We start from the raw sequence: 93333 nt of genomic DNA, 5'->3' as shown, positions 1-93333 counted from the left end.
GCGGCGCCGCCGCTCCTGGCCCAAAAGCTCCCCACTCTTATCGTTGCTGTTAGTCATAAACATAACCGTTTGCCTATCCCTTATCGTAAGGGGGAAACGGTGTCCTGTCTTTCATGGGGCTCGTTCAAGCATCACGTGGTCCCATCTATCTACTGATGGGCGCAACCACACTAAACCTCTCGCTTGCGACAGCCAACCCCAAAAAAAGTCGGACGCGTCCTCAATTTTTTGAACGCTTTCACGCGTTTAACGTACGCGTTTAAAGACACTCGTTGTTACGTCCTAACGGCTACAACGCCTTGCGCCGTTGCCTACGCGTACGCCAGAATCCGCTGGCTTGTGCGGCTGTGGGGCGGGCTATATCGTTTGCTGGTCACTGCAAAACAGTGATCGGGTTTGGTAGCCCGCCTTTAAGTAGTCGCATGGCGACACCTTATGCAGTCCCTTTTTTGGGGCTCAGCTTTATATGGTGGTCATGCGTGGGGCTCCATTGTGAGCGCCGGGTTTCCTACTTAGACCGGTCTACCAACCCGCGTATGGCCGCCACCCTTCGTTTGGTAGCGAGGGTGATGGCTCTTATTTATTCTAAGTAGGAGTTTCATCTATGTTCAAAGTAACGCCGAATCCCCCGAATACCAGTCCGTTACCCTACGACGTCTTTCGTGATCTTGACCCCAAGAAAATGAAAGAGGCGGCCGACCGCGCACTCAGCTTCTACCTCGACCCCGGGGCGTCGAAAACGCAGATACCGCCCCGTAAGCCCAGCGCCATTTTCACCATCGACGCAGCGGTGGATGACGAAACGTTGCTCGTCGAGGCCTGCGAATCGTTGGCAGCAGCCAGCGCCATAGTCAACGATCTCACCGACTTGACGGACGGCCCACGACGCCAAACGATGCTGGTGCTGCAACGGGTCATCATGTTGGGGGAGTTAGCGGTCAATCGCGTACTGGATAACCACAAGCCTGGGTAGTCGCCAGGCGGGTAGCGAGGGCGCTTGCGCCCTCGCTGTTTAGCAGCATTCACGCGGCTCGTGGTCACGCTGGAAGGTCCTCTCAGACCCCACCTCGCACCGGATAGCTCTTGATCACATCCAGAAACTCAATGCGACGTTCGCTGACCAGCAACTGCGGGAGCAGCTGTTCATACGCTTGTCGGTACGGCTTGCTCAGGTGACGCGTAATGAAGTCGTCCTTGCTGCAGTTCCAGGTTTCGTAAAGCACCAAGGTGTTCGGGTCGTCCTGGTGTTGGTGAACCCAGGTGTTGACGAAGTCCGGCTCGGCCGACATCTGGTGCACCACGTCCAGCAGCCGTTCTTTCATTTCGGCGAAACGTTCCGGTTTGGCCGGCAGGTAAACGATAAACGTGACTTGATCACTCATTTCATCACCTTCGCACGCTGGGATTGGGTTACTGCGCCTGGTTCTGCGGGAACAGGTTGCGACGGGTTTCTTCGTCGAACTCGGCCTTCAGCACCAGTTTCTCTTTCAGACCGTGGGCCCGCTGGGCGGCCGGACGGGCGCTGATTTCATCGAATAGGCGCTTGACGTTCGGGTACGCGGCCAGACCGTTCTCGCCGAGGATGTACGGCGCGTAATTGGCCCAACCCCAGAGTGCCATGTCGGCGATGCTGTAAGTGTCGCCGGCCAGGTACTGATGGTCGCTCAGGCGCTGATCGAGCACGCGGTAGTGGCGTTCGACTTCCTTGAGGTAGCGGTTTTTCGCATACGCCAGGTCTTCTGGTGCGTGGTGCAGGAAATGCACCGCCTGGCCGGAAAATGGCGACAGGCCGGTGGCGATGAACATCAGCCAGGACAGTAACTCGGCTTGCCCGGCCACGGAGGTCGGCAGGAAGCGCTGATGTTTTTGCGCCAGGTGCAGCAGGATCGCCTGGGAGTCGAAGACAGTCGCGTCGCCATCGACCAGGGCTGGCACCTTGGCGTTCGGGTTGATCGCCAAAAAGGCCGGCAGGTGTTGCTCGCCTTTGAAGGTATCGACGCCGATCAATTCGTAGGGCGTTTGCAGTTCTTCAAGCAGCAGGGCGACTTTCATCGGGTTTGGAGAAGGGTGGAAAAAGAACTTCATGGTGTAGGCCTCAGTCAGTGGTTGGTTTTGAACTGAGGCTGATGTTGAAGTAAACCCTTTCGATTGACGTGCGAGCTTTTTGCTTTACTCGTTCGAAACTATCGAACGTGTTGTCGGCACTTTGGCGGTTGATTGCGACGTGGCGATGACGGCACCGGCGATAATCAGCAGCGCCGGGACGATCAGAATCGGGCTGGCATGGCTGCGTCCCACGGTGATCAGCAACAACGTGGAAATCAACGGCGCCAGGTAGGAAAGCGCTCCCAGCGTCGCCAGACTGCCGTGTTTGGTGGCGTGGTCCCAGGCAAAAAACGCCAGTCCTACCGGTCCAAGCCCGAGGACGACAATCGCGGTCCATTGGCTGCCGTCGGGCTGTACCGTGGTTTCGAAGGCCAGGTGACAGACCAGTCCGGCCACGGCGACCAGCCCGCAAATTCCACCAATGATGCTGCTCGGTACTTCGCTGAACCGGCGGTTGATCACCGAGTAAACCGACCAGATCAGCGCGCAGCCAAACGCCGCGAGATAACCGGCGATGGGCATCGCGGCGCCAGCATTCGGAGCGCGCTGCTGCATGATGAAAGCCGTGCCGGCCAGGCCCAGCAGGGCGCCGAGTAATTGCCGCTTGTGCAGCTTTTCTCCGGCCGAGAACGCCGACAGCAATACCAGCAACAGCGGCCAAAGGTAGTTGATCAAACTGGCTTCAGCCGCCGGGGCGGCTTTGAGTGCGAAAAAGTACAGCGCGTGATAAACGAAAATTCCGACGAACCCGGTCGCCCATACAGCCCAGGGCTGGCGCCAACTGGTGAACCCGGCGATCCCGCGTCGGCCCAGAATCACCAGGCTCGCCGCGAACGCCGCGCCAAAACCCAGCGTCAGCAGTTCAAACGGTGGAATGCCTTCGGTGAGGGTGGTCAGCAATGCCAGGGAGGACCAGAGCACAATCGCAATCACGCCGACGGCCGTAGCGCTGTGGCTGTTTCGAAGCGGAGTCATGTCTGTTCCTTCAGCGCGATGAGCGGGCGACCATCCTGGACCGATGACATCAACCAGCTTAGCGTTTGATCGCCGTACGTCCAGCGTCCGGTACCGGGCTCGCCGGCTTGGCCAGCAAGCGTTTGGTCACCCCGAGCATACCCACTGACACCGCGACGCCCAGGGCGAACGCGCTAAGACCCATGCCTGGCAAGGCCAGCGCCAACACCAGGCAAAACGCGGCGAACGAATACATCCCGGTCGCCGTCGCCCGCAACAACGCAGCGGTAAACGCCGGCCCGCGGGTTTGCTGGGAGAACACCGCCATCACGCTGCCCAGCACCGGGAACACCGCGAGCAGGCCGCTCCAGCGTTCGCCGACGGTGCTGGCCAACAACGTGACAGCGAGGGTGAGCAGGGCGCCGGCAATCATGCGCAGCAGCAATTTGTCGGACTTCGGTGCCGGGCCCGAAACGATCGGCTGTACCGAGGGAAACAGATACGGCGCCGCCAGCAGGGCGGTCGCGGCGGCGATCACCGAGAACATCAGGGACGGCGCAATCAACGACAGCACAACGGCCGCCGTGGCCCAGACCAACAGCGAACTCACCAGCGCCCACGGCCACTTCGCGCGTTGTGCAACCTGAGCGTAGGTCACGCAAAAGGCAATCATGGCGAACATCGCCGATAGCGCTGCCGTCGCCGATTGAGCGGCGAACACCTGGCCTTGTTCGATGGCGAGAAAGAACAGAATCGGCCCGACCACCACCGGCAACCCCGACAGCCAACCGGCGACACTCGGTCCCCAGCGTTTACCGGCCAGGGAAATCAGCAAGAGAAACCCGGGGATGACCAGCAGTTTGAGTAGCAGCACGCACGCACCTCCGACCTGAGTGAGGCGACAACGTTAGCATTGCGGACGTAGGATTGCTCTAGGAATGAGGAGATTTTGTATACAAAGCTTACGGCTAAAATAATTGTACAAAATGATGCTTTGCGTATAAGTTTTTAGCAGATACCCATGGTGAAAAGAACGCGATGAACAGACCCCGATTACGCCTGTATTACGGTGTGTTGTTGCTGGGATTGTCAGGCACCCAGGCCTTGGCCAATTGGCAGGACGCATTGCCCGGTGCGCAGATCATCGGCACCGGCGAGTTTCGGGTGTTCGGGTTCGATGTCTACAACGCGCGGCTCTGGAGTGCGGCCCGGCCCTTGGCGCCGGACCAGCCGTTTGCCCTGGAACTGATCTATCAGCGCAGCATTTCCCGCGATGATCTGGTGCAGGCCAGTGTCGATGAAATCAAGCGGTTGTCCGGCGCCTCGGTCAGTACCGAGCAACTCGAGCGCTGGAAGGTGCAGATGCAACAGTCGTTCGTCGATGTAAAAGCCGGCACCCGCATTACCGGCGTTTATTTGCCGGGGCAGGGGGCACGGTTCTTTGTCGGCCAGCAGCCGCAACACGAAGTGAAAGACCCGCAATTCGCCCGGGCCTTTTTCGATATCTGGCTCGACCCACGTACACGTAATCCCGAGTTGCGCCAGCAGTTGCTGGGCAGCGCCAAGCCTTGAGGTGCATGACATGCTGAAGAATCTACTGTTGGTGTTGTGCGTCTGCCTGGCCGGTTGCAGCGTCGATGTGCAGCGCTACAGCGAGCAAAACCCCAAGCTCGATCTACCCGGGTTCTTCGTCGGGCGAGTGGATGGCTGGGGAATGTTCCAGAAGCGCTCGGGCGAGGTGATCAAGCGCTTTCATGTGCTGATCAACAGCCGAATGGACGGCCAGAACCTGATCATGCATGAAGCCTTTACCTACAGCGATGGCACCCGGCAGACCCGCGTCTGGACGTTGTACCCGGACGGCCCTGGCCGTTGGCGCGGTATGGCCGGCGATGTGGTCGGCGAGTCCCGCGGTGAGGTCGCCGGCAACGCGCTGCACTGGCGCTATGAACTAAGCCTGCCGGTGGACGACAAGGTCTACCAAGTGCATTTCGACGACTGGATGTACTTGCTGGACGAAAACACCATGGCCAATCGCTCAGCCATGACCAAGTTCGGTGTTGAGTTGGGCTAGGTGACATTGTTCTTCCGCCGCCACGGCGCCTGATACCCGGACATCTGCCTCTTGGGCGCGCGGGCTGAAACGTCTAAGCTGCGCTTTTCCACCTGTCGACGGATGTTTGCGTGAAATTCAGTTTGCCCAAAACCGCCACGGCGCCGTTCTGTCCGCCGGAAGTGGCCGGCAGTGTTGCCGTCGATCCCCGCGCCTCGTTCTTCAACCGGATGCTGCGCTTTGCCGGTCCTGGCTTGCTGGTGTCCATCGGCTATATGGACCCGGGCAACTGGGCGACCGCCATCGAGGCCGGCTCGCGGTTTGGTTACAGCCTGTTGTTCGTCGTGCTGCTGGCGAGTCTGGCGGGGATGGTGATGCAGTGTTTGTGTTCGCGCCTGGGCATTGCCACCGGGCGTGATCTGGCGCAGCTGTCCCGGGAGCGCTACAGCACGCGGACCGCACGGACCCAGTGGGTGTTGGCGGAAATCTCGATTATCGCCACTGACCTGGCCGAAGTGCTCGGCTGCGCCCTGGCGTTTCATTTGCTGCTGGGCTGTTCGCTGACCTTCGGTATCGCACTCACGGCGTTCGACACGTTGCTGGTGCTGGCCCTGCAAAACCGTGGCTTCCGCCGACTCGAAGCGATCATGCTGGTGCTGGTAGGCACCATCGGCGTGTGTTTCTTCGTTGAATTGCTGTTGATCAAACCCTACTGGCCGGACGTCGCCCGCGGTTTCACGCCGTCACTGTCCGCCATCGGCGATGCCGCGCCGCTGTACCTGGCCATCGGTATTCTCGGGGCCACGGTGATGCCGCATAACTTGTACCTGCACACCTCCATCGTGCAGACCCGGATGATCGGCAAGGACCTGGCCAGCAAGCAGGACGCGGTGAAACTGGCGCGCATCGACACGATTGGCTCCCTGGCTTTGGCGTTGCTGGTCAACGCGGCCATCCTGATCCTCGCCGCGGCGGCGTTCCACAAGACCGGGCATACCGACGTGGTGGACATCCAGGACGCTTATCACCTGCTCGACCCTTTGGTGGGCGGGGCGCTGGCCAGTGTGTTGTTCGGCGTCGCGTTGCTGGCTTCGGGTCAGAGCTCGACCTTCACCGGGACCATCGCTGGGCAAGTGATCATGGAGGGCTTCCTGAACCTGCGGATTCCCTGCTGGCAACGACGATTGCTCACGCGCGGGCTGGCGCTGATCCCAGCGTTCATTGGCGTCTGGATGATGGGCGACAATGCGATCGGTAAGCTGCTGGTGTTGAGTCAGGTGGTGTTGAGTCTGCAATTGCCGTTTGCGTTGTATCCGCTGATTCGCATGACCAACGATCACAGGCTCATGGGGCCGTTGGTGAATCGGTGGCCGACGCGGGTGCTGGCGTGGGGGTTGTTTGTGGTGATCAGCGGGGCGAATAGCTGGTTGATTCTGCAGTTCGTAGCCTGAGCCGGAAGCTGTGTTGCCTGGCCGGGCCTCTTCGCGAGCAAGCCCGTTCCCACATTTAATCTCGGTCATTCACAGAATTTGTGTGCGCAGAAAATCCAATGTGGGAGCGGGCTTGCTCGCGAAGAATGATTACTCGCTCTCCCTCTGAAACGCCTCGACCACAAAATCGATGAACACCCGGGTCTTGGCCGGCATCAACGTCCGGCTCGGGTAATACAGCGAAATCGGCCCCGCGTCGGCGTGCCAGTCGGGCAGCAGGCGCACCAATTCGCCACGCTGGATATTCGCCAGCACATCCGGCAACACCAGCAGGGTCACGCCCAGGCCGAGTATCGCCGCTTCGCGCATGGCGGCCGGATCATTGAGCACAATGTTTTCGTTCAGATTGGCCGGTGCTTCGTTGCCCGCGCCATCGTGCATCAGCCATTGGCGAATCCGCCCGGTGCGGGTGCCGCGCATCACAATGCCGGTGTGTCCGGACAGGTCTGCCGGACTGTCAGGCAGGCTGCGTCCTGCGAGGTAGGCGGGAGAGGCGACCGCCACGACATGCGCCGCCGCCAACGTCCGCGACACCACCCCGGGCGTCAACTTGAAGCCGCCGCCAATGGCCGCGTCATATCCCTCCGCAATCAAATCCACGGGGCGGGTTTCGAAGTGCCATTCCGGGCGGATCAGCGGATAGCGCGCCAGGAACGCCGGCAGTAGCGGCAAAACATGATCGAGGCCAAACGTCGGCGCCAGACTGACCTTGAGCACGCCCGCCGGCTCGCCTTGGTCGCTGCTTACCGTGCTGATCGCTGTTTGTAACGCTTCCAGATTGCCGCCGATGCTCGTGAGAAAGCGTTCCCCGGCTTCGGTCAGGGACAGCTTGCGGGTCGAGCGCTGGAACAGCCGCACGCCGATGTTGCGTTCGAGCATCGCCACGTTGCGGCTGACAGCCGCAGGGGTCAGCGCGAGCACCCGTGCGGCGGCGGAAAAACTGCCGGTTTCGGCACTGCGGACAAAAGATTCGAGGTTGGCGAGGGTTTCCATGGCAGGCACCTGCTAGTCATGCTTGAAGATCATTCAAGGCATTACCCGCTAATCAAGCGCTAATGGCAAGCGCAGTATTCGCTCCAACGACAACCCTCGGAGTAAACAACCATGAGCACCATCGAAATCATCGGCGCCGGCGCAATCGGCGCAGCCTTTGCCAGAGCACTGTCGCGCCAAGGCATTGAAGTGGTGATCGCCAACAGCCGTGGGCCGCAAAGCCTGGCCTCGCTGGTGGCAGAACTCGGCCAAGGCCGCACCTGGGGGAATTGAGCGTCGGGGCGCGGCTGGTGCAGTTTCCAGGCGGTCCGCTGCCGGTGCTGAATCTGGTGAAATTTGCCTGACGACCAGACAAAAAGAACCCGGTGCGACGTGAGTCGCACCGGGTGTTTTGCCAGACAGCGAACGGATATTCGTGGGTCCCCGCGCCGTCTGTTGAACGCTTTATGCCCGTTCGATCGCCAGTGCCACGCCCTGACCACCACCGATGCACAGGGTGGCGAGGCCTTTCTTGGCGTCACGCTTGATCATTTCGTGAAGCAAGGTCACCAGCACCCGGCAACCCGATGCACCGATCGGGTGACCCAGCGCGATAGCGCCGCCGTTGACGTTGACCTTGTTCAAGTCCCATTCCAGGTCCTTGGCCACCGCCAGGGATTGTGCGGCGAAGGCTTCGTTGGCTTCGATCAGGTCCAGTTGGTCGATGGACCAGCCGGCCTTGTCCAGGCAGCGACGAGTCGCGCTGACCGGGCCGATACCCATGATCGCCGGGTCGACGCCCGCATTGGCGTAAGCCGCGATTTTCGCCAGCACGGGCAGGCCGAGGGCCTTGGCTTTTTCGGCGCTCATCAGGATCACGGCGGCGGCACCGTCGTTCAGGGACGAGGCGTTACCGGCGGTCACCGAACCGTCCTTCTTGAAGGCCGGTTTCAGTTTGCCCAGCGCTTCAGCGGTGGTGCCGGCACGCGGCTGTTCATCGGTGGCGAAGGACAGCGGATCGCCCTTGCGCTGAGGAATCAGGATCGGCGTGATCTCATCGGCAAAACGCCCGGCTTCGATGGCGGCCGTGGCTTTCTGCTGCGAGGCCGCGGCGAAGGCATCTTGCTGTTCGCGGGTCAGGCTGTACTTGTCAGCCAGGTTCTCGGCGGTGATGCCCATGTGGTAATCGTTGAACGCATCCCACAGGCCGTCGCTGATCATGGTGTCGACGATTTGCGCGTGACCCATGCGCAGACCGGTGCGGGCACCGGGCATGACGTAGTTGGACAGGCTCATGTTTTCCTGGCCGCCGGCAATGATCACGTCGGCATCGCCGCAGCGAATCGCCTGAGTGGCCAGATGCAGCGCTTTAAGGCCCGAGCCGCAGACTTTGTTCAGGGTCATGGCGGGCACGGTGAAGGGCAGGCCGGCCTTGATCGCGGACTGGCGCGCAGGGTTTTGCCCGGCGCCGGCGGTCAACACTTGGCCCATGATCACTTCATCGACTTCAGCAACGTCCAGGCCGGTTTGCGCCAGCAGCTGACGGATCACCGCAGCGCCGAGGTCAACGGCGGAAACATTCGCCAGGGCACCCTGGAAACTGCCGATGGCGGTACGGGTGGCGGCGACAATGACGACTTCTTGCATGGAATGATTCCTCACTGGGCAGCGAACTGCATTTGCGGAACGTGATCCGGCACGATCAGTTTACCGGCGGTCTTGGCGACAATCTCCTCGACGCTGACACCCGGTGCGCGTTCCTTGAGAATGAACGCGCCGTCCTTGATTTCCAGGTAGGCGAGGTCGGTCAGCACACGCTTGATGCAACCGGCGCCGGTCAGCGGCAGGCTGCATTTGGACAACAGCTTGGATTCACCGTCCTTGGACGCGTGGGTCATGATGACAATGATGTTGTCTGCACCGGCCACTAGGTCCATGGCGCCGCCCATGCCCTTGACCAGTTTGCCGGGAATCATCCACGAGGCGATGTTGCCTTGCACGTCTACTTCAAAGGCGCCCAGCACGGTCAGGTCGACATGACCACCGCGGATCATCGCGAAGGACTCGGCCGAGGAAAAGATCGACGCGCCGATACGTGCGGTCACGGTTTGTTTGCCGGCGTTGATCATGTCGGCATCGATGGTTTCTTCAGTAGGAAAGGGACCCATGCCCAGCAGGCCGTTTTCCGACTGCAGCATGACTTCCATGCCTTCAGGAATGTAGTTGGCGACCAGGGTCGGAATGCCGATGCCCAGGTTCACGTAGAAGCCGTCCTGCATTTCGCGGGCGACGCGTTGAGCCATTTGTTCGCGGGAAAGTGCCATTGTTGTTATTCCTTCATTCGGTCCGGGGGCAGGGGTTCACTTACGCACGGTGCGCTGTTCGATGCGCTTCTCGAACGTGCCGCAAATGACCCGGTCGACGTAGATGCCAGGGGTGTGGATCTGCGCCGGGTCCAGCTCGCCGGGTTCGACGATTTCTTCGACTTCGACCACGGTGATCTTGCCCGCGGTGGCGGCCAGCGGGTTGAAGTTCTGGGCGGTGTGGCGATAGATGACGTTGCCGAAATGGTCGGCTTTCCAGCCTTTGACGATGGCGAAGTCACCGGTGATGGATTCTTCCATCAGGTACTTGCGACCGTGGAATTCGCGGACTTCCTTGCCGTCGGCAACCGGAGTGCCGACGCCGGTGGCGGTGAAGAACGCCGGGATGCCGGCGCCGCCTGCGCGCATTTTTTCGGCGAGGGTGCCTTGAGGGGTCAGGACCACTTCGATTTCGCCTTTCAGCAGTTGGTCTTCGAACAGTTTGTTCTCGCCGACGTAGGAGGCCACCACTTTGCTGATCTGCCGGTCTTCCAGCAGCACGCCGAGGCCGAAACCGTCGACGCCGCAGTTGTTGGAAACCACGGTGAGGTCACGCGTGCCTTTGCGCTTGATCTCGGCAATGAGGTTTTCCGGGATCCCGCACAGGCCGAAGCCGCCGGCAATCACGGTCATGCCGTCTTCAAGACCTGCCAGAGCTTCCTCGTAGGAACTCACGCGCTTGTCGAAACCTGCCATATGCACCTCTTTTATTCTTTGTGGGCGGCTGGCCAGCCGTATGGGATAGGAGTGTCTCGCTGAAGGATTCATTTGTTAAGTTGATTTTTAAGGTTGATTGATAGATAAAACTCACCAATCAATCGCCCGTACTACGTTGGAGCCAGTGGTCATGACAGTCAAGCAGATCCGCGCATTCCTGGCCGTGGCCCAGAGTTTGAGTTTTGCCGTGGCCTGCGAGCGGTTGCACCTGTCGCAATCGGCCTTGAGCCTGACCATCAAGGCGCTGGAGGAGGGGCTGGGCGGGCGCCTGTTCACCCGCAACACGCGCAATGTCGCACTGACGGCGGAGGGCGAATCGCTGGTGCCACTGGCACGTCGCCTGATTGCTGACTGGGACAATGCCGAGGATGAGCTGCGGCAACGCTTCACCCTCCAGCGCGGTCGCGTGACGCTGGCGGCGATGCCCTCATTTGCCGGCAACCTGCTGCCGCCGATCCTGAAAACCTTCCGCGCGCGTTATCCCAAGGTCAACGTCACGGTGAATGACGTGATCAACGAGCAGGTGCTGGAGATGGTGCGTGACCGGCAGGTTGAGCTTGGGGTGGCGTTTGAGCCGACTCAGAGCTCGTCGCTGGCATTCACGCCGTTGTACATGGATCGGTTTGTTGCCGTGGTGCCGAAGGATTCTCCTTTTGCCGAACGGGAAGACATCGATTGGCAGACCTTGCTCAAGGAACCGTTCATCACCTTGCAGCGTCCGTCGACGGTGCGGGTGATGCTCGAAGAACACTTGCAGGCTCGCGGGATGAAATTGCCGGTGGAGTTTGAAAGCCATCAGTTGGCGACGGTTGGGCGGATGGTGGCCAGCGGGTTGGGGGTGAGCGCGGTGCCGGCGTTGTGTGTCGGGCAGATGCTGGAACTCGGCGCGCGGTGCATTACCTTGCGCGATCCGGTGGTGGAGCGGGCGATCGGGGTGCTTACCAAGCCTGGGGTTGAACTGTCGGCGGCGGCTCAGGCGTTGTTCGATATCCTGAAAGCCGAAAACCTGGGCCAACGATTGTCCGACGGATAATACAACACCCTGTGGGAGCGGGCTTGCTCGCGAAGAGGCCTGCACATTCAACATTAATGTTGCCTGACAAACCGCTTTCGCGAGCAAGCCCGCTCCCACAGGGTTTGAGTTTCGTCAGTTTCTACGTCGTCAGGTGCTGGGCCAGTAAGGGTAAAAGCCGCTCACACGAGGCCTCTATTTTAAAATCAAGAAGGTCATCCGCCCGAGTCTTCCCCAGATTAATCGCAATCAACGGCTTCCCCTGATCCGCCATCACCCGGCACAACCGAAACGCCGAATACGCCATCAACGAAGACCCGACCACCAGCAATCCCGCAGCCTTTTCAACCGCAGCCATCGCTTTGGCCGCTGTCACCTGCGCCACATTCTCGCCAAAAAATACCACGTCCGGCTTCATCCGTTCACCCGCGCAGTGTGGGCAATGCGGCACCTGAAACCGCGCCTCAAACGCCGCATCCAGCAGCGTGTCGCCATCCGGGGCTTGCACCGCATCCACGCCCGCCAGATACGGATTCTGCGCTTCCATCAGTTGCTGGATCGAATCCCGTTCGCTGCGCTTCCCGCAGTCCAGGCACAGCACCCGGTGCAGGCTGCCGTGGAGTTCGATGACGTCATGGCTGCCGGCCTGGTCGTGCAGGGTGTCGACGTTTTGAGTGATCAGCCCGCTGATCTGCTGCGAACTTTGCAAACTGGCCAAGGCCTCATGGGCCACGTTCGGCTGAGCCTGGCGCACCCGCGGCCAACCGAGCATCGCCCGCGCCCAATAGCGTCGCCGGGATTCGGGGGCCGAGAGAAACTCCTGATACATCATCGGTTGCCGGCCACGCCGCACGCCCTGGTTGTCGCGGTAGTCCGGAATGCCCGACGGAGTGCTGATGCCCGCGCCGGTCAGGACCACAAACGGCTGCTCGGCCATTAACTGCTGAAGGTGGTCGAGTTGTTCGCGGATGAGGCTGTCGAGCATGTTCAACACTCCGGAGGGCCTTGAGTGCTTGCAGGGTAGCATTTGCCGGTCACCCGGACAGGTTGCCCGTCCGGGTGGTGATCCGACGTTTATTTACGCGCCTCCAGAATCAGGTTGAAGGGCGTTTCCGTGGCCCGCCGGAACGTCTTGAACCCCGCCTCGGTGAAGACCTTGCGCAGCCGCGCCTCGCCAGCCTGGGCGCCGAGCCCGAGGCCGACCTCCTGGGACAGCGAGTTCGGGGTGCAGATGAAGGTCGAGGCGGCGTAGAACAAGCGGCCAACCGGGTTGACGTTGTCGTCGAGCGAGTCGTTGGCGAACGGTTCTACCAGCAGCACCGTGCCGTCCGGTTTCAGCGCGTCATAAGCGTGCCGCGCCGCGCCCACCGGGTCGCCCATGTCGTGCAGGCAGTCGAAGTAGCAGACCAGGTCATAGTCGTCGCCGGGGAAGCTTTTTGCCGTGCCCTGGAAGAACCGCGCACGTCCAGACACGCCACCTTCTTCAGCACGCTGGGTGGCGACGGTGACGGAGGGCGCGTGGTAGTCGAAACCGACGAACTGCGAATCCGGAAACGACTGGGCCATGATCACGGTGGATGCGCCGTGGCCGCAGCCGATATCCGCCACCTTGGCGCCAGCCTCCAGTTTGGGCACCACGCCTTCGAGCGCCGGTAGCCATTCGGCGACCAGGTGCGCTTTATAACCTGGCCGGAAGAACCGCTCCGTGCCGCTGAACATGCACGGATGGTGATCGCCCCAGGCGAGGGCACCGTCGCCGCGCATGGCGTTGACCAGTTTGTCCTTGTCATGGAAAAACGATGCGACCACCCCGATACCACCCGCCACATAGACCGGTGAGTCTTCGATCGCCAACGCCAGGGCCTGCTCTTCGGGCAGGCGGAACTGGCCGTCGCGGTGTTCCATGTAACCGGAAGCGGCGTGGGCGCTGAGCCATTCGCGCAGCAGGCGGGGGTTGCAGCCGGTTTTGTCAGCGAGGGCTTCAGGGGTGACTGGCTGACTGTCGGCCATGGCCCGGTACAGTCCGAGCTCTTCGCCGAGGATGACGTTGGCGAGCATCGCCGCGCCGCCCATGTCGTTCACCAGTTTGCCCATGAAATCATTGAGTCTGGCCTCGTCCATCACGTGTGCTCCTTCAGTAGGATCACAGTCCAGAGGCCTTGTTTTTCGAGGCGATCACCTCTGGGCGGTGGTCGTGGGAATGAACAGAACGATAAGCACGCCCTGCGTGCATTAAGTCTAGTCCGGGGTCCGTGCACCGCTGTCTTGAGCGACGAAAGCCCATTTCCCTGACTCACACCGGATCCCTTGTGGGAGCGGGCTTGCTCGCGAAAGCGGTGTATCAGGCAACATTATTGTCGACTGGAGGTGCGGGAACGATCAAGTCAGGACTGGGGAACCAAACTCTGCCGGCAATCCAGCACTAACCGCGCCCCTCCAAGTTCACTGGTGTCCACCTCAAGCGCAAACCCATGCAAGCTCACAATCGCCGCAACGATCGACAGCCCTAGCCCGAACCCGCTTTTCTGGTTGCCGCCGTCGGTACGATAGAAACGCTGGAACACTGCCTCTCGTTCGGCCATCGGAATGCCAGGACCCGAATCGAGCACTTCGATCCGCGTACGCCCACCCTCATTGACCCCCCGCAAAATCACCTCGCCGCCGGGCGGCGTAAATTTGATCGAGTTGCTCAGCAGGTTCGCCACCGCTTCGAATAGCAACGCGCGGTCGCCATTCAGTGGAGGCAAGACGTCAGGTAATTGCAGCTTGAAAACCAGTTCGCCTTCTTCTGCCAACGGCAGATAAAAGTCGTGCAGCTCTTGCAACAACAGCACCGGATCCAGCTGCACAAAATCCGAACGGCGTTGACGATCTTCCAGCTCGGAAATCCGCAACAACCCTCGAAAGCGCGCCATCAAGGTGTCCGCTTCACCGAGCACTGAGTCCAGTTGCACCGCCAGCGTCGAACCCTCATCAGCCTGTTGCTGAATCCGGTACAGCTGCGCCCGCAGGCGGGTCAGCGGCGTGCGCAGGTCGTGGGCAATGTTGTCGCAGACGCCCTTGACCTCGTTCATCAAACGTTCGATACGTTCGAGCATGGCGTTGACGATGGCGGCGAGCATGTCCAGCTCATCGCGGCGATTGGACAATGGCAGACGGCGGGTCAAGTCGCCGGCGACGATGGCCTCGGCGCTGGCCTGGATCGCACGAATCCGCCGCAACGGACGCCGCCGCAACAGGTGCCAACCGGCGATACCGGGCAAGATGGTCAGCGTCACACCCCAGAACAATGCGTGAAGAATGATCCGGGTCACGGCAAACAACGAACCGTTATCCCGCACCAGCACGAGCCAGCGACCGTCCTTCGTCTGGGTCGCTACCGCGTCGCAGCTGTCGGCGGGCAGGCTTGGGTCGTCAGAATCTGCGCAGTCGTCGAGCATGTGAATCTTGCCGTCCAGCGGCAGGCCTTCGGGAATGTGTCGCAGGGCGCCATTGAGGTAGCGATGCTGACCATCGAACAGGCCATAAGCGTCGATGCCGCGAATGTCGAAGGTCATGCTGACGGCGAGGGCGTCCGCCAATTGTTCGCCCTTAAAATGCGAAAACAAATGCTGACGTTGCATCAGCGAGTGTTTGGCCAGGTTGTCCAGGTAGGCGGAAACCTCGTAGTACATGACCCCCATGAGAATCCCGCTCCAGAGCACGAACAGCGAACTGTAGAGCGCCAGCAAACGGCTGCTGGATGAACGCCAGCCGTTAGAGGGGTTCAGCAATGACATAACCCGAGCCTCGCACGGTCCGAATCAGTGGGACATTGCCTGGCGGGTCGATCTTCTTGCGCAGCCGGCCGATGTGCACGTCGATCAGGTTGGTGCCGGGGTCGAAGTGGTAACCCCAGACCTCTTCGAAAATCATCATCCGCGACAGAATCTGCCCGGTGTTGCGCATCAGGAATTCCAGCAATTTGTACTCGGTGGGCAACAGCGTCAGCAGCTGACCGTCGCGGCTGGCTTCATGGCTGATCAGGTTCAGCTCCAGATCCGCCACCCGCAACGTGGTGGCCTGGGCGGTCACGGTGTTCTGGCGGCGCAGCAGGACTTCGACCCGGGCGGCCATTTCATCGGTGGCGAACGGTTTTGTCAGGTAATCGTCACCGCCCGCGCGCAAGCCGCGCACACGCTCATCGACGTCGGAGAGGGCGCTGATCATCAGGATTGGCGTGGCCACACCCATGGTCCGCAGCGTGGTGACAATCGCCAGACCATCGAGCTCGGGCAGCATGCGGTCGAGGGTGATCAGGTCGTAGTTGCCGCTGACCGCACGCGCAAGACCTTCGCGGCCGTTGTCGACCCAATCCACGTCGAGGCCGTGGCTGCTCAATTCGGCGACGATTTCCCGGGCAGTCACGGCGTCGTCTTCGATGGTCAAGATGCGGGTCATAGGGCGGGCCTGATTAGGAGTACTCAACATTGAGCGGCATTTTGCCAAGAAATGGGTACAGGCTTTCTAAATAAAACTTCATGCAGGTACCTTTTTAGTCAATGCATAAAACCCGCTCCTACATACCGCTTCCTTGCAAATTGCATGGCCATTGGAAGTTCAAATTTTATAAGTGATTGAAAAAAAGCGATTTATTTAAAGTTGGCGAATGGCACGGTGACTGCACTTCTCCCGTTGAAGAGTTGTAACACCATCTTTCCTGCCTGGAGCGATATAACAATGAATAGATCCCCTGATGGTTTCTATCCTGTCGCAGAAGAAACGACCACGCTCTCTGGCGTGTCCTGGGGAGCGATCTTCGCAGGGGCCGCTGCGGCGGCGGCGTTGTCGCTGATCCTCGTGTTGCTCGGCTTTGGCCTGGGTTTTTCGGCAGTGTCGCCTTGGGCCAATGAAGGCGTCAGCGCCAAGGGCCTGGGCATTTCTACGATTGTCTGGCTGGCCGTTACCCAAATCGTGGCTTCCGGGCTTGGCGGTTATATTGCCGGTCGTCTGCGGGTGAAGTGGGCGAACATGCACGGTGATGAGGTTTACTTCCGTGACACCGCCCATGGCTTCCTGGCCTGGTGCGTGGCGACCCTGGTGACGGCGACGCTGGTGGTCGGCTCGGTCAGCAGCATTGTCAGCGGTGGCGTGCAGGCCGGGGCGAGTGTGGTCGGTGGCGCTGCGAGTGCCGCGACTCAGGCGGCGGGTACCGCTGCCAGCAACACTGGCAGTGACCAGTACGGTTACTTCGTCGACAGCCTGTTCCGCGATGATCGTCCGGCTGCGGTCAGTGATGACGCCGTTCATGCCACGGTGACGCGCATCTTCGTGCGCAGCCTGAGCAATGGCGGTCAACTGGCTGCCGAAGACCGCACCTACCTGGCGCAACTGGTCGCCCAACGGACCAACCTCACTCAAGCGGACGCGGAACGTCGCGTTGATGAAGTGTATGCCCGCACGCAAAAAGCCGTGGCCGACGCCAAACTCGCCGCCCGACAAGCCGCCGACACCGCCGCCAAAGTCGCTGCCTGGACTTCGCTGTGGATGTTCATTGCGCTGCTGATCGGTGCGTTTTTCGCCAGCCTCGCGGCAACCTTTGGCGGCCGTCGTCGGGATGCCGTGGTGTATCTGGAATCCGACGCTTACGTGACCACCACTTCACAGCCTGTTCGCTAACCCAGGAGAACTACCATGCGCTCACTACTGCTGTTCTTTCTCGGCGTACCGATCCCGATCATCATCCTGATCGCCCTGTTCATGCACTGATCCTCTGAGGCTCATGCCTCTGCCGCTTCTGCCTCGGGTAGAAGCGGCATTTTGCGTTTTGAGGGGCGGAGCAAAGTCAAAAGCTCATTCGATCGGCGTACTGGCGAAATCCTCAAGCCCCTCGGCATACGCCGTAAACGCACTGATCTGTGGAAACCGATTCACATCCACCTGATCCGGCACCACCAGGTTGGTGAAACTCCACGCCACCGCCAACGTAATCCCGTCTTGAGCAATCGAACCGTCAGTCTTCAACGGCTGCATCTCCAGCTCCCGCTCCAGCGCCGAATAGGCGGCAGCCAACTGTCCTTCGACCCGCTCCACCCACGGTTCAAACTGAATGTCCGCCGGCCGCAGGTTGCGTTCGTAGTAAAGCTGCACCGACTTTTCGCACGCCGCCAACGCCAGACCGATCAGGCGCAGCGAGCGCAAGCGTTGAGCGAGATCGCTGGGCATCAGGCTGTTGCCAGGCAGGGCCAAGGCTTCCAGGTAATCGATGATCAGCGTCGAGTCGATCAACACCTCGCCGTCGTCGAGCACCAGAGTGGGCGCTTTGACCACCGGGTTGATCTGCTGGAATTGCTCGAAATGCCGAAACACCGAAACCGACTGGTGTTCCAGTGGGATGCCAAGGCGTTTGGCAGAGATGGCGACGCGCCGCACATAGGGTGAATCCAGCATGCCGATCAGCTTCATTGAACCGCTCCTTCAGATGTCCATTTCGGGATGGACTACCTTAGCTGAGGTTCAGCGAGCTGCAAACGGCGTGCTGCTAATCCTCGAATCCGACCTGTTCGTGAATCTCATCGACCTTCAATTCCAGCCGATAGGCCACAGCGATAAACAGCGCCTGGCACAGGCACAGTGTCGCACTCAATGACCGGAAGGCAAACGAACTGCCTTCGTTGACCAGCAGCACGGAGTTGGCGCGCTTGGCCAGGGGCGAGAGGTTGCTGTCGGTGATGATCAGGGTTTTGGCCTGATGGTGTTGGGCGATGCGCAGGCAGTGCTGGGTTTCCTTGCCGTAGGGCGTGAAACTGATGGCGATCACCAGGTCATTGGCGCGCACGCTGCGCATCTGCTCGCGGTAGCTGCCGCCGAGCCCCGAGACCAGATGGATACGCTTGTTGGTGTGCTGCAGGTTGTAAACCAGGTAGTCGGCCACCGCGAACGAACGGCGCACTCCGACCACGTAGATGTTGTCGGCATTCACCACCAGATCCACGGCCTTGTCGAAGGCCTGGTCATCCAGTTCCAGCCCCAGGCGTTCGATGCCCGACAGGGTCGCATTGATGCACTCGCGCGCCAGGTCGCCGCCGCTGGCCTTCTGCGACTTGTTGGCAATCATGCTGCGAATGCGCTGCTGGTAGTTCTGCACCGGCGTGGTCTTGTGGGTATAGGCCTCGCGGAACAGCGCCTGCATTTCGCTGAAGCCGCTGAATCCGAAGCGCTGGGAAAACCGCACGATCGCCGACGGGTGCACTTCACACTCACGGGCGATGTCGCTGATGCGGTCGACCATGATCCGGTCGCTCTGCTGGCTCATGTAACTGGCGATGCGTTTGAGCTGGCGCGGCAGGCTTTCGTATTCGTTGGTGATCAGCTGCAGCAGACGCTCGGCATTGATCGGGGGGCTGGCGAGATCGCTGTCGGGCGTGCTCTCGGTCGTCGCCGGCTGATCGGTGCGGGTCATAAGGAATCCTTCTGGCTTGTTCTTACAGGGACGACAGAGAGCGTCATCCCCTGACAATAGGTTGGCTGTGCGCAGTCTACAGGGTAGGCCGGAATAAAATCTTGAGCTTGCGGTCAGTACGAGGTTTGCTGAAACGATGCACTGCCACTGGAATGCTTGTACTCAAGCTTATTGGAAAAAATATTCCACATAAAAAATATTTAGAATAATTATTGATTGTTCGGTCCCGGACGTTTTAGTCTGCATCCACCAAGCGTGTTCGGCGCGACCTTCGCCCCGAACGCAGGCTGATAAAAATAACAGGAGCCAACATGGGCCAGACTCGTTTTGCCAGTGGGCGTCAATTGGATCTGATTTGCCTGGGGCGCCTTGGCGTCGACCTCTATGCGCAGCAAGTCGGGGCGCGGTTGGAAGATGTTTCAAGCTTCGCCAAATACCTCGGCGGGTCGTCCGCCAACATCGCTTTCGGCACGGCTCGGTTGGGTCTGAAATCGGCGATGCTGAGCCGGGTAGGGGACGACCATATGGGCCGCTTCCTCGTTGAATCCCTGGCCCGCGAAGGTTGCGACGTCAGCGGCATCAAGGTCGATCCGGAACGCCTGACCGCCATGGTCCTGCTGGGCCTCAAGGATCGCGAAACTTTTCCTTTGGTCTTCTACCGCGAAAACTGCGCCGACATGGCGCTGCGGGCCGAAGACATCAGCGAAGCCTTCATTGCCTCCAGCAAAGCCTTGCTGATCACCGGCACCCATTTCTCCACCGACGGCGTCTACAAGGCGAGCATCCAGGCGCTGGATTACGCCGAGAAGCACAACGTCAAACGGGTGCTGGACATCGACTATCGCCCCGTACTCTGGGGCCTGGCCGGCAAGGCCGACGGCGAAACCCGTTTCGTCGCCGACCAGAACGTCAGCCAGCATGTGCAGAAACTCCTCCCGCGTTTCGAGCTGATCGTCGGCACTGAAGAAGAGTTTTTGATTGCCGGCGGGTCCGAGGATTTGCTCACCGCACTGCGCAATGTTCGCCGCCTGAGCGCGGCGACCCTGGTGGTCAAGCTCGGCCCGCAGGGTTGCACGGTGATTCACGGGGTGATCCCGGTATGTCTTGAAGACGGCGCCATTTACCCCGGCGTTCGGGTGGAAGTCTTGAACGTGCTGGGGGCCGGCGATGCGTTCATGTCCGGCTTCCTCGCCGGTTGGCTGGAGGAAGCGAGCGACGAGCGCTGCTGTCAGTTGGCCAATGCCTGCGGCGGTCTGGTGGTGTCGCGCCATGCCTGTGCGCCGGCCATGCCGACCCGCGCCGAACTCGACTATCTGTTTAACAGCCCGGTGCCGATTACCCGGCCGGATCAGGACGCGGTGTTGCAGCGTCTGCATCAGGTCAGCGTGCCGCGCAAACAGTGGAAGCAGCTGTTCATTTTTGCTTTCGACCATCGCGGGCAACTGGTGGAGCTGGCGCACAAGGGCGGCCGCGACCTGAACGCCATCGGCGAACTCAAGCAACTGTTTATCAAAGCCGTGGAGCGGGTCGAAGCCGATTTGCGCGAGCAGGGCATCGAGGCCGATGTCGGGCTGCTGGCCGATCAACGCTTCGGCCAGGACTCGCTGAACGCCGCCACCGGTCGCGGCTGGTGGGTGGCGCGTCCGGTGGAAGTGCAAGGTTCGCGGCCATTGGCCTTCGAACATGGTCGCTCCATCGGTAGCAACCTGATCGCCTGGCCGCAGGAACAAATCATCAAGTGCCTGGTGCAATTCCATCCCGACGACGAACCGCTGCTGCGACTGGAACAGGAAGCGCAGATCAAGGGTTTGTATCAGGCCTCCCAGGTCAGTGGTCATGAGCTGCTGCTGGAAATCATCCCGCCCAAGGATCACCCGTCGACGCATCCGGACGTGCTGTATCGCGCGCTGAAACGCCTCTACAACCTGGGCATTTACCCGGCGTGGTGGAAGATCGAAGCGCAGAGCGCCGAGGAGTGGAAACAACTCGACGAGCTGATTCAGGCGCGTGATCCGTACTGCCGAGGCGTGGTGTTGCTGGGGCTGAATGCACCGGCGGCGGCACTGGCCGAAGGGTTTCAACAGGCCAGCCAGAGCCAGACTTGCCGTGGTTTCGCCGTGGGCCGCACGATTTTCCAGGAGCCGAGCCGCGCGTGGATGGCCGGTGAAATCGACGATGAAGCGCTGATCCGTCAGGTGCAGGGCACGTTTGTCGAACTGATCGATGCCTGGCGCACGGCCCGGGCCTGATGGACTGACGCAAATCAAATGTGGGAGCGGGCTTGCTCGCGAAGGCGGTGTATCAGGTGACATTAATGTTGAATGTGCCGCCGTCTTCGCGAGCAAGCCCGCTCCCACAGGGGGTCAGCGTAGGTCTTACTGATTTGTGTAAAACAATAAAAGGTGCAGCCATGCCCGCTATTCGAATTGGCATCAACCCGATCTCCTGGAGCAACGACGACCTGCCGTCCCTCGGTGGCGAGACGCCGCTGAGCACCGCCCTGAGTGAAGGCAAGGAAATCGGCTACGAAGGTTTCGAACTCAACGGCAAATTCCCCAAGGACGCCAAGGGTGTCGGCGATGTACTGCGCCCCTACGACCTGGCGCTGGTGTCCGGCTGGTATTCCAGCCGTCTGGCCCGTCGCTCGGTGGCCGAAGAAATCGACGCCATCGGCAGCCATGTCGAGCTGTTGGCGAAGAACGGCGCGAAGGTGCTGGTGTACGGTGAAGTCGCCGACTCCATTCAAGGCCAGCGCATTCCACTGGTTGAACGCCCACGTTTCCACACCGAACAGGCCTGGCAGGAATACGCCGACAAGCTCACCGAACTGGCGCGCTTCACCTTGTCCCAAGGCGTGCGCCTGGCCTACCACCACCACATGGGCGCCTACGTCGAATCCCCGGCCGACATCGACAAGTTGATGGCGTTGACCGGCAGTGAAGTCGGCCTGCTGTTCGACTCGGGCCATTGCTATATGGGCGGTGGCGAACCGTTGCAGGTGCTGCGCAAACACATCGAACGCATCTGCCACGTGCATTTCAAGGACGTGCGCAAACCGGTGGTGCAACTGGCGCGCAACAACCTGTGGAGCTTTCCGGACTGCATCATCAACGGCACGTTCACTGTGCCCGGCGATGGCGACATCGACTTCGGCGCCTTGCTCGACGTGCTGCTGTCGGCCGGTTACCACGGCTGGTTGGTGGTCGAAGCCGAGCAGGACCCGGCGGTGGCGCCAAGTTATGTCTACGCCAAAAAAGGCCACGACACCTTGCGTGCGCTGCTCGACGAGAGGATTGCGCTATGAGCCTGCTGGTCAAAAGCAACGCCCGTGGCCGGACCATGGTCGAGTTGGGCAAAGGTGAGCTGGAATACGTCGGCTTCGCCGCTTACCGCCTGAGTCTGGGCGAAACCTTGCCGGTGTCGGCCAGTGATAAAGAACTGTGCCTGGTGCTGCTCAGCGGTCGAGTCAGCATCAAGGGCGAAGCGCCGGGGCAGGGCGCGTTCGACTGGGACAACATCGGCGATCGTCAGTCGGTGTTCGAAGACAAATCCCCGTTCGCCGCGTACTTGCCACCCGGCAGTCAGGCGCAAGTGGTCGCGCTCAGCGATGTGCAAATTGCTGTGTGCGCCGCGCCCGGTTCAACGAGCAATGGCCTCGGCCCACGGCTGATCAAACCCGACAGCATGAAGCGCAGCGTGCGCGGCAAAGGCGCCAACACCCGTTACGTCTGCGACATTCTGCCTGACACCGAGCCAGCCTATTCGCTGCTGGTGGTGGAAGTGCGCACGCCTTCCGGCCACTCGTCGAGCTACCCGCCGCACAAGCACGACACCGACGATTTGCCGCACCAGAGTTTTCTTGAAGAAACCTATTACCACCAGATCAACCCGCCCCAGGGCTTCGTGTTCCAGCGGGTGTACACCGATGACCGCAGCATCGATCAGGCCATGGCCGTGGAAAACAGCGACCTCGTGGTCGTGCCCAAGGGCTATCACCCGGTCAGCGTGCCGTACGGCTACGAGTCGTATTACCTGAACGTGATGGCCGGCCCGAAACGTGTCTGGCAGTTCCATAACGATCCGCAGCACAGTTGGCTGCTTGATCTCTGAATTCCTACCTTTACACGGAGAACACGATCAATGAGCAACGCCCCGGTCATCGGCCACTACATCCACGGTCAAGTGCAAGACAGCGGCAGCGAGCGGTTCAGCAATGTCTTCAATCCCGCCACTGGCAGCGTTCAGGCGCGCGTCGGGCTGGCCAGCCAGAAGACCGTCGACGAAGCCGTCGCCTCGGCCCTGAAAGCCTTTCCGCAATGGTCCGAGCAATCGTCCCTGCGCCGTTCGCGGGTGATGTTCAAGTTCAAGGAATTGCTCGACCACCATCACGATGAGCTGGCAGAAATCATCAGCCGCGAACACGGCAAGGTGTTTTCGGACGCGAAAGGCGAAGTCACCCGGGGCATCGAAATCGTCGAGTACGCCTGCGGTGCGCCGAACCTGCTGAAAACCGAGTTCAGCGACAACATCGGCGGCGGTATCGATAACTGGAACCTGCGTCAGCCGCTGGGCGTCTGTGCCGGCGTGACGCCGTTCAACTTCCCGGTGATGGTGCCGCTGTGGATGATCCCGCTGGCGCTGATCACCGGTAACTGCTTCATCCTCAAGCCGTCCGAGCGCGACCCGTCCGCCAGTGTGCTGATGGCCCGTCTGTTGAGCGAAGCCGGTTTGCCGGATGGTGTGTTCAACGTGGTTCAGGGCGACAAGACCGCGGTCGACGCGTTGCTGCAACACCCGGACATCGAGGCGATTTCCTTTGTCGGCTCGACGCCGATTGCCGAGTACATCCACCAGCAAGCCACCTCCCGCGGCAAGCGCGTGCAGGCACTGGGCGGGGCGAAGAATCACATGATCGTCATGCCCGATGCGGATCTGGATCAAGCGGCGGATGCCTTGATCGGCGCGGCTTACGGCTCGGCCGGCGAGCGCTGCATGGCGATTTCGATTGCCGTGGCGGTGGGCGATGTCGGCGACCAGTTGATTGCCAAACTGCTGCCGCGTATCGATCAACTGAAAGTCGGCAACGGCCTGAACGGCGACAGCGACATGGGGCCGCTGGTGACCGCCGAGCACAAGGCCAAAGTCGAAGGTTTCATCGACGAAGGCGTGGCCCAGGGCGCGCAGCTGATCGTTGATGGCCGCCACTTCAAGGTGCCGGACGCCGAGAACGGCTTCTTCGTCGGCGCGACGCTGTTCGACAACGTCACGACCGATATGAGCATCTACCAGCAGGAAATTTTCGGCCCGGTGCTGGGCATCGTGCGGGTGCCGGACTTCGCCAGCGCCGTCGCGTTGATCAACGCCCACGAGTTCGGCAACGGCGTGTCCTGTTTCACCCGCGACGGCGGCATCGCCCGAGCCTTCGCCCGCACGATCAAGGTCGGCATGGTTGGCATCAACGTGCCGATTCCGGTGCCGATGGCCTGGCACTCTTTCGGCGGCTGGAAACGCTCGCTGTTCGGCGATCACCACGCTTACGGCGAAGAAGGCATCCGCTTCTACAGCCGTTACAAAAGCGTGATGCAGCGCTGGCCCGACAGCATTGCCAAGGGCCCTGAATTCAGCATGCCGACGGCCAACTGATTCACCTGTGCGGAGAACAACAATAATGAGCAAACCCCTGCGTTTCGCCCTGAACCGTATGGTCGCCCCACGTTTGTCCCTGCCCGCGTTCATCGAGCTGGCGGTGACCCTCAAGGCCGACGCCATCGAAATTCGCAACGACCTTAAAGGCGTCGAGATCGAAGACGGCACCGCCCCCGAGCGCGTCCGTGAGTTGTGTGCCGCCAAGGGCATTACCGTGCTGTCGATCAACGCGCTGTATCCGTTTGATGTATGGAATGACGAGCGTCGTGTGCAGGCCCTGAAGCTCGCCGCTTATGCGCGTGATTGCGGCGCTCAAGGGTTGGTCATGTGTCCGCTCAATGACCGTGCCGACCCGCGTAATGAGGCCGCACGTGCTTCAGGTCTGCGCACGGCGTTGAGTGAGCTGGCGCCGATCCTGCGGGACTGCGGCATTCTCGGTTTCATCGAACCGCTGGGTTTCGAAGAATGCTCGCTTCGCCGCAAGCGCACGGCAGTGGACGCGATCAAGGCCATCGGCGGGCTGGATGTGTTCCGTGTGGTTCACGACACCTTTCACCATCACCTGGCCGGCGAGCATGAATTTTTCCCCGAGCTGACCGGGCTGGTGCACATCTCCGGTGTCGAAGATGCCGAGGCCCCGTTGGCGACCATTCGCGACGGCCACCGGGTGTTGGTGGGCGAGGGCGACATCCTTGGCAGCGCGGCGCAAATCGACACCTTGCTCAGCAGCGGTTACAGCGGCTACCTGTCGTTCGAACCGTTTGCCGACAGCGTCCATGGCCTGGCGGATATCCAGCAGGCGATCGGCGCGAGCATGGATCACCTGAAGAACTCTTTGGCCTGAAAGGTGCGGTTATGACCACAACAAGACTGACCATGGCCCAGGCCCTGGTGAAATTCCTCGATAACCAGTACATCGAGGTCGATGGGGTTCAAAGCAAATTCGTCGCCGGGGTCTTTACCATATTCGGTCACGGTAATGTGCTGGGCCTGGGGCAGGCCCTGGAGCAGGACAGTGGCGACCTGATCGTCCATCAAGGTCGCAACGAGCAAGGCATGGCCCACGCGGCCATCGGTTTTGCCAAGCAACACCTGCGGCGCAAGATCTACGCCTGCTCTTCATCGGTAGGGCCGGGCGCGGCGAACATGCTGACCGCCGCCGCGACGGCGACTGCCAACCGCATTCCCTTGCTGCTGTTGCCTGGCGATGTCTATGCCTGCCGCCAGCCGGACCCGGTGCTGCAACAGATCGAGCAGTTCCACGACCTGAGCATCAGCACCAACGACGCGTTCAAGGCCGTGAGCAAATACTGGGACCGCATCAACCGTCCCGAGCAGTTGATGACGGCGGCGATCCACGCCATGCGTGTGCTCACCGACCCCGCCGAAACCGGTGCGGTGACCCTGGCCTTGCCACAAGATGTGCAAGCCGAGGCCTACGACTACCCCGATTACTTCCTGCAAAAACGCGTGCACCGCATCGAGCGTCGTCCGGCGACTGAAGCGATGCTGGGTGATGCGCTGGCGCTGTTCAAAGGCAAGCGCAAGCCGCTGATCATTTGCGGTGGCGGGGTCAGATACTCTGGCGCCAATGCCGCCTTGCAGGCGTTTGCCGAGCGCTTCGATATTCCCTTCGCCGAAACCCAGGCCGGCAAGAGTGCGGTGGTGTCCAGTCACCCGCTGAACGTTGGCGGGATTGGTGAAACCGGCTGTCTGGCGGCGAATCTGTTAGCCAGGGATGCGGATCTGATCATCGGAGTCGGCACCCGCTACAGCGATTTCACCACCGCGTCGAAATCCCTGTTCCAGCACCCGGACGTGCAATTTCTCAACCTCAACATCAGCCCCTGCGATGCCCTGAAACTCGACGGTGTGCAACTGCTGGCGGACGCCAAAGTCGGCTTGCAAGCCCTGGCTGAAGCCTTGGGCGATTACCGTTCTGCGTGGGGTGATCAACCGGGGCAAGCCAAGGCGCAACTGGACGAGGAAGTCGACCGTATCTATCAGGTCGAATACCAGAGCAAAGACTTCATCCCGGAAATCAACGACCACATGGACCCGGCGGTGCTGCGCGAATTCATCGAGCTGACCGGTTCCTGCCTGACCCAGAGCCGTGTGCTCGGTGTGCTCAATGAAACCCTCGCCGATGACGCCGTGATCGTCGCCGCCGCCGGCAGTCTGCCCGGTGACTTGCAGCGCAGCTGGCGCAGCAAGGGGGTGAACACCTATCACGTCGAGTACGGCTATTCCTGCATGGGTTATGAAGTGAACGCCGCGCTGGGCGTGAAACTCGCCGAGCCGGATCGCGAGGTCTACGCGCTGGTCGGCGACGGCTCCTACATGATGCTGCATTCCGAACTGGCGACCTCGATTCAGGAGCGACGCAAGATCAACGTGGTGTTGCTCGACAACATGACCTTCGGTTGCATCAACAACCTGCAGATGGAACACGGCATGGACAGCTTCGGCACTGAGTTCCGTTTCCGCAACCCGGAAACCGGCAAGCTCGACGGCGGTTTCGTGCCGGTGGATTTCGCCATGAGCGCAGCGGCCTATGGCTGCAAGACCTACAAGGTGAACACTGTTGAAGAGCTGCAAGCTGCATTGGCCGATGCGCGATTGCAGACCGTGTCGACGCTGATCGACATCAAGGTTCTGCCAAAAACCATGATTCACGGCTACCTGTCGTGGTGGCGGGTCGGTGTGGCGCAAGTCTCCACCAGTGCCCGCACCGATGCGGTGGCCAAGACCCTGAATGAACGACTGGCCAAGGCCCGTCAGTACTGATTGCCCCTGAAACGAACAACTACTACTCCAGGAGTCTTTATATGTCTTTAAAGCTAGGCGTCATCGGCACCGGGGCCATCGGCCAGGATCACATTCGTCGTTGCAGCCAGACCTTGCTCAATAGCCAGGTCGTTGCAGTGACCGACATCAACTTGCAGCAAGCCGCGAAGGTCGTTTCCGACCTGAAGCTGACCGCCGAGATCTATCCCGACGGCCACGCGCTGATCAAGGCGCCCGAAGTCGAAGCGATCCTCGTCACCTCCTGGGGCCCGAGTCACGAAGAGTTCGTGCTGGCGGCGATTGCCGCGGGTAAACCGGTGTTCTGCGAGAAGCCGCTGGCGGTCACCGCTGAAGGCTGCCGCAAGATCGTCGAGGCCGAAGTGGCCCACGGCAAGCGCTTGGTCCAGGTCGGTTTCATGCGTCCTTACGATGAAGGTTATCGCGCACTCAAAGCGGTGATCGACAGCGGTCAGATTGGTGAGCCATTGATGTTGCACTGCGCGCACCGCAACCCGACCGTGGGTGAGAACTACAAGACCGACATGGCAATCACCGACACGCTGATCCATGAGCTGGATGTGTTGCGCTGGTTGCTCGACGACGATTACGTGTCGGTGCAAGTGGTATTCCCGCGCAAGAGCAGCAAGGCACTCGCACATTTGAGAGACCCGCAGATCGTGCTGCTGGAAACCGCCAAGGGCACGCGCATCGACGTGGAAGTGTTCGTTAACTGCCAATACGGCTACGACATCCAGTGCGAAGTGGTGGGGGAGACCGGCATCGCCAAACTGCCGGAGCCGTCGCAGGTTCAGTTGCGCAGCGGGGCGAAGTTGTCCAACGCGATTTTGATGGATTGGAAGGATCGGTTTATTGCCGCGTATGACGTTGAGTTGCAGGCGTTCATCGATGGTGTGCGGGCCGGGCAGGTCGGTGGGCCATCGGCGTGGGACGGGTTTGCCGCCGCAGTCGCTGCGGATGCCTGCATCGAGGCGCAGAACAGCGGAGCCATCGTCAAAGTTGCTCTCCCTGACCGCCCACACTTCTACGGCTAACCCCGACTCCTTGTGGGAGCGAGCTTGCTCGCGATGACGGCGGTACTTTCAAAATAGATGTGACTGTCAGACCGCTATCGCGAGCAAGCTCGCTCACAGGGTCTGCGTTCCATAAGGAGAATATTTCATGCGTATCGGACTTGTCGGTTACGGCCATGGCGGCCGGTTTTTCCATGCTCCGCTGATCAGCAGTTTGCCGACGGCGACGTTCGTTGGTGTGGTCACCCGTTCACCGGAACGCCGACAATTGCTGGCGGCCGAGCACCCAGGGGTGCCAGCGTTCGACAGCATCGGCCAACTGGTGGAGGCCGGGATCGATGTGCTGGTGGTGTCCACACCGCTCAAGGGCCGACCAGCGCTGGTGCTCGATGGCATCGAACACGGTGTGGCGGTGGTCAGCGACAAACCGTTCGCCGCTGACGCGCAGCAAGCCCAAACCCTGATCACCATGGCCGAGCGCCAGGGCGTGCAGCTCAGCGTCTACCAGAACCGTCGCTGGGACTCGGACTTCCTGACCGTGCGCAAACTCATCGAATCCGGTGCGCTGGGTCAGATCACTCGTTTCGAATCGCGGATCGAGCGTTACTCACCGCAGGTGGTGAATAACGGCAGTGGCGGTGGCTTCCTGCGCGATCTCGGTAGCCATCTGGTGGATCAGGCGTTGTTGTTGTTCGGCCCGGTGACACGGGTCTACGCCGAACTGGACTACCAGGAAAAAGGCCAGGTCTTCGATAACGGCTTCTTTGTGGCCCTGACCCATGCCAGTGGCGTCACCTCCCACCTGGGCGGCAGTTGCCTGCAAAACACCCCCGGCCCGCGCTTTCGGGTGACCGGCACCCAAGGCTGTTACAGCGTCGACGGTCTGGACGGGCAAGAAGCATCGGCACTCGCCGGGCTCTCGCCGAAATCCGAAGGGGAGCGCTGGGGTGTTGAAGAACATCGTCGCTGGGGTTGGTTCGAACAGGGTGAAGTGCGCGAGCGGGTTCCCTCCGAACGCGGTTGCTGGAATCAGTTCTATTTACAGCTACAAGCCGCATTGCAGAGCGGTGGCCCGCTGCCTGTGGACGCCCGTGATGCACTGGCAACCACCCGCGTGCTAGACGCTGCGCGACTGAGCGCCGAGCGGCATCAAGTGGTGGAATTGAGCCCGTTCAAGAGCCATGGAATAAAATCAGAATAAAATTCTAAAATGAGTTGATATAGAAAATATTTTCTAATAAAGTCATTTTCAGCGACCTGCCTCGCAACCTGTTTCAACCCTTTTCCCGCTTGCCTGCTTACTGAAATCGTCACGCCTCATCCATAAAACCAACAAGAATGTGGAGAAAGACTTTTCATGAAGACCAAGACCCGCTTCGCCTCACTTGCCTTGTCCCTGATGTTCGCCAGTAGCGCGGCGCTCGCCGATATGAAGATCGGCGTCAGCATGTCCCAATTCGATGACACCTGGCTGACCTACCTGCGCGAATCCATGGACAAGAAAGCCAAGTCCTATCCCGAGGGCGTACAGCTGCAATTCGAAGACGCCCGCAGCGACGTGGTCAAGCAGTTGAGTCAGGTCGAAAACTTCATCAGCCAGAAGGTCGATGCCATCGTGGTCAACCCGGTGGATACCGCCGCCACCCGTAAAATCACCGAAGCCGCCGTCAAGGCCGGCATCCCGCTGGTCTACGTCAACCGCCGCCCCGATGACCTGAAGCTGCCCAAAGGCGTAGTGACTGTCGCCTCCAACGATCTGGAGGCCGGTGAAATGCAGATGCAGTACCTGGCCGACAAAATGGGCGGCAAGGGCGACATCGTGATTCTGCTGGGCGACCTCGCGAACAACTCCACCACCAACCGCACCAAGGGCGTCAAAGACGTGCTGGCCAAATACCCGAACATCAAGATCGAGCAGGAGCAGACCGGGACCTGGTTGCGGGATAAAGGCATGACCCTGGTCAACGACTGGCTGACCCAGGGCCGCAAGTTTGACGCGGTCATAGCCAACAACGACGAAATGGCGATTGGTGCTGCGATGGCCCTGCAACAGGCCGGCATTGAGAAGGGCAGTGTGCTGATCGCCGGTGTCGACGGTACGCCGGACGGCTTGAACGCAATCAAGAAAGGCAACATGGCGGTCTCGGTATTCCAGGACGCCAAGGGTCAGGCCGACGGTTCGATCGACACCGCCGTGAAAATGGCCAAGAACGAACCGGTTGAACAGGCCGTGTGGGTGCCATACCGCTTGATCACCCCGCAAAACGTCGACACGTTCAAATAGCCCGTCGGTTCAATAACAACAATAAATACGCAAGGTGCGACCGCGACCTTGCTGATGGAGTACCTGATCATGTTCGCTTCAGCGACTGCTTCGAGCACCCCGTTGGTGGGTATCCAGCCAGCTGCGACACCTGTCGATGAGCCGTACCTGCTGGAGATCATCAACGTCAGCAAGGGATTTCCCGGTGTGGTGGCCTTGTCCGATGTGCAGCTTCGGGTACGCCCCGGTTCCGTGCTGGCCCTGATGGGCGAAAACGGCGCGGGCAAATCCACCCTGATGAAAATCATTGCCGGCATCTATCAGCCGGACGCCGGTGAATTGCGCCTGCGGGGCAAACCGGTGGTCTTCGAAACGCCATTGGCCGCGCTCCAGGCCGGGATCGCGATGATTCACCAGGAACTCAACCTGATGCCGCACATGAGCATCGCCGAGAACATCTGGATCGGCCGTGAGCAGCTCAACGGTTTCCACATGATCGACCACCGTGAAATGCATCGCTGCACGGCGAAACTGCTGGAACGCCTGCGGATCAACCTCGATCCGCAAGAGCAGGTCGGCAACCTGAGCATCGCCGAACGGCAGATGGTCGAGATCGCCAAAGCCGTGTCCTACGATTCCGACATCCTGATCATGGACGAACCGACCTCGGCCATTACCGACAAGGAAGTCGCGCATCTGTTCTCGATCATTGCCGACCTCAAGAGTCAGGGCAAAGGCATCATCTACATCACCCATAAAATGAACGAAGTGTTCAGCATCGCCGATGAAGTGGCGGTGTTCCGTGACGGCGCCTACATCGGTTTGCAGCGGGCCGACAGCATGGACGGCGACAGCCTGATTTCGATGATGGTCGGCCGCGAACTGAGCCAGTTGTTCCCGGTGCGTGAAAAGCCGATCGGCGATCTGCTGCTGTCGGTGCGCGACCTTAAACTGGACGGCATTTTCAAGGATGTTTCCTTCGACCTGCACGCCGGCGAGATCCTCGGCATTGCCGGGTTGATGGGCTCGGGGCGGACCAACGTCGCCGAAGCGATTTTCGGCATCACCCCGAGCGACGGTGGCGAGATTCGTCTCGACGGCGAAGTGCTGCGCATCAGCGATCCGCACATGGCGATCGAGAAGGGCTTCGCGTTACTGACCGAAGATCGCAAGCTCAGCGGCCTGTTCCCGTGCCTGTCGGTGCTGGAGAACATGGAGATGGCAGTGTTGCCGCATTACGCCGGCCACGGTTTCATCCAGCAAAAAGCCTTGCGCGCCCTGTGCGAAGACATGTGCAAGAAGCTGCGGGTCAAAACCCCGTCGTTGGAGCAGTGCATCGACACCTTGTCCGGTGGTAATCAGCAGAAGGCATTGTTGGCTCGCTGGCTGATGACCAATCCACGGATCCTGATTCTCGACGAGCCGACCCGCGGTATCGACGTCGGCGCCAAGGCCGAGATCTACCGGCTCATCTCCTGCCTCGCCAGCGAAGGCATGGCAGTGATCATGATTTCCTCGGAGCTGCCGGAAGTGCTCGGCATGAGCGACCGGGTGATGGTCATGCACGAGGGCGACCTGATGGGCACCCTCGACCGCAGCGAAGCGACCCAGGAACGAGTGATGCAATTGGCCTCGGGCATGTCCGCGGTTCACTAATGGATGCCGGCGTTGGTTGTGGCCAGCGTCGGCGACGCGATAGAAGGGTGAGTGTTTATGAACGCGATACTGGAAAACAAGCCAGCAACGGCACCGGTCAAGAGTCGCCGGCGCTTTCCGACCGAGTTGAGTATTTTCCTGGTGCTGATTGGCATCGGCCTGGTCTTTGAAGTGTTTGGCTGGATCGTGCGCGACCAGAGCTTCCTGATGAACTCCCAGCGTCTGGTGCTGATGATCCTACAGGTGTCGATCATCGGTCTGCTGGCGATCGGCGTGACCCAGGTCATCATCACCACCGGCATCGACCTGTCCTCCGGCTCGGTGCTGGCGCTGTCGGCGATGATCGCTGCCAGTCTGGCCCAGACCTCGGACTTCGCTCGGGCGGTGTTCCCCTCGCTGACTGACTTGCCAGTGTGGATCCCGGTAATTGCCGGGCTCGGGGTCGGTCTGCTGGCGGGGGCGATCAACGGCAGCATCATTGCCATCACCGGTATCCCGCCGTTCATTGCCACCCTCGGCATGATGGTCTCGGCCCGTGGCCTTGCGCGTTACTACACCGAAGGCCAACCGGTGAGCATGCTCTCGGATTCCTACACGGCGATCGGACACGGCGCGATGCCGGTGATCATTTTCCTGGTGGTCGCGGTGATCTTTCACATCGCCCTGCGTTACACCAAGTACGGCAAGTACACCTACGCCATCGGCGGCAACATGCAGGCGGCGCGTACCTCGGGGATCAACGTCAAGCGGCATCTGGTGATCGTCTACAGCATCGCCGGGTTGCTGGCAGGCCTGGCGGGTGTGGTGGCGTCGGCACGGGCCGCGACCGGGCAAGCCGGGATGGGCATGTCTTATGAGCTGGACGCGATTGCCGCAGCAGTGATCGGCGGCACCAGCCTGGCCGGCGGAGTAGGGCGCATCACCGGCACGGTCATCGGCGCACTGATCCTCGGGGTCATGGCCAGCGGTTTCACCTTCGTCGGCGTCGATGCTTACATTCAGGACATCATCAAAGGCCTGATCATCGTGGTGGCAGTGGTCATCGATCAGTACCGCAACAAGCGCAAACTCAAGCGCTGAGCCTCAGATAAAGCAGCCAATGCGCCACGCCTGACCCGCGTGGCGCAGCCGTTTGTCTTCTATATACAGCCGCTCGATTGAATTTCTTGCTATAAACGCACTCCGATAACCACCGCAAAGACTGCCATAGAGCACTTTCAGGGCTTTGTCGGACAAATTCGCTGTCTTTTCAGTTGCTGAGGCCTCAAGTCGGCCTTAGACTGCCGCCCCTCGTAAATTGAGTGCCGGGTGGCGCTTGGAATTAAACGGCGCCTTTCCGATGGCCAACCCAGGTCCGCCGGAACGCTCCCTAATTCGCCTTAATGCACGTTTTTTTATAGAGATATCAATGACAAAGGACAAGTTGCTGGCCATGCCGGCGGATGACTACATGAATGCCGAGCAACATGCTTTTTTCTCTGAGCTGTTGCAGAACATGAAAGTCGAAACCCATGAGCGCATCGAACAGAATCGCATCGCCATCGAAAGCCTGGATACCCCGGCCGATCCGGCCGACGCTGCTTCTGTTGAAGAAGAGCGCACCTGGCTGGTGAACGCGATCGATCGCGACCAGCGCATGCTGCCTCAGTTGGAACAGGCTCTGGAACGCATCAAGGAAGACAGCTTTGGCTGGTGCGACGACAGCGGCGAGGCCATTGGCCTGAAGCGCCTGCTGATCAGCCCGACCACCAAGTACTGCATCGAAGCTCAAGAGCGTCACGAACAGATCGACAAGCACCAGCGTCAGGCCTGATTTCGTAACGCCCCGCATCGCGGGCAAGCCTCACTCCTGTCAGGAGCAAGGCTTGCCCGCGATGCTTTTTTTCGTCTGCGAAAAACCCACGCATTTCTATTGATCTGCTGCAACGCCCACTACTAATGGACCATAGATAATGGCCTTGTAGTGGCGTTTAATGCCGATACAACAATTAAAATTATTCGTGGGGTGACGAAGATGACGCGTGACGGATCTGTGGTTGCGGCAGTGCCTGCACCCGTACTTTTGCCGAAAAACCTTTGGCTGACGCCGACCCTGCAAAGCATCGCCCTGATGCTGTTGTTGTGCGGCATGACGCTGGGCGGCTGGTCGCTTTACCTGGGCCTGCCATTGGCGGTGCTGGTGATATGGCTACCTCGCTTGCGCTCGCGCGCCATCCCTGAGGCAACCCCCGTCGACAGCGCCAGCGCGATTGCCGAGTTGACTCGCGATCTTTCCTACACCACCAGTCATAACGCGTTGTCTGCCGCCGGTGTGGCCTTTTCGGTCAAGCAACTGGCCGACAAACTGCAATCGCAGCTCGGTGCCGCGGCGCAGATTGTCAGCAACGCCGAAGTGATGATCGCTACCGAACAAGCCACCTCGACACTCAGTCGGGAAGCCCTCAGTGCGGCCAGCGAGGCTCATCGGAGCAGCGCGGCAGGGCGTACGGAGCTGATCGAGTCCATCGCCCGTATGCATCAACTCAGTCAGCGCGCCAGTAACAGCCGTGAACTGATCGAAGCCCTGAGCCTGCGCAGTGACGATATCCAACGGGTCACCCTGGTGATCCAGTCCATCGCCAGCCAGACCAATCTGCTGGCTTTGAACGCGGCTATCGAGGCGGCGCGGGCCGGCGAGCATGGTCGCGGATTTGCGGTGGTGGCCGATGAGGTTCGCGGTCTGGCCGCGCGTACCGCGACGGCCACCGGCGAAGTCGGGGAGATGGTCGCTGATATTCAGCAACGCACCGCGCAAGTGGTGGAGCAGATCCGTCAACTGTCCAGCGACCTAGACACCGGTGTCGAGCAGGTCGAACACACCGGTCAGCACCTGGAGAACATTGCACGTCTGGCTGCCGGCGTCGAAAGCCAGGTCGGGGAAATCGCCAGGGGCGCCGACACCAACCGCGAACAACTTGATAGCCTGTTTCACGCCATCGAACAGATGCGCAGCGACCTGGCGATCAGCGACCAACAGACCCAGCGCCTGGCCCAGGCCGCCGTGCAAATGGAAGGTCAGGCCGAAACCATCAGCGAACGCCTCGCCGAAGTCGGGCTGGATGACTACCACCAACGGATTTATGACCTGGCCCGCGAAGGCGCGAGTCAGATTGCGGCGCGCTTTGAAGCGGATATCGACGAGGGCCGCGTTAGCCTCGACGACCTGTTTGACCGCAATTACCAAACCATTGCCAACACCAGCCCGGCCAAGTACCAGACCCGCTTCGATCGCTACGCCGATCAGGTCTTGCCGGCGATCCAGGAACCCTTGTTGCCGCGTCATGAAGGTCTTGTGTTCGCCATCGCCTGTACGCAGCAGGGCTATGTGCCGACCCACAACAAGGTCTTCAGCCAACCACTGACCGGTGATGCGCAGGTCGATACCTTGCAGAACCGCACCAAACGCAAATTCGCCGACCGCACCGGGATTCGCTGCGGTAGTCACCAGCAGGCCGTACTGCTGCAAACCTACACCCGCGACACCGGTGAACTGATGCATGACCTCTCGGTGCCCATCATGCTCAAGGGCCGGCATTGGGGGGGGTTGCGGTTGGGTTACAAGCCGGAAAACCCTCGTTGAGGCCTCTCCCTACAGATGCAGGCTAGTGGATCTGATGCATCCGCAGGTTCAGGTCGTCGACCACCCGCGCCCAATCCGCGTCTTCACGCAATTGTTCTTTCAGGAAGCCTGCTTGCTGCGGGGTCCAGAACTCGGCATCGATGAGTTTCTTGTCGTCGGCCAGGGGTGAATGGCTGGCAATGAAATCGTCGATGGCCTTCTCGCTGGAGTCCAGACCGAGTTGGTCGAACAAGCCTTTCAAGTCATGTGTGGGTGAATCCATGTTCATCTCCTTCAGGTTGCTCAGTTGCATTGAGCGCGCAATCGGCAGTGCTGTGTCATTGCATCTGAGGGAACCGCGCGCCAAGAGTTCGATTGGGGTTTAGCAGCTTTCTGCGGATTCGCCACCATGATGGCACTAGGCTATTGCCTGTTGCGGTTTCAAGGATTACGATACCGTCGCGTTTTTGGCGTCACTTAGCCGCCACTCAAAGAGTTCGAACAAGGATGTAGGCGACACTCGCTCCCCAGGTTTACCGCCTTTCAGTGCTGAATTGCCCGTCCCTTGCGCGACTTTCTTTCGAGCCGACGTATCCCCGATCCCGCATGAAAAGGATGTATGCAGTGAAGCGTCTTGTTTATCTGATGGCCATCGCGCTAGGCCTGTCGTTGACTGGTTGTGTGTCTTTCACACCGCTGGGCCCCATCGGCGACCCCTTGAAACCCGCACCATCGACTCTTGATCGCAGTGCCGAGATCAGGGACGTGGTGATTTCCGCCCCCGAGCTGGACGATAAGGTGCGTGTCGCCGGCAGCCGGCAGTTGACCGAGCAGATCAGCACCTATGTCGACAAAAGCGATTACTTCAAGCGAATCGTGGTGTTCCCGGCCAAGGCGGGTGAGGACGACGTGGTGCTCAAGTTCAACCTGACTTCGCTAGCAGGCAAACGCACCATGCACCCGGCTTACATTCCCGGCGCGCTGGTGACCTTGACCCTCTGGATCTGGGTCGACGGTCCGATTTACGTCGATAAATACGACCTCGCGGGGGAGCTGATCATCGAAGACCGTCAGGGCAAGCAACTGGCCAGGTCGGTCGAGCAGGTCAAGCTCGACAAGAATGTCGGCCTGTGGAACGCCGATTACCTCAATCCCCGCCTGGGCGGTACCCAGTTGCGTGAGTTGATCGCTCACTTGTTGGCCGGCGCCACCCCTCAACTGCGTACACCGTCAAAGGAATTGGCAGCACATGAATAAGTACTTTTTGGTTTTGCTGGTGTTGGTCAGCAGCACCCTGACCGGCTGCATTTCCTACTCCCAACATGATTTGCCACCGGTGGACCAGTGGCCACCGGCCCAGGCCAGACAAGACAAGCCCAGTGCTTATCTGCACGTGACCACTCAGCAGCAGTTCAACGGCGAACTGTCGGGTGGCGTGGGCAATGCGGCGCTGGTGGAAAAGAACATGCTGGAAACCTTCAAGGAATCCGGACAGTTCAAAAACGTGACTACCGACAAAGTCGACTCGAACCTGTACGTCACGAGTACCTTGACCAATAACGAGAAGGGCAATATCGCCAGTGCCTGGCTGACGGGGTTCACGCTGTTCGTGATCCCGACTACGTTCAGCAATACCTTCACGCTGGAAACGGTGTTCAAGGATCAGGAAGGCAACGTGCTGGGCAAAATCGTCAAACAGGAGAGCACGCGCACTTGGTTGCAGATTCTGCTGATTGTCGGGTTGCCGTTCAATGAACGAGGGGACGTGTTGCTCAAGCACCTGACCCAAAGCACGCTGGATGAAGCGGTCAAGCGCAAGCTGATCTGATTATTTGTCGACATCAAAGCGTGCAGCCTGCGCAAGGTTGGCACGCTGCAGACACCTCTCGGGCCGAGGCAGGTTCTGGCCTGATACAGCGCGGTGGCGGTCTTGGATATCGCGCTGTTCAGCGCCGGTTCCCGGACGTGTCCATCCCATCTCAGGCTTTCAATGCACCTTCATCGACCGCAACCTTCAGCGCCTTGGCGGCTTCCTGCGCAGCGATGGCGGCGACGTCCGAGGTCTTGAACCAGCGATCCTTCTCGACCTGGTGATACGTCACGGTGGTCAGCGGTGGTTTGGCGCGCATGATAATGACTGCCTGGAATTCGCCTTCGACTTCTCTGGCTTCGCCCCGGATAAAAAATTCACCGATATCAAATTCCGTCACGTAGCAGCCTTCCCTTGAAATATTCTGTTGTTTTGAACGCCGCCCACCCTGGGGACGGGTTTCATTGGTCGGGCAGTATGGCAGCAGTTGCATGCTGGCGGCTGAGTTAAGTCGCCGGCATGACGAAGCGTCTATGGAAATGAACGGGCGGGACCGTCAACCGCGTAATTCGAGCGAGCGGGCAAGGGCGCAGGCTTCGTTATGATTGCCGCGGAAACCTCTGACGCGGCCGGTGGAAATTTCCTTGATATGAAAAAAGGCATTGCCGGCCAGAATGACCTGAAAGCGTGGCCGGGCGAGCTCTGCAGGGTAGTATTCATGCGGTTGAAACATCCCTGGGGGCAGTGTCCTCAAGCTGTTCGAATTGGGCGCCTGAGGGTGAGCAAAATGTGTCAGCGTGCACATATGAAGTCCTTTTCGTTGTTTTACCGACGTGTGTACGTGGTTTTGGGTAGTCTCGATGAGCATCGCTGCTCTAGAATCACCGTCAGTGTTTGGCGATCGATGTTCATCTAAAGCAATTTTTTGCTGGCGATATGTCGGAAAAGTGCTTTTGTTAAAGAGATTTTTCCCTAAAGTTGGTAGTCCCGTTTTTCTGGCCGTCGCAAGGGCTTTTTCCTTCAACCTCTGACGAACGCCAGGCAAGACGACGTGAGTGTTGTTCCAGTAGTCTTCTCAAGCCTCGCGATGGATGAGCCCTCTGCTCGTTTCAGGATTTCAACCTGGGCCTTTTTGCGACACCTTCGGCATTGCCGCTTTTTTCTGCTGTGCGCTGTTTTCCTGTGTGCAGCATCATTTTCAGATGTGGGGATGTTTCCTTGGCAGTAAGTAATCTCGATATGCATGCTTTGTTCGTGCTGGGTGATTTGCGCGCAAAGCTGGTTAAACAGTTCCAGTCACGTTTTGTTTACGTCACCGAACAGAACGCTGAAGGCATTTATATTGCCGAGATCGACACCGAAGAGGCGCTGGTGGTTGATGACAAACCAGGGCTTAAACTCAAGGTCGGCGATCATTTCAGCGCCTCTGTATTGCCCAGTCGTGAAGGCGGCAAGCTGGACATCAAGTTCCGCGAAATCAAACTGACGGTTTACGGCCTGGGTGATTACGCGTTCGTTACCACCGCTGATGGTCACGGGATCGTGTTCAAGGAAGGTCATAGCGTGGTGATGGTGTTCGCCGCTCACCAACAGTTGCAGGAAGGCCTGACTAAAACCCTGAAAGCGGTGACCGCCAAGGCTGCCAAGTGGCGCAAGGGGGAACTGGTCACCTTCAAGGCCAGCGAATAATGACCCTGTCCCGCGCCGACTTCCACGAACAGAACCAGGCCAGTGCGCAAGCCGAAGCCCAGCGGCTGTTCGACCAGAAGGCTGTTTTGCAAGGTGCATGGCTGGGTTGGGTGGCGTCACAGATCTATACGTTACGTCTGGCGGAGTACGCCAGCATGGTACGAAGAGCGCTGTCGCGCTTGCAGGAACCTCCCGAAAACTGATTGACCTCCCTCGAAAGCAGGAACCTCTACTACAGTCAGTGGACTGAGTATTCAGAGGCTTTGCGGTCTTCTGCCAGGCCATCCTGCTATTGCTGTGAACAGCACGAGGTGCAAAAGCATGAACGGATTTCGACGGTTGCTGGCCGCTACTATGGCCACTTTCGGATTGTTGGCTTCACCCGTTCCGGTGTTCGCTGCCCAGGCGCCGATCCACTTCGCCGACCTGAACTGGGAAAGCGGCAGCCTGATTACCGATATCCTGCGGATCATCGTCGAGAAGGGCTACGGGCTGCCGACCGATACCTTGCCGGGGACGACCATCACACTGGAGACCGCACTGGCCAACAATGACATTCAGGTCATTGGCGAAGAGTGGGCCGGTCGCAGTCCGGTCTGGGTCAAGGCTGAGGCCGAAGGCAAAGTCGCGAGTCTGGGCGATACGGTCAAGGGCGCCACCGAAGGTTGGTGGGTGCCCGAATATGTGATCAAGGGCGACCCGGCGAAAGGCATCAAGCCGCTGGCGCCGGGCCTGCGCAGTGTCAGCGACCTGCCGAAATACAAGGACGTGTTCAGCGATCCGGAAACCCCGGGCAAGGGGCGCTTCCTCAACAGCCCGATCGGCTGGACGTCGGAAGTGGTCAACAAACAAAAACTCAAGGCGTATGGGCTGGACGACAGCTATGTGAATTTCCGCAGCGGCTCCGGCGCAGCGCTGGATGCGGAGATTAGTTCTTCTATTCGTCGCGGCAAACCGGTGCTGTTCTATTACTGGTCGCCTACACCATTGCTCGGCCGCTTCAAACTTGTTCAGCTGGAAGAGCCGCCGTTCGACGCCGATGCCTGGAAAACCCTGACCGACGCCGACAACCCGAATCCGAAACCGACTCGCTCACTGGCCTCGAAGCTGTCCATTGGCGTGTCCACGCCATTCCAGAAACAGTATCCGCAGATTGCCGAGTTCTTCACCAAGGTCGACTTGCCAATCGATCCATTGAACAAGGCGCTGGCCGAGATGAGCGAAAAACACACCCCGCCACGTCAAGCGGCGCAGGCGTTCATGAAGGCGCACCCGGACGTGTGGCAGGCCTGGGTGCCCAAGGAGGTGGCCGACAAGGTGTCTGCAGAATTGAAGTAAGGGGTGGGACCATGGCGCTGCAAAGTCATCGATCAGCACTGATGGCTGTCCGCCATTGCTGACGAATACCCTTACAAAATCGTTCAAGGAAGTTCATCCTGCTGCGACATTTCACGCTGGAAGTCCGAACATGAGCCTATTGATCGCGCAATGGATGGCTGCCATCTTCCTGTTGATCAGCCTGATCCACCTGTATTGGGCGGCAGGTGGCACGTTGGGTAGCGAGGCGGCGGTCCCGCGAATATCCGCAGAGGGCGGCGCGGAATCCAGGCCGGCCTTCAAGCCTTCAGGCTTTGCCACGTTGCTGGTGGCGGTCGGGTTACTGCTGATTGCGATGCTGGTGTGCTTGCGAGTCGGCCTGTATCTGCCGACGGTGCATCACTGGTCGCTGCAATGGGTGATCAGCGCGATTGCGATGCTGATGTTCGCCAGGGCGATCGGCGATTCGAATTTGATTGGGTTCTTCAAGCAGGTGAAGGATTCGAGGTTTGCCCGGCTCGACACCTGGGCTTATTCGCCGTTGTGCATGGTGTTGGGGGCGGGGTTGTTGGCAGTTGCCTGGATTTGATCTGAGGTAATGCAAGATAAAAAGCGTCTAACTCCCGCTCTCAGTGCGCCGACTACTCACCTCGGCCGGCACATCATCCCCCGCCATACGCTTGCGAAACAACGCCGCCCGCGCCAGCAACAGCGTGGTCACCGGCACCGTAATCGACAACAGAATCGGAATCAGCCAGGCATGCAAAACCGGCCCGGACTTGAGCGCCGAAAAGTAAATGATCGAGGCCAATGCTACGCACCAGGCGCCCAACGTCGACGCCAGCGCCGGCGGGTGCATGCGCTGGAAGTAATCCTTCATCCGCACCAAGCCAATGGCGCCGATCAGCGCAAACAGACTGCTGAGCACCAGCAGGATCGCCACCGGAATTTCAACCCACAGAGACAGTCCAGCGCTCATTCGATCACCTCGCCACGCAGCAGGAATTTCGCCAGGGCAAACGAGCCGACGAAGCCGAACAGCGCAATCAGCAGCGCCGCCTCGAAGTAAGTGTCACTGGCATAACGAATGCCCAGCGCCAGCATCATCAGCATCGCGATGATGTACAGGTAATCCAGCGCCAGAACCCGGTCCTGGGCCGACGGCCCCTTGAACAGCCGGATCAGCGTCAGAATCATCGCCAGGGAAAAGATGAACAGACTCAGCAGGATCGCGTTCGACAGCAAGGCGCTCATTCGAAGATCTCCATCAAGGGGCGCTCGTAGGTCGCCTTGAAGTGCTGGATGAACAGCGCTTCGTCATCCAGATCGAAGACGTGCAGCAATAGAATGCTGCGGTCCAGCGCCAGTTCCGACCACACGGTGCCGGGAATTACCGTGCAGATCATCGACAACGCGGCCAGGCCGTTGGCGTCACGCAAGTCCAGCGGCACCTTGATGAAGCGCGAACGCGGTGGACGGCGACCGCTGTTGAGCACGCCCCAGGCCACGGCGAGGTTGGACACCACCACATCGCGACCGACAAGAAAGAACAAACGCACAATTACGCCCGGCCGACGAATACGAATCGGCAGCGGTCGCAGCTTGCGCATCATCAACGGTGCGCAGAACCCCAATACCGCGCCCAGCAGCAGATTGCCGGGACTCATCGACAGGTTCAGCACCAGCCACAACAACCACAGTGCCAGCGACAACCAGGGAGCAGGAAACAGACGCTTCATGGTTTGACCTCCGCTACCGCGGCTTTGGCTTCCGGGCTTGGAATCGCACGGGTGCCGAGCACCGCCATCACGTATTGCTGTGGGTTGTTCAAGGCTTGGGCGGCCGCCTGGGTGTAACGCAGCAGCGGTTCAGCCTTGAAGGTCAGGGCAATGCTCAAGCCCAGCAGCGCAATGATCGGCACGCATTCGAAGCGTCGCAGCAATGGTGACGGCCGCTCCTCGGGTGTCCAGAAGCGCTGGATGCCCAAACGCGAGAACGCGATCAACGACGCCAGCCCGGACAGGATCAGCAACGCCAGCAAGCCCCACGCGGCATTGGAAACCGGCAAATCGCTGCCATTGCCCAGGCCCAACGGATTGAGCAGGGCGCTGAGCAAGCCGAGTTTGCCAATGAATCCCGAGAGCGGCGGCATGCCGATGATCAGCAGCGAGCAGGCAATGAAGCTCAACCCGAGGAACGCCATGGTCCAGGGAATCACCTGGCCAACCACGGCTTTCTGTTCGTCATCGAGGTTGATGCCTTTGGGCGGCTGCAATGATTCCATCGGTCGCGGAAGCAGGTCGCCGTCATCGAACAACGGCATTTCATTGGCCGAACGCGAGCGCTCGATCAACTCGGCCAACAGGAACAACGCGCTCAACGCCAGGGTCGAGCTGACCAGATAGAACAGCGCCGCACCGATCAGGTTGGGCTGGGCGAAACCGATGGCCGACAGCAGAATCCCGGCCGACACCAGAATGCTCAGGCTGGCCAGACGCTCCAGTCGTTGTGCGGCGAGGATCGCCACCGCCGCGCAGACGATGGTCGCCATGCCGCCGTAGATCAGCCAGTCGCCGCCAAAGTACGCCGAGGCGCCGGCCTGGCCGGAGAACAGCAGGGTCCACAAACGCAACAAGGTGTAGACGCCGACCTTGGTCATGATCGCGAACATCGCCGCCACCGGCGCGCTCGCCGCGGAATACGCCGGCACCAGCCAGAAGTTCAGCGGCCACATCCCGGCCTTGGCCAGGAACGCCACGGCCAGAATCCCCGCGCCGGCATGCAGCAGGCCGCGATCGGCTTCCGGCACCAGCGGAATCTTCAGCGCCAGGTCGGCCATGTTCAGGGTGCCGGTGACGCCGTAGATCAGCGCCGCGCCGATCAAAAACAGTGACGAGGCCAGCAGGTTGATCGAGATGTAATGCAGCCCCGACGACACCCGCGCCCGACCCGAACCGTGGAGCATCAGGCCGTAGGAGGCCGCGAGCAGCACTTCAAAAAACACAAACAGGTTGAACAGGTCCGCCGTCAGGAACGCGCCGTACAGGCCCATCATCTGAATCTGGAACAGCGCGTGGAAGCTCGAACCGGCGCCGTCCCAACGGGCCATGGCGAACAGCAGGGCGCTGACGCCGATGACCCCGGTCAGCACCAGCATCAGCGCTGACAGTCGGTCGACCACCAGCACGAGACCGAACGGCACCTGCCAGTTGCCCGGCAGGTACACGCCGATGGAGCCGGGGACGCCCGTCTCCTGAGTCCATTGCAGCAACAGCACGGCAATGCCCAACCCCACCAAGCTGGAAAACAGGTTGATCTTGGCCTTCAGCGGACGGTGTTTCTCGCCCAGCATCAGCATTACGGCGGCGGTCAGCAGCGGCAGCAGAATCGGTGCAGCAATCAGGTGCGGCATCAGATTCATTCTTTAGGCTCCCGGCCATCCACATGGTCGGTACCGGTCAGGCCCCGGGAAGCCAGCAGCACCACCAGAAACAACGCGGTCATGGCGAAGCTGATCACGATCGCGGTCAGCACCAGCGCTTGCGGCAGCGGGTCGGTGTAGTGCAACAGGTCCTGCGGCACGCCGTCCTTGATGATCGGCTCCTTGCCGATAAACAGGCTGCCCATGCTGAAGATGAACAGATTGACGCCGTAGGACAGCAGACACAGGCCCATCACCACCTGAAACGTCCGTGGCCGCAGGATCAGCCAGACCCCGGACGCGGCCAGCACGCCGATGGCGATGGCGATGACTTCTTCCATCAGACGGCTCCTTGCGTGGCGACGGATCGAGGCAGGGCAGCGGTCTTGTGACCCCGTACCGATTGGTGAGCGAGGGCGGTGAGGACCAACAGGGTCGAACCGACCACCACGGCGTACACGCCAATGTCGAAGAACAGCGCACTGGCGATGTGGATGTCACCGAACACCGGCAGTTCGAAATGCCAGGTGTGGGTGGTCAGGAACGGATAACCGACCGCCATTGCCCCAAGTCCGGTGACCGTGGCGAACAACAGACCAGTGCCCATCCAGCGCAGCGGTCGCAGGCTCATCTGCGCCTCGATCCACTGGGTGCCGGCGACCATGTATTGCAGGATGAACGCTACGGACATCACCAGACCCGCGACAAACCCGCCACCTGGTTGATTGTGGCCGCGCATGAACAGATAGACCGACACGATAAATGCGATCGGCAACAGCAGTCGCACCAGCACCGCCGGCACCATCATGAAGCCGAGCGCGGTGTCGCTGGCGTGACGCGGATTGACCAGATCGGTCACCACGTCGGGTGCCAGCAGACGTTGCTGGGCCGGCAATTGCAGACTTTCTTTCGGAGGTCGGAAGCGTCGGAGCAGGGCGAATACGGTCAGGGCCACGGCCACCAGTACGGTGATTTCACCGAGGGTGTCGAAGCCGCGGAAGTCCACCAGCATCACGTTGACCACGTTGCTGCCACCGCCTTCGGGCAGGGCGCGGCTGAGGTAGAACGAAGAAATGTCGTTTGGGGTCTGGCGCGTCAACATCGCGTAGGCCAGCAACGCCATGCCGCCACCGACCACGGTCGACAGCAGCAAGTCACGGATACGGCGGATGCGCGCCTTGCGCAGGCTGCTCGGCAACGGCGACACCTCTTCGATCCGTCGAGGTAGCCAGCGCAGACCGAGGAGGATCAACACCGTGGTCACCACTTCCACGGCCAATTGCGTCAGCGCCAGGTCCGGCGCCGAGAACCAGACAAAGGTCACGCACGTCATCAGACCGCAGACGCTGACCATGGTCAGGGCCGCGAGCCGGTGATACTTGGCCTGCCATGCCGCGCCGAGGGCGCAGGCAATCGCCAGCAGCCAAAGGATCACGAATACCATCGAACCCGGAATCTTCGGCCGGTCGCCCCAGCTCAGGCTGCTGTGGAGCATCGGGATCACTCCGGCCAGGACTGCCGCGAGCACCACCAGGAACAATTGGGTTTGCAGGCGCTTGGTGCTGATCCGCCGCTCGAGACGACGGGCCAGGCGCATCATGATCACCAGGCTGCGTTCGAACAGGCGCTTGCCGTTGAATCGGCCAATGATCGGCGGGTACTTGAAACGCCCGTGTTTGAGCTGATTGCGCAACAGCAGGTAAAGCACGATGCCGCAGGACATGGCGATCACGCTCATGATCATCGGCGCGTTCCAGCCGTGCCAGATCGCCAGGCTGTATTCAGGCAAGGTGCCGCCCACCACCGGCAGGGCAGCCGCGGCCAGCAACGGGCCGACCACCTGCGCCGGGAAAATCCCCACGACCAGGCAGGCGAACACCAGCAACTCCACCGGCGCGCGCATCCAGCGAGGCGGCTCGTGTGGGGTGTGCGGCAAATCGGTAGCGGTCGGGCCGAAGAACACGTCGACGGTGAAGCGCAGCGAGTAGGCGACGCTGAAGGTACCGGCGATGGTCGCGACGATGGGCAGCGTCATCTCGATCCAGGCCGTGGCGTTGATGAACACGGTTTCGGCGAAGAACATCTCTTTGGAGAGGAAGCCGTTGAGCAGCGGCACACCGGCCATGGAAGCGCTGGCGACCATGGCCAGGGTGGCGGTGAACGGGATCAGCTTGATCAGGCCGCTGAGCTTGCGAATGTCCCGGGTACCGCTTTCGTGGTCGATGATCCCGGCGGCCATGAACAGCGAGGCCTTGAACGTGGCGTGGTTGAGGATGTGAAACACCGCAGCCACAGCGGCCAGCGGACTGTTCAGGCCCAGCAGCAGGGTGATCAGGCCCAGGTGGCTGATGGTCGAGTAGGCCAGCAAACCTTTGAGGTCGTTCTGGAACATCGCGCAATACGCACCGAGCAACAGGGTGCAGGCACCGGCGCCGCTGACGATGTAGAACCATTCTTCGCTGCCGGACAGCGACGGCCAAAGCCGTGCGAGCAGAAATACCCCGGCCTTGACCATGGTCGCCGAGTGCAGATAGGCCGAAACCGGTGTCGGCGCCGCCATGGCGTGGGGCAGCCAGAAGTGGAAGGGAAATTGCGCGCTTTTGCTCAGGGCGCCGATCAGGATCAGGGGTAACAAAATGGGGTAGAGGGCGTGTGCGCGAATCAGATCGCCAGCGGCCAGGACCTTGTCCAGGTCATAGCTGCCGACCACATGGCCGAGCAGCATGACCCCCGCCAGCAGACACAAACCGCCTGCGCCGGTGACCATCAGCGCCATATAAGCACCGCGACGCGCATCGGCGCGGTGGTGCCAGTAACCGATCAACAGGAATGAAAAGAGGCTGGTCAGTTCCCAGAAAAACACGATCTGGATCAGGTTGCCGGAGATCACCAACCCGAGCATGGCACCCATGAACGCCAGGAAAAACGCGAAGAACCGCGGCACCGGATCGTCCGGCGACATGTAGTAGCGGGCATACAACGAAACCAGCGTGCCGATGCCCAGCACCAGCATCGAGAACAGCCAGGCAAAACCGTCCATGCGCAGGACGAAGTTCAGGCCCAGGCTGGGCAACCAGAAAAATTCTTCGCGGATCACGCCGCCATCGGCGATTTGCGGGTACAAGAGGGCGACCTGAACGGTGCCTATCAAGGCAACCAGGCCAGCCAACAAAGATTCGGTGTTTCGCGCGTTGTGCGGCAGCAACGCTGCCAGACAGCTGCCGATAAAAGGCAGAAGCAGTAGAACTATCAGGGACATAGGCTTCTAATCTGCGGAAGTTTGTGAAGCATCATACGTGCCAGTTCCCGGATCGCCAAACGCCAAGCTGTCGCAGAATCCTACAAGATAGACGGAAAAAACCTGACTCACATTGTTTCAAAGTTCTGTTTTCCGCAGGTCTGGCCCCTTCGCGAGCAAGCCCGCTCCCACAGGGTCCAGTTGTGTTCACACCATTGCGGTACAACACAGAACCCATGTGGGAGCGGGCTTGCTCGCGAAGGCTATCTATCAGGCGCCACAGATAGTGCGGCTTAACCCTGCGTTTCCCGCCCCAACTCTTCCTCAGACGCAGCAGCCTTACCCTTGGTCTTCAACTCACTGACAATCACGGCCGCCACAATCAACCCCGCACCCACCAGTGCAATCGCCGGCAACCGCTCCCCGGCAATCCTTCCGACAATCCCGGCCCACACCGGCTCCCCCGCATAGATCAACGTCGCCCGGGTCGGCGAAACACTCTTCTGCGCCCAGTTCATCGCCACCTGAATCGCTGCACTGGCCGCGCCCAGGCCCAACGCGCTGCATAACAGCAGCCAGGAGAAGTCCGGAATCCTTTCCTGAGTCGGCACCACCATCAAGAACGCCAGCACCGAGGTGACCGCCAATTGCACCACCGTCACCCGTCGCACATCGACCTGGCCGGCATACGTGCTGATCAGAATGATCTCCGCCGCAATCGCCACGGCGCTGATTAACGTGGCGATTTCACCCGGGCTGAAATTGAATGAAGCGCCGGCCGGTCCCGACAGCAACATCAACCCGGTAAACGCCAACATGATCCCGATGCTCGGCATCAGCCCCGGACGCCGCCCCAGCACCAGCCATTGCAGCAACGGCACGAAGGGCACGTACAACGCGGTAATAAACGCCGACTGACTGCTGGGAATGCTCTGTAACCCGACGGTCTGCAATCCATAGCCAAGCATGATCGCCACGCCGATAAAGGCCCCAGCCTTGAGTTCGAACAGCGTCAGCTCCCGCAGATGACGCCAGGAAAACAGCGCAACAATGATCGCCGCCGCGGCAAAGCGCAGACCGACGAAGAACATCGGCCCGCTGACGGTCATCGCATGTTGCACCAGCAAGAAGGTGCCGCCCCAGACCATGGTGATCAGCACCAGCACGCACTCGGCCTTGCTGAACCGCGAGAAACGGGGGGAAGTGTGAGGGGTATTCACCGACGTCATGACCTTGCGCGCTACCTGAGGGGGACGCACAATGCGCCGAATGTTGCGCAGTATACTGCCCAACCCCACCAAGTGAGCAATATAGTGCACAAAGATTCCACGCAACGGACTTCGGTCCTTCAGCACGTCAGCCAGAACGTTCGACGCTTGCGCCACGCCGCCGACATGAGCCAGGCGACGCTGGCGGAAAAATCGGGGGTCAGCCGCCGGATGTTGGTGGCTATCGAGGCCGGCGAGAAGAACGTCAGCCTGACCACCCTCGACCGCGTGGCCGAAGCGCTGAACGTCGCATTCAGCGACCTGATCCAGGCCCCGGACGCACGCGACCCGAGCCGCATCAACGAAGTGGCCTGGGCTGGGACGATTCCTGGCAGCAAAGCCGTTTTACTCTCCAAAGCCACCGCCACCCGTGAGGTGGAACAATGGGAGTGGTGCCTGCAACCAGGGGAGATTTATCCGTCGCAACCGGACGCCGAGGGCTGGAGTGAGCAGATCTATGTGTTCGAAGGCTGCCTGACGCTGATGCTGGGTGATACACCCCATGAGATCGCTGCCGGCGAGTTCTACATGTTCGCCAGCAACCAGCCCCACGCCTATCGCAATGAAGGGGATGTGGCGGCGCGGTTTGTGCGAAATGTGGTGATCTAACTGTTTGCGGATCAACACTGGATAGACACTTTGCTGTTTTAAAGCTGCGAGCCTTTCTCGGATAATTCTTTAACCTATTGAAAATAAACTGATTTAGTTTCAGGCACGACTCCTGCAAAAGCTCTGGTGCATTCACCAGATCCCGGAGTCGGCACATGACAGCCTCTGCCCAACCCCCTCGCACCGCCCACGTCATCCACTCTGACGCCGAAGCAAAGTTCTACTGCACCGGCGCTCTGTTCGCGCACATCGTGCCAGCGCACCACGGCCAGCGGCGGCGTCACCCTGAACGCGGTCAAGGTCCCGCTCAGTGCTGTGATCCCGGCCCACAAGGCCTTTGACGAACCCACGGCCGACGGCCCGATATCACAAATCATTAAGGCGGCCGTGGACACCGGCCTCGCCGTCGATGCCCTGGAAGAAACCAAACGCTACGCCCGTGAAGCCCGGCCATGGATCGACAGTGGGCAGGATCACGGTTGGCAGGACTCGTTCAGCATCGCTGCGATTGGCGACCTCGAATGGCGGGTCCACGGCACCGAAGCGATCCTCAAAAAGGCCGGTCGCGCAATCGACCACGCCTTGCTCAAGCGAGCCCACCATGAACGCTTTGACCCAACCGATTGTTGCCGGGCAGCCCCTGGCCAAAAGTCAGCACGACCTGCACAACGCTCGCAGCTTGTTCGATGCGACGTTGCGTTTCGTCCGCCAGCAGACCCCATCCTCGGATGATCCTTTCGTCATCAGCCGCTTCGGTGATTTGCACATCCGCTCAACGCGTTTGACATGAACTGCGTCGGTCACCAGTTGCCGGGTTTGTGGGCGCATCCGCGGGATCGCTCCTGGCAATACAAGGATATGGAGCACTGGACCGATCTGGCGAAAATCCTCGAGCGCGGCAAGTTCGACGGTTTGTTCATTGCCGATGTGCTGGGCATCTACGACGTTTACAACGGCAATGGTGACGCAGCGATCCATCAGGCGGCGCAGGTGCCGGTCAACGACCCGCTGCAATTGATTCCGCCGATGGCGCTGGTCACCGAGCATCTGGGTTTCGGCCTGACCGCCTTGCTGTCCTTCGAACACCCGTATCCGTTCGCCCGTCGTCTATCGACATTGGATCACCTGACCAAGGGCCGCGCCGGCTGGAACATCGTCACGTCCTATCTGGAAAGCGGTGCGAAGAACCTCGGCCAGAAAAACCAGACCGAACACGAAGCCCGTTACGACTTCGCCGAAGAGTACCTGGAAGTTTGCTACAAACTCTGGGAAGGCAGTTGGGAAGAGGGCGCCATCCTGTGCGATCGTGAACGGCGGATCCTCAGCGACCCGAGCAAAATCCGCGAGATGCGGCATGTCGGCAAACACTTCCAGGTGCCGGGGATTCCCGACTGGGTCGGCATTGGCGGTTTTGGTCCGTTGTTTGTCGGCAGCCCGGAGACCGTCGCCGACTTGTTGCAGGAGTGGGTCGAGGAGACGGATGTGGACGGCTTTAACCTGGCCTATGCACTGACCCACGAGACCTTCATCGACGCTGTGGAATCACTGGTGCCGGAGCTGCCCGAATTCAAACGGGACATCGCATGACCTCAAGCGATTCCATCCTGCAAGTCAGCGGTATTTCTCTGTACTGCTTTGGTACTGCTTGATGAACCTTCCATGGGTTTGGCGCCTATTATCGTCCAGGATATTTTTGAGATGAAACATTGATCAGTGAGAACGCCATGACTGAAACCCAAAGCGGACAGGCCACCGACGCCATCCGCCACGCGGACATCCTGATCGTCGGCGGCGGCCTCAGCGGCGCAATGCTGGCGGCGCAGTTGCTGCGCCTGCCGGGCAAACGCCAGGTGCTGGTGATCGAACCCCGCGCCGAACTGGGACGGGGCGAGGCGTACAGCGCGGTCGAATTGGGCCATACGCTCAACGGCAATGCGGCGCGGATGAGCGTCGACCCGGACAACGCCGACGACCTGACCCAATGGCTGACCGAGTACATCGTGGCCGGCGGCTGGCCGGAGTCTGACGAGCAACATGTGCCGCTCAGCGAATTGTTCCCGCCGCGGGGGATTTTCGGCCTGTACGTGCAGCAGCGCCTGGCGGAAGCGCAAGCGGTGGGGGTGTTGAACGGTTCAACGGTCGAGCATGTGCGGGCCGAGGTGATTGACCTGCAAACGACGGACGATTCGGTGCGGCTGACCTTGAGTGACGGGCAACGCTTGCAGGGCGCCTATGCCGTACTGGCGACCGGGATGTTTCCCGCTGCACGCACGCCACAGACCGAGTCCAGCGGCTTGAACGCCGCTGCGCTTGATCCGTGGGACGTCGCGGCCATGCAGCAATTAGATCCGCAGTCGACCGTGCTGATCATCGGTTCGGGCCTGACCATGGTCGACGCCGTGGTGTCGCTGGAACAAGCCGGGCATCGCGGGCCGATCGAAGTGTTTTCCCGCCACGGTTTGCTGCCTCACGTGCGTCGGCAACCTCCGGCCTGGGTGGATTTTCTTGCCGAGGATCAGAGCATTCGCACACCGCGACAGCTGGTGCGCGAACTGCGTCGGCATTGCCGGAACGCCATCGCTCAAGGCATCGATTGGCAGGCGCCGCTCGACACCGTACGGGCGCACATCGGCCGCTTGTGGAATCAGGCAACGGACGTGCAGCGTCGGCAGTTCGTGCGGCATGTGCGGCCGTGGTGGGAAAGCCATCACCATCGCTCGCCGCCGTTGAGTGCCGAGCTAGTGGCGCGCTTGCACAAGGAAGGGCGGTTGCGGATTCAGGCGGCGTCGTTCAAAGGGCTGGAGCCTTCCTCGGGCGGTGAAGTCAGTATCCGCATCCGTCGTCGGGGTGAGGCACAAACCACCGTTGTCAGCGGCGCGGCATTGATCAACTCCAGCGGCATCGAATACGACTGGCGGCGAGTGGCACGACCGCTGCCACAGCAACTGCTGGCGCGTGGACTTGTCCGGCCGGGGCCGTTGGCGCTGGGGATTGCAGCGGCCGTTGATGGCGCAGTGCTGGATGCCGATGAACACGTCGCCAGCCGTCTGTTCGCCATGGGCCCACCGTTGCGCGGCATGTGGTGGGAAAGCACGGCGGTGACTGACGTGGCGAGCCAGGCCAAGGCACTCGCCGCTCGCCTGACAACAACGCCACTTCTGTAGCAGCTGCCGAGCCTGCGAGGCTGCGTTCGAGCGCGCAGCGGTCGCAGAATCAGGTAATGCGTTTTTCAGCCAGACCGTGCACTCAGGTTTTACGACCGCTGCGCGCTCGAACGCAGCCTCGCAGGCTCGCAGGCTCGGCAGCTGCTACGGATTTTGGTGATCAGCTATTACGAAGAAACCCCGGATAGATCGGATCTACCCGGGGTTTTCTGTTTCAAGCGGCGCAAAGCCGTTGATCAATAACGCTGATACTTCGAACCGAACTCAGGGCGGTTTTCAGCGACGTAGAGTTTGCTCGCCTGGTTGTCTTTGTGATCAACGCCGACGGTGTTCACGTTCAGTGTGGCCGGTTGGCTGACTTTGGCCGCGGCAACGACTTGCGAGGTGGCGTGAGGGGCGGCTATGGCGGAGGTAGCGCCAAGAATCGAAAGGGCGAAACCAAGACCGATGATGCTTTTCATGATGGTGCTCCAGAGCGTGGGAGAAGGTGTGGCCACTGTAGTGCTGGAGCATCGCGATGAAAAAACACCCTGGCGCATAGTTGTTATCGAGCGCGTTGATCCATTGTCAGCGGGGTGTGTTGTCGCTGAGCCAGCGCTGCTTGAGTTGTTCCAGGCGCCCATCGCGCTTCATCTCGTCCAGCGCCTGTTGCCAGCGCGCGACCTGGCGCGCATCGGTTTGCGGGGAAAACGCGATGTAGGTGCCTTGCTTCATCAGCGGCATCTGATAGTGCAACTGGCTGGGCGCCAAGCCTTCTTCCCGGGCCAGGGTGGCGATGGAAAGGGTGTCGGCCACCACATACTCGGTGCGGCCCAGGCGCGCCAGACGCATCATTTGCTCGGGGGTTTCCACGCCGTATAGATTGTTCAAACCTTGTTTTTGCAAGTAGCTGTAGACCAGCCATCTGCGCGGGACGGCGATGCGGCCCAAGTTGCCGGCGTCTTGCAAATTGCGCACCGGTTGTTGGGTGCCATTGGCGGAATAGAGCGCCGTTTCCACGTCCATCAACGGGCCGACCCACTGGTACTGGCCATCGCGCTCGGCAGTGCGCAACACGGTAAACACCCCGGTAGCGGGCTCGGTCGTGGCGATGAGCAAGGCGCGCAGCAGGGGGACTTGTTGGAAGTGCACCTGGTCGCCGGCACTGTCGGCCAGCGCCTTCACCACATCCACACCAAACCCCACCAGTTCGTTGCCTTGCTGAAAATGCAGGGGCGGATGGTTGTCGGTGAGCAGGTTCAGATCGGCCGCGACCGCAGTAAAGGTCAGGAAATACATCAGGCATCCGGCAACGCGCTTCATGAATCGTCCTTGATGAAATGAAGCGCAAATCTTAGTACGGGTGTGCTGCAAATGTCCCGAGGAATTACCGGACTATTGCGTCAGATCTCAGGATTTAGGGGCTTTTGCATGGGGAGATGCAGATGGGTTTTGTCTGACGGAACACAGTCAAATGTGGGGGCAAGCTCGCTTGTATGGCCGGTCACGAAAAAAATCGCCACGACTTCGCCAAGTTGATCTGGGAGCTGGCCTCGCCGAAATGGACTTTCGACGACGCGACTTTCGACCGCAGCGCGGTGGCCCTGGACAACCCCAATCATGTGGCTATTACGATCTTCAACTACCGCTGGCGGTTGGGCATGATTCAGGGTGACCCTCAATATGAGGCGCTGGAGCAGCGGCTGGCGAAGGCCCCGGTCATTATGGTGCCGACCATCACCATGGAAGGGGATGCCAACGGGGCGCCACATCCGGCCGCCGAGGATTATGCCAAGCGCTTCAAGCCGAAGCATTAGCTTCGGCTCGCGACGTTACAGCTCACATTAGCTTTATTAAGCAACCACTTGATAACACGGCACATACGCCGCACCGCCCGGCAGTTTCATCCGGTGCTGGGCGACGAAGGCCTTCAGCAGTTGATCCAGCGGTTGCATCACCGCCGCATCGCCACGGATCTGGTAAGGCCCGTGCTCTTCGATCAGGCGGATGCCCTTGTCCTTGACGTTGCCGGCGACGATGCCGGAGAACGCGCGGCGCAGGTTGGCGGCCAATTCGTGGGCCGGCAGGTTGCGGCTCAGTTTCAGGTTGGCCATGTTTTCGTGGGTTGGATCGAACGGACGCTGGAAGCCTTCGTCGATCTTCAACAGCCAGTTGAAATGGAACGCGTCATTGCGCTCGCGGCGGAACTGTTTGACTGCCTTGAGACCTTGAGTCATTTGACGCGCGACTTCGGCCGGGTCGTCGATGATGATCTCGTAGTGTTGCTTCGCGGCCTCGCCCAGGGTGGCGCCGACAAACGCGTCCAGTTGCTCCAGATACGGCGCGGCATGTTTCGGTCCGGTGAGGACCACGGGGAAGGGCAGGCCGGCGTTGTCCGGGTGCATCAGGATACCGAGCAGGTACAGGAATTCTTCGGCGGTGCCGGCGCCGCCCGGGAAAATGATGATGCCGTGGCCGACGCGGACGAAGGCTTCCAGGCGTTTTTCGATGTCCGGCAGGATCACCAGTTCGTTGACGATCGGGTTCGGCGCTTCGGCAGCGATGATGCCCGGCTCGGTCAAACCGAGGTAGCGGCCGCCGTGGATGCGCTGTTTGGCGTGGGCGATGGTCGCGCCTTTCATCGGGCCTTTCATCACGCCAGGACCGCAACCGGTGCAGATGTCGAGGCTGCGCAGGCCCAGTTCGTGGCCGACTTTCTTGGTGTATTTGTATTCTTCAGTGTTGATCGAGTGGCCGCCCCAGCACACCACGATCTTCGGCTCGACGCCGGGGCGCAGGGTGCGGGCGTTGCGCAGCAGGTGGAACACGTAGTCGCTGATGCCCTGGGAGGTGCTCAGGTCGATGCGTTGGGCGTCGAGTTCGTTTTCGGTGTAGACGATGTCGCGCAGGGCGCTGAAGAGCATTTCGCGGGTGCTGGCGATCATTTCGCCATCAACGAAGGCGTCGGCCGGTGCGTTCAGCAGTTCCAGGCGTACGCCGCGGTCCTGCTGGTGAATGCGGATTTCGAAGTCCTTGTAGGCTTCGAGGATGGTTTTTGCGTTATCGACATGGGCGCCGGTATTGAGGATGGCCAGGGCGCACTGGCGGAATAAGGTGTAGGTGCTGCCGGATCCGGCTTCGCTCAGTTGCTGTACTTCACGTTGAGAAAGGGTTTCCAGACTGCCTTTTGGGCTGACCGAGGCGTTGATTACTTGTCGTTGGGTCATTCAATGATCCTTAAAACGATGCCATCCATACAGGCAAATGGCATCCGAATAGTATGGTTCCATGAAAGAAGATGGCACGAACTGCGCTGTATCGCCATTTCCCCGTTTGACGATGAAAAGATGAAAAGGAGCCTCAGCATAGCTAAATCCCCTGCAGAGGCGATAATGCCCCGCAGCCTTTTTACCCATGCCCTCAAGGAACCCCGTCGCGATGTTCGAAATCCAGCCGCAGAACCCCGAACGCTATCGAAGCCAGACGCGACGCAGCACGATAATCATAGCCTTGATTTTCCTGGCCCTGGCGATGGTGTTGTCCACCACGGCGGTGGCGCTGTTCGGTGAACCCGGTGGCGACAATCTGCGATTTAACGTCGGTGGCGTGTTCGTGGCGGTGCTGCTGATGGCCGCGCTGATGCGCGGCATGTTCTGGACCCAGCCGTGGATGGCCCCGGCGGTTTACGGTTGGCAGCTCAAGCGCAGCCTGATGAGCATCACCAACGTCATGCATCAGGTCACGGCAGCAGTGGAGGCGGGTGATCCGAGCGCCATGAAGCTGCTGCGTTTCTACCATCTGGGTTTGAGCCAGATGCACGAGTTGGACGGTAACTCCAGTGATCACAGCCAATTGACCCGCGAGATGGATCAGCACAAGGCGCGGATGGAAGCGCTGGGCATCGAGACTGATCAGACGCAATTGAATCCTGCCTGGATCGAGGCCGTGAAGCAGGCCTCGTAGTAAAAACAGTGGTGTAGGCGAAATCCGCAGTATTGGCTGAGGACGTGGAAGAACAGTATTCCTGGCGAGCCGGTGGTGAGAATAGTTCTCGCGCAAATCACCTATCGGGTGTTTGATGAGGCATAGTCGCCTGGCACCAGGCGGCTCATACCCGTCAGGGGTCATAAAAAGGGCGAACGGGAAGATTCGCCCTGTGATCAATATTCAGGGAGCGTCATGGGTCATCCGTCTGTAAACAATCGAATTGAACAATCGCGCCATGGCGTGCCTTGGGTCGCCGAGCAAGCCGGGGCCACACTCAAGGTTCGCTCTGCAGTGATTCTGCTGGTCGCGGTGTGCCTGTCCATGACGGCGATCGTGATTTGGGAAGCCTGGAACTCGCGCCAGTACCATCTGCACGACAAAGAAGTGGCGATGTCCAACCTCGCCCAGACCCTGGCCTCGCAAGCGCAGGCGTCGATCAAGCAAGCCGATACGCTGCTGTTTAGCTTGGTGGATCGCCTGGAAAACGACGGTATCGACCAGACCCGGGTACCCCGACTGGAGCGTTTGCTCAGTACCCAGCGCAGTGAACTGAGTCAGATCCATGGCTTGTTTATCTATGACGAAGGTGGGCGCTGGATTGCCAATTCCAACGGCGCCGTCCTGCCCAATGCCAACAATTCCGACCGAGAATATTTCATTTTTCATCGTGATCATCCCGATCGAGGGCCTCACATTGGCCCGTCGATCAAGAGCCGTTCGAGCGGTGATTGGGTCATGACGGTGTCCCGCCGGATCAATCATCCGGATGGCAGCTTTGCCGGCGTGGCGCTGGCAAGCATCTATCTCAGCCACTTCCTTGCGCTCTACGACAGCATCGACATGGGCCGTAACGGCGTGATCAACCTGATCGCCAACGACGCCACCATCGTCGTTCGCCGACCGTTCAAAGAAACTGAAGTCGGCATCAGCGTCGCCAAGGGGCCGCTGTTTACGCAACTGTTGCCCAAGGGCAATTCAGGCACGGCAACGGTCGCGTCCTATGTGGATGGTGTCGAGCGTGTGGTCGGTTTTCGCAGGGTCGACGGTTATCCGCTGATCATCTTTGCGGCGCTGAATAAAGATGAAGTCCTGGCCGCCTGGCGTAAGGAGGTACTGCTGAGTGCCGGGATCGTCTCGTTATTCATGGGGTTTCTGGGCGTCCTCGGTTATCGCCTCATTCGCCTCATGAAGCAGCAGAACCATGTGCAGGGCGTATTGCTGGATGCGCAGGACAAACTGATCGAGGTTAACCGCAGTCTTGAGTTGCTGGCGCTGGAGGACGCGCTGACCGGACTGTCCAACCGGCGTCAGTTCGATCTGTTCATCCTCGCCGAAATGGGCCGCGCCAGGCGCAACCAGACCCACCTCGCGCTGCTGATGATCGATGTCGATCACTTCAAGAGCTTCAATGATCTTTACGGCCATGTGGCCGGCGATGAGTGTTTGCGCAACATCAGCACGATCATCAGGGACAACATCAAGCGCCCCGGCGACCTGTCTGCCCGCTATGGTGGCGAAGAATTTGCGGTCGTACTGCCCGGCACCGACTACGTGGGGGCGTTTCTGGTGGCGGAAAAAATCCGCCGCGCGGTTCAGCAGGCCGGCATCCGACACAGTGAAGGGGCTGAAGGCACGGTGACGGTCAGCCTGGGGGTCGCCGCTTACGATCCGGCGTCACAAGCCCAGCCCAATGACCTGGTGGGGGCCGCCGACAAGGCGCTCTACGTGGCCAAGGCCAGCGGCCGGAACATGAGCGTCATTGCCAACTGAATTCAAACAAACCGGTCACTGCCCTGAACCAGTTTGGTGGCCAGGTACGATTGCTTGAGTTTTTCCAGCCACCAGCCCAAGGCGCGGCCGTCGTGATCGCCACGCCAACCGGCATACAAAATGTTCGGCTCGCGCGGATCGGCCATCTGTTTTTCAACCAGCGTGCCGTTTTTCAGCAACGAGCCGACCCGATGCTTTGGTAACCAACCCACGCCCAACCCGTCACACTGGGCGAGGATCTTGGCGCGCATGGTCGGCACGGCGAGCACCGGTTGGCCGCCGGAGACGCCGTAGGTGCTGCCCTCGGTGACCCGGGACGAGTCGGCCACGACAATCGCCCGATGCTGCGCAACCATGGCACGTGAAATCGGCTCCTGGGCCTTGGCCAGCGGGTGTGTGGGCGAAACGGCGAACACCCATTCCATTTCCCCCAGTTGCATCCAGCGCAAAGTTGGGATGGCCGGTGGCTCGTTGGTGGCGCCGATGATCAAGTCTGCGCGGCCTTCACGCAGGGCTTCCCAAACACCTTTGAGGACTTCCTGAGTGATGCGCAACGGCACGCCGGACTCCAGCGCATCGAACTCGTGAATCACCGGGATCAACGCTTCGAATTCGAGCAACTCATCGGTGACGATCCATAGCCGGCTCTCCCAGCCATTGGCCACTTGCTGCACCCGTTGGGTCAGCCGCGAGACGTCTTGCATCAGTCGCGCCGCCTCATTCACCAGCAACTCACCTGCCGGGGTCAGCTGCAAGCGGTAGCGACGGCGGTCGAACAGCAAGGCGTCAAAGCGTTCCTCCAGTTGCCGCGCCGCGTAGGACACCGTCGAGGGTGCCTTGCCCAAGTGGGCCGCGGCCCGGGACAGGCTGCCGGTTTCCCGGATGGCTTCCAGCAAGGTGAGATCTTCAATCGACAACATGGTCTGAATCCTCGAATCGGCTTCAGGTTGCCCGACGTAACTTCCACAGCCTGATCAACCGAAGGTAGACCAGCACGTTGATCGCCAGCACCACGCTGCCCAGTCCCAGCTGAATTGCCGGTGTCAGGCCCGCCGGGTAAATGACCGGCCACACGTAATGTTCGATGAACCCGCCGCCATAGGCGGTTTGCCCGGCCGCGTCGCGCATGAGGTTTTCCCATTGAGTCAGCGGGCAGGTCAGGTGGAAGACTTCCACCGACACACCCCACGCAGCCGCGGGCAGGTGCCACCAGATCAGGGAGCGCCATTTGAGCACCAGTAGCCCGCCGAGCAGCACGAACAGAATGAACAACAGATGAAACAGGACCAGCCCGTCGGCGGCGATTCGGTAAAGCATGTCGACTCCCTGACGCGTTATGCGAATCGCTCCATGGTACTCGGGCTGGTTGCTGGCGCTCTATCGATTGTTGCTGTTCAACGCCGCCAGCACTTCCTTCAGACGCATCGCCATGGTTTCGCTGCTGCGTTGCATCGGCGCGCGCAGTTCGTCGTCGATCAAGCCTTCAAGGGCCAGGGCGGTTTTCACCGGGGCGGGATTGGGCTCGATGAACAGGCTGTGAATCAGCGGCAGCAGTTGGAAGAATGTCGCTCGACCAGCCGCTAACCGGTTGTCGCGGATCTGTTGATACAACGCCACGAACAGCTCCGGATGAACATGCGCCGAAGCGGCAATGGCGCCTTTGGCGCCCAGGCACAAGGCGCTGAAAATCTGGTTATCTTCGCCGCACAGCACGTCGACCTTGCCACTGCCTAGCAGTGCCAGGGTGTTGGCCTGATTGCCGCCGCAATCCTTGATCGCGACGATTCGCTCATGGGCGACGATGTTGAGCAGGGTTGCCTGCTCGAACGCCACGCCGGTGCGGTAAGGGATGTCGTAAAGAATGAGCGGAACGCTGGAGGCATCGGCGACGGTTTGGTAAAACGCTTCGAGGCCCGCCTGGGACGGACGGATGTAATACGGCGGCGGCACCAGTAAACCGGCCAGTGGACGTTTCAGGATCTCGCTCTGGAATTGCAGCAGCTCGGTCATATTATTGCCGGCCAGGCCCATGACCACCCGTTCCGCGGGCACCTGCGCCAGCACCGCATCGAGCACCGCCAGTTGCTCGTGTTTGCTCAGTGCCGCCGCTTCCGCCGTGGTGCCGCAGACGACAACGCCATCGACGCCTTTTTCCAGCAGATGATTGACCAGCCGGTGCAAACCGACGAAATCGATCGCACCGTTGCGAAACGGTGTAACGAGAGGGACCCAGATACCTTGAAACGATGACATGCACTTACTCCTGAAGGTTGACCGATTTCGTCACCGTCAGAAGCGTAGAAGGCAGTAAGCAAGGGGAGGGTGTCCGTCGCGCTCAATGTCCTGTCAGCTCATCTGACGGGACAGCGCGCCCCGGTCACATGAGCGACTGTTTCTTCGATTTGAGGGCGTGCGCAACGCAACCTTGCGCCTTGGCATTCAAGCCAATGACGACAGTGTTGAGGTTGAAGGTTGCGGACATACTTGCTTACACCCTGAATGAGGCGCTCAGTTTTAAAAGCCGGCGCGATTTTTGTCAATCGCGAAAATCAGCGAGCTCCGCACGCATCCTGCCGTTGTGCTTGGCCCTGTAGAGCAACTTGTCGACCTGCTCGACGAATTCCAGCGCCGTCGCGTGCGGTGTTGCGGTGGTGGTACCGACACCCAGGCTCAGGCTCAGCAGTGTTGATACCGCAGAAAACTCGTGGGGGATTTGCTGCTGGCGAATCAGGTGCAGGCATTTGTGCGCCACCAGCCTTGCGGATTCGGCATCGGTTTCCGGCAGCAGCCAGACGAACTCTTCACCGCCGATCCGCGCGATGAAATCTCGTGGCCGGTTGGCCGCCAAGGACAACGTCTGAGCGACGCGCCGCAAGCATTCGTCACCCTTGATGTGCCCGTAGTGGTCGTTGAATTGTTTGAAGTAATCAATATCCAGAATCAGCAGCGACAGCGCTGATCCCGTGCGTTGAGCGCTGCTCCATTCGCGCTCCAGCACGGTGTCGAACATGCGTCGGTTGGCGATGCCGGTCAGCCCGTCCTGGAATGAATATTCTTCGAGTTGCTTTTGCAGGCGACTCAAGTGTTCTTCGGTTTTCTTGCGCTCGCTGATGTCGAACATGAAGCCCACCAGCGCTTCCACTTCACCGTCCTTGCGCACCACGTGCACCACATCGCGAATCCACACGTAGTCGCCATTGTGGGTGAGTGCCCGATAGTCCGCCTCGTGATCCACGCCCGCCCGCGATTGCGACACGCAGAATTCCACCACGTAGTCGCGATCATCCGGGTGCATGCGCTCGAGCCAGTCATTGACCCCGACCCAACTGTCCTGTTTCCAGCCCAGCAAACGCTCAATCTGCGGACCGATGTAGCTGAAGGTCATGGTCTTCCAGTCGATTCTCCACGGAATCGCTTTGGTCGACTCAAGCAGGGTTTTGTAGACGTCGCTGTCGGTTTCGATTGAGCTCATGAGAGGCCGGATCTCAAAGGTGAAAAACTGCGCCATCATGTTGCTACTACTGTAGTGAATCAAGCGTGCGGCCGATGAATGGCGCAATTGCGCAAGATTGTTCAAGCCAGCGGCCGCGACTGCTGGCACAGTCTGAGGTCTTTCCCTGGTTGTAGAGCGTTATGTCCAATTCACTCATGCCGCGTAGCGCCTTTCTTCGCGGCGCTGCGGCGATCATGCCGTTGTCCCTGGCCACCGCGCCCTGGGGGCTGCTGGCCGGCTCGATGGCCATCGAGGCCAATCTCACGCCCCTGCAAGGCCAGGGGTTGTCGAGCATCGTGTTTGCTGGGGCGGCGCAATTGGTGGCGATCGGCATGCTCAAGGGCGGTGCCGGGATCTTTTCGATTCTGCTGACCACGCTGCTGCTGACGTCCCAGCATTTGCTCTACGGGATGAGCCTGCGTTCGGTGATTTCGCCGTTGCCGGGGCGCTGGCGTGTGGGGCTCGGTTTTTTGCTCACCGACGAGCTGTTCGCCCTGACCAGTGCGCATGACAAACAACAATTCAACCGCTGGTACGCGCTGGGTGTCGGCCTGACGTTTTACATCGCCTGGAACCTCTTCACCCTGGCCGGCATCGTGCTGGGCAGCAGCATTCCGGGGCTGGAACATCTGGGGTTGGATTTCTCCATCGCGGCGACTTTTATCGCCCTGATCACCCCGGTGGTGCGGAACGTGCCGACGGTGGTGTGTGTGGCGGTGTCGCTGTTCTGCTCGGTGCTGTTCAGCTACTGGCAATGGGGCTCGGCGCTGGTGCTGTCGGGGCTGGCGGGGATGACCGCAGGCTTTATCTGCAACAAATTCTACGGTGGACGCACATGATGGTCTGGGCGGTTATTTTTGGCATGGGGCTATTGGTGTTCCTCAACCGCTATGTGTTTCTGGAGCCGCGGCTGCCCGTGCGCTTGAGCAGCAATGCGCGGCAGTTCCTGGGTTTTGCGGTGCCGGGCATGCTGACGGCGATCTGCGGGCCGATCGTGTTCATGCCTGACAAGCAGCTGAATCTGCAGTGGGACAACCCGTACCTGATCAGTTCGCTGGTGGCGGTGGGGCTGGTGCTTTACACCCGTAATACCTTGCTCAGCATGTTGTTCAGCATGGGGTTCTTCTTTTTGCTGCGTTGGTGGCTCTGAGCCGAGCGTTGGAAATTGTTCTACGCTTATTACGGATGACTGATCCCTTCAGGAAGAGAGGTGGACATGACCAATGATGAAAAGCGTCCGGATCCGGATGAAGACATGGATGAACCCACAGAAGAAGAGCTCGAGCGGCAGAAACGTTCGTCACCGACCTGGAAACACCCCGATGACGGTAAAGAGCTCTCAGACCGTGATATGGAGTTTCCATTGAAGCCCTGACCGGGCTGCATACAACAAAGCTCCGCGATCAAACGGGGCTTTTCTTTGGGCGGGTAAATAAATCAGATCGCTTCATTCCAGCGAATGTGTGTAATACCCAATTGCTGCGCTTTGATGCTCGCGGTTTCGAGATTGGCGTGTGCGGCGATTTGACGGGGAGTTGGTGTCCGGTTTGATAGGGGCAAGTCCAGTGCTGACGAACGCCGTCGAACATATAGTGCACGTGTCAGACAGGCGGTTGTCAGTGTTTCTTGGGTGAAACAACATGTGTAACGATCAAGTGTTCAATATGTATATATAACTGTTACTGATGCCTGCATATATGTCTGAATTGATACGTTTATGGCCTTTCATCAATCAGGGCCGCGCCTTGATTTCTTGAATTGCCCACCGCCTTGCCCACCTTGTACCACTCGAAAACCTCGCTGACTTCGCCCTGCAACAGCGCCATCTGCTCAGCGCGTTCCTTGGGAGTGGCCGGGTCAAGCCATTCCCGCGCCAGCGACGCAGACAGCACAACGGGGCGTCGGTCATGAATGTCGAGCATGCCGCCCGCACTGTCGGCGGTGATGATCACAAAACCGTCGTCGGCCTGCGGTTCACCCCCCACGCCGGGAAACTGTCCGATCGCCGCGCATAAAATCGGCGTCCGGTCCCGTCGGCGGATGAGCCACGGTTGCCTCGTCGAATCCCCGGCGTCGACCCATTCGAACCAGTTGTCGATCGGCATTATCGCGCGGTGCGGCCAGATCGCCCGGAAGAACGGGCCGTGGGCGACTTTTTCGACCCGTGCATTGATCGGTGCAGCCCGATCCTTCGCCCAGTGCGGCCGCCATCCCCAGCGCTGAAAATCGGCGTGCAGGCCGTTGCTCTCCCGATGCAGGAGGGCGAGTTGCGTGGTGGGCGCAGCGTTGTAGCGGGCCAGCGGTTCATCACCGACGTGGTTGATCAACGCGTCGGGGATGCTCAGCGCCGCCACGAAATCGTGAATGCCACGGTACTGCGACAGGCGTCCGCACATAGGCTGATCCTTTGATTGAAGAGCTCCGATTGAAGAACTCTGATTGAAGCGCTCTGGCTGGAGATTTCAGTTTAGTTGCTCAGATCACATGGGCGCGCTGCAACTCGGTCAACGACAAGGCGTTGAGGCGAGCCAGCAAAGGGTCCCGCCGGTCACGACGGGGATGGGCCAGTTGCACCGCAAGCGCCTGACGAATGCTGCCGGGGCGATTGTCCATCACCAGCACCCGATCACTGAGGTAAAGCGCTTCATCCACAGGCCTGAGTGCCATCGCCGCCTCGACGCCGTCGATCGAAAGCAAACGCGAAGCCATTGCCGACTTTCTGGTGCGTCTGAAACAGGCTCCGGGGCTGGGTCGACAGCCAAACCGACGAGTACGCCGATCTCTGGGCGAAGAAAGCCAACCTTGACCAGAACGTCTCGCGCCATTGGTTGCGCCAGGCCCACATGACCGTCGGCCCGGTGGATGCGCAGGCAGCAAAGGATCTGCAAAGCACGGCGGGCTTCCTGTTCAAGGTAAAAGCGCTGCCGACTGCGCTGGCGACTGCGCCGATTATCGACTGCTCGTTTCAGCAGGCGTTTGACCAGTAACCCACGATGCCGGGCAGCACTGGAACCAAACACTGTGTACCCTTATCCAACCTCGGCCCGCAGCGACCTGCGGGCCGACGAAGGATAATTGGGCAAAACATGAAACAGCAGTTCAAGGTTCTATCTGCACTCATCATCGCCACAGGGCTGGTTGGGTGCATCGCTTCTCCCATCGAAATGACGCCGCAGACCGAACAGCGTCTGAGCGCGCAACCACCGATCCGTTTTCTGCTGACCTTCGACGACGGTCCCAGCGCTTCGAGTTTCTGGAATCCGACGATGACTGTACTCGACAGTCTGGCCACTAACCCGGTGCAACGGAACCTCAAAGCGGTGTTCTTCGTGCAGACCCGTGCCTCACGAGCCGGCGGCAGTGAAATAGGGCGCCAGGTCATGCATCGCGAACAGGCCGAAGGTCAGATCCTGGGCTTCCACACGGCCACGCCCGGGCACACCAATCATCGCTCCCTGGATCAGCAAGAACTGGAACAGTCCCTCACCAACGGCAGCGCCGACATCGCTGCGATCACCGGTGCTCCACCGACCCTGGTGCGCCCGCCATTCTGGAACTACGACAAGCGCACCTTCGCGGCCTATCAGCAACACGGCATGCATATGCTGCTGACCGACCTGAGCGCCAATGACGGCAAGATCTGGGGTTTCAACGCCAGCCCCCGGCGGCGGGCCCACTTCCTGCGCATAATGTCCGAAGTGCGCGAGCGCATCGCCCTTGGCGAGTTACCGGTGGTGGACGGGGTGATTCCGGTGGTGGTGACCTTCCACGACCTCAATCGCTATACCGCCCGGCACACGCGCGAATACCTGCAAATCCTGCTCGACAGTGCACAGGCTGCCGGTGTGAAAACCGCCGAAAAGCCGTTTTACGACGACACGGCAGCGCTGCAACGGGCCGCCATGGCGCGTACCGTTCGCGACGGTTCACAGCCGGTTAAATTACCGGGGCTCTGGAATTGGATCTGGGGTGGGGATTCTCACTGAAAGGTCGCCAAAGTGAGAAACAGCTAACACTTATTTTCAGCATTGGCGGACGCAGGATGGGAAAAGCCCATCTATGCTGAGCAAGTTGGATCCGATTAATGGCCACGGAGGCGCCAGTCATGGTTTCAGTTCCTGAGCTTTGCCGCATTGTTGAGTCCGGTTTTCAACCGCTTTCCAGTGCCTGCACGGTGAATCCGGACGGAACGTTACGGATCAAAGTCTACGAACCCGCCACCGGGCGAATTGATCTGTTGATTACTGGAGTATCGCCAGCACGGCTGACCACCGTTCGCGATATCTCCAATCTGATTGGCGAGTTGCGCATCGAGATGCGCGCCGGTCGTCGGGCGTTTGCCGGCTAGGCCCGCGGTTGCAGTTCATCAATCATCTGCAAGCAATGATTCAACCCCGGCGATACGTCGCCCACGCGCCTGCTGAGAATAATCGGCGAGGTCGCGTTGTCTTCCAGCAGCGGCGTGAAACCAATGTCGTCGCGGTGCAGCAATTGCACCGAGGCCGGCACCAGGGTGACGCCGATTCCCGCTCCCACCAGACCGATGGCTGTTTGCAGCTCGTTGGTCCATTGCGCCACGTGGATGCTCACGCCATAGGATTCGAACAACGCGATCACATGGTCGGCATAGCTGGGGCGCGGGTTGCCTGGGTACAGCACAAAAGGTTCTTTCGCCAATTCGCGAAGACTGATCGGCCCGGCCAGTAATGGATGGCCGGCGGGCAGGGCGGCGACCAGTCGGTCTTCGGTCAGCACCGTCTGGATGATCGCCGGGTCGTCGATGCGGATGCGGCCGAAACCGATATCGATGCGCCCGGCCTTGAGCGCCTGCACTTGTTGTAGCGTGGTCATTTCCGAGAGCCCCAGTTCAAGCTCCAGGGGCTCGCCGCTGCGCAAACGGCGAATCAGTTCCGGCAGCACGCCGTACAGCGTCGACGGTGCGAATCCGATGCCCAGCCAGGTCTTTTCGCCCAGACCGATTCGTCGCGTGTTGTCGCACACCTTGCTCAGTTGCTCGAGCAGGGCGGTGGAGTGTTCATGGAAAAACCGCCCGGCGTCGGTCAGCTTCAGCGGCCGTCCGCGTTCTAGCAACAACACCCCCAGTTCATCCTCCAGTTGCTGCATCTGTCGGCTCAGCGGCGGTTGGGCAATGTGCAGAAGCTCGGCGGCACGGGTGAAGTTGAGGGTTTGAGCCAATACCTGAAAATACCGCAGGTGACGCAGTTCCATGGGGCCTCCTGACGCAAGTCGGTTGCATACCTTAAAGGTATCAAGTCAGACCAATTCTATATTGGCTTCCCGAAAAAAGCCGTACCAGAATCGGTTCCAGAACTTTAAGAACCTGATGGGTATCGACATGCTTGCAACTGCCATTGAATCGATCGAGACGATCATCGTCGATCTGCCGACCATCCGCCCGCACAAGCTGGCGATGCACACCATGCAGAACCAGACCCTGGTGATCATTCGTGTGCGCTGCGCCGACGGCATCGAAGGCATTGGCGAATCCACCACCATCGGTGGCCTGGCCTACGGCAACGAAAGCCCTGACAGCATCAAGACCAACATCGACAAACACTTCGCGCCGCTGCTGCTGGGCCAGGACAGCGCCAACGTGAATGCCGCGATGTTGCGCCTGGAGCGCAGCATCCGTGGCAACACCTTCGCTAAATCAGGTATCGAAACCGCCTTGCTCGACGCTCAGGGCAAACGCCTTGGGCTGCCGGTCAGCGAGTTGCTGGGCGGCCGCGTTCGCGATGCCCTGCCAGTGGCGTGGACCTTGGCCAGTGGTGACACCGACAAGGACATCGCCGAAGCGGAAAAAATGCTCGACCTGCGCCGCCATCGCATCTTCAAACTGAAAATCGGTGCCGCTGAGGTCAACCGCGACCTGGCCCACGTAATTGCGATCAAGAAAGCCTTGGGCGATCGCGCCAGCGTGCGGGTCGATGTCAATCAGGCCTGGGACGAAGCGGTCGCGCTTCGCGCCTGCCGGATCCTGGGAACCAACGGTATCGACCTGATCGAACAGCCGATCTCGCGCAACAACCGCGCCGGCATGGCGCGCCTGAATGCCATGAGCCCGGCGCCGATCATGGCCGACGAATCCATCGAGTGCGTGGAAGATGCGTTCAATCTGGCCCGTGAAGGCGCGGCCTCGGTGTTTGCCTTGAAGATCGCCAAGAACGGCGGCCCGCGTGCCGTGCTGCGAACCGCTGCGATTGCCGAAGCGGCCGGTATCGGCCTGTATGGCGGCACCATGCTCGAAGGTGGCATCGGCACCCTGGCCTCGGCCCATGCCTTTGTCACGCTGAACAAACTGGCGTGGGATACCGAGCTGTTCGGCCCGCTGCTGCTGACTGAAGACATTCTCAGCGAGCCGCTGGTCTATCGCGATTTCGAGTTGCACGTGCCGAAAACACCGGGCCTGGGCCTGAGCCTCGATGAAGAACGTCTGGCGTTCTTCCGTCGTGACAAATCGTCTACTGCCATTCATCACGCCTGAGGAGAGCATTATGCTGTTCCACGTAAAAATGACCGTGAATCTACCGGTCGACATGAATCCGGAAACGGCCAACAAGCTAAAGACCGACGAGAAAGCCCTGGCCCAGCGCCTGCAAGAGCAAGGCAAGTGGCGTCACCTGTGGCGCATCGCCGGTCACTATGCCAATTACAGCGTTTTCGACGTCGACAGCGCGCAGGAACTGCACGACCTGCTCATGCAATTGCCGCTGTTTCCGTACATGGCGATCGAGGTCGACGCGATGTGCCGGCATCCTTCTTCCATCCGCGAGGATGACCGCTGAACCCAGCCTGTTCAGTTCGCTACGCTAATAATTACAAGATGAGGAACCCACCAAAATGAACGTCAAGATTTCCCACACTGCCAGTGTCCAGAAGTTTCTCGAAGAGGCCAGCGGTCTGCTCAACGACGCCGGCGACCCGCGGGTCAAGGCCTTGGTCTACCGCATCCTGCGTGATTCGGTGAACATCATCGAAGACCTGGCCGTGACCCCGGAAGAGTTCTGGAAAGCCGTCAACTACCTCAACGTGCTGGGTGCGCGTCAAGAGGCCGGGTTGGTGGTGGCCGGGCTCGGTCTGGAGCATTACCTTGACCTGCTGATGGACGCCGAAGACGAGCAGGCCGGCAAGGCCGGCGGCACACCTCGGACCATCGAAGGCCCACTGTACGTGGCGGGTGCACCCCTGTCGGAAGGCGAAGCGCGGCTGGATGACGGCATCGATCCGGGTGTGGTGCTGTTCATGCAGGGCCAGGTCAAAAACACCGCCGGCGAACCGTTGGCCGGCGCGGTGGTGGATGTCTGGCACGCCAACACCGGCGGCACTTACTCCTACTTCGATACCACTCAATCGGAGTTCAACCTGCGTCGTCGTATCGTCACCGATGCCGAGGGTCGTTTTCGCTTTCGCAGCATCGTGCCGTCGGGCTATGGCTGCCCGCCGGACGGTCCGACCCAGCAACTGCTCGATCAACTGGGCCGTCATGGTCAACGGCCGGCGCACATTCACTTCTTCATTTCCGCGCCGGATCATCGTCACCTGACCACCCAGATCAACCTCGATGGCGATCAATACCTGCACGACGATTTCGCCTATGCGACCCGTGATGAACTGATCGCGAAGATCACCTTCAGCGACGATCCACAGCGTGCAGCGGCGCACGGTGTCAGCGGTCGATTTGCCGAAATCGATTTCGATTTCACCTTGCAGACCTCCGCGCAACCCGACGAGCAGCAACGCCACGAGCGGGTCCGCGCGCTCGAGGACTGATCGCGGGATGTGAGCGAACCCGACCTTGTGGGAGCGGGCTTGCTCGCGAAGGGGCCATCAGCTTCAGCATCAATGCTGACTGACACACCGCCTTCGCGAACAAGCCCGCTCCCACACGGGTTTCGGTTAACCGACTGGCAGCACGTCGGCCTACTGACACACCGTTGCGCGCACTGTTCTAGAATGGCCCGACGTTACCTATAACAACAATGAGAGTGACCCGATGATGCAAGCGCAACTGTTGAGTCAGCGCAGCACCGTATTCGACCACGCCGACCCTTACGCGGTGTCGGGGTACGTCAATCAGCATGTCGGTAACCATTGCATTCTGATGCCCCGGGCCGGGCGACCGCTGGCCAGCCTCAATCATCGCAAGTTTGCCAGCCTCGACCTGTGTCGCATCAGCTATGGCGGCAGCGTACGGGTCACCTCCGGTGCGCTGGAAAGCATCTATCACCTGCAAGTGCTGCTGCGCGGCAACTGCCTGTGGCGCGGTCATGGGCAGGAACACTACTTCGCACCCGGCGAGTTGCTGCTGATCAATCCCGATGATCCGGTGGACCTGACGTATTCCGACGATTGCGAAAAATTCATCCTCAAAGTTCCCACGCCGTTACTGGAATCCGTGTGCGATGAGCAGCGCTGGCGATATCCGGGGCAGGGTGTGCGGTTTCTGGAGAATCGTTATCAGCTCGAAGAGCTGGAAGGCTTTGTCGGTCTGCTGGCAATGATTTGCCAGGAAGCCGAGGCGACCGAGCAGATTCCCAGGGTGCAGGAGCATTACGCACAGATCATCGTCAGCAAGATGCTCAGCCTGATGAAGACCAACGTCAGCCGGATCAGTCTCGGCTCACAGACGGCCACGTTTGAGGTGATTGCCGACTACATCGCGGGCCACCTCAAACAGGACATCGACAGCGAAGAACTGGCGCGCCAGGCGCGGATGAGTCTGCGCTCGTTGTACGGATTGTTTGAGCGCAACGCCGGTACCACGCCGAAAAACTACATCCGGCAAAAACGCCTTGAGCGCATCAACGCCTGCCTGAGCGACCCGACCTGCAACGTGCGCAACGTCACGGAAGTGGCCATGGATTACGGCTTCCTGCACCTGGGCCGGTTCTCCGACAGCTACCGCAAACAGTTTGGCGAACTGCCGTCGGACACCCTCAAACGCCGCCACTGACTGCATTTACCCTGTGGGAGCGAGCTTGCTCGCGATGAGGCCAGCACATCCAACATCTTTGTTGACTGGTACACCGCTATCGCGAGCAAGCTCGGTCCCACAGGTTCGGCGTCACTTCTGCACAAAACGGATACAGGTCTGCACCCAGCGGATAGTCCACCCCATCCCCCCGTCCTAGCATGGCCCTGCCTGAATAAAAACAATGGAGGCGGCGGCCATGTCCCTGCGACCCGAATACCTTCACTCCCTGCTCGAAGATGACAAAGAACAGGGCATCTATCGCTGCAAGCGCGAGATGTTCACTGACCCGCGGCTGTTCGATCTCGAGATGCTGCACATCTTCGAAGGCAACTGGCTGTACCTGGCCCACGAAAGCCAGATCCCCAACAAAAACGACTTCTACACCACCACCATGGGGCGCCAGTCGATCTTCCTCGCGCGCAACAAGGACGGTGAGCTCAATGCGTTCCTCAACGCCTGCAGCCATCGTGGCGCAACGCTGTGCCGGCACAAGTCCGGCAACAAAAGTTCGTACACCTGCCCATTCCATGGCTGGACCTTCAACAACTCCGGCAAGCTGCTCAAGGTCAAGGATCCGGCCGAAGCGGGCTACCCGGCGAGCTTCAACTGCGAAGGCTCCCACGACCTGACCAAAGTTGCGCGTTTCGAGTCTTATCGCGGCTTCCTGTTTGGCAGCCTCAAGGCTGATGTCGTGCCGTTGGTTGAACACCTGGGCGAGTCGGCAAAGATCATCGACATGATCGTCGACCAGTCTGCCGATGGCCTGGAAGTGCTGCGCGGTTCCTCCAGCTACATCTACGAAGGCAACTGGAAGCTCACCGCTGAAAACGGCGCCGACGGCTATCACGTCAGCTCCGTGCACTGGAACTACGCGGCCACCCAGAACCAGCGCAAGCAACGCGAGGCCGGCGATTGCAACCCGACCATGAGTGCCGGCAGTTGGGCCAAGCAGGGCGGTGGTTTCTATTCCTTCGACAAGGGCCACATGCTGCTCTGGACCCGTTGGTCCAACCCCGAGGACCGTCCGCTGTACGAGCGTCGCGATGAGTTGGCTCAGGATTTCGGCAAGGCCCGCGCCGACTGGATGATCGAGAACTCGCGCAACCTGTGCCTCTACCCGAACGTGTACCTGATGGACCAGTTCAGTTCACAGATTCGCATCGCCCGGCCGATCTCGGTCGACCGTACGGAAATCACCATTTACTGCATCGCCCCCAAAGGCGAAAGCGACCACGCCCGTTCCAGCCGGATTCGTCAGTACGAAGACTTCTTCAACGTCAGCGGCATGGCCACCCCGGACGACCTGGAAGAGTTTCGTTCCTGCCAGACCAGTTATCAGGGCAGCGTGACCGCCTGGAACGACATGTCCCGTGGCGCCGAGCACTGGATCGAAGGCGCCGATGAGGCGGCCAAGGAAATCGACCTGCATCCCCTGCTCAGCGGCGTGCGCACAGAAGACGAAGGCCTGTTCGTGCTGCAACACAAGTATTGGCAGCAGACCATGCTCAAGGCCTTGGCCGCAGAGCAGTCCGACCTGATTCCTGTGGAGGCCGTGCAATGACCATCACCTATGACGCCGTACGCGATTTTCTCTTCCGCGAAGCGCGCTACCTCGATGACCGGCAATGGGACGAATGGCTGGAGTTGTACGCCCCGGACGCGACGTTCTGGATGCCGTCCTGGGACGACAACGACGAGCTGACCGAAGACCCGCAGCGGGAAATCTCGCTGATCTGGTACGGCAACCGCACTGGCCTGGAAGACCGCGTCTTCCGCGTCAAGACCGAACGTTCCAGCGCGAGCATTCCGGACACCCGCACCTCGCACAACATCAGCAACATCGAGCTGCTCGAACAGGCCGACGGCTTCTGCAAGGTGCGCTTCAACTGGCACACCCTGAGCTTTCGCTACAAGACCGTCGACAGCTATTTCGGCAGCAGTTTCTACACCCTCGATGTGCGCGGTGAAAACCCGCTGATCAAGGCCAAGAAAGTGATTCTGAAGAACGATTACGTTCGCCAGGTCATCGATGTTTACCACCTGTGAGGCCGCTGTCATGACTCATTCCATTGCGTTCAATTTTGAAGACGGCGTCACCCGGTTCATCGACGCCAACGTCGGCGAAACCGTGGCCGATGCCGCGTATCGCCAGGGCATCAATATTCCACTGGACTGCCGCGACGGCGCTTGCGGCACCTGCAAATGCTTCGTCGAGGCCGGCCGTTATGATTTGGGCGAGGAGTACATCGAAGACGCCCTCAGCGCGGAAGAGGCTGAGCAAGGTTTCGTCCTGACCTGCCAGATGCGCGCCCAGAGCGATTGCGTGGTGCGCGTGCCGACCTCATCCGAGGTGTGCCGCACACGTCAGGCCAGTTATGACGCCACCATCAGTGCCGTGCGCCAGTTGTCCGACAGCACCATCGCGCTGTCGATCAAAGGCGAAGCCCTGAGCAAACTGGCGTTCCTGCCGGGGCAATACGTGAACCTCGGGATTCCCGGCAGCGAGCAGACCCGCGCCTATTCGTTCAGCTCGTTGCAGCGCGACGGCGAGGTCAGTTTCCTGATCCGCAACGTGCCCGGCGGCCTGATGAGCAGCTTCCTCACCGGCATGGCCAAGGCCGGCGACAGCATGAACCTGGCCGGGCCGTTGGGCAGCTTCTATCTGCGCGACATTCGCCGTCCGTTATTGCTGCTGGCCGGTGGTACGGGACTGGCACCGTTCACGGCGATGCTGGAAAAAATCGCCGAGCAGGGCAGTGAGCATCCACTGCATTTGATCTACGGCGTGACCAACGATTTCGATCTGGTGGAGATGGATCGACTCGAAGCCTTCGCCGCACGAATCCCGAACTTCAGCTTCAGTGCCTGCGTGGCCAACCCGGACAGTCAGCACCCGCTCAAGGGCTACGTGACCCAACACATCGAACCGCAGCATTTGAACGAAGGCGACGTCGATGTCTACCTGTGCGGCCCGCCGCCGATGGTCGAGGCCGTCAGCCAGTTCATCCGTGAAAAAGGCATCGCGCCGACAAACTTTTACTACGAGAAATTTGCCGCCAGCGCGGCCTGAGCCGCGCTGTTGTGGGAGAGAGACATGAACAGATTCCACGAAAAAGTCGCGCTGATCACGGGCGCTGCCCAAGGCATCGGCCGGCGTGTTGCCGAGCGCATGGCGGCGGAAGGGGCGCGGTTGATTCTGGTCGATCGCTCCGAGTTGATGTTCGAGGTTCAGCAGCAATTGGGGCAGGGCAGCCAGGTGCTCGCGCTGACCGCCGATCTTGAGCAATACAGCGAATGCAGCCGCGTCATGCAAACCGCCATCGAGCGTTTCGGGCGTCTGGATGTGCTGGTCAATAATGTTGGCGGGACGATCTGGACCAAGCCTTTTGAGCATTACGAAGCGTCGCAGATCGAGGCTGAAGTACGTCGGTCGCTGTTCCCGACGCTGTGGTGCTGTCATGCCGCGTTGCCGTTCATGCTTGAACAGGGAAGTGGCGCCATCGTCAACGTTTCGTCCATCGCCACGCGCAGTGTCAATCGTGTGCCGTACGGTGCGGCGAAGGGAGGGGTCAACGCGCTGACCGCTTGCCTGGCCTTCGAAACCGCCGGTCGCGGGATTCGGGTCAATGCCACCGCGCCCGGTGGCACCGAAGCGCCGCCGCGGGTCATTCCGCGCAACAGCGCCGATCAGAGCGCGCAAGAGAAGGTCTGGTATCAGCAGATTGTCGACCAGACGCTCGACAGCAGTTTGATGAAGCGCTACGGCACGCTGGATGAACAGGCAAGCGCTATTCTGTTTCTGGCCAGCGACGAAGCGTCCTATATCACCGGCATGATCATGCCGGTCGGTGGCGGCGACCAGGGCTGATCCACTTACAAGCGACGCTGAAATGCTCTGATAATTCTGAGCGTGGCATCGCTTGTGTTCAGGTTCTGGACCGCGTCCAGCGGATACCAGATGCAGTCGAAAATTTCGTTTTGCGGGCGGGCCTCATTCGCGTTCGCCACTGAGGCCTCGTACACATGGTGTCGGGTGCTGCCCGTTTGCAACTCCATCAAGTACAGCAACCCGTCGACCCCAAGCCCTGTCTCTTCCTGAAGTTCTCGCGTGGCGGCGTCGGCAATGGCTTCACCACGCTCAACCTTTCCACCGGGCAGCATCCAGCGGCTCCTTGGCTTGCGCACCAGGAGAATGTGCCGGTCCTGCTCGCAAATGACGGTCGCGCGTACTTTCATGTGTTACCTGATTGCTGTTTGTCATAAATCAGTCATGAAAATGCAATATTCGAGCCGAGGTGTCTGTCTCAACGGTTGGAGTGATGGACGAGGTTGAAAGTGCAACCGGATGTCGGAATCCTGGCGCGACGTCTGGTCGGCGCTTCATGGAAGGTCGGGTGTAAGGTATTCAAGTGAATCCAGGATCATTACTGCCGAAATGGAGGTGACTATGAGCGTTCCGATGCTGACCAAAATGCACATGAACGGGAGCCTTTGGCAGTAGAGAGGAAGCATTGGCCTTTGCAGCCGCTCTTCCCGGCTACAAGGCCAGAGCAAGTCGGCCTGCACGCAGCCAGAAATCAGATAAATAGCGCACTTGCAGCCCCGGTTCGCCGGGGCTTTTCTTTGCTGGGCGCTGAGGTCCCGGGCTAATAACCGCCGCCGGTGCTGCGGGAAGGCTCTCGGGCTTTTTGTTGCGCGTGGCTCCATTCCGCGCAGGTCATGAAGCTTGTATGGTCGACCTTGCCTCTGCCATCGAAACTGACGTTGTAAGTTTGCTTATGGCCGGCCTGCGTCAGCTTGTAGTCAAAGCAAGTGCCAGGCTCAACGGTGCGATCCGTTATGGATAAAGGCTGGCCGCCTATGTGCTGGACTTGATCCTTGCTCATGCCGGTCTCGACCTTTGCGACCAACGGCTGATCCCGATAGACACGCGATTCGGTGCTGCAGCCACCCGACGCGGCCAGTACAACGGCCAGCGCGCATAGAGGCTTGTGCATGGCAGTGCTCCTGCTATTGAGCTTTCGTTCGAGTGATAATCTTGGCTTTCACTTCCTCGGCATAACCCTTCAATCGTTCTTCATCTCCCTGAAATAACTCGCACAGTTTTAGGGTTGCTTGCGCATCCACATCATTGCCGGCCAGGCGTAGCTGCTCTGCGATGCGCAAAAGCTCTACCGCTGACCATCTCAAATCCGACGCAACGCTTTGCAGGTTACGCCGAAGTTCGTTTTCAGATTCGTTAAGCCACATGATGACCTCCTGCCAATCCCCGCTACGAAATTTTAGTCCCATTTCACAGGTCAGGGTGTTTTGTTCGTCTGGGTCGTGGGTGCAGCCTTTTGTCGGGAAAATGAACGCGAACCCGCAGTTCTGATGTCGTAGTGAGGTAGTGAATTTTTGCTAGGGCGAGGCAACTTCAAATGACGGCTACCGATGATTTTAGATTTCATGCCCATGAGCTGATGGTTGATCTGGACGCGGCCACCACGGAAATGATGAAACTGATTTCTGCGCATCAGCTGAGCGGCCCGGAATGGGAACGGGTTACTCAATGGCAGCATGAAGCGTATGAAAGATGGATGACTTATCTGAACGAGAGGTCGTATCCGGATCCCGGGGATCACAACGCCCCGTGCTGAGTTCTGTGTAACGGATGGATGTCCGGGCAGCGACGCGCTACATTTCCTTTTTTCGGGATAAGGACGCGTCATGCGCAATTTGATTGGGGGAGTAGGGTTGGCGTTGCTGGCGGGCTGTTCGTTGCCAGCGTCCCTGGTGCCAGGTGAGCCCAATCTCAGCAAGTACAGTAACAAGATGCCAAAAGACTATGCCGCGTGCGTTCTGCCGGCGTGGCAGCGGGAGATACCCAACACGACCCAATCGGCGATTTCCAACGGCTACAGGGTCACGGCGCCGAGCATCATCACGGCCGACGAGATCGTGGATATCGTGAAATCCAAGGATGGCAGTCACGTATCGCTTTATCAGGGGCCGCCCTGGGCGAAATCCGGGGCGTTGCGTCAGGCAGTGCGTGATTGTCTGTAAGGGTTAGTCGGTGATATCGGTCACCTGGATGATCGGGTCGTCGCTTGCCTGAGCGCTCGCACCGATTTTCTTTTCCCGACGATCGTTCATCCAGTTGTCCACCTCAGCATTGAATTGCGCCGGCGCTTTTCGTCCAACCTTCCTGGCGAGATCAAGAATGGTCTGCTGGGCGAGGGCGTCTTCCATGCGTTTCTGCGCGGTCATCATGGCGGCATGCACCGAGCACTGACCTGCCAGCGCCCACGCCGGCGCGGAACCTTCGAACAAGGCGCAACGCCCCCGAATCTCTCGGCAATCGAAGATGAGCTTCTGGCCGTCGATGGCATTGACGATATCCAGAATGCTGATTTCGTCAGAAGGCCGGGCCAGCTTGAACCCGCCGCGCACGCCTTCAGTGGCGACCACCAGTTTTGCCTTGGCCAGTTTGGTGAAAATTTTTGCCAGATAGTCCTGTGGTACGCCTTGCAGCTCAGCAAGGTCGCGCACGCTCGCCTCACGGGTGTCGCCGCAATTGCCCACCAAAAAAATCAGGCAATGAATGCCGTACTCAACGCCTGCGCTGTAAAGAGACATATCAATCTCCGACTAAAGGTGTCGTAAATGTTAACAGCGGAAAGCGAGCCGAGCAACGCATCCGGTCGCGTATTCACTGCTCGTTGTGCGGCAGAGTTGGCTGTTCATAAGCCTTTTCTGGACAAATCGAACTTTTCGATACTAACCATCAGTAATTTCGTTTTGTGCCAAGTAACTAGGATCAATATAGTCGCCGTTGTCCGGTCAGCAGTGGTAAGCAGTCGCTACCGAAGAGCGTGACCTTTAACGAATTCATCACTTGGTCTTCTCCTCGGAGTTAGAAATGAAACAGCACATTCTGGTTATCGGCGCAGGTTTCGGTGGCATGTGGACGGCTTTGAGCGCCACGCGTCTGTTCGACATTCATGGTCACAACGACGTTGAAGTGACCGTTCTGGCCCCTCAGGCCGAGCTGCGAGTCCGTCCGCGCTTCTACGAACCGAATGCTCACCAACTGGCCGCACCGATCGGCGAACTGTTCGATGCGGTCGGCGTCAACTTCATCAAGGGCTCTGCCGAAACCATCGACGTTGAGCAAAAACGTGTCGGCTACCTCGATGCATCCGGCAACCAGCAAGTGTGCAGCTACGACAAACTCGTTCTGGCGACCGGCAGCCGCCTGGCATTGCCGAACACGCCAGGTGTGGCAGAACACGCCTTCGACGTGGACCAGATCGAACAGGCCGTACGCCTGGAAAATCACCTCAAGTCCCTGGTGAACCTGCCAGAAAGCCAAGCTCGCAACACCGTAGTGGTGGCCGGCGGTGGCTTCACCGGGATTGAAACCGCGACTGAAATGCCTGCGCGGCTGCGTGCCATCCTGGGTGATCGCGCCGACATCGAAGTGATCATCGTTGATCGTGGCGAGAAAGTTGGCGGGTCCATGGGCGCCGAGATCGCCAAGTCGATCGCTGAAGCCAGTATTGAAACGGGCGTGAAATGGCGCTTGAAATCGTCGGTCGTCGCCGTCGATGAAAACGGTGTGACGCTGGCCGATGGTCAGCGCATCGATGCCCAAACCGTGGTCTGGACCACCGGTGTACGCGCCAGCTCGCTGACCGAGCAGATTCCGGCCGAACGCGATCACCTGGGCCGTCTGCACGTCGACGCGCACTTGAAAGTCATTGGCCAGGAAGACATCTTCGCCACCGGCGACGTGGCTTACGCCGCCACCGATGACATCGGCAACTTCGCACTGATGACCTGCCAGCACGCTATCGTATTGGGTCGTCATGCCGGCAATAACGTTGCTGCGCAGATTCTGGGTGTGGATCCGACTCCGTATAGCCAGCCTAAATACGTGACCTGTCTGGATTTGGGAGCTTGGGGTGCGGTTTACACTGAAGGTTGGGATCGCCAGGTCAAGCTGGTCAAACAGGAAGCCAAGTCGCTCAAGACGCAAATCAACACCCAGTGGATCTACCCTCCGGTGGCCAATCGCGAAACTGCATGGGCAGCGGCGGATCCGTTGATTCCGATTGCCTAAAAAGTCGTTAGCGTTATCTCGATAACGCTGCCAGCTTAGAAAAAATCCCGCCCGGGTTCTCTTGGGCGGGATTTTTTTGCGTCTTGAACGGTTGCGGACGTGAAATTTAACGTGTACTTTTTCATGAAAATATAAGTATAAAAATTCACGAGGCCTGCATGTTTCAGCAATCTACCCAGCACGTCGCCAGCTATTACGCCTACACCTGCGCGGATCACTTGGTGGATCGAGCTGTTCTTGAGGGCGAGCAGGATACCGAGGTGTTGATCATCGGGGCTGGTTTCAGTGGGTTGCATACGGCGTTGCGTCTGGCCCTGGCCGGTAAGCGCGTGACGTTGCTCGAAGCCAGTCGGGTGGCCTGGGCCGCCTCGGGCCGCAATGGCGGTCAGGCCATTCTAGGTTGGTCGTGTGACATGCCGCCGTTGGAGGCAGCGCTGGGTTATGAGCGCGCGCGCCGGTTATGGGACAGCATGCGCTGGGCTGCACGGGAGTTGCGAGATTTGCCCGCGCGCCATGGTTTTGATTGTGACTATCGGCCCGGCCACCTCTGGACGTCGGTGATGCCGCGTCGGGTGAGTCTGCTGACAGAATGGCAACACGAGGCCAGCCACAAGTGGGGCCACGATGATTTGCAGTTCATCGCGCGCGAGGCGTTGCCTGATTGGGCCGCCAGTGAGCGCTACCAGGCGGGCCTATTTGATCCTGAAGGCGGGCATTTGAATCCGCTGAAACTGGCGCTCGGCCTGGCCGCTGCAATTGAACAGGCCGGTGGACGTATTCATGAACAGAGTAAGGCGTTGAGTTATCACGAAGAAGGCGATCGTTACGTGGTCACCACTGAGCGCGGTAGCATTCGCGCCGACGTGCTGGTGCTGGCGTGCAACGCCTACCTTGATCGGCTTGATCCGAAGCTGTCGAGTTGCGTGTTACCGGTTGGCACTTATCAGGTGGCCACCGTGCCACTTTCAGAGCAACAGGCGACCGCGTTGCTACCGAGCAATGTGTGCGTCACCGACAACCAGTTTGTTCTCGATTATTTCCGCCGTACGCCGGACAACCGCCTGCTGTTCGGTGGTGGTTGCACTTACCTGGGCGGCATGCCGAAGGACATCGCCGCCGCCACACGGCCCTATCTGGAGCGCGTATTTCCCCAGCTCAAGGGCGTCGAACTGGACTTTGCCTGGGGAGGACACATCGATCTGACCCTCAAGCGCACGCCTGACGTCGGTCGACGTGGCGATCTCTACTGGGTACAGGGTTACTCAGGTCATGGCGTGCTGCCGACTTTGGCCGGGGCGCGTGCCGTGTCCGACGCGATACTTGGCCAGCCGGATGAGCTGGCGTTGTATCAGGGTTTGATCAACGGCAGTTTTCCCGGTGGACAGTATTTGGCAGCACCGCTGGAAGCCATCGGCAAAGCCTGGTATCGGCTGCGCGACAGTATTTGAAGCATCAATTTCTGGAAGCCTTTAGATGGACATGCAAGAAGAAATCTCGGCGCTGGCGATCCTGATCCAGGACCTGCGCAAACACAAAAAATACACGCTGAAAGACCTGGCGGACAAAATCGGTCGTTCGGTCGGGTTTCTCTCGCAAGTCGAGCGGGGGTTGTCACGTCCCACGGTGGCGGACTTGACCGCCATCAGCGAAACCCTCGGCGTGCCGACCACCTATTTCTACAGCTTGCCCAAGCCCATGGCATTGCCTTGGGTGACCCGCCCGGATGAGCGACGCACGCTGTATTACGCCGACGGGATTACCGACATCCTCGTCTCTCCGAAAATGAGGGCGTCCTTTTCAATGCTTGAAAGCCAACTGGAGCCCGGCGCCAGCAGTGGTGATCGGCACATGAACGACAGCTCGGAGCAGGGTGGCTATGTCCTCGAGGGGGAACTGACGTTGTGGCTGGATGACGATAAGCCGGTGACATTGCGCACCGGCGACAGTTTTCAGCTGGCCAGTCATACGCATTGTCGCTACGGCAACCTCTCGGATCAGCTCGCCCGGGTGCTTTGGGTTTACACCTGATAAAAACAACAAGGAACACTAACGATGGATGCTGTCTGCTCTGATCTGGTTGCTGAGGTTCGCGCGTTTCGTCAGCGCTTCCCGCAGGTGCGTTACGTTGACCTGATTTCCCTGGATATCCCCGGGCATTTTTACGGTAAGCGCTACCCGATAGAAATGCTCGAGAAGGTCGCCGCAGGCAGCGCGCTCAAGCTGCCGCAAAACTGTGTGTTGCTGGGTACGCAGGGCGGTCTGTTCAAAATCGGCGACTACTGTTTCAACGACGGCGACCCGGATGCTCCACGCCGCCTGGTGCTCGGTACGCTCAAGCCCGTGAGCTGGGAAAAACAACTGCTGGGGCAAATGCTGATTACCTCAAGCGGTACTGAAAAGCCTATCGTTTTCGAGCCGCGTGAAGTGTTGGCGCAGGTGCTCGAGCGCCTCGGCCGAAAAGGAATTTTCCCCGTGGTCGCGTTCGAACTGGAGTTCTATCTGTTCGATCGTCAGCTACGTGACGGCTTGCCTCAGTTCCCTCGCGATCAGCTGACGGACGATGCCGATGATCAGCCGAACATGCACATCGAACGGCTGTCGAGATTTTCACCGGTACTCGATGACATGGTCGAGACCGCGCGGGCGCAAGGCATCGATGCCACGGTAATCACTGCGGAGCTGGGCCCGGGCCAGTTCGAGATCAATTTCGGTCACCTTGACGACGGCCTGCGTGCGGCCGACTGGGCGGCCCTGTTCTGCCGCAGCACTCGGGGCGTGGCCCTTAAGCACAACCACCGCGCCAGCTTCATGGCAAAACCCTACCTGCAGCACCCCGGCAGCGGCATGCATGTGCATGTGAGCCTTTACGACGAGGCGGGAACCAACCTGTTGGCGGCTAACGATCAGCAGGCGCTGCGCCATGCGGTGGCCGGTTGCCTTGAAGTGTTGCCGCATTGCATGCCGATCTTTGCACCGAATCACAACGCCATGCGTCGCTTGAGCGGCACGGTGAATGTCGCGACGCGCGCGAGTTGGGGCTTTGAAGATCGTGACGCCTGCCTGCGGGTGCCTGAGTCGGACGCTAAGAATCTGCGCATCGAACATCGCCTGGCGGGCGCGGATGCCAATCCTTATCTCGTGTTGGCGGCGATTCTGGTAGGGCTGGAGCAAGGGCTGGAAGTAGGACGTGAACCGATTGCATCCCTCAACGAAGATCGTGGTAGTGGAATCGACTTCCCGCTGGAGATGCTGGAGGCCGTGCGTTCGATGCAAAACAACATGCAGCTGCGCGAGGGTTTGGGGGCAGAGTTTGTAGATGTCTACTGCGAAAACAAGCGCCAGGACCATTTGGCGTTCCTGCAAGACATCAGTGCGCGGGAGTATCGCTGGTACCTCTAAATCAGTCCTTGTCGGGACTCGTCCATAAAAAACGTGTGGATATTTAATGAGTTAGAAGCTTTAGTAACTGGATAGTGAATCAAAATATCTTGTTACGGGCAGAAATATTAAGTAATATTCTCCCCGCGTTCACCACCACGGTTTATGCATTTTGAGTCCCAGGCGTCCATCAGCTGCCTGGGATTTTTTTTGCCTGAAATTCGGACCGGTGCGCACAATCTGACCCGGTGCATCAAGACCACAATCACAGCAGTAAATGATGCATGTCCGCTACCGCGAGATGATCCCGTGATCGATCGCGTATTTGACCAGGGCCGCCGGTTTGTCGATGTTGAGTTTGCGCCGGATGCTCAGGCGATGGGTTTCTACCGTGCGCACGCTGATGTCCAGTTCGCGGGCCATCTCCTTGTTGTTCAGCCCTTGAGCCATCTTGTACAACACCTGGCTCTCACGCGGTGTCAGCTCGTTGTCGGTATTTTTATCGGCGATGAGCCGCTGGGCGATCTCGGCACTGTAGAACGTGCCGCCACTGGCGATGGCTTCGATCGCCGCGATGATTTCCCGCGACGGTGAGTTCTTCAGTACATAGCCGCTGGCCCCCGCGCGAACGGACTCACTCACGTATTCATTATTGTCGTACATGCTGAGCACCAGCACCTTGAGCGACGGGTACTGGCTGCGCAACACCCGGGTCAGCTCGAGCCCGTTCATGTCCCGCAGGCTGATGTCGACCAGCAACAGGTCCGGCTGGCAGCGTCCGACCATTTCAATGGCATCCGCGCCACTCTCGGCTTCGCCCACCACTTCCAGGGGGGCCATGACCGCCAGCAGTGCTTTGATCCCGTCGCGGACCAGGGCGTGATCGTCGACCAGGGCGACGCGGATCGGGTAGGGCAGGTTCATCGCGGGTATTCACTCTTGTTGTCAGGGGGCGAGTCAGCGTGTTGTACCGGGCATTCTCATTGGCAACCAAACGTCCAGCTCACTTCTTCCCGGCATCGAGATCAGGTCGAATCGTCCACCAAAATGCTCGACACGCTCACGGATATTACGAAGGCCAATGCCCGCATGACGACGTTCGACCTGGGCGACGTTGAAACCGATACCGTCATCGACCACCGTCAACCGTACGGAGTCTTCGGACCCGTGCAGGGTAATGGAGACGTTTTTAGCCTGGGCGTGTCGTTCAATATTAGTCAGGCCTTCTTGCACGATGCGAAACAGCGAGACCGCTGCCCCATCAACCAAGTGACAGTCGAATTCGTTGTCGTTAAAAGTCACCACCAGGCCGCTGCGTTGCTCGAATTCTGCGGCGAGTTGACCGATTGCCGCCGGCAGGCCCAGGGTGTCGAGCAGCGAGGAACGCAGGTCGTGGGAGAGGCTGCGAACCTCGCCAATCGCTTCCCCCAGGCGTTCCGTGGCGTCTCTCAGCGTACTCAAACCCTTGTCGTGTGCTTGCCCTTTCTCGAGCAGATGGCTGGCCAGTTCGAACTGAAACTTGATGGAGACCAGTAGCTGGCTGATGCCGTCGTGCAGTTCACGGGAAACCCGAGATCGTTCTTCCTCTTGCAAGCTGACGATACGCTGAGTCAGGCGCTGAAGTTTTTTGTCGGCCAGACGATGCTCGCTGACGTTCAGCGTCATGCCGCTGGCGAAGACAAACAGCACCGCCACGAGGGCCACCGCGGCAATCGCCAGCATGGTTTTACGAATGCCCTGGGCCACTTCGTCACGCGCCTGCTGGGTCGCGCGCTCAACGTCTTCAAGGTAGATGCCGGTGCCGAGCATCCAGCCCCAACGATCCAGCATCACCACATAGGCGAGTTTGTCGGTCACCTGGCCGGAAGAGGGTTTGTTCCAGGCATAGCGCTGAAAGCCTTCGCCCGATTGCGCAGTTTTGAGCAACGCCTGGATCACAGGCAAACCGTGAGGGTCCTTCATGTCCCACAGGTATTTGCCCACCAGATCCGACTGGCGCGCGTGCATCAGGCTGCGTCCTTCGTGGTCGTAGACGAAGAAGTAGCCATTGATGCCAAAGCTGAGCTTGCGCAGTTCTTCCAGCACTTGTTGCTGTGCGTGTTCGTCACCGTGGCCGTCGTCGTACAGCGGTTCGATCAGGCTTTGCGCCATTTCGACGTAGTTCTTAAGTTCTGCGCGCTTGCTGGCCAGAATGCTGTCTTCGATCAGTTGCGCCTGTTGTTCACCCAGTTGCCGGTTCATGGAAATCACCAGCGCGCAGATGACGGCGATGGCCAACACCAGCGGCAGAATCCCGAGCGCGACGATTTTGTGTTTGAGCTGCATCTCTGCTCCTGACCGGACCGAGGGAAGGCGAAGGCCCGGCATCATATGCCAAAGATACGCGCGTCCAGTAGCGGTGCTGGACGGAATGACCTGTGGCTCAGTTGAAATGCAAATCCTGTGGGAGCGAGCCTGCTCGCGAAGGCGGTACATCAGACGACATCGATGTTGAATGACAGATTGCATTCGCGAGCAGGTCGGATCGCCGCACCGTCGCTCCTACAAGAAGATCAGCGGCGTCTACGTAGAACTACGTAGACGCCGCGTACGTAGTAACGCGGATTTATTTGTAGACGGCATGCGGGGATATTGGGCCAGCTCCGCACAGCGGACACAATTATAAAAATTACCGCCGCAGTCCACTGGCTGTCGGCAGGAGACACGCTATGCCCCGTCTGGCTAAACACCTCGCCTGGTTTGCCGTGGCTGTCCTGGGAGCGTTTGCGCTAAGTGTCGTGGCCCTGCGCCGCGGCGAAGCGATCAATGCCCTCTGGATCGTAGTCGCAGCAGTCGCTATCTATCTCGTCGCATACCGCTACTACAGCCTGTTCATCGCTACCAAAGTGATGCAACTCGACCCCAATCGTGCCACGCCGGCTGTCGTTAACAATGACGGTCTGGACTACGTGCCGACCAACAAACACGTACTCTTCGGTCACCACTTCGCCGCCATCGCTGGCGCGGGGCCGCTGGTCGGTCCGGTCCTGGCGGCGCAGATGGGTTACCTGCCCGGTACGCTGTGGCTGATTGCCGGCGTGGTGCTGGCGGGTGCCGTTCAGGACTTCATGGTCCTGTTCATGTCCACCCGCCGCAACGGTCGTTCCCTGGGCGACATGGTCCGTGAAGAAATGGGCCGCATCCCCGGCACCATCGCGCTGTTTGGCTGCTTCCTGATCATGATCATCATCCTCGCGGTGCTGGCGCTGATCGTTGTAAAAGCCCTGGCCGAAAGCCCGTGGGGTATTTTCACGGTGATGGCGACCATCCCGATCGCGATGTTCATGGGCATTTACATGCGCTACATCCGTCCGGGCCGCATCGGCGAAATCTCGGTTGTCGGCGTGCTGTTGCTGCTGGGTTCGATCTGGCTCGGCGGGCAGATTGCCGCTGATCCAGTCTGGGCCAAGGCGTTCAGTTTCACCGGGATTCAGATCACCTGGATGCTGATCGGCTACGGTTTCGTCGCCGCGGTATTGCCGGTGTGGCTGATTCTGGCGCCGCGTGACTACCTGTCGACCTTCCTGAAAATCGGCACCATCGTGGCCTTGGCGATCGGCATTCTGATCACCATGCCCGACCTGAAAATGCCGGCGCTGACCCAGTTCATCGATGGCACCGGGCCGGTGTGGAAGGGCGGGCTGTTCCCGTTCCTTTTCATCACCATCGCCTGCGGTGCAGTGTCCGGCTTCCATGCGCTGATCGCTTCCGGGACCACACCGAAACTGTTGGCTAACGAAGGCCATGCCCGTTACATCGGTTACGGCGGCATGCTGATGGAATCCTTCGTAGCCATCATGGCCATGGTTGCCGCGTCGGTGATTGAGCCAGGCGTCTACTTCGCCATGAACAGCCCTGCGGCGCTAGTCGGCGCGGATGCTGTTTCGGTGGCTCAGACCGTCAGCAGCTGGGGCTTTGCAATTACCCCGGAAGCGCTGCAAGCGGTGGCCAAGGACATCGGTGAAACCACCATCCTGGCCCGTGCCGGCGGTGCGCCGACCCTGGCAGTCGGTATTGCGCAGATCCTGCACCACGTTCTGCCAGGTGAAAACACCATGGCGTTCTGGTACCACTTCGCGATCCTGTTCGAGGCGCTGTTTATCCTGACCGCCGTCGACGCCGGTACCCGTGCCGGACGTTTCATGTTGCAGGATTTGCTCGGCTCCTTCGTGCCATCCCTGAAGCGCACCGAGTCCTGGACCGCCAACCTGATTGCGACCGCCGGTTGTGTGGCGATGTGGGGTTATCTGCTGTACCAGGGCGTGATCGATCCACTGGGCGGCATCAACACCTTGTGGCCGTTGTTCGGTATCTCCAACCAGATGCTCGCTGGTATCGCACTGATGTTGGCGACCGTAGTGCTGATCAAAATGAAACGCCAGCGCTACGTCTGGGTCACCATGCTGCCCGCTGTGTGGCTGCTGATCTGTACCACCACCGCAGGCTTCATCAAGCTGTTCGATGCCAACCCGGCGATCGGTTTCCTGGCCTTGGCCAAGAAGTACAGCGATGCTCTGGCCAACGGTCAGATCCTCGCGCCGGCCAAGAGCATCGACCAGATGCAGCACGTGATCTACAACGCCTACACCAACGCAACGCTGACCGCGCTGTTCTTGCTGGTGGTCTTCAGCATCCTGTTCTTTGCACTCAAGGTCGGTATCGCCGCCTGGGGCACTAAAGAACGTACGGATAAAGAAGCGCCATTCCAGGCACTGCCGGACGCTTGATCGAGGATTGCAGCATGTTCAATGACCTGAGTCGCCTCGGTAAATACCTCGGTCAGGCCGCGCGCCTGATGGTCGGCATGCCCGACTACGACACCTACGTCGAGCACATGCAAACCAAGCACCCGGACAAACCGGTGATGAGTTATGAGGTGTTCTTTCGGGAACGCCAGGAAGCTCGTTACGGAAGCAAGGCCGGGCCGAAGTGCTGTTGATGGTCGGTGGCAGTGATGCCACCTGAATAGCTAATAAAGAACCCGGCTGATGAGGCCGGGTTTTTTTTGAGTGAATGGCATTGGCCGATCCGTGTTGTGTCAGCTTGCCGGGATGGTTTCGAGCGTTTCGAGATCCAGCAGGGTGAAATAACCACGCTCCGGCCGCCAGCCACCCGTATCGATGTGAATCACATTGCCCAGACTGACGGGCATATAAAGCGGCGTATGCCCTACCACCAGTGCGCGCAGGCCTTCAACGCCATGCGTCTCCTGCTGATCGATCCGCCTTCGTGACCACATGCAGTAGTGCTGCACCTCCTGCAGATGCCTGTTGCTTTCCGGCGACTCCAGTTCCTTTCGCAGTTGCTGCCATGATGGAAATGGACAATCGGCGTGCAAGATGCCGATCAGGCCGTATGCTGTTTCAACTTCGATCGCGATAGGAAGCTTGGCGAACTGCGCCGCGAATGCTTGCTTCTCGAACAGCGACAGGCCCGTGAACCATGAGCCCCCGTTGAGTATCCAACTGTCGATGTCGCAGGTATCGAAATACACCACGTAGTCGTCATGGTTGCCTCGCACCGGGTGGAACCATGGTTTGTTCAGCCAATCGAGCGCGTCACGGCACTCGGGCCCGCGGTCAATCAGATCGCCAACACTGAACAGCCGATCTACCAAGCGGTTGAACCCGACTGCATCCAGCGCGGCCTGCACCGCAGTGAAATGGCCATGAATATCACCGACCGCGAAATCTCGGCCGGCAACATTTGCGGCGAAGTGCTTCACGCGCGACATCTCTAAAGTTTCGAGCATGGGATTGCCACTCCGGCAGCTCCCCAACGGGCTAGTCAGTTGAGTTTAGGCCAAGAAGTGGTACTCGACCTTTACCGCCTGCCCGACAGGCTGCCCGAATCAAACACCGTCAGAGCAAGTAGGCCGTTGCTTGCCCGAAATGGTTGTCCTGCACTCCGGCGATAAGGTGCAGAGGCATGTGTTGCGCATCCATGGATGGAACTTCGACTTTGAAACTATCCACTATTTGGGTATGGCGCTCACTCAGCCCGGTCGACACTTCGACAAGAGCCTTGGCCATTCTCGCGTGGTTCACTGCGATTTCATTGAGAGTTGACACGTTACATCTCCCGGTGACTGACCAAGCGCATCGCTGGCGTCCTAAGCATTAATGAAAGGGCTGCCCCGTCAGAATTACGTCGTTCTGGGGCTGCTACGAGCGTCTTCTGCAAACCTTAAGCCAGGAATAGTCAAAAAAATCGCGCGGCGTTTCTGATGCGACGAATGGTGATGCCGCCCTAGCGGGTGGCTTTTAAGGGGTTATTTCCCGAGCTTATAAGACCGAGAAAAAGGTGATTAGACGTGCCGAAGTAGTTTTGTTAAAAAAATAGTGCATGGCTGCTTTTGACGTGCCAATGCATCTCCATTCGGTTAGATGGAAATCGCCCAACATTGAACTGGGCAACGATCAATGAGTCTGATGCCGATACAGGGATAAGTAACTGCGACTTTGGCCAACTGCTCGCGCACAGAGGCATTGGGCTCATTGATCCCCTTTCACTTCCGCAGTTTGATCCTTTCGAGCGAACAACATCGCACAGCGTTCTGCTGGTTGCTCGGGCGACGCCGCGCGACAGTCACCCCTTTTAGGACAAAGAAGTATCATGTGGATTTTGAAAGTAGCGGTGACTCGACCCATTTTCCGCCAATGGTTGATTACCGCTTCTATCGGCCTTTTTTCAGTGGCGGGCGGTGCACAGGCTCAAACCTCGCCACAGGTGAATCAAGAGATAAAGGGCTTGCTGGATTATGTGGAGCGCAGTGAATGCAAGTTCGTGCGCAACGGCAGTGAATACCCTGGACCCCAGGCTCGGTCACATCTGGAAAAGAAGCTGAATTATCTAGAAGGCAAGAACCTGGTGAGCAGCGCAGAAGACTTCATCGACCTCGCTGCCACTAAAAGCAGCATGAGTGGCAAAGCCTATGAAGTGCGTTGCTCAACAGGCGTCCAGCCGACGAGCACCTGGCTGAAGACAGAGCTACAGAGACAACGCCAGCACCATTGAGCCTACCCCCGAAACGAGAAAGCCCGGGCTACCTGCCGTAATCCTGTTCACTTAAAGTTGGGTACATATCCGTTACCGCAGCAACGGATATACACACCAACCAATCACCGCACCTGATACCCAATCATTCAGCAAATGCGCATATCGCCCAGGTTAACAAAACATAACGTGGCGTCGATTGTCAGACCTTTCCAAACCCCGATAGGATAAGCCAGCTTCCGAAGGGGCTCTAGATTGCGTATTTCAGGACAATGCTACAGAAATGGCAATCCCAGACAGCAGCCCTTACGGCGCCCTGAAAGGTTGAACGACCTAACAATAATAATGGGGGAAGGTCTATGAGTGAGCCTGTCATGGGTGTGGGTATCTGCCGCCCGCCGGCACTACGCAAATTCGCGTTGCTGGCTACAGCGCTCTCGCTGTTGGGCTGTGCCGCGCTGTCGGCACCTGCGCTGGCCGCTGCTGCGCCAGCATCCGACATTGTTTATTCCGTTGAATCTGCCAAAGCCAGCAAGAGCCTGATGCTCGACGTCGTGCACGCCGGCAAGCGCCTGGTGGCGGTCGGGGATCGCGGGCACATTTTGTATTCCGATGACCAGGGCGCGACCTGGACCCAAGCCAAGGTACCGACGCGGCAACTGCTGACGTCGGTGTTTTTCGTCGACGACAAACACGGTTGGGCCGTCGGCCATGACGCGCAGATCCTCGCGAGCGAGGACGGCGGCGTCACCTGGACCAAGCAATTCGAAGACCTGAAACGCGAATCGCCGCTGCTCGACGTCTGGTTCCAGGACGTCAACAGCGGCTTTGCCGTGGGTGCTTACGGTGCGCTGCTGGCAACCACCGACGGCGGCAAAAGCTGGGAAGACGCCAGCGATCGTCTGGACAACGAAGACCAGTACCACCTCAATGCCATCGCCGCGGTCAAGGATTCCGGTCTGTTCATCGTCGGCGAGCAGGGCAGCATGTTCCGCTCCGCCGACTGGGGCCAGACCTGGGAGAAGCTTGAAGGTCCCTATGAGGGCTCACTGTTTGGCGTGATCGGCACCGCTCAAGCTAATACGCTGCTGGCCTACGGGCTGCGGGGCAATCTGTTTCGCTCCACCGATTTCGGTACGACCTGGGAGCCGGTTGAGCTAAACGCCGCTCGCGGTGCGCTGGAGTTCGGTCTGTCCGGCGCGACGCTGCTCGACGACGGTTCCATCGTGATCGTCGGCAACGGTGGCTCGGTGATCCGCAGCAACGACAACGGCGAAACCTTCAGCGTGTTCAACCGTACGGATCGCATTTCCGTTTCGGCAGTCACCGCAGCAGGCAACGGCAATCTGATTCTGGCAGGACAGGGTGGCATTCGCGTCACTTCGCCAACCGGCGCAGAGAATGGAAAAAATGGGTCGTCCAAATGAGCCGGGCAAATAATAAGAAGGCGGGTCTATGACATCCTTGAGCACTCATCATCATGACAAGGCGACGTTTCTCGAACGCCTGATTTTCAACAACCGCCCGGCAGTGATCGTTATCTGCCTGCTGGTCAGTATTTTCCTGTTCTGGCAAGCGACGCTGATCCGGCCGTCCACCAGTTTCGAAAAAATGATCCCGCTCGAGCATCCGTTCATTCAAAAGATGATGGAGCATCGCAATGATCTGGCGAACCTGGGCAACACGGTGCGCATCTCGGTGGAAGCCACTGATGGCGACATCTTCTCCAAGGAGTACATGGAGACTCTGCGTCAGATCAATGACGAGGTGTTCTACATTTCCGGTGTGGACCGTTCCGGTCTCAAGTCGCTGTGGAGCCCGAGCGTACGCTGGACCGAAGTGACGGAAGAGGGCTTCGCCGGTGGTGAAGTGATTCCGCAGAGCTACAACGGTTCCCAGCAAAGCCTCGACCTGTTGCGCAACAACGTGCTCAAGTCCGGTCAGGTCGGGCGTCTGGTGGCCAACGACTTCAAATCGAGCATTGTCGATATCCCGCTGCTGGAGTCCTACCCGGACCCGCAGGACCAAGGCAAGTTGTTGGCGCTGGACTATCGCAAGTTCTCTCACGAACTCGAAGACAAGATCCGCAACAAATTCGAAGCCCAGAACCCTAACGTGCAGATCCACATCGTCGGTTTCGCCAAGAAAGTCGGCGACCTGATCGATGGGCTGGTCATGGTGGTGATGTTCTTCGGCATCGCCTTCATCATCACGTTGATCCTGCTGTACTGGTTTACCAACTGCATGCGCAGCACCGTGGCGGTGTTGAGTACAACGTTGGTGGCGGTGGTCTGGCAGCTCGGTTTGATGCACTTCTTTGGTTTCGGGCTCGATCCCTACTCGATGCTGGTCCCGTTTCTGATATTCGCCATTGGTATTTCCCACGGCGTACAGAAAATCAACGGTATTGCCTTGCAGTCCAGTGAGGCAGACAACGCCTTGACTGCGGCGCGGCGCACGTTCCGTCAGCTGTTCCTGCCAGGGATGATTGCGATCCTCGCGGATGCGGTGGGTTTCATCACGCTGCTGATCATCGACATCGGCGTGATTCGTGAACTGGCCATCGGCGCGTCCATCGGCGTGGCGGTGATCGTGTTCACCAACCTGATCCTGCTGCCGGTGGCGATTTCCTACGTCGGCATCAGCAAACGTGCCGTCGAACGCAGCAAGAAAGACGCGCACCGCGAACACCCGTTCTGGCGTCTGCTGTCGAATTTTGCCAGCCCGAAAGTGGCGCCGGTGTCGATTGTTTTGGCCTTGTTGGCCTTCAGCGGTGGCCTCTGGTACAGCCAGAACCTGAAAATCGGTGACCTGGATCAGGGCGCTCCGGAACTGCGCCCGGACTCGCGCTACAACAAGGACAACAACTTCATCATCAGCAATTACTCCACCAGTTCCGACGTGTTGGTGGTGATGGTCAAGACCAAGTCCGAAGGCTGCTCGCGCTACGAAGCCATGGCGCCGATCGACGAGCTGATGTGGAAGATGCAGAACACCGAGGGCGTGCAGTCGGCGATCTCGCTGGTGACCGTATCCAAGCAGATGATCAAGGGCATGAACGAAGGCAACCTGAAATGGGAAACCTTGTCGCGTAACCCGGACGTGCTGAACAACTCGATCGCTCGAGCTGATGGTCTGTACAACAACAGTTGCTCCCTGGCGCCGGTGCTGGTGTTCCTCAACGATCACAAGGCCGCCACTCTGGATCGCGCCGTGCATGCGGTGCAAGACTTCGCCAAGGAGAACAACAAGGAAGGCCTGGAATTCATCCTTGCCGCCGGTAACGCCGGGATCGAGGCCGCCACCAACGAGGTGATCAAGGAATCCGAGCTGACCATCCTGATCCTGGTGTACATCTGCGTGGCGACCATGTGCATGATCACCTTCCGCTCCTGGGCAGCGACGTTGTGCATCGTGCTGCCGCTGGTCCTGACCTCGGTACTCGGTAACGCCCTCATGGCCTTCATGGGCATCGGCGTGAAAGTCGCAACCCTGCCGGTTGTGGCACTCGGGGTGGGGATTGGCGTGGATTACGGCATCTACATCTACAGCCGTCTGGAAAGCTTCCTCCGTGCCGGTCTGCCGTTGCAAGAGGCGTACTACCAAACGCTGAAGTCCACCGGTAAAGCCGTGCTGTTCACCGGTCTGTGCCTGGCGATCGGCGTGTGCACCTGGATCTTCTCGGCCATCAAGTTCCAGGCCGACATGGGCCTGATGCTGACCTTCATGCTGCTCTGGAACATGTTCGGCGCACTGTGGCTACTGCCAGCGCTGGCACGGTTCCTGATCAAACCTGAGAAACTGGCGGGGCAGAAGGGCAATTCGTTGTTTGCTCACTGATGCCTGGCTGAAATAGAAAAGCCGCAACCAAGGTTGCGGCTTTTTTACATCTCAAAATTGACGCTGAACCCAATGTGGGAGCGGGCTTGCTCGCGAAGCTGTTGATTTTGCCGTTGCCGTTGCCGTTGCCGTTGCCGTTGCTTTGGC

95 protein-coding genes and 8 pseudogenes are annotated in these 93333 nt (G+C 59.5%); 60 read left to right on the top strand and 43 right to left on the bottom strand.

The features are described from left to right. The first annotated feature begins 604 nt into the window (after positions 1-604). A complete protein-coding gene (locus FQ187_RS17665) occupies positions 605-973 on the top strand; it encodes a DUF6124 family protein (protein WP_149630460.1) in 369 nt (122 codons plus the stop codon). 82 nt (positions 974-1055) lie between these two features. Here the strand turns inward: FQ187_RS17665 and FQ187_RS17660 are convergent, their stop codons facing one another. The 4 genes from FQ187_RS17660 to FQ187_RS17645 form a co-directional block, all read right to left on the bottom strand. After that, on the bottom strand, positions 1056-1382 hold the full coding sequence (locus FQ187_RS17660) for a putative quinol monooxygenase (RefSeq protein ID WP_149630459.1): 327 nt from the start codon (positions 1380-1382) through the stop codon (positions 1056-1058). 28 nt (positions 1383-1410) lie between these two features. Beyond that, the gene (locus tag FQ187_RS17655) at positions 1411-2085 is read right to left on the bottom strand and encodes a glutathione S-transferase family protein (RefSeq protein WP_149630458.1); all 675 of its coding nucleotides are present in this window, start codon (positions 2083-2085) and stop codon (positions 1411-1413) included. A gap of 84 nt (positions 2086-2169) precedes the next feature. Further along, complete coding sequence (locus FQ187_RS17650) at positions 2170-3081, bottom strand: DMT family transporter (protein WP_149630457.1); 912 nt, start codon at positions 3079-3081, stop codon at positions 2170-2172. 58 nt (positions 3082-3139) lie between these two features. Continuing rightward, positions 3140-3934: a hypothetical protein gene (locus FQ187_RS17645; protein WP_149630456.1), complete on the bottom strand. Its 795-nt coding sequence runs from the start codon at positions 3932-3934 to the stop codon at positions 3140-3142. 164 nt (positions 3935-4098) lie between these two features. Between FQ187_RS17645 and FQ187_RS17640 the strand changes: the two genes are divergently transcribed. The 3 genes from FQ187_RS17640 (at position 4099) to FQ187_RS17630 (ending at position 6564) form a co-directional block, all read left to right on the top strand. Continuing rightward, positions 4099-4632, top strand: a complete 534-nt coding sequence (locus FQ187_RS17640; protein WP_149630455.1) for a chalcone isomerase family protein — start codon at positions 4099-4101, stop codon at positions 4630-4632. 10 nt (positions 4633-4642) lie between these two features. Further along, positions 4643-5134, top strand: coding sequence for a DUF3833 domain-containing protein (locus FQ187_RS17635; RefSeq protein WP_149630454.1), 492 nt, complete (start codon positions 4643-4645; stop codon positions 5132-5134). A 110-nt stretch (positions 5135-5244) separates the two neighbouring features. Continuing rightward, a complete protein-coding gene (locus FQ187_RS17630) occupies positions 5245-6564 on the top strand; it encodes an Nramp family divalent metal transporter (RefSeq protein ID WP_149630453.1) in 1320 nt (439 codons plus the stop codon). 129 nt (positions 6565-6693) lie between these two features. On the opposite strand, the gene FQ187_RS17625 is transcribed toward FQ187_RS17630, so the two are convergent. Further along, entirely contained in the window at positions 6694-7596 is a 903-nt protein-coding gene (locus tag FQ187_RS17625) for a LysR family transcriptional regulator (RefSeq protein WP_149630452.1), read from the bottom strand. Positions 7597-7707: 111 nt separating this feature from the next. Between FQ187_RS17625 and FQ187_RS30425 the strand changes: the two are divergent. Continuing rightward, positions 7708-7845 (top strand): annotated as a pseudogene (locus FQ187_RS30425) (NAD(P)-binding domain-containing protein); the annotation flags it as partial. Between the two features lie 195 nt (positions 7846-8040). Here FQ187_RS30425 and FQ187_RS17615 read toward each other — a convergent pair. From FQ187_RS17615 to FQ187_RS17605, 3 genes are read right to left on the bottom strand one after another with little or no spacing between them, the layout of a single operon-like run. Beyond that, positions 8041-9222, bottom strand: coding sequence for an acetyl-CoA C-acetyltransferase (locus FQ187_RS17615; RefSeq protein WP_123367263.1), 1182 nt, complete (start codon positions 9220-9222; stop codon positions 8041-8043). An 11-nt stretch (positions 9223-9233) separates the two neighbouring features. After that, a complete protein-coding gene (locus FQ187_RS17610; protein WP_149630451.1) occupies positions 9234-9899 on the bottom strand; it encodes a CoA transferase subunit B in 666 nt (221 codons plus the stop codon). 36 nt (positions 9900-9935) lie between these two features. After that, positions 9936-10634 (bottom strand): CoA transferase subunit A, encoded by a 699-nt coding sequence (locus FQ187_RS17605; RefSeq protein WP_149630450.1) that lies wholly within the window; start codon positions 10632-10634, stop codon positions 9936-9938. A 151-nt stretch (positions 10635-10785) separates the two neighbouring features. Here FQ187_RS17605 and FQ187_RS17600 point away from each other — a divergent pair, with 151 nt between their 5' ends. Beyond that, entirely contained in the window at positions 10786-11688 is a 903-nt protein-coding gene (locus tag FQ187_RS17600) for a LysR family transcriptional regulator (protein ID WP_149630449.1), read from the top strand. A gap of 121 nt (positions 11689-11809) precedes the next feature. Here FQ187_RS17600 and FQ187_RS17590 read toward each other — a convergent pair whose 3' ends face one another. From FQ187_RS17590 to FQ187_RS17575, 4 genes are all read right to left on the bottom strand, one after another. Then, on the bottom strand, positions 11810-12652 hold the full coding sequence (locus FQ187_RS17590) for an NAD-dependent protein deacetylase (protein WP_149630448.1): 843 nt from the start codon (positions 12650-12652) through the stop codon (positions 11810-11812). Positions 12653-12741: 89 nt separating this feature from the next. Further along, complete coding sequence (locus tag FQ187_RS17585; RefSeq protein WP_149630447.1) at positions 12742-13788, bottom strand: class I SAM-dependent methyltransferase; 1047 nt, start codon at positions 13786-13788, stop codon at positions 12742-12744. Between the two features lie 263 nt (positions 13789-14051). After that, positions 14052-15446 carry a HAMP domain-containing sensor histidine kinase gene (locus tag FQ187_RS17580; protein WP_149630446.1) on the bottom strand — a complete coding sequence of 465 codons (1395 nt, stop codon included), beginning with the start codon at positions 15444-15446 and terminating at the stop codon, positions 14052-14054. Then, entirely contained in the window at positions 15424-16107 is a 684-nt protein-coding gene (locus FQ187_RS17575; RefSeq protein ID WP_033058247.1) for a response regulator transcription factor, read from the bottom strand. Before FQ187_RS17575 ends, FQ187_RS17580 begins: the two co-directional genes overlap by 23 nt. A gap of 279 nt (positions 16108-16386) precedes the next feature. Between FQ187_RS17575 and FQ187_RS17570 the strand changes: the two genes are divergently transcribed. Continuing rightward, positions 16387-17325, top strand: a complete 939-nt coding sequence (locus FQ187_RS17570; RefSeq protein WP_149630445.1) for a hypothetical protein — start codon at positions 16387-16389, stop codon at positions 17323-17325. A 174-nt stretch (positions 17326-17499) separates the two neighbouring features. Here FQ187_RS17570 and FQ187_RS17565 read toward each other — a convergent pair whose 3' ends face one another. Continuing rightward, on the bottom strand, positions 17500-18111 hold the full coding sequence (locus FQ187_RS17565; protein WP_149630444.1) for a glutathione S-transferase: 612 nt from the start codon (positions 18109-18111) through the stop codon (positions 17500-17502). 76 nt (positions 18112-18187) lie between these two features. Beyond that, positions 18188-19108: a MurR/RpiR family transcriptional regulator gene (locus tag FQ187_RS17560; protein WP_149630443.1), complete on the bottom strand. Its 921-nt coding sequence runs from the start codon at positions 19106-19108 to the stop codon at positions 18188-18190. A 311-nt stretch (positions 19109-19419) separates the two neighbouring features. On the opposite strand from FQ187_RS17560, the gene iolC reads away from it, so the two are divergent. From iolC to FQ187_RS17495, 13 genes are all read left to right on the top strand, one after another. Beyond that, the gene (gene iolC, locus FQ187_RS17555) at positions 19420-21357 is read left to right on the top strand and encodes a 5-dehydro-2-deoxygluconokinase (protein WP_149630442.1); all 1938 of its coding nucleotides are present in this window, start codon (positions 19420-19422) and stop codon (positions 21355-21357) included. 161 nt (positions 21358-21518) lie between these two features. Further along, positions 21519-22412 (top strand): myo-inosose-2 dehydratase, encoded by an 894-nt coding sequence (iolE, locus tag FQ187_RS17550; RefSeq protein WP_149630441.1) that lies wholly within the window; start codon positions 21519-21521, stop codon positions 22410-22412. Then, positions 22409-23218 (top strand): 5-deoxy-glucuronate isomerase, encoded by an 810-nt coding sequence (iolB, locus tag FQ187_RS17545; RefSeq protein WP_149630440.1) that lies wholly within the window; start codon positions 22409-22411, stop codon positions 23216-23218. The genes iolE and iolB overlap by 4 nt, the downstream gene beginning before the upstream one ends. 30 nt (positions 23219-23248) lie before the next feature. Continuing rightward, complete coding sequence (locus tag FQ187_RS17540) at positions 23249-24751, top strand: CoA-acylating methylmalonate-semialdehyde dehydrogenase (protein WP_149630439.1); 1503 nt, start codon at positions 23249-23251, stop codon at positions 24749-24751. Positions 24752-24776: 25 nt separating this feature from the next. Then, positions 24777-25598 (top strand): TIM barrel protein, encoded by an 822-nt coding sequence (locus FQ187_RS17535; RefSeq protein WP_149630438.1) that lies wholly within the window; start codon positions 24777-24779, stop codon positions 25596-25598. An 11-nt stretch (positions 25599-25609) separates the two neighbouring features. Further along, the gene (gene iolD, locus FQ187_RS17530; RefSeq protein WP_149630437.1) at positions 25610-27541 is read left to right on the top strand and encodes a 3D-(3,5/4)-trihydroxycyclohexane-1,2-dione acylhydrolase (decyclizing); all 1932 of its coding nucleotides are present in this window, start codon (positions 25610-25612) and stop codon (positions 27539-27541) included. 41 nt (positions 27542-27582) lie between these two features. Continuing rightward, positions 27583-28593, top strand: coding sequence for a Gfo/Idh/MocA family protein (locus FQ187_RS17525; RefSeq protein WP_149630436.1), 1011 nt, complete (start codon positions 27583-27585; stop codon positions 28591-28593). A 127-nt stretch (positions 28594-28720) separates the two neighbouring features. After that, entirely contained in the window at positions 28721-29773 is a 1053-nt protein-coding gene (locus tag FQ187_RS17520) for a Gfo/Idh/MocA family protein (protein WP_149630435.1), read from the top strand. A 156-nt stretch (positions 29774-29929) separates the two neighbouring features. Then, the gene (locus FQ187_RS17515) at positions 29930-30856 is read left to right on the top strand and encodes a sugar ABC transporter substrate-binding protein (RefSeq protein WP_149630434.1); all 927 of its coding nucleotides are present in this window, start codon (positions 29930-29932) and stop codon (positions 30854-30856) included. Positions 30857-30925: 69 nt separating this feature from the next. Beyond that, positions 30926-32491 (top strand): sugar ABC transporter ATP-binding protein, encoded by a 1566-nt coding sequence (locus FQ187_RS17510; RefSeq protein ID WP_149630433.1) that lies wholly within the window; start codon positions 30926-30928, stop codon positions 32489-32491. 57 nt (positions 32492-32548) lie between these two features. Next, entirely contained in the window at positions 32549-33571 is a 1023-nt protein-coding gene (locus tag FQ187_RS17505; protein WP_008153855.1) for an ABC transporter permease, read from the top strand. Between the two features lie 328 nt (positions 33572-33899). Then, positions 33900-34304, top strand: a complete 405-nt coding sequence (locus FQ187_RS17500; protein ID WP_007907888.1) for a TraR/DksA family transcriptional regulator — start codon at positions 33900-33902, stop codon at positions 34302-34304. 201 nt (positions 34305-34505) lie between these two features. Then, positions 34506-36110, top strand: coding sequence for a methyl-accepting chemotaxis protein (locus FQ187_RS17495; RefSeq protein WP_149630432.1), 1605 nt, complete (start codon positions 34506-34508; stop codon positions 36108-36110). 22 nt (positions 36111-36132) lie between these two features. Here the strand turns inward: FQ187_RS17495 and FQ187_RS17490 are convergent, their stop codons facing one another. Continuing rightward, the gene (locus tag FQ187_RS17490; RefSeq protein ID WP_033057641.1) at positions 36133-36372 is read right to left on the bottom strand and encodes a DUF2789 domain-containing protein; all 240 of its coding nucleotides are present in this window, start codon (positions 36370-36372) and stop codon (positions 36133-36135) included. A gap of 341 nt (positions 36373-36713) precedes the next feature. Here FQ187_RS17490 and FQ187_RS17485 point away from each other — a divergent pair, with 341 nt between their 5' ends. Next, positions 36714-37346: a hypothetical protein gene (locus tag FQ187_RS17485; protein ID WP_149630431.1), complete on the top strand. Its 633-nt coding sequence runs from the start codon at positions 36714-36716 to the stop codon at positions 37344-37346. Further along, positions 37339-37917, top strand: a complete 579-nt coding sequence (locus FQ187_RS17480) for a hypothetical protein (RefSeq protein WP_149630430.1) — start codon at positions 37339-37341, stop codon at positions 37915-37917. Before FQ187_RS17485 ends, FQ187_RS17480 begins: the two co-directional genes overlap by 8 nt. 151 nt (positions 37918-38068) lie before the next feature. Here FQ187_RS17480 and FQ187_RS17475 read toward each other — a convergent pair whose 3' ends face one another. Continuing rightward, entirely contained in the window at positions 38069-38299 is a 231-nt protein-coding gene (locus FQ187_RS17475; protein ID WP_149630429.1) for a hypothetical protein, read from the bottom strand. 156 nt (positions 38300-38455) lie between these two features. After that, positions 38456-38704, bottom strand: a complete 249-nt coding sequence (locus FQ187_RS17470) for a hypothetical protein (protein WP_149630462.1) — start codon at positions 38702-38704, stop codon at positions 38456-38458. Between the two features lie 413 nt (positions 38705-39117). On the opposite strand from FQ187_RS17470, the gene FQ187_RS17465 reads away from it, so the two are divergent. From FQ187_RS17465 to FQ187_RS17450, 4 genes are all read left to right on the top strand, one after another. Beyond that, positions 39118-39588: a hypothetical protein gene (locus FQ187_RS17465; protein ID WP_054052821.1), complete on the top strand. Its 471-nt coding sequence runs from the start codon at positions 39118-39120 to the stop codon at positions 39586-39588. Then, positions 39588-39791: a hypothetical protein gene (locus FQ187_RS17460; RefSeq protein ID WP_149630428.1), complete on the top strand. Its 204-nt coding sequence runs from the start codon at positions 39588-39590 to the stop codon at positions 39789-39791. The genes FQ187_RS17465 and FQ187_RS17460 overlap by 1 nt, the downstream gene beginning before the upstream one ends. A 118-nt stretch (positions 39792-39909) precedes the next feature. Next, a complete protein-coding gene (locus FQ187_RS17455; RefSeq protein ID WP_149630427.1) occupies positions 39910-40926 on the top strand; it encodes an ABC transporter substrate-binding protein in 1017 nt (338 codons plus the stop codon). A 130-nt stretch (positions 40927-41056) separates the two neighbouring features. Further along, on the top strand, positions 41057-41494 hold the full coding sequence (locus tag FQ187_RS17450) for a DUF3995 domain-containing protein (protein WP_149630426.1): 438 nt from the start codon (positions 41057-41059) through the stop codon (positions 41492-41494). A 27-nt stretch (positions 41495-41521) separates the two neighbouring features. Here FQ187_RS17450 and FQ187_RS17445 read toward each other — a convergent pair whose 3' ends face one another. The 7 genes from FQ187_RS17445 to FQ187_RS17415 all read right to left on the bottom strand — a co-directional run bounded on the left by FQ187_RS17445 (position 41522) and on the right by FQ187_RS17415 (position 48883). Then, entirely contained in the window at positions 41522-41884 is a 363-nt protein-coding gene (locus tag FQ187_RS17445) for a Na+/H+ antiporter subunit G (RefSeq protein WP_149630425.1), read from the bottom strand. Then, positions 41881-42159, bottom strand: a complete 279-nt coding sequence (locus FQ187_RS17440) for a K+/H+ antiporter subunit F (protein ID WP_008151692.1) — start codon at positions 42157-42159, stop codon at positions 41881-41883. Before FQ187_RS17440 ends, FQ187_RS17445 begins: the two co-directional genes overlap by 4 nt. Continuing rightward, complete coding sequence (locus tag FQ187_RS17435) at positions 42156-42644, bottom strand: Na+/H+ antiporter subunit E (protein WP_149630424.1); 489 nt, start codon at positions 42642-42644, stop codon at positions 42156-42158. Before FQ187_RS17435 ends, FQ187_RS17440 begins: the two co-directional genes overlap by 4 nt. Beyond that, complete coding sequence (locus tag FQ187_RS17430) at positions 42641-44326, bottom strand: monovalent cation/H+ antiporter subunit D (RefSeq protein ID WP_149630423.1); 1686 nt, start codon at positions 44324-44326, stop codon at positions 42641-42643. The genes FQ187_RS17435 and FQ187_RS17430 overlap by 4 nt, the downstream gene beginning before the upstream one ends. After that, positions 44323-44667 carry a Na+/H+ antiporter subunit C gene (locus tag FQ187_RS17425; RefSeq protein ID WP_007986256.1) on the bottom strand — a complete coding sequence of 115 codons (345 nt, stop codon included), beginning with the start codon at positions 44665-44667 and terminating at the stop codon, positions 44323-44325. Before FQ187_RS17425 ends, FQ187_RS17430 begins: the two co-directional genes overlap by 4 nt. After that, positions 44667-47585 (bottom strand): monovalent cation/H+ antiporter subunit A, encoded by a 2919-nt coding sequence (locus FQ187_RS17420; RefSeq protein ID WP_149630422.1) that lies wholly within the window; start codon positions 47583-47585, stop codon positions 44667-44669. The genes FQ187_RS17425 and FQ187_RS17420 overlap by 1 nt, the downstream gene beginning before the upstream one ends. 272 nt (positions 47586-47857) lie before the next feature. Next, complete coding sequence (locus FQ187_RS17415; RefSeq protein ID WP_149630421.1) at positions 47858-48883, bottom strand: DMT family transporter; 1026 nt, start codon at positions 48881-48883, stop codon at positions 47858-47860. Here FQ187_RS17415 and FQ187_RS17410 point away from each other — a divergent pair. The 5 genes and pseudogenes from FQ187_RS17410 (at position 48878) to FQ187_RS17390 (ending at position 52605) form a co-directional block, all read left to right on the top strand. Then, positions 48878-49441, top strand: coding sequence for a helix-turn-helix domain-containing protein (locus FQ187_RS17410; RefSeq protein WP_129443431.1), 564 nt, complete (start codon positions 48878-48880; stop codon positions 49439-49441). The two genes, FQ187_RS17415 and FQ187_RS17410, sit on opposite strands and share 6 nt — an antisense overlap. 215 nt (positions 49442-49656) lie before the next feature. After that, a pseudogene (locus FQ187_RS17405) lies at positions 49657-50026 on the top strand (SfnB family sulfur acquisition oxidoreductase); the annotation flags it as partial. Positions 50027-50042: 16 nt separating this feature from the next. Then, positions 50043-50213 (top strand): annotated as a pseudogene (locus tag FQ187_RS17400) (acyl-CoA dehydrogenase); the annotation flags it as partial. Between the two features lie 14 nt (positions 50214-50227). Beyond that, a pseudogene (locus FQ187_RS17395) lies at positions 50228-51001 on the top strand (LLM class flavin-dependent oxidoreductase); the annotation flags it as partial. A 164-nt stretch (positions 51002-51165) separates the two neighbouring features. Next, entirely contained in the window at positions 51166-52605 is a 1440-nt protein-coding gene (locus FQ187_RS17390; RefSeq protein WP_149630420.1) for an FAD/NAD(P)-binding protein, read from the top strand. Between the two features lie 236 nt (positions 52606-52841). On the opposite strand, the gene FQ187_RS17385 is transcribed toward FQ187_RS17390, so the two are convergent. Both FQ187_RS17385 and FQ187_RS17380 read right to left on the bottom strand, forming a co-directional pair. Further along, complete coding sequence (locus tag FQ187_RS17385; protein ID WP_149630419.1) at positions 52842-53066, bottom strand: hypothetical protein; 225 nt, start codon at positions 53064-53066, stop codon at positions 52842-52844. Between the two features lie 106 nt (positions 53067-53172). Further along, on the bottom strand, positions 53173-53907 hold the full coding sequence (locus tag FQ187_RS17380; protein WP_149630418.1) for an ABC transporter substrate-binding protein: 735 nt from the start codon (positions 53905-53907) through the stop codon (positions 53173-53175). Between the two features lie 176 nt (positions 53908-54083). Between FQ187_RS17380 and FQ187_RS17375 the strand changes: the two are divergent. Next, a pseudogene (locus FQ187_RS17375) lies at positions 54084-54398 on the top strand (alpha/beta hydrolase); the annotation flags it as partial. Positions 54399-54437: 39 nt separating this feature from the next. Here FQ187_RS17375 and ppnN read toward each other — a convergent pair. Beyond that, positions 54438-55811 carry a nucleotide 5'-monophosphate nucleosidase PpnN gene (gene ppnN / locus FQ187_RS17370; RefSeq protein WP_008151729.1) on the bottom strand — a complete coding sequence of 458 codons (1374 nt, stop codon included), beginning with the start codon at positions 55809-55811 and terminating at the stop codon, positions 54438-54440. 211 nt (positions 55812-56022) lie between these two features. Between ppnN and FQ187_RS17365 the strand changes: the two genes are divergently transcribed. After that, positions 56023-56547, top strand: coding sequence for a DUF3087 domain-containing protein (locus FQ187_RS17365; protein ID WP_149630417.1), 525 nt, complete (start codon positions 56023-56025; stop codon positions 56545-56547). Between the two features lie 216 nt (positions 56548-56763). Beyond that, complete coding sequence (locus tag FQ187_RS17360; protein WP_149630416.1) at positions 56764-58341, top strand: sensor domain-containing diguanylate cyclase; 1578 nt, start codon at positions 56764-56766, stop codon at positions 58339-58341. A gap of 2 nt (positions 58342-58343) precedes the next feature. Here FQ187_RS17360 and FQ187_RS17355 read toward each other — a convergent pair whose 3' ends face one another. From FQ187_RS17355 to FQ187_RS17340, 4 genes are all read right to left on the bottom strand, one after another. Then, on the bottom strand, positions 58344-59261 hold the full coding sequence (locus tag FQ187_RS17355) for a LysR family transcriptional regulator (RefSeq protein WP_149630415.1): 918 nt from the start codon (positions 59259-59261) through the stop codon (positions 58344-58346). Positions 59262-59283: 22 nt separating this feature from the next. Next, entirely contained in the window at positions 59284-59658 is a 375-nt protein-coding gene (locus FQ187_RS17350) for a DUF2784 domain-containing protein (protein ID WP_149630414.1), read from the bottom strand. Between the two features lie 60 nt (positions 59659-59718). After that, on the bottom strand, positions 59719-60594 hold the full coding sequence (dapA, locus tag FQ187_RS17345) for a 4-hydroxy-tetrahydrodipicolinate synthase (protein WP_149630413.1): 876 nt from the start codon (positions 60592-60594) through the stop codon (positions 59719-59721). Positions 60595-60877: 283 nt separating this feature from the next. Further along, a complete protein-coding gene (locus tag FQ187_RS17340; RefSeq protein ID WP_149630412.1) occupies positions 60878-61813 on the bottom strand; it encodes a sensor domain-containing diguanylate cyclase in 936 nt (311 codons plus the stop codon). Positions 61814-61974: 161 nt separating this feature from the next. Between FQ187_RS17340 and FQ187_RS17335 the strand changes: the two genes are divergently transcribed. The 3 genes from FQ187_RS17335 to FQ187_RS29985 all read left to right on the top strand — a co-directional run bounded on the left by FQ187_RS17335 (position 61975) and on the right by FQ187_RS29985 (position 63209). After that, positions 61975-62673: an AzlC family ABC transporter permease gene (locus FQ187_RS17335; protein WP_129443464.1), complete on the top strand. Its 699-nt coding sequence runs from the start codon at positions 61975-61977 to the stop codon at positions 62671-62673. Further along, positions 62673-62984: an AzlD domain-containing protein gene (locus FQ187_RS17330; RefSeq protein ID WP_178122733.1), complete on the top strand. Its 312-nt coding sequence runs from the start codon at positions 62673-62675 to the stop codon at positions 62982-62984. The genes FQ187_RS17335 and FQ187_RS17330 overlap by 1 nt, the downstream gene beginning before the upstream one ends. A gap of 66 nt (positions 62985-63050) precedes the next feature. Then, positions 63051-63209, top strand: a complete 159-nt coding sequence (locus tag FQ187_RS29985) for a hypothetical protein (protein WP_178122732.1) — start codon at positions 63051-63053, stop codon at positions 63207-63209. A 340-nt stretch (positions 63210-63549) separates the two neighbouring features. On the opposite strand, the gene FQ187_RS17325 is transcribed toward FQ187_RS29985, so the two are convergent. Beyond that, the gene (locus FQ187_RS17325; RefSeq protein WP_149630410.1) at positions 63550-64230 is read right to left on the bottom strand and encodes an SOS response-associated peptidase; all 681 of its coding nucleotides are present in this window, start codon (positions 64228-64230) and stop codon (positions 63550-63552) included. 79 nt (positions 64231-64309) lie between these two features. Next, positions 64310-64489: pseudogene (locus FQ187_RS17320) on the bottom strand (ABC transporter ATP-binding protein); the annotation flags it as partial. Here FQ187_RS17320 and FQ187_RS17315 point away from each other — a divergent pair. The 3 genes and pseudogenes from FQ187_RS17315 to FQ187_RS17305 form a co-directional block, all read left to right on the top strand. Further along, positions 64488-64821: pseudogene (locus tag FQ187_RS17315) on the top strand (ABC transporter substrate-binding protein); the annotation flags it as partial. The pseudogenes FQ187_RS17320 and FQ187_RS17315 sit on opposite strands and share 2 nt — an antisense overlap. 99 nt (positions 64822-64920) lie before the next feature. Beyond that, positions 64921-65820, top strand: coding sequence for a polysaccharide deacetylase family protein (locus tag FQ187_RS17310; RefSeq protein WP_149630409.1), 900 nt, complete (start codon positions 64921-64923; stop codon positions 65818-65820). Positions 65821-65939: 119 nt separating this feature from the next. After that, positions 65940-66182, top strand: a complete 243-nt coding sequence (locus FQ187_RS17305) for a DUF1652 domain-containing protein (RefSeq protein ID WP_149630408.1) — start codon at positions 65940-65942, stop codon at positions 66180-66182. Here FQ187_RS17305 and FQ187_RS17300 read toward each other — a convergent pair. Then, complete coding sequence (locus FQ187_RS17300; protein ID WP_008154539.1) at positions 66179-67063, bottom strand: LysR family transcriptional regulator; 885 nt, start codon at positions 67061-67063, stop codon at positions 66179-66181. The two genes, FQ187_RS17305 and FQ187_RS17300, sit on opposite strands and share 4 nt — an antisense overlap. A gap of 127 nt (positions 67064-67190) precedes the next feature. On the opposite strand from FQ187_RS17300, the gene FQ187_RS17295 reads away from it, so the two are divergent. From FQ187_RS17295 to FQ187_RS17250, 8 genes are all read left to right on the top strand, one after another. After that, on the top strand, positions 67191-68339 hold the full coding sequence (locus tag FQ187_RS17295; protein ID WP_178122731.1) for a muconate cycloisomerase family protein: 1149 nt from the start codon (positions 67191-67193) through the stop codon (positions 68337-68339). A gap of 10 nt (positions 68340-68349) precedes the next feature. Beyond that, positions 68350-68640, top strand: coding sequence for a muconolactone Delta-isomerase (gene catC / locus FQ187_RS17290; RefSeq protein ID WP_149630407.1), 291 nt, complete (start codon positions 68350-68352; stop codon positions 68638-68640). Between the two features lie 55 nt (positions 68641-68695). Continuing rightward, the gene (gene catA, locus FQ187_RS17285) at positions 68696-69625 is read left to right on the top strand and encodes a catechol 1,2-dioxygenase (RefSeq protein ID WP_149630406.1); all 930 of its coding nucleotides are present in this window, start codon (positions 68696-68698) and stop codon (positions 69623-69625) included. Between the two features lie 223 nt (positions 69626-69848). Beyond that, the gene (locus FQ187_RS17275) at positions 69849-70808 is read left to right on the top strand and encodes an AraC family transcriptional regulator (RefSeq protein ID WP_149630405.1); all 960 of its coding nucleotides are present in this window, start codon (positions 69849-69851) and stop codon (positions 70806-70808) included. A gap of 217 nt (positions 70809-71025) precedes the next feature. Further along, a complete protein-coding gene (gene benA / locus FQ187_RS17265; RefSeq protein WP_149630404.1) occupies positions 71026-72390 on the top strand; it encodes a benzoate 1,2-dioxygenase large subunit in 1365 nt (454 codons plus the stop codon). Beyond that, positions 72387-72875 (top strand): benzoate 1,2-dioxygenase small subunit, encoded by a 489-nt coding sequence (gene benB, locus FQ187_RS17260; RefSeq protein ID WP_149630403.1) that lies wholly within the window; start codon positions 72387-72389, stop codon positions 72873-72875. Before benA ends, benB begins: the two co-directional genes overlap by 4 nt. Before the next feature lie 10 nt (positions 72876-72885). Next, the gene (gene benC, locus FQ187_RS17255; protein ID WP_149630402.1) at positions 72886-73899 is read left to right on the top strand and encodes a benzoate 1,2-dioxygenase electron transfer component BenC; all 1014 of its coding nucleotides are present in this window, start codon (positions 72886-72888) and stop codon (positions 73897-73899) included. Positions 73900-73923: 24 nt separating this feature from the next. Then, positions 73924-74697, top strand: coding sequence for a 1,6-dihydroxycyclohexa-2,4-diene-1-carboxylate dehydrogenase (locus tag FQ187_RS17250; RefSeq protein ID WP_149630401.1), 774 nt, complete (start codon positions 73924-73926; stop codon positions 74695-74697). Positions 74698-74702: 5 nt separating this feature from the next. Here FQ187_RS17250 and FQ187_RS17245 read toward each other — a convergent pair whose 3' ends face one another. Beyond that, on the bottom strand, positions 74703-75065 hold the full coding sequence (locus FQ187_RS17245; protein WP_149630400.1) for an NUDIX hydrolase: 363 nt from the start codon (positions 75063-75065) through the stop codon (positions 74703-74705). Between the two features lie 211 nt (positions 75066-75276). Here FQ187_RS17245 and FQ187_RS30420 point away from each other — a divergent pair. Further along, positions 75277-75418: pseudogene (locus FQ187_RS30420) on the top strand (DUF2188 domain-containing protein). 57 nt (positions 75419-75475) lie between these two features. Here FQ187_RS30420 and osmE read toward each other — a convergent pair. Both osmE and FQ187_RS17230 read right to left on the bottom strand, forming a co-directional pair. Continuing rightward, a complete protein-coding gene (gene osmE / locus FQ187_RS17235; protein WP_149630399.1) occupies positions 75476-75826 on the bottom strand; it encodes an osmotically-inducible lipoprotein OsmE in 351 nt (116 codons plus the stop codon). A gap of 13 nt (positions 75827-75839) precedes the next feature. Further along, positions 75840-76079: a hypothetical protein gene (locus tag FQ187_RS17230; RefSeq protein ID WP_149630398.1), complete on the bottom strand. Its 240-nt coding sequence runs from the start codon at positions 76077-76079 to the stop codon at positions 75840-75842. A gap of 170 nt (positions 76080-76249) precedes the next feature. On the opposite strand from FQ187_RS17230, the gene FQ187_RS17225 reads away from it, so the two are divergent. Further along, positions 76250-76468 carry a hypothetical protein gene (locus tag FQ187_RS17225; RefSeq protein ID WP_129443501.1) on the top strand — a complete coding sequence of 73 codons (219 nt, stop codon included), beginning with the start codon at positions 76250-76252 and terminating at the stop codon, positions 76466-76468. A gap of 70 nt (positions 76469-76538) precedes the next feature. Then, positions 76539-76874: a hypothetical protein gene (locus FQ187_RS17220; RefSeq protein ID WP_149630397.1), complete on the top strand. Its 336-nt coding sequence runs from the start codon at positions 76539-76541 to the stop codon at positions 76872-76874. Between the two features lie 3 nt (positions 76875-76877). Here the strand turns inward: FQ187_RS17220 and FQ187_RS17215 are convergent, their stop codons facing one another. Continuing rightward, positions 76878-77447, bottom strand: coding sequence for an Rrf2 family transcriptional regulator (locus FQ187_RS17215; RefSeq protein ID WP_149630396.1), 570 nt, complete (start codon positions 77445-77447; stop codon positions 76878-76880). A gap of 283 nt (positions 77448-77730) precedes the next feature. Between FQ187_RS17215 and FQ187_RS17210 the strand changes: the two genes are divergently transcribed. The 4 genes from FQ187_RS17210 (at position 77731) to FQ187_RS17190 (ending at position 82332) form a co-directional block, all read left to right on the top strand. Continuing rightward, positions 77731-78933: an NAD(P)/FAD-dependent oxidoreductase gene (locus FQ187_RS17210; RefSeq protein ID WP_149630395.1), complete on the top strand. Its 1203-nt coding sequence runs from the start codon at positions 77731-77733 to the stop codon at positions 78931-78933. A gap of 158 nt (positions 78934-79091) precedes the next feature. Next, positions 79092-80381 carry an FAD-binding oxidoreductase gene (locus tag FQ187_RS17200; RefSeq protein ID WP_149630393.1) on the top strand — a complete coding sequence of 430 codons (1290 nt, stop codon included), beginning with the start codon at positions 79092-79094 and terminating at the stop codon, positions 80379-80381. Between the two features lie 25 nt (positions 80382-80406). Beyond that, a complete protein-coding gene (locus tag FQ187_RS17195; RefSeq protein ID WP_129443513.1) occupies positions 80407-80961 on the top strand; it encodes a helix-turn-helix domain-containing protein in 555 nt (184 codons plus the stop codon). Positions 80962-80985: 24 nt separating this feature from the next. After that, entirely contained in the window at positions 80986-82332 is a 1347-nt protein-coding gene (locus FQ187_RS17190; RefSeq protein WP_149630392.1) for a glutamine synthetase family protein, read from the top strand. Between the two features lie 270 nt (positions 82333-82602). Here FQ187_RS17190 and FQ187_RS17185 read toward each other — a convergent pair whose 3' ends face one another. Both FQ187_RS17185 and FQ187_RS17180 read right to left on the bottom strand, forming a co-directional pair. After that, positions 82603-83235 carry a response regulator transcription factor gene (locus FQ187_RS17185; protein ID WP_033057767.1) on the bottom strand — a complete coding sequence of 211 codons (633 nt, stop codon included), beginning with the start codon at positions 83233-83235 and terminating at the stop codon, positions 82603-82605. A gap of 33 nt (positions 83236-83268) precedes the next feature. After that, positions 83269-84636, bottom strand: coding sequence for a cache domain-containing protein (locus FQ187_RS17180; RefSeq protein WP_149630391.1), 1368 nt, complete (start codon positions 84634-84636; stop codon positions 83269-83271). 383 nt (positions 84637-85019) lie between these two features. Between FQ187_RS17180 and FQ187_RS17175 the strand changes: the two genes are divergently transcribed. Both FQ187_RS17175 and FQ187_RS17170 read left to right on the top strand, forming a co-directional pair. Continuing rightward, positions 85020-87077: a carbon starvation CstA family protein gene (locus tag FQ187_RS17175; RefSeq protein ID WP_149630390.1), complete on the top strand. Its 2058-nt coding sequence runs from the start codon at positions 85020-85022 to the stop codon at positions 87075-87077. A gap of 14 nt (positions 87078-87091) precedes the next feature. Then, entirely contained in the window at positions 87092-87289 is a 198-nt protein-coding gene (locus tag FQ187_RS17170) for a YbdD/YjiX family protein (protein ID WP_007900300.1), read from the top strand. A gap of 99 nt (positions 87290-87388) precedes the next feature. Here the strand turns inward: FQ187_RS17170 and FQ187_RS17165 are convergent, their stop codons facing one another. Beyond that, on the bottom strand, positions 87389-88102 hold the full coding sequence (locus FQ187_RS17165) for a metallophosphoesterase (RefSeq protein WP_149630389.1): 714 nt from the start codon (positions 88100-88102) through the stop codon (positions 87389-87391). Between the two features lie 109 nt (positions 88103-88211). Next, on the bottom strand, positions 88212-88421 hold the full coding sequence (locus tag FQ187_RS17160) for a hypothetical protein (protein ID WP_149630388.1): 210 nt from the start codon (positions 88419-88421) through the stop codon (positions 88212-88214). A 544-nt stretch (positions 88422-88965) separates the two neighbouring features. Here FQ187_RS17160 and FQ187_RS17155 point away from each other — a divergent pair. The 3 genes from FQ187_RS17155 (at position 88966) to FQ187_RS17145 (ending at position 93186) form a co-directional block, all read left to right on the top strand. Further along, positions 88966-89367, top strand: a complete 402-nt coding sequence (locus FQ187_RS17155; protein WP_149630387.1) for a DUF5329 domain-containing protein — start codon at positions 88966-88968, stop codon at positions 89365-89367. Positions 89368-89705: 338 nt separating this feature from the next. Next, the gene (locus FQ187_RS17150; RefSeq protein ID WP_149630386.1) at positions 89706-90773 is read left to right on the top strand and encodes a YCF48-related protein; all 1068 of its coding nucleotides are present in this window, start codon (positions 89706-89708) and stop codon (positions 90771-90773) included. Between the two features lie 28 nt (positions 90774-90801). Next, a complete protein-coding gene (locus tag FQ187_RS17145) occupies positions 90802-93186 on the top strand; it encodes an RND family transporter (RefSeq protein ID WP_149630385.1) in 2385 nt (794 codons plus the stop codon). Here the strand turns inward: FQ187_RS17145 and FQ187_RS30140 are convergent. Then, positions 93134-93333, bottom strand: a 200-nt coding sequence (locus tag FQ187_RS30140; RefSeq protein ID WP_218580704.1) for a hypothetical protein, incomplete at its 5' end; no start/stop codon positions are given. The genes FQ187_RS17145 and FQ187_RS30140 overlap by 53 nt on opposite strands.

This window comes from Pseudomonas sp. ANT_J28, from assembly GCF_008370005.1.
Classification (GTDB): Bacteria; Pseudomonadota; Gammaproteobacteria; order Pseudomonadales; family Pseudomonadaceae; genus Aquipseudomonas; species Aquipseudomonas frigoris.
Note: the sequence above shows the minus strand (reverse complement) of the source record. Positions and strands in the feature narration are given on the sequence as shown.

Coding starts and splice junctions, on each gene's coding strand:
- FQ187_RS17665 (WP_149630460.1), top strand. CDS start 605: ATGTTCAAAGTAACGCCGAATCCCCCGAATACCAGTCCGTTACCCTAC.
- FQ187_RS17660 (WP_149630459.1), bottom strand. CDS start 1,382: ATGAGTGATCAAGTCACGTTTATCGTTTACCTGCCGGCCAAACCGGAA.
- FQ187_RS17655 (WP_149630458.1), bottom strand. CDS start 2,085: ATGAAGTTCTTTTTCCACCCTTCTCCAAACCCGATGAAAGTCGCCCTG.
- FQ187_RS17650 (WP_149630457.1), bottom strand. CDS start 3,081: ATGACTCCGCTTCGAAACAGCCACAGCGCTACGGCCGTCGGCGTGATT.
- FQ187_RS17640 (WP_149630455.1), top strand. CDS start 4,099: ATGAACAGACCCCGATTACGCCTGTATTACGGTGTGTTGTTGCTGGGA.
- FQ187_RS17635 (WP_149630454.1), top strand. CDS start 4,643: ATGCTGAAGAATCTACTGTTGGTGTTGTGCGTCTGCCTGGCCGGTTGC.
- FQ187_RS17625 (WP_149630452.1), bottom strand. CDS start 7,596: ATGGAAACCCTCGCCAACCTCGAATCTTTTGTCCGCAGTGCCGAAACC.
- FQ187_RS17615 (WP_123367263.1), bottom strand. CDS start 9,222: ATGCAAGAAGTCGTCATTGTCGCCGCCACCCGTACCGCCATCGGCAGT.
- FQ187_RS17610 (WP_149630451.1), bottom strand. CDS start 9,899: ATGGCACTTTCCCGCGAACAAATGGCTCAACGCGTCGCCCGCGAAATG.
- FQ187_RS17605 (WP_149630450.1), bottom strand. CDS start 10,634: ATGGCAGGTTTCGACAAGCGCGTGAGTTCCTACGAGGAAGCTCTGGCA.
- FQ187_RS17600 (WP_149630449.1), top strand. CDS start 10,786: ATGACAGTCAAGCAGATCCGCGCATTCCTGGCCGTGGCCCAGAGTTTG.
- FQ187_RS17590 (WP_149630448.1), bottom strand. CDS start 12,652: ATGCTCGACAGCCTCATCCGCGAACAACTCGACCACCTTCAGCAGTTA.
- FQ187_RS17585 (WP_149630447.1), bottom strand. CDS start 13,788: ATGGACGAGGCCAGACTCAATGATTTCATGGGCAAACTGGTGAACGAC.
- FQ187_RS17580 (WP_149630446.1), bottom strand. CDS start 15,446: ATGTCATTGCTGAACCCCTCTAACGGCTGGCGTTCATCCAGCAGCCGT.
- FQ187_RS17575 (WP_033058247.1), bottom strand. CDS start 16,107: ATGACCCGCATCTTGACCATCGAAGACGACGCCGTGACTGCCCGGGAA.
- FQ187_RS17570 (WP_149630445.1), top strand. CDS start 16,387: ATGAATAGATCCCCTGATGGTTTCTATCCTGTCGCAGAAGAAACGACC.
- FQ187_RS17565 (WP_149630444.1), bottom strand. CDS start 18,111: ATGAAGCTGATCGGCATGCTGGATTCACCCTATGTGCGGCGCGTCGCC.
- FQ187_RS17560 (WP_149630443.1), bottom strand. CDS start 19,108: ATGACCCGCACCGATCAGCCGGCGACGACCGAGAGCACGCCCGACAGC.
- iolC (WP_149630442.1), top strand. CDS start 19,420: ATGGGCCAGACTCGTTTTGCCAGTGGGCGTCAATTGGATCTGATTTGC.
- iolE (WP_149630441.1), top strand. CDS start 21,519: ATGCCCGCTATTCGAATTGGCATCAACCCGATCTCCTGGAGCAACGAC.
- iolB (WP_149630440.1), top strand. CDS start 22,409: ATGAGCCTGCTGGTCAAAAGCAACGCCCGTGGCCGGACCATGGTCGAG.
- FQ187_RS17540 (WP_149630439.1), top strand. CDS start 23,249: ATGAGCAACGCCCCGGTCATCGGCCACTACATCCACGGTCAAGTGCAA.
- FQ187_RS17535 (WP_149630438.1), top strand. CDS start 24,777: ATGAGCAAACCCCTGCGTTTCGCCCTGAACCGTATGGTCGCCCCACGT.
- iolD (WP_149630437.1), top strand. CDS start 25,610: ATGACCACAACAAGACTGACCATGGCCCAGGCCCTGGTGAAATTCCTC.
- FQ187_RS17525 (WP_149630436.1), top strand. CDS start 27,583: ATGTCTTTAAAGCTAGGCGTCATCGGCACCGGGGCCATCGGCCAGGAT.
- FQ187_RS17520 (WP_149630435.1), top strand. CDS start 28,721: ATGCGTATCGGACTTGTCGGTTACGGCCATGGCGGCCGGTTTTTCCAT.
- FQ187_RS17515 (WP_149630434.1), top strand. CDS start 29,930: ATGAAGACCAAGACCCGCTTCGCCTCACTTGCCTTGTCCCTGATGTTC.
- FQ187_RS17510 (WP_149630433.1), top strand. CDS start 30,926: ATGTTCGCTTCAGCGACTGCTTCGAGCACCCCGTTGGTGGGTATCCAG.
- FQ187_RS17505 (WP_008153855.1), top strand. CDS start 32,549: ATGAACGCGATACTGGAAAACAAGCCAGCAACGGCACCGGTCAAGAGT.
- FQ187_RS17500 (WP_007907888.1), top strand. CDS start 33,900: ATGACAAAGGACAAGTTGCTGGCCATGCCGGCGGATGACTACATGAAT.
- FQ187_RS17495 (WP_149630432.1), top strand. CDS start 34,506: ATGACGCGTGACGGATCTGTGGTTGCGGCAGTGCCTGCACCCGTACTT.
- FQ187_RS17490 (WP_033057641.1), bottom strand. CDS start 36,372: ATGGATTCACCCACACATGACTTGAAAGGCTTGTTCGACCAACTCGGT.
- FQ187_RS17480 (WP_149630430.1), top strand. CDS start 37,339: ATGAATAAGTACTTTTTGGTTTTGCTGGTGTTGGTCAGCAGCACCCTG.
- FQ187_RS17470 (WP_149630462.1), bottom strand. CDS start 38,704: ATGTGCACGCTGACACATTTTGCTCACCCTCAGGCGCCCAATTCGAAC.
- FQ187_RS17460 (WP_149630428.1), top strand. CDS start 39,588: ATGACCCTGTCCCGCGCCGACTTCCACGAACAGAACCAGGCCAGTGCG.
- FQ187_RS17455 (WP_149630427.1), top strand. CDS start 39,910: ATGAACGGATTTCGACGGTTGCTGGCCGCTACTATGGCCACTTTCGGA.
- FQ187_RS17450 (WP_149630426.1), top strand. CDS start 41,057: ATGAGCCTATTGATCGCGCAATGGATGGCTGCCATCTTCCTGTTGATC.
- FQ187_RS17445 (WP_149630425.1), bottom strand. CDS start 41,884: ATGAGCGCTGGACTGTCTCTGTGGGTTGAAATTCCGGTGGCGATCCTG.
- FQ187_RS17440 (WP_008151692.1), bottom strand. CDS start 42,159: ATGAGCGCCTTGCTGTCGAACGCGATCCTGCTGAGTCTGTTCATCTTT.
- FQ187_RS17435 (WP_149630424.1), bottom strand. CDS start 42,644: ATGAAGCGTCTGTTTCCTGCTCCCTGGTTGTCGCTGGCACTGTGGTTG.
- FQ187_RS17430 (WP_149630423.1), bottom strand. CDS start 44,326: ATGAATCTGATGCCGCACCTGATTGCTGCACCGATTCTGCTGCCGCTG.
- FQ187_RS17425 (WP_007986256.1), bottom strand. CDS start 44,667: ATGGAAGAAGTCATCGCCATCGCCATCGGCGTGCTGGCCGCGTCCGGG.
- FQ187_RS17420 (WP_149630422.1), bottom strand. CDS start 47,585: ATGTCCCTGATAGTTCTACTGCTTCTGCCTTTTATCGGCAGCTGTCTG.
- FQ187_RS17390 (WP_149630420.1), top strand. CDS start 51,166: ATGACTGAAACCCAAAGCGGACAGGCCACCGACGCCATCCGCCACGCG.
- FQ187_RS17385 (WP_149630419.1), bottom strand. CDS start 53,066: ATGAAAAGCATCATCGGTCTTGGTTTCGCCCTTTCGATTCTTGGCGCT.
- FQ187_RS17380 (WP_149630418.1), bottom strand. CDS start 53,907: ATGAAGCGCGTTGCCGGATGCCTGATGTATTTCCTGACCTTTACTGCG.
- ppnN (WP_008151729.1), bottom strand. CDS start 55,811: ATGACCCAACGACAAGTAATCAACGCCTCGGTCAGCCCAAAAGGCAGT.
- FQ187_RS17365 (WP_149630417.1), top strand. CDS start 56,023: ATGTTCGAAATCCAGCCGCAGAACCCCGAACGCTATCGAAGCCAGACG.
- FQ187_RS17360 (WP_149630416.1), top strand. CDS start 56,764: ATGGGTCATCCGTCTGTAAACAATCGAATTGAACAATCGCGCCATGGC.
- FQ187_RS17355 (WP_149630415.1), bottom strand. CDS start 59,261: ATGTTGTCGATTGAAGATCTCACCTTGCTGGAAGCCATCCGGGAAACC.
- FQ187_RS17350 (WP_149630414.1), bottom strand. CDS start 59,658: ATGCTTTACCGAATCGCCGCCGACGGGCTGGTCCTGTTTCATCTGTTG.
- dapA (WP_149630413.1), bottom strand. CDS start 60,594: ATGTCATCGTTTCAAGGTATCTGGGTCCCTCTCGTTACACCGTTTCGC.
- FQ187_RS17340 (WP_149630412.1), bottom strand. CDS start 61,813: ATGAGCTCAATCGAAACCGACAGCGACGTCTACAAAACCCTGCTTGAG.
- FQ187_RS17335 (WP_129443464.1), top strand. CDS start 61,975: ATGTCCAATTCACTCATGCCGCGTAGCGCCTTTCTTCGCGGCGCTGCG.
- FQ187_RS17330 (WP_178122733.1), top strand. CDS start 62,673: ATGGTCTGGGCGGTTATTTTTGGCATGGGGCTATTGGTGTTCCTCAAC.
- FQ187_RS29985 (WP_178122732.1), top strand. CDS start 63,051: ATGACCAATGATGAAAAGCGTCCGGATCCGGATGAAGACATGGATGAA.
- FQ187_RS17325 (WP_149630410.1), bottom strand. CDS start 64,230: ATGTGCGGACGCCTGTCGCAGTACCGTGGCATTCACGATTTCGTGGCG.
- FQ187_RS17310 (WP_149630409.1), top strand. CDS start 64,921: ATGAAACAGCAGTTCAAGGTTCTATCTGCACTCATCATCGCCACAGGG.
- FQ187_RS17305 (WP_149630408.1), top strand. CDS start 65,940: ATGGTTTCAGTTCCTGAGCTTTGCCGCATTGTTGAGTCCGGTTTTCAA.
- FQ187_RS17300 (WP_008154539.1), bottom strand. CDS start 67,063: ATGGAACTGCGTCACCTGCGGTATTTTCAGGTATTGGCTCAAACCCTC.
- FQ187_RS17295 (WP_178122731.1), top strand. CDS start 67,191: ATGCTTGCAACTGCCATTGAATCGATCGAGACGATCATCGTCGATCTG.
- catC (WP_149630407.1), top strand. CDS start 68,350: ATGCTGTTCCACGTAAAAATGACCGTGAATCTACCGGTCGACATGAAT.
- catA (WP_149630406.1), top strand. CDS start 68,696: ATGAACGTCAAGATTTCCCACACTGCCAGTGTCCAGAAGTTTCTCGAA.
- FQ187_RS17275 (WP_149630405.1), top strand. CDS start 69,849: ATGATGCAAGCGCAACTGTTGAGTCAGCGCAGCACCGTATTCGACCAC.
- benA (WP_149630404.1), top strand. CDS start 71,026: ATGTCCCTGCGACCCGAATACCTTCACTCCCTGCTCGAAGATGACAAA.
- benB (WP_149630403.1), top strand. CDS start 72,387: ATGACCATCACCTATGACGCCGTACGCGATTTTCTCTTCCGCGAAGCG.
- benC (WP_149630402.1), top strand. CDS start 72,886: ATGACTCATTCCATTGCGTTCAATTTTGAAGACGGCGTCACCCGGTTC.
- FQ187_RS17250 (WP_149630401.1), top strand. CDS start 73,924: ATGAACAGATTCCACGAAAAAGTCGCGCTGATCACGGGCGCTGCCCAA.
- FQ187_RS17245 (WP_149630400.1), bottom strand. CDS start 75,065: ATGAAAGTACGCGCGACCGTCATTTGCGAGCAGGACCGGCACATTCTC.
- osmE (WP_149630399.1), bottom strand. CDS start 75,826: ATGCACAAGCCTCTATGCGCGCTGGCCGTTGTACTGGCCGCGTCGGGT.
- FQ187_RS17230 (WP_149630398.1), bottom strand. CDS start 76,079: ATGTGGCTTAACGAATCTGAAAACGAACTTCGGCGTAACCTGCAAAGC.
- FQ187_RS17225 (WP_129443501.1), top strand. CDS start 76,250: ATGACGGCTACCGATGATTTTAGATTTCATGCCCATGAGCTGATGGTT.
- FQ187_RS17220 (WP_149630397.1), top strand. CDS start 76,539: ATGCGCAATTTGATTGGGGGAGTAGGGTTGGCGTTGCTGGCGGGCTGT.
- FQ187_RS17215 (WP_149630396.1), bottom strand. CDS start 77,447: ATGTCTCTTTACAGCGCAGGCGTTGAGTACGGCATTCATTGCCTGATT.
- FQ187_RS17210 (WP_149630395.1), top strand. CDS start 77,731: ATGAAACAGCACATTCTGGTTATCGGCGCAGGTTTCGGTGGCATGTGG.
- FQ187_RS17200 (WP_149630393.1), top strand. CDS start 79,092: ATGTTTCAGCAATCTACCCAGCACGTCGCCAGCTATTACGCCTACACC.
- FQ187_RS17195 (WP_129443513.1), top strand. CDS start 80,407: ATGGACATGCAAGAAGAAATCTCGGCGCTGGCGATCCTGATCCAGGAC.
- FQ187_RS17190 (WP_149630392.1), top strand. CDS start 80,986: ATGGATGCTGTCTGCTCTGATCTGGTTGCTGAGGTTCGCGCGTTTCGT.
- FQ187_RS17185 (WP_033057767.1), bottom strand. CDS start 83,235: ATGAACCTGCCCTACCCGATCCGCGTCGCCCTGGTCGACGATCACGCC.
- FQ187_RS17180 (WP_149630391.1), bottom strand. CDS start 84,636: ATGCAGCTCAAACACAAAATCGTCGCGCTCGGGATTCTGCCGCTGGTG.
- FQ187_RS17175 (WP_149630390.1), top strand. CDS start 85,020: ATGCCCCGTCTGGCTAAACACCTCGCCTGGTTTGCCGTGGCTGTCCTG.
- FQ187_RS17170 (WP_007900300.1), top strand. CDS start 87,092: ATGTTCAATGACCTGAGTCGCCTCGGTAAATACCTCGGTCAGGCCGCG.
- FQ187_RS17165 (WP_149630389.1), bottom strand. CDS start 88,102: ATGCTCGAAACTTTAGAGATGTCGCGCGTGAAGCACTTCGCCGCAAAT.
- FQ187_RS17155 (WP_149630387.1), top strand. CDS start 88,966: ATGTGGATTTTGAAAGTAGCGGTGACTCGACCCATTTTCCGCCAATGG.
- FQ187_RS17150 (WP_149630386.1), top strand. CDS start 89,706: ATGAGTGAGCCTGTCATGGGTGTGGGTATCTGCCGCCCGCCGGCACTA.
- FQ187_RS17145 (WP_149630385.1), top strand. CDS start 90,802: ATGACATCCTTGAGCACTCATCATCATGACAAGGCGACGTTTCTCGAA.